The organism is Pseudoalteromonas sp. Isolate3 (assembly GCF_022398505.1).
Lineage (GTDB): Bacteria > Pseudomonadota > Gammaproteobacteria > Enterobacterales > Alteromonadaceae > Pseudoalteromonas > Pseudoalteromonas apostichopi.
Genome location: NZ_JAKEVN010000001.1, coordinates 1 through 115,343 on the forward strand (window position 1 = coordinate 1; position 115,343 = coordinate 115,343).

Sequence of the window (115,343 nt, forward strand, 5' to 3'; positions counted from 1 at the left end):
ATACTAATGTTATCCATATATATAGATATTTTCATTTATGAGAATAAATCAGAGTGGTTTCTTTGGACTTTGTACTCATTTGGCGTAAATACTGTAGATGTAACTATGATTCTAATACTGCTTTTCAATAAGGATTTTCTAAAGCTTCATCGTGCAGTAAGTGTGAACTTTCCAAAAGAAAAGGTGAATAGTTTTGGCTGAGTTTCATAAGTATGTGAGTGCTTATCTAGCAACTTTTATTATGTGGGGATTTCTGATGGCTTTCCTATATAACATGGTCAGTAAGTCAATAGTTCCCAATGGTGATAAAACTTTAATGTGGATTTCGCTAACAATATTTTTGTCTTATTTAGCATCCGATCCACTAACCTCAGCTACTTTCCAGATTGAGTCGATGAGTTATGCAACTGCTTATGTAGTCTGGACAGCTCTAGATCTAACTTGTATTGGTGCAATACTGTTGATTACTAAAGATAAGTCTATCAATAGTTACCCAGCAAAACTTTATGTGATAATAGGCTTACTAATTAACAGTGCTCTTTTCATAAGTATGTATATAGATATTAATATACTCGAGAATACAGAAGAGTGGTGGTTATGGGGTTTTTATACAGTTACTGTCAATATTATGGATGCAATGATGCTTATTGCACTTTTCAGTAATAAAGATTTTCTGGGTTTTGTTAAGCTTTATCGGAAAGTTCAAGGCCAAGCTGAAGCGGCTTGACCTCAATTCGTTAGAAACGGTATTCCCAACTGGTTCTAAGGGCTGTGTTTGTTTCTGACTCATCACCTATTTCATCTTTTGAAATAAGCCCTGTCACTTTCCACAAACCATTAAACATAGATTGTTGATAACCGAGCTCTAACTGCAACTGACTCATCTCAGATGCGACCTCAGCGTGTGTGGTTTCGCTTTCAATCCAACGTAACTTTGCATGGCCACCATAGCCATTTAAAGTGTGGTAATAGGCACCAAGGATAGCAGATTTACTTTGCAGTGGTGTTGAGCTGCCAAGTAAACGTGAGCGTTGTGTATAGCTGCCAGAGCCATATACGCAATCGCTAATTTGCTCACAAGTTTGCTCTGTATTTGAGTATTCAAAATAACTCTTTAGTAAATCCTCTGTTGAACCAAAGTAGCTTTCAACACCCAGCGTATAGAATGGCTCGCTCGGTGCTAAACCGCTTTTATTTCGACCCATAACTTCAGCATAAAAGGCAACAGGCTGCGTCATTAGAGTTGTAGAATACTTTACATCTAAACTGGTTAATCGGTGTTTTGATTCGATGCTCTCAAGGGTAACAGGGTCAATTTTTAGGTTAGTTAAATAGTCAGAGCCTGCACTATTAATAGCAACTTCAAGCCCTGTTAATGGTGTACTTGCAAACCTTAACGCCCAAAAGTCACCGTCTTCGGAATTATTAAGAAATGGCTTTTGTTTGGCGTAAATACCCGTTAACTGCCAGTTACCGATAAACGATAACCAACTTGGGCCTACATATTGCGTATTCGCTCTCGTAAATCGCAGGCCTTTCATTGGCGCGGCATTATTTGATAGCAGTAGGGCGTTATCGTTACTTGGCCCCCACCAATGACTTACTTGTTCAGCACTGATTGACCAATTACCTAGTAAAACTGCTAAATAGCTATCTTGATAGGTCACATGTTGTTTATCAAGTGCATCATCGGCGTAATTAACACTGACCTTAGCACTTACGCGCTTCCCTGTGATAGAACCATAGCTATTTATGCCACTTTCTTGCTGGTGGCGTTTACCAAACCCTTGCTGGGTTAGTGGTTCGCTGTTGTAATTCAGGCGAATGCCTGAGCTCGACTTTTGTTTTGCATTATCAAGGGCATGCTTAACATGCTGATAAGCAAATAAGCTCTGCTCATCAAGTTGACTGGTATCTGCAATGTTTAGATCACGTGCAATACCTTGCCACATTAAGGGGTAACTATTAATAGGTTGTTTTATGACACCTTGGTTAAATAGCATTTCGATTGAAGCGCGAAGTAAAGGGTCGTCGCTTTCTATCCATGGTTCTGCAAGACTTGGCGCAGAGCACATTAGTAATGCAGTTAAGCTAATGAACTTTTTTAATTTCATCCGTGAATTTTTTCCTGTAGTGCTTTGGCTACGATAGGGTCAACAAACTCGCTTACATCACCATTGTGGCGTGCTACTTCTTTGACTAGAGTAGATGAAATAAATGAATTTTTTTCTGCAGGTGTCAAAAATACACTTTCTAGATCTGGATTTAGTCGACGATTCATATTTGCTAACTGAAATTCATAATCAAAGTCAGACACTGCACGAATACCTCGAATAAGTACTTCGGCTTTATGCTCGCGAGCTAAATCAGCTAATAAGCCAGAAAAGCCAATCACACTTACATTATCAAGATGCGCTAAGATTTTATTGGCAAGCTCAACACGCTCATCGAGTGTAAAGCACGGCTGCTTACTAGGGTTATGTGCAATAGCAACAATAACTTTTTCGAACATTTTTGCAGCTCGATGAATTAAGTCGGTATGGCCATTTGTAAGGGGGTCGAAGGTACCCGGATAGATTGCAGTAACGTTCATAACTATCAGCGATTTATAAATTTGCCTGCTATATTAACAGTGTTTTCTCGACTATGCAGCTTAGAAAATACGCGTATCGGATTAGGAACCTTCACCTATATAAGGTAGTAAACCGATTGAGGTTATTATTTTTCAAGGTAGTATTTAATTGCCACGCATTTGTTTATACTGCTTGGCTGGGGAACGTAATAATCATAAAAAACAGAGTAAATAGGCTATGAGCACAAAGGACAAAATCATACACACCAGCATTGAGTTATTTAATCGCCACGGTGAGCGTGCCATAACAACCAACCATATCGCCTCGCATATGGGGATAAGCCCAGGAAACTTGTATTATCACTTTAAAAATAAAGAAGATATTATTCGTCACATATTTGCTTTGTACAGCGACCATCTACACACTCATTTCAAGCCACTGACTCCTGATGACGATGCGCTTGAAAACCTAGCGGGTTATCTTGATTCGTTGTTTGAACAAATGTGGCGCTTTCAGTTTTTCTACGACAACTTAGGCGATATTTTATCTCGTGATGAAGAGCTGAAAAAAGGCTACATTGCGTTTCAAACTGAGCTTTTAGAGCAAGTTAAAGATGTACTTTTTGCATTACGTGAAGGCGGTGTTATTTGCATTGCAGACGAAGATGTTACAGAGCTTGCGCATATGCTTAAAATGACTGTGAGCTTTTGGACGCCTTATATCAAAGCTCGCCGCTTAAGTGGTGAACTTGCCAGAGCTGATATTTATAACGGTATTTTAAAAGTATTACTGCTATTAAAAGCTCATTGCACAGAGCAACATCTAGAGCAAGTTAACCAATTAAGAGCTAAGTATTTAGCCCTTGCTGAAACAGAGCAAAGCGAACAATAATCCCGCAAAGCAGTTTATTTCCTAGACGCTATAATTTTTGTTATAATCGCGCGCCCTTGAGGTTGCTTAACCTTGGGGCGTGTGAAATCCACAGTCTAAGAGTGAACTATGCTTAAATTTATCGTCAAACTACACCCTGAAATCGCGATCAAGAGTAAATCTGTTCGTAAACGTTTTACCAAGTTATTAGAAAATAATATTAAGATCGTTTTGCGTCGCGTTGACGAAAAAGTTCAGGTAAGAAACAACTGGGATAATATCTCTGTTGTCAGTTTGCTAGACTCTGAGCAAGTTCGCTTAGATATTATCGATGGCTTAAAACGCATTCCAGGTATCGTACAGTTTATTGAAGTAACAGAAACAGACTTCGACTCAATCGACGATATTTACCAAAAAGCACTTGAACTAATCGGTCATACCATTGCAGGCAAAACATTCTGTGTGCGTTGTAAACGTTCAGGTAAGCATGATTTCACCTCAAGCGATGTAGAGCGCTACGTAGGTGGTGGCTTAAACCAGCATGTTGAAGGTGCACGCGTTAAATTATCGCACCCAGAGGTGACAGTTCGTTTAGAAGTGCGTGATGATAAAGCTTATATCGTTACTCAAACTCACTACGGTATGGCAGGTTTCCCGCTACCAACACAAGAAGATGTACTATCGCTAATGTCGGGTGGCTTTGACTCAGGTGTTGCAAGCTATCAAATGATCCGTAAAGGTGCACGTACTCACTTCTTGTTCTTTAACCTAGGTGGTGCGGCTCACGAAATCGGTGTTAAGCAAGCGAGTTACTACATCTGGAAGCAGTTTAGCTCTACTCATAAAGTGAAGTTCGTTACGGTTGATTTTGAACCTGTAGTCGCTGAAATTTTAGAAAACGTTGAAAACAGCCAAATGGGTGTTGTTCTTAAACGTATGATGATGCGTGCAGGTAGCCAAGTTGCAGAAAAGCTAGGTGTACAAGCACTGGTAACTGGTGAAAGCATTGGTCAGGTATCGAGCCAAACGCTTGCTAATTTAAGTGTTATTGACCGTGTAACTGAAACCTTAATTATTCGTCCGTTAATCCAACACGATAAACAAGATATTATTAATATTGCACGTCAAATTGGTACGGCTGAAATGGCAGAAAGCATGCCTGAGTACTGTGGTGTTATTTCTAAGAAGCCAACAGTTAAAGCAAAAATCAAAACGATTCTTGCTGAAGAAGCTAAGTTTGACTTCGACGTGCTAAATACGGTTGTTGAGAATGCCCGTGTGATGGATGTTCGCGATATCGACACCGAAGCAAAAGAAGAAGTGAAAGAAGCTGAGTCTGTATCTGACTTACCAGAGGGGGCAGTTGTTGTTGATATTCGCTCACCTGAAGAAGAAGATGCAAATCCATTAGAGCTTGAAGGTATTGAAGTTGTTCATTTACCTTTCTTCCGCTTAGCGACTAAATTTGGTGACTTACCAAAAGATAAAGAATATTACTTATATTGTGCTAAAGGTGTGATGAGCCAGCTACAAGCGCTGATCCTTCACGAAGAAGGCTACAGCAACGTAAAAGTGTATCGCCCGTAAGGGATAGTGATAAAAGCGCGACATGTTCGCGCTTTTTTAATGCCGAAAATAATTGCGAGAAACGAAAGCTAGTAACTTTACTCTTTCCCTTAGCTAACTTTTTATTTTTATCATGCTAAGCATTGCTTGATTATAAGGTGTTTTTACGCCTAATTTAGCGCCTTGTTCACACACATAACCACAAATTGCATCAATTTCAGACTCTCGATTATGGCTGATGTCTTGCTGCATAGAAGAAAAGTTTTCAGCGGTTGCCGTCATCACTGAATAGGCTTGGTCCAGTGCCTCGCTAAGCTTTACGTCAACACCTTGTTTATTGGCAACAAGGCATGCTTCATTGAGCAAGTTAATGATACGAGTACTAAATTGCGGTGCACGTAATTGGCCATTTTTAATGTTATGAATCGCTGTTAACGGGTTTATGGCAATATTCACTAACAGCTTTTGCCAACGCAATGAGTGGATATCATCACTAACAGAAAAGTGTGGTAAATAGCTAAACTGCTGCTTTAGCTCATTGAGCTTTCCACTAGCAGCGTTATTGCAAGCACCCAGCACGCTTTCGCCATTACCAGTATGGCTCACACTATAAGGCGTTGTTTTAAAGCCAGCTAAACGCGTTGTTAAAAACGCTAACCCTTGAGAGTCTAACAACAGGGCATTAACTTCATCAACATTACCCATACCATTATGAGAAATAACGATTTGGCATTTTTTACTAAGGTAAGGTTTTACTTGCCCAAAGGCAGCTTGCACCTGAAATGCTTTAACTGTGATTAATACTAAGTCAAAGGGGGCGAATTGACTAAGCTCTTTGTGGTGAATAAGGCGAGCTTTAATTGGATGTGATTTACCATTACTGGCTTGATAAAAGCGCGTGGTCAGGGTTGGCTTACGGGTCAGTAATGTAATGTCATGTTGTGCAGATAAAAAATGGCTAAATAACAAGCCAATCGCACCGTCGCCAACAATTAATATGTTAGCCATTACGTTGCTTACTACCTACATGAAAACCAAGTTTTATAATAAAATAGCTTACAGCACCGATAAAATCAGCGACAAAATCCCCAACCGAAGCTTGACGGTAAGGCAGCATATCTTGCATAAACTCTATGGCCGCACCATATCCGGCTAATAGTAAAATTTGCACCAAAAGAGGCAATTTAAAGGCTTTGTCCATCACCATAGCCAGTACAAAGAAAATACCAAAATGCGCCACTTTATCTACGTGTGGAAAGAGGTTGCTCACCCCTTTAATTTCTTTGGCAAATAAAATTGTAAAGCCAATAATGCTGGCTAAAAAGATAACTTGGTAAACACGCCTTGTCACAATAAACCCTAAAAATGCCGAAATTGAATGGTCAGTATATCAAACAATTTTTGCATCGCACCTGAACAAATCGGATAAAAATAGAAAGAATCGACAAATAAGCGTTATAATTGCCAACCATAAATGAATTTAAAAAAGACTATGTTAGGAGAACCCCATGCCTTCATTTGATATTGTTTCTGAAGTAGAAATGAACGAAGCGCAGAATGCAGTAGATAATGCAAAGCGTGAACTAGAGACGCGTTTTGATTTTCGTGGTGTTGATGCATCAATCGAACTAAGTGATAAAGTAATCAAGTTAAAAGCAGAAGCACCACAACAAGTTATGCAACTTTTTGACATTCTTGCTGCGAAAATTTCAAAGCGTGGCTTAGATGTATCTAGCTTAGAATTAAGAGATGAGTCGCGTAGTGGTAAATACGTAATGCGTGACGTTGCGCTTAAGCAAGGTATTGAAAAAGACGTTGCGAAGAAAATCGTTAAATTAATCAAGGACTCAAAAATCAAAGTACAAGCCGCTATTCAAGGTGAAGAATTACGTGTAACAGGTAAAAAACGTGATGATTTACAAGAAGCAATGCAAGTTGTTCGTACTGCTGATTTAGGTCAACCATTCCAGTTCAAAAACTTCCGCGATTAATACTTTGTGTTTATAGCTTTGAGCTGTAGGTTTTAAGCTATAAACCTGCAAGTTTCTGAACTTTACAAGGAGCGTATTTTGAGACGAATATTAGGTTACAGAGAAAAAGATATCTTCTAGCTATTTTCAGCTAGAGGATATTTATGTCAGTAAAGAACAAAACAATTGACCGTAATAAACACGGTAAAATAAACAGAAAATACACAGGCCCACACAGTACTTATTTTTACCAACAAACACCAAGTTGGTGGGTGAAAATGACGATGACCAAGCCAAGAAGACGCTTAAATAAAGCTCTTTGCAAGCTTGTGCTGAATGGTGCTGACCCAGAAGGAATTGTTTTTCCGTTAGGAAATTCAAAACCTCATGAGTACTTCTGGTAATCATTGTTTTATAAAAGCCAATCACCATGCTGATTGGCTTTTTTGATCTGACTCCACTTACAGCTTGAAGCTTTAGGCTTAAAGCTTTGCTTTAGAAGTATAGCCGTCCATTGACTTTCTTCCCCAAAATCATCACAATAACGGCCTATTTTCGAGGTGCTTGCTGTATCTTCAGATACGTTAAATTTCAAAGGGTGAAATAGTCGCAAGATAATCGGGAAGTCGGTGCGTTTTCAGGGAGAAAACAATGCCAACACTGCCCCCGCAACGGTAATGTATATGCCATGCATGTACAGAGTCCGGAGACCGGCCTTGAATTAACTTACTATTCGCGTGTGCGGTGGGCACAGGCTAGGGGATATCATGCTAAATAAATCTGCGTTATGCGTAGCGGTTGCTGCTGCGTTATCTTTTTCTGTATCTGCTGACGAGCAATCAATAGAGCACATCACAGTTACTGCCAATAAATTCGAACAATCAATTAATGATGTATTAGCCAGTGTCACTGTTATTGACCGTGCTGATATTGAAGCAAGCTATGTGCGTGACTTACCAAGCTTACTGGCGACTCAAGCAGGCTTTCAAATTAATGCTAATGGTGGTTTTGGGCAAAGCTCAGGTGTTTCTTTACGTGGTGCAAGCTCTCGTCATACGCTTATTTTAATTGATGGTGTACGTACAGGCTCTGCAACACTTGGTTATAAAAGTATTAGCAATATTCCTTTAAACAGTATTGAGCGTGTTGAAGTAATTAAAGGCTCACGTGCTGCTGTATATGGCTCTGATGCGCTAGCAGGTGTGATTAATATCATTACGCGTAAAGCACAAAACACGACCTTAGACGTGACTTTTGGCTCAGACTCTTATCAAGCGTACCAAGTAGCGACGGGTGGTCAGTTTGCGGGTGTTGATGTTGCTGTTAATGCTGGTTATGAAAAAACAGATGGTTTTGATGTTCTTCAAGGTCTAGCGCCAGATGAAGACGGCTACGAAAACAAAAACCTTGGCTTTAATCTAGGTTATCAAAATGAGCAATTAGGTGAATTTTTAGCTCAAGCACAGTACTCAGAAGGCGAAGCCAAATACGACAGTGCTTATAGCCCAGCAAACAGTACCATAGAAAAAGGCGAGTTCGAAAATTACCAAGCTTCATTAGGTTGGAAAAAAGCCTTCGAAAAACACAGCCATGCCATCGATATTGCCATATCAAGTGATAGTTCAGATGACTCACGTATTGATTACACTGGTGCAACGGTGGTTGATAAGTTTGAAACTGAGCGTGAGCAAATCGATTACAATGGCCAATACTTTTTCAATCAAGCACTGACTCTTAGTGGCGGTTTGAACTGGTATAAAGATGAAGTGAACACTAACTCAGGTACATACTTAAAAGACAGCCGTGAAGTATTCGCTGTGTTTGTTGGTGCATATTATGATGACGAACAAGTACTCGCTAACCTGACAGTTCGCCAAGATGATGATCAGCAGTTTGGTGATGAAACAACATACACTGCAGCTGTAGGCTATCACTTAAATGACATCGCCACATTCCGTGTTAGTCAAAGTACTGGTTTTAAATCTCCAACATTTAATGATCTATATTACCCAGGCTCAGGTAATCCAGAGTTAAACCCTGAAACATCAGATAACCAAGAGCTTGGTTTATCACTCAATGTGAATGATATTAGTCTTGATATTGCGATTTTCCGCAGCGAAATCGACAATAAAATCGCTTGGGCACCAAATGCATCAGGGCAATGGCTCCCAACCAATATAAACGAAGCTCGCCACGAAGGTGTTGAGTTTAGTTTTAAAAACCAAGTATTTGGCTTTGATCATAGCTTTAACTTTACCTACCTTTCAGCGGAAGATACACAAACAGGTCAGTCACTCACCTATGTGTCAAATCACAGTGTGAATTGGTCATTGCACAAAGCATGGGGTGATTTTGATGCCGGTATCGATATGCAATACCGTGGTGATCGTGATGGTAAGTTAACGCACTTACCTTCATATACATTATGGAATTTAGTAGGTCACTACCAAGCGACTGACAACTTAACTGTGTCACTACGAATAGAAAACCTATTCGATAAAGAGTACAACGCCGTTGATGCCTATGGCACTGATTTAGATGGTGACTTTATCAATGACGAATTTTATTACTACAACACGGCTGAGCGTCGCCTGTTTGTAGGTGCCCGTTATCAGTTCTAATAGCCTTTAAGGTCAACTGAGCTGTTTGCTTAAAGCGAGTAATTGACATTAATTTGCCCATTCATGTCATTTGTATAAGTAAAAACAAGCTCAGCTTCATTATTAGTTCTGCGTCTAAAAGCTCGCTACCTACTTAGCGGGCTTTTTTCATTTTAGTTTATCAGCGAAATATTGCTCGAACTTAGCAAGCTTTGGGGCAATAAGTATGCTGCAATAACCTTGATTCGGGTTTTCATTGTAATAGTCTTGGTGGTACTGCTCTGCAGGATAAAAGTTTGATAGAGGGCTGAGTTCAGTCACAATGGGTTCACGAATTTGCTTTTGTAAAGCATCAATCATGGCTTGTGACTCAGTTTTTTGTTGTTCATCATGATAATAAATCACACTGCGATACTGCGTGCCGACATCATTACCTTGACGGTTTAACTGTGTGGCATCATGTAAAGTGAAGAACATTTCAAGTAGGGTGTTATAGCTCACAACACTGCTGTCGAAATCAAGCTGAACAACCTCGGCATGACCTGTTAAGCCAGTACAAATTTGCTGATAACTTGGGTTTTCAATCTCGCCGCCAGCATAGCCAGAGCTGACATTAAGTACTCCTTTCACACGTCTAAATGCTGCATCAATACACCAAAAGCAGCCGCCGCCAAAAGTAGCTATTTGTATGTTGTTATCCATATTTAACTTCCTTACCTTTTTGCTGACTATAGCTGAAAAAACAAAACGCCGTAAAGACGGCGTTTTGTAACATCTTAAACTCGTTTAAATTTCTTCTAACGGCTTATCTTTTGCCTGTTGTTCTAACTTGCTTTGTAAGTACTCAGGCGACTGGGTATTTCTGGCTAGCGCACTGTATGCTGCAGGTACTACGAATAAGGTAAGTAAGGTTGCAACAATAACACCAGTAAATACCACCACACCAATTACCATACGGCTTTCTGCACCTGGGCCACTTGCAAGTACTAGCGGTACCGAGCTCATTACAGTGGTCAGTGAGGTCATGATAATGGGGCGTAAACGCTGCGTAGCTGCTTGAGTAATCGCTTCGTCAAACTCAACGCCTTTATCGCGTAGTTGGTTAGCAAACTCAACAATCAAAATACCGTTTTTCGCACTCAAACCAATTAGCATTACGATACCAATTTGGCTGTAAATATTCAGAGTGAGATCTGTGTACCATAAGCCAAATAATGCGCCGACTAAACCAAGCGGAACGGTAAGCATGATCACAAACGGGTGAATGAAGCTTTCAAACTGGGCTGCAAGTACTAAGAAAGTTACAGTTAGTGCAAGAATGAATACATAGGTCATTGCTGATGCGCCTTCATAGAATAGTTGCGATTCACCTTTGTAGTCAATTGCACCGTCTATGTCATTTTCTTCAGCCGCAACTTGATTTAAGAAGTTCAGCGCTTCTTCTAAGGTATAGCCATCTGCTAAATTCGCACTTAACGTAATTGCGCGCATACGGTTATAGCGGTTCAAACGAGACGCAGTGGCTTCTTCTTTTAAACTAATTAAGCTATCTAGCGGAACCAATTCGCCACTGCGTGATTTTAAGTAGATATTTGAAATATCAGTCGGGTTAGCAAAATCTTCTTTGGTCCCTTTTAAAATTACATCGTATTCTTCACCGCGGTCGATAAAGGTCGTTACGCGACGTTGGCCTAACATGGTTTCTAGCGTGCGACCTACATCAGATACAGAAACACCTAAATCTGCAGCTTTGTTTTTATCAATGTTGATTAAAAACTGCGGGAAGGTTTCTTTGTAATCATGGTCGATTCTCACCAAACCAGGGTTTTTCTCTGCACGCTGGATAATACGGTCTCGCCAATCAGCTAGTTGATCGTAATCGTTACCTTGCAATACAAACTCAATTGGGCGTGATGAACCACCGCCACCGATACCACGGCGCATAATCGCAAAAGCCCGTACGTCGGTCACTTCCGTCATCTTACCGCTAATTTCATCCATTACTTCCCAAGTTGAGCGCTTGCGTTTATCCCAATCAGCCATTCCTATGATAGCCACGCCACCTTGACCACCCCAACCCGGGACTCGAATAAGCACGCGACTTAATTCACCAGATTCAGAGTAAGGCATCAAACGCTCTTCAATTTTTGCCATGTTAGCCGCATTATTCTCATAACTAGCGCCTTCTGGGCCGCTCATCATAATAAAGAATGTTCCACGGTCTTCTTTTGGCGTCAGCTCTGATGGCACTTTTTGAAATAGCATAAAGCTGGCAACACCAGCCAAAATCATCATTAGTAGTAAGCTCCACTTACGACTCATATTTGAAGTAAGTGAATTACGATAGGCGTTTTCAATTTTGTTAAATGTTCTATCCATCCACTGGCTAAACTTACTTTCTTTTTCTGATGGCTTCAGTACTTTTGAGCAAAGTGCCGGAGAAAGGGTTAAGGCTGTAATACTAGAGAAGAACACTGCGGCGCTTACTGCCATAGCAAATTCGGTGAATAGTGCGCCGATACGGCCATCCATAAACACCAGCGGTACGAAGACTGCAATTAGTACGAGCGTAGTGGCGATAATCGCAAAGCCAACTTCACGGGCACCACGAAACGCAGCAAGAAGAGGCGGTTCACCTAACTCTATTCGGCGGTGAATATTTTCAAGCATTACAATTGCGTCATCTACGACTAAACCTATCGCAAGAACGAGAGCTAATAGAGTCAGTAAGTTGATTGAGTAACCCATAGCAAGCAAGAACATAAAGCTACCAACTAGCGCTACTGGTACCGTGACTGCAGGTACCAGTGTTGCACGAATATTACCTAAGAATAGGTAGATAACCAATACAACCAGTGCCATTGAAATCCCAAGCGTTCTATATACTTCATCAATTGATTCTTTGATAAAAATAGATGAGTCATAGCTGTCTTGAATGGTTGTGCCTTCTGGCAGGTTACGCTTGATTTTTTCAAGTTCTGCGCGGGCATTATCAACGACGGTAAGAGTATTGGCTTTGGCCTGCTTTACAATGCCTAAGCCAATCATATTTCTGCCATTACCGCGAAACAGACTTTCGTCGTCAGCGGCTTCTAAGTGAACATCAGCCACTTCACCTAAACGTACTAAATAGCCATCTTCACCACGTTTAATAACCAAGTTTCTAAAGTCTCGCTGATCTTTATAACTACGGGCGGTACGTACTGTAAAATCACGGTCGATAGACTCGATTTCTCCAGCGGGTAATTCAACGTTTTCAGTTCGTAACGTGTTTTCGATATCGCTACTGGTTATACCGCGTGCAGCCATCGCTTTACGGTTTAACCAGATTTTCATTGCGTATTTACGTTCACCACCAACACGCACGTTTGAGACACCGTCAACAACGGCTAATCGGTCAACAATAAAGCGTTGTGCATAATCAGATAACTGTAATGAATCCATGGTAGTACTGTTTAGTACGAACCATGCAATTGGGCTTTCATCGCTGTTTGATTTAGATACCTCTGGCGGGCGAACTTGCTCAGGTAAGCTATCTAGGGCACGGGCTACACGTTCGCGTACATCGTTTGATGCAGCATCGATATCACGGCTGATATTAAACTCAATGGTGATATTTGAGCGACCATTACGGCTCGATGAATTAATACTTTTGATGCCTTCGATACCCGAAATGCGGTTTTCGAGTACTTGGGTGATTTTGGTTTCAATAATCTCTGCGCTGGCACCAGTGTAATCAGTGCTAACGCTGACAATCGGTGTTTCAATATCCGGGTATTCTCGCAGTGGGAGCATAGAAAATGCCACCAAACCAAAGGTAAGTAATAACAGGTTGATTACGATCGCAAAGACCGGGCGTTTAACGCTAGTATCAGTAATTTTCATGGTTTAGCCCTTGATACTTACTTTGCTGCCAGTACGGATCTTAATAATGCCTTCAGTCACAACTTGCTGACCACTTTCAAGGCCTTTATCAATGGCTACCCAGCCATTGTGACGACCTGCCACATGTACTTCTACTTTGTTAGCAACGCCATCTTCAATTTGGAACACATAGTGTTTGTCTTGCTGAGGGATTACGGCTTTCTCTGGCACCATTAGCGCTTGGTTTGAACTTAACTCTAACGCCGTGTTCAGCAACATGCCTGGTCGCAATAAACCACTTTTATTAATAAAGCTTGCAGTTACTTCAACGCTACGTGTTATAGAATCAATACGAGAACTAATGTGGGTCACTTTACCGTTAAAGGTTTTTTCTGGGTAGGCATCATTTTGCGTCATCACTTTCATACCAAGCTGCAACTGAGCTAGGTATTTTTCTGGCACTTTAAAGTCGACCTTAATAATGCTGATATCATCAAGTGTGGTAATGTTTGTTGTATTGCTAACATAAGTACCAATTGAAATTTCGCGCTTGCCTAGCAAGCCAGAAAATGGCGCTTTGATGGTCATTTCTGCCAGCTTTGTTTTAGCACTTTCAAGTTGTGCTTCGGTTGCGTCAACCCGCGATAATTGCTCTTCAAGTAATGATTTAGCAGTCGCTTGTGAGCGAGATAACTCAGTGAGGCGCTCAAGTTGGCGGCGTTCTTCGCGTAAATTAATACTTAGCTCTTTTACTGCTAATTCTTCTTCTTGAGATTGCAATTGAACTAGTTTTTGACCTTTACTCACTAAGTCGCCATCATTGAAAAAGATATCGGTAACATAATCGTTTTGCGCGCTGCGAATATAAATCGCTTGGTTAGCACGAGCGCTACCAATTGCTTCAATGAGTACTGCATTTTCCTCGGCTGTAACAGTGTGCGCTGTTACTTGTGTTGCACGGTTGCCAAAGTTGCTTTGCTCCCCTTGGCTTGAAGGTAAATACAAATAAATACATAACCCAAGTAAAAGGGTAATAATAAAAGGAAAAAGTGCTTTACCAGATTGTGTAGAATACATCATCGTGTTACCAGAAAATTAGTTGAGTGTAGTGTACAAAATTAGTACGTGCCCCGTATGTCAGGTATCTCATAAATTTGTGCATTTGGCGTAAAAGTTAAAAGTTCGGCTAATTTGTTCCTTTATTGTGACTAAAAGAGAGGTTTTAGTATGGGTAAAGAACCAAAGTGTAATTATTGTTTAACGCTTAGAAAGATAGTTTTGGTCACAATTGTGATGTTTATTTTTTACTTTTCAGTATATGGATAAGAAACTTCCTGCACTCAAAGTGCGTGCTCAAGCATCTCGCCATGGCAGCGAGTTTTTAATTGTTGGCGGTATTGGGTTAATCATTATTATGTTGGTTAACTTATTGAGGCCCGGTGAAATTAGCATTGTTGAGATTTTTTTAGCAACAACCTGTATTGCCGCAATTTTTATTGGCTTTTTAAAAACTCAAGAACCATACTTTAGCCTAACATTTACTCAGAATTTACTTATTTATCATCATAAAATTGGGAATTGGCAGCTAAATCGTGCTAATTTTCATCATAGTGGTATACCAAAAGTGGAACAAGGCTTAGAATACCTTGAGTTAAACGCAGTTGGTATTAAACTCAATAACATAGATGAATTTTTAACTCAGATTTCCCCGAGAATTGCTGGACGATTACTGATAGAGCAACGTCATTTATTTATGCAAGTCATTCAAAAATATTGCAAAAATGGTGATTGCCCATCAGAATGGTTAATAGAAGAGACGGACTACACTGCCCCTAGTGGTCAGCTTTACAAAGGATTGATTGCCATGTTTGCTAATCGTACGCAGCATTTAAGGCAATTAACAGGATACGATTTATTATTGCCAGCCAATGTTCTTGATGTTGATATTTGGCAATTTAGTGCTGATTTAAATCGTTGGAAACTGAATCCTAATGAGTTTATTGAGGCGCGTTTACAGAAAAAGTAAGCAGTTAGGTGCAGTAAGTAGCAGGATAAGACTATGAGTCAAGAACGTTCTTTTATTAAAAGCGGTCGAAACACAATAATACACAAAGATAAAAAACTCGACTTAGTGGTTGTGAATGGTGAGAATCACCCACGCATTAAAGTTACTCAAAATGGTTTAGAGCCGTTTAAAGAAGACCTGCCAAAAAACCGTCGTGAAGCCAAAGAGCGCTACTTAGAGATGGTGTATGTAGCAAGCCCTGATGTATTTGCAGAAGAAAAACGTTTGTTGTTTATCCAAGCCCTCGATGGCAGAGAATACAAAGTCGATTACAGTAAAGTAGGTACAAAGCTTTTCGTTCGTATCCATCAAGAAAGTTATTTATAAACCCGAGTCTGGCACTTTAATTGCTTATTATTAGCTTATTTGGCAGTCGGCCATGACCGACTTTGCATTTTAAGGTGGTAAACATGAGATTAGTGCCTCTTACCCTAGTTGCATTAACGACATTAACAGCCTGTGGCGGCGGAGGTTCGAGTGATTCGAATCCAGTTGCAGCAACAGTTAATGCAGGCTCAGATCAGCAAATTATTGAAAAAAGTGAATTTACTGTCTCTGCCAAAGGCTCTCCAGCAGATGGCACTTTTACCTGGGAGCGAGTCAGTGGCCCAGCAGTAGAAGGTTTTCCAGCTGAAGGCGCAGAACAAACCATTACCGCTCCTGATATTAAACTCGACTCTGAACTTGTTTTAAAAGTAAATTATCAAACTGATGGGCAACTTGTTTCCGATCAAGTTAGTATTTTTATTACCTCTAATAATCAACTGCCAGTTGCAGTGATCACTCAAACCGCGCCAGAAGAGTTACCATCACAATACAATGATGTGATTACATTAAGTGGCGAAGAGTCTGCTGATATCGATGAAAATGGTTCGGTTGATAGCTACTTATGGACTCAACTTGATGGTCCTGAATTAACGGCTGATAGTTACGACAAGCAAACCATTAGTTTCACTCACCCACTACTTGAATCAAATACAGCGATGACTTGGCGCTTGACTGTAACCGACGATGAAGGTGGTTCAGCAAGTACTGAAGCGTCGTTTACATTAAATAAAACGGTTGAAGTAATTATTGCTGATGCGGGCGTTGATCAGCAAGTTATCGAGTTTGATACCGTGACGCTTGATGCTAGCAATAGTGAAATCGTGACGGCAACAAAATCATGTTTTTGGCAGCAATTAACAGGCGAAACAGTGACTTTGGCAAACCAGAACCAATGTATCACAACTTTCGTCGCTCCTGATGTTGATACCGATTCAGAGCTGAGCTTTGAAGTTACCGTGACAGACAGTAAATCACGTAGCGACACGGATATTGTGATTATAGATATAAGCCCAAAACCTCTGGGTTTAATTAATGATACCGGCATGAGTGATTGCTACAACAACTCACAAAAAATTAATTGTGACAGCGAAGACTTTCCAAGCCAAGACGCTGATATAGGTCGTGACAGCGTCGCAAATCAACTCGATAAAGTTGGTCAGGGTGACTTGGCGTTTGATTTTACGAAAATGAATGAATTTGCCGATGAACTACCTGATGATGCTACTCGCTTTAGCTGCGTACGCGATAACGTGACAGGGCTTATATGGGAAGTGAAAGAAGCAAGTTCAACATTGCCACCGTCAACCACCGAGCGTGCTGGATCAAATCATTATACTTGGTATCTAAATGGTTCAACTGGAGTGCAAACTGGCAGTGTACAAGGGGCTGCGGGCTCTTCATGCCCAAGTACTAGTAACTGTGGCTTGCAAACTTATATTGATGATGTAAATAGCCGCGACTTTTGCGGTGGTACAAACTGGCGTGTGCCCACTTACACTGAATTATTAGGGCTATTAGATTATGCCAAACAAGGTGAGTCTACGTTACTTAATACAGACTTTTTCCCTAATCAGCCTAGTGATACTCAGCTAAGTACTAGTAGCAGTTCGTTTATGCCATATTGGACCTCACAAACAGCGGCAGATGGTACAAGTCTATCGCAGGCCTATATTATTGATATGAGTAGTGCTAATGATTTAGCGTACCCCAAAAATAACACCGCCTTTGTGCGCTTAGTCAGAACGCCGGGAGAGTAATATGCGAAAGTTACCTTTAATTACCGCACTTACCGTTATTGCTTTGCAATCGGGTTATGTCGCAGCGCAAGTATGTTATAACGCCGTCACAGAGACCACCCCTGATAGCCGTTTTGTGATTAACGAAGATGGTACAGTCAGCGACAGCGCAACGGGCCTTATGTGGCAACGTTGTACATTTGGTCAAAGCTATAATAGTGAAACGGATACCTGTGAAGGGACCAGCCAGCAACTTACCTGGGGTGAGGCACTGCGCGGGGCTGAAAATGCAACCTTTGCTGATTACAGCGATTGGCATGTGCCAAATGTTAAGGAGTTAGCAAGCATTTTAGAGCACAGTTGTGTGCAGCCTAGTATTAACGAAACGGCGTTTTTATCAACTAAGCTGCAAAACTATTGGAGTAGCACTTCAGGGATCAGTCGCACTGATCTTGCTTGGGTGTATCAATTTGATAAAGGCATAAATAGCCTTCATGCAAAAACATCTGATGTTTATTTGCGTTTGGTGCGCTACGAAAAGTAATTTTTAATAACCTCTAACCGCGCTTGCTCAAGCGCGGTTTTTATTTCTGCCCCTTTAATACCTTGCGCAATAAACTGCTGCGGATTAACTGCACGCGCTTGCGCTGCTGCTTTTATTATTGACTCATAGCAGGCAACTGACTGTTGATGACTAACCTCTAAAACCTTTAATACCTGTTCAAAGCGTTCTGGGCGACGCCATAAATCAAGTTGATTAAAGCTGCTAAAAATAGCCTCGCTAGTCGGTTTTTCTGCGCTTAACGTTGTTTGATGTATTTGACTAAATAGCGCTAAATCACGTACTTCATTAGGTAAGCGTATGCTAGTTGCAATGGTATTTATCTCGTCACTTGAAAGCGATAAGGTGACTTGACTGAATAACACTGCAATGTCATTAATTTGCAGTTTATTAGCATAGGCAAAGCGTGCTTGTAGCGTGTTGTAAAGCTCATCGCACCACTTTTCTTCAAGCTCCGCGCTTACGACATGCAGACCGCCAATACTAGCAAGCACATTTAGAAACTCGCTAAATGCACCGTCACTGAGAGACTTTTCGCACTCTAACCACACTCGTTCAGCGGTGAGAGTGTTAAGTTCACCCGCCTTCACCATATCAATTAAAAGAGCTTTGGTTTCTGGAGCAATAGTAAAACCTAGGTAATGATAACGAGCGGCAAAACGGGCTACCCGTAATATTCTCAATGGATCTTCACTAAAGGCATCAGAAACATGACGAAGTAAGCGATTTTCTAAGTCTTGTTGGCCAGAAAAAGGGTCAATTAAGCTGCCATCTTCAGCTTGTGCAATGGCATTTACAGTGAGATCTCGGCGAATTAAGTCTTGCTCTAGTGTCACATCCGGCGCGAAATCACAAATAAAGCCGTTATAGCCTTGGCCTTGTTTTCGCTCGGTGCGAGCTAGCGCGTATTCTTCTTTACTTTGAGGATGTAAAAATACCGGGAAGTCTTTACCAACTTGTTGATAGCCTTGACTAATAAGTTGCTCAGGCGTTGCGCCAACCACCACATAGTCACGCTCTTTAATGTCACGACCAAGTAGGGCATCTCTGACTGCGCCACCGACTAAATAAACCTGCATAAAACACCTCTAATTTTGCCTTTTGGCTATTTTACGTTATTTAACCAATAAAATGTAAACAAGGTTTTAAGTAGCGAGGTTTTTTGCCATTATAGACCGTGATTTTAAACGCAAGGAATAACACGGTGTATTTAAGCTATTTTGGCTTGTCAGAAAAACCCTTTTCAATTGCCCCAAATCCTGAGTATTTATTTCTTAGTGAGCGTCATAAAGAGGCATTAGCACACCTTACCTACGGATTAGGTGAAGCGGGTGGCTTCGTTTTATTAACAGGTGAAGTCGGTACAGGTAAAACAACACTAACGAGAAGCCTGCAAGAGCAGCTACCTGAAAATACTCAAGTAGCACAAATTCATAACCCTGCTTTGTCACAGCTTGAACTGCTTGCCAGTATTTGTGATGAATTGAATATCGACTATGACAGCACTAATGCGACCTTAAAGACCCTCACTGATGTAATCAAAAAACACCTTGAGGCAAATAATCAAGCAGGCGGCCATACCATCTTAATTATTGATGAAGCACAACTACTCGCGCCAGATGTGTTAGAACAGTTGCGGCTGTTAACCAATATCGAAACAGATCATAAGAAGCTGCTGCAAATTGTGTTAGTAGGGCAACCTGAGCTTCAAGAGCTACTAAAACGCACTGAATTAAGACAACTTGCTCAGCGAATCACTGCGCGTTATCACTTATTGCCACTAACTGAAGGGCAAGTGTTTGCCTATGTTAAGCATCGTTTGTTTAAAGCGGGGACAGAACAAGCTTTATTCTCGGGTGATGCATTAAAAGCGATTTATCAAGTTACTCAAGGCGTTCCAAGGTTAATCAATTTACTGTGTGAGCGTTGCCTAGTCGGCGCGTTTTCTCAACAAAAGCTGAGTATTGACAGTGAGCTTGTGATGCGCTCTGCCGCCGAAGCACTTCCGCCAACCAGCACTCCTGTTGCTGCAATAGAAAATAAAGAGCCGAGTTATGTTTGGCTTTACCCAGTTTCATTTTTAGCCGTATTAGGGATGGGTATTGGTTTATCCTACCTAATATAACGAGTTTACATTTATGTCATTATTATTAGATGCAATTAAACAGTCAGGTCAGCACGAACAAACCGCGGTTGATCACGATCAAGCTGCACTAGCGCTCAAACAACAGCAAGAACTTAAACGTTATCGTCGATTAGCTTTTTTATTTGGCCTATTACTAGCGGCAATATTAACGCTTATGGCTGGATTTTCGATTGGTAAATGGTTACAGAAAACTAAACCATTTGCCGAGCAGCCAAAGGTCGTTAATAACAACAATGAAGTGACCGAAAGCACCTCGACTGAGATTAAGACAAGCCCTGAAAACGAACAGCCTGCTAAACAAGAGCAAGTAGCACAAATTCAACCTCAGCAAGCTAAAAATAATGCAGGACAAGCAGCTGCTATTCAGCAAGGTCAAGTAATGCAACAAGCAGCGGTACAGCAACAAATGATGCAGCAAGTTCCGGTGCAAGGTCAGCAATATCAATGGGTGCAAGTGCCAGTTAATTCAGCTCCTGTGTACGCCAATCAAGGCTATCAAGTACAACCTCAGTACCAGCAACCGGTATACCAAAATCAGCCTGCGTATCAATCACAGCCACAGTTCTCGCAACCAATGCAGCAAATTAATCCTCAACAAATGAGTAGTAACGGTGTCGATTTAAGTAAATATAAGGTGCTTGGTAAACCACTCGGTAGTCAGCCAGTTCAACCTGTTTCTACATCATCAGCCAATGATGAGTTAAGAGATGTGCCAGATACATTGAAAGACGCTTTTGCTAAGGCTGTTGAAGATGTTGACAGCAAACGTAGTGTCGATATTACTCGAAGTACTAAAAACACGTCCTATGCAGAGCCTATTGAACTCTTGCCAGATGCATTACAAAGCCTTATTCCAACAATTAAATACCAAGCACACATCTATGCTTCAGAAACGTCTAAGCGTTGGATAAAGCTTAATGGCCGAGAGTTATATGAAGGAGATAACATCGGCGTGTTATCTGTGGTTGAAATCACCCCTGAGCAAACTTTATTAAGCTACGATGGTTATGAGTTTACATTAAAAGCATTACAAGACTGGCCTGAGTAGCCAGTCTTACTAAGGGCTAAGGTAAAATAGAGTTCTTAAAGAAGCGGATCAGATCGATATTAAAGTCAGTCGGTCTGACAGCTGCTTCTAAGCTATCGTGACAGCGGCTGTTTGCTAAATCGATATCTTGTACTTCGGTATAGTGTGCATGTTTGGCATTATAAAAAACCTTTACAGAGGGCTTTAATGGGCTGGTAGGGTTACTACGTGTTACCACTCCTAATTTTTGGCTTTCAAGTTTTACCAAGGTGCCAACAGGGTGAATACCGATACACTGTATAAATTTGGTTACTAGGTCTCCATCAAAGCTATCAGGGCAGCCATCTTTAAGTATCTTAAACGCCTTTATTGGCTCCATACCTGCTTTATAGACCCGCTCAGCGGTTAATGCATCATACACATCAACAATTGAAGCCATACGTACGTACAAGCTTATTTCATCAGCGCTTTTACCAAATGGGTAGCCACTGCCATCTAGGCGCTCATGGTGGAACCCTGCTATATCAACAGCAATACCGCTCAAGCCTGCTTGCTCTAAAATCTCTTTACTAAAGCGAGCATGATCTTGAATGGCTTTATATTCGTCATCTGTTAACTTGCCTGGCTTATTGAGAATTTCATCCGGAATATTAATTTTGCCGATATCGTGCAGTAATGCACCTGTGGCAATTTCTTGGATTATCGATCTTTCTATCCCTAAATGTTTGGCAAAAATACTCATTAAAATTGATACGTTGATTGAATGCTCGAGTAGATAAGCATCTTTCTCACGCATACGAGTGATACAGGCGAGGGCGTCTTGATTACGAAAAACCGAATCAATAAAACCGTTTGCTAGGTCTTTAAAAGGAGCTATATCAATTTTATTACCATCACGTATATCGTCAAAGGCTTTGTTTTGTAATGACTTTGCTTCGTTATATAAGCTATTTGCCTTACTCATTTCTGCCGACACACTATGAGTGGTGTGCCAGGGATCAAAAGCAGTGGTGTCGTCAGCAGGTTGTGGGTTATTTTGCTGCTCAACCACTTTATTCTCACTGTCTAAAGTCAGTGTTTTGTTTGGGTCGATAGCTATTTCTAATATACCAGCCTTGATCAGCTTGTCTATGCTTCCCTGTGTTTTTACCCAACCTTGGTTTTTAATACGGATCTTGCCAGTCTGTTTCGTTACACTTTGGACAAACATGCCCGGCTTAAGTTGATTGATAGGGAGTGTTTTCAAGGCCTTTACTTCTAATCGAGTTCAATACTATAAAACTAGCAGAAAATTTGTATCTCGGTAAACAAGAATAATGAAAAGGTATCTTTAAAAATCAAAAAGCCCTCGCAATTGCGAGGGCTTTTATTTAGCTCAGGAGGGGTTAATTTCCTTTAATCAATACGATTACTCGTCGTCTTCAACCAATGTCATTAGTGATGTATTACCACCAGATGCGGTTGTATCAACACTAATTGTTTTCTCAGTTAATAAACGCTTGATTAGCGTGTCGTAGTACTCTGAGCTGATCACTGGCAGAATCGCACCTTTACGCTGTGCTAGCTGCTGGCTGAAGTAGCCTAAACGTGATGAGCGTGCAGCTACAACAGCACCAGCAAGGTGAGGATGTGCTAAAATTGCTTGTAACTGATTAGGTTTAGCAACTTGGAATACACCCTCAGCAATACCTGTTGAAATAAACTTATCCCTAAATGCAACTGCTTCATCAAAGAATAACTCAGAAGCAACCGTGATTACTGTGTTACCAGCAGCTAATGCTGTGATAATTGAAATTGCCCAGAAGTTAAACGATGTGCTCTTGTCGGCATAACAAACTACACAACCACGAGGCTCTAAGTGCAGCGTATTAGACTCACCCGTTGGCCCAGGCAACACAGTGTGTTTACGCATGTGTTTTTCAAGACGGTTAAGCTGTGCACGTGCATCAGCTAAGGTTAACGCTAAGTCATCAGCAAGTTCATCAATGATTTCAACAGTCGCTACTTTTGCAAGTAATTGACGAACAGCAGAAACTCGGTCGTTAAGTGGTGTTGCACGCCAGATTTTTTCATCACGTAATGAGTTATCCATCAGCTTAGCAACTTGCTCAGCAGCACCTGAGTAGTGGTGAGTATCTAACTCATCAGGTGTTAGATTTGTCATTTGTACGTTATCTGGTGATGCTTTTTCTTTCACAAGACGTTGTAAGTAGTTAGGGCCACCGGCTTTAGGGCCTGTACCAGATAAACCACGGCCACCGAAAGGTTGTACGCCAACAATCGCACCGATCATATTACGGTTGATGTAAACGTTACCTGCACGTGACATTTTCGCTAAGTACTCGCAGCGCTCTTCGATACGTGAGTGCACACCCATGGTTAAGCCAAAGCCAGTGCCATTGATTTGATCAATCACATTATCAAGCTCTGTGCCTTTGAAGCGGATGATATGTACACACGGGCCAAAAACTTCGCGTTTAAGCACCGATAAATCTTTGATCTCGTATAAACGAGGTGCAAAGAAATAAGCACCGTTTTCGCTGTTATCAGGAATTGCACATTCATAGTGAAGTGTTGCATTACCTTTTAAGTACTCAACGTGGTCAGTTAAGTTTTTAAGTGCTTTTTCGTCGATAACAGGACCGATATCCGTTGAAAGTAATGAAGGGTCGCCAACGTGAAGCTCTTTTAAAGCGCCTTTAAGCATCTCAATGATGCCATCAGCAACATCTTCTTGTAAGAATAATACACGTAGTGCAGAACAGCGTTGACCAGCACTTTGGAAACCTGAACTGATCACATCATCAACAACTTGTTCTGGTAGAGCTGTTGAGTCAACGATCATACAGTTTTGACCACCGGTTTCAGCGATAAGCGGTACTTGAATATCGTTACGCGCAGCAAGTGTTTGCGAAATGAGAGTCCCTGTTTCTGTAGAACCTGTGAACATAACAGCTTGAATTCGCTCATCAGGAACGATAGTTTTACCTACTTCGCTACCACGAGCAATAACAGGTTGTACAACATGCTCTGGTAAACCTACAGATAGCATAAGTTCAATGGTACGAAGAGCAATTAGGCTGGTTTGCTCAGCAGGTTTAGCAATAACTGTGTTACCAGTTACGATTGCTGCGGCAACTTGACCTAAGAAGATAGCAAGCGGGAAGTTCCATGGGCTGATACATAAGATCACACCACGCGCTTCAAAGCGTTCATCTTCTGATAGTTCCTCAGCGCGTGCTGCGTAGTAGCGGCAGAAATCCACTGCTTCACGAACTTCATCGATACCATCTTGGGTAATTTTACCTGCTTCTTTAATACAAATAGCGACAAGTTCATCGTGGTGACGCTCTAGGATATCAGCAACGCGGCGTAGTAAGTTTGCGCGCTCTTTAACAGGTGTCTGTGACCATGATTCAAATGCTTTCTCTGCATTTTCTAAAAGTGCAGTCATCTCTTCTGATGATTGTAATTTCACATGACCAATGATTTCTTTATGGTTTGCAGGGTTCTTCACAGGGATAGAACCTTCAGGCACATCGCTTAATTCAATACGATGCTCTTCAAACCACGTATCAAGGTTTTCTTTAAATGGTGTGATTACATTGATGTCAGTCAAGTCCATGCCTTTTGAGTTAGCACGTTCTTCACCATATAAATCAATTGGCATTTTAATTTGCGTATTGTATTTATTACGTAAACCTTGCAGCGTTTCGACAGGATCAGGTAATAGTGATTCAACAGGCTTAGTGGTATCAACTATCGCATTTACGAATGATGAATTAGCACCGTTTTCTAATAAACGACGTACTAAGTACGCAAGTAAGTCTTCGTGCTGACCAACTGGTGCGTAAACACGACATTGAATTTTTTCTTTCTCAACGATTTGATCAAATAATGACTCGCCCATACCGTGCAAGCGTTGGAACTCAAAACCTTCGTTGTCGCCTTTCGCGACTTCTAAAATTGTTGCTGCAGTATATGCGTTGTGTGTAGCAAATTGCGGATACAGAACATCACGAGCTTCAAGTAGTTTGATAGCACACGCTTTGTAAGAAACGTCAGTGGTCGCTTTACGTGTGAATACAGGGTAGTGATCTAAACCATCTTGCTGAGTCGTTTTGATTTCGGTATCCCAGTATGCGCCTTTTACAAGGCGAACCATTAATTTACGACCAACGCGACGAGCAAGTTCTGCAACCCACTCAACTACAAAAATAGCGCGTTTTTGATATGCTTGAACTGCTAAACCAAAGCCGTTCCAGTTACCTAAATCGTCATCGCTAAATACTGCTTCAATCACATCTAGTGAGATATCTAAACGGTCAGCTTCTTCAGCATCAACAGTAAAGCCGATATCGTAGCTTTTCGCTGCAAGCGCAAGCTCTTTTAACTTAGGTACGATTTCAGCGATAACACGCTCGCGATGAGTGAATTCATAGCGCGGGTGAATTGCAGATATCTTAACTGAGATACCCGGGCTTTTGATTGGACCACGGCCATTTGCCGCTTTACCAATTGCGTGGATAGCAGTCATATAGCTTTGGAAGTAACGCTCAGCATCTTTCATGGTGCGCGCGCCTTCACCTAGCATATCGTATGAATATACGTAGCCTTTTTGCTCTTTATCCGCTGCACGTTCAATTGCTTCGTCAATAGTACGACCCATAACGAATTGCTTACCCATGATCTTCATCGCGAAGTTCACAGATTTACGAATAACAGGCTCACCTAGACGACCTATTGTTTTCTTAAGCACACCGAACTGTTGCTCTTTCGATTTGTCGCTGTAATTAACCATTTTACCGGTTACTAACAGACCCCAAGATGAGGCGTTTACAAATAAAGAATCGCTGCTACCTAAATGAGAGCTCCAGTCACCTTTAGCAAGTTTGTCACGAATTAGTGACTCTTGCGTCGCTTTATCTGGAACGCGTAATAGTGCTTCTGCAAGACACATTAAAACAACGCCTTCTTCACTTGAAAGTGAAAACTCATTTAATAGTGCATCTACACCGCTTTGACCATCCTGATCGCGACGGATATTTAAAACCATTTGACGAGCACGTTCCCACGCTCGGCTACGCGCTTTCACGCCTACTTCAGCCAAAGGCAAAATGTGATCAATAACCGCATTTTCGTCAATACGGTAGAAATCACGGATCTTTTGTCTAATTGGACATTCAGTTGTCAAATCGCCATTAAATAGCATATGTAACCCTCTGGTGTGTGGAGTCTAAAAAATGAACTAATTGCATTTCTTACCATTGATATAATTCGTGCATTCTAATTAAAATCCAGCAGAATATGCTGGTTAAATTTTTCGATTTACGATAATTTACAGGGCATACCGTTAACTTAGCCGCATAAAATTCTGTTATGACCAGTCCGAATAGATTACGCATGTTAGATCGCATCGATTTAGCAATTTTAGACGCTCTGCAAAAAAATGGCAGAATATCGAACGTAAACCTCGCAAAACAGGTAAACCTGAGCCCAAGCCCGTGTCTAGACCGTGTAAAACGTTTAGAGCAAGAAGGCTACATCGAAGGCTACTACGCAAAGCTTAGCGAAGGTAAACTTAACCAGAGCTTGTTAGCGCACGTGCAAGTATCCTTGGTGACATCTAATACATCTGTTTTTAAAGTGTTTCGCGAGTATATTTTAAATATTCCTCAAGTCGTTGAATGTGACATGGTTGCTGGTGGCTATGACTATTTATTAAAAGTGCGAGTCTCAGATATGGATGAATACCGCCAAGTGCTTGGAGATTTAGTTGATATTCCAGGGGTTGGTACACATCATACTTATATGGTTATCGAAAAAATTAAACAAGATACCGGACTTAGATTCGATATATAGATACAAAAAAAGCACCAATAGGTGCTTTTTTGCAGTTTTACCGGTTATGCCCAGCCGTCATAGCGTTTACGGCGAGATAACACTACAGTTAGGATAATGCCTAACAGTAAACCAATAAATGCAATGGCACCGCCATAAGTTAATAGCTGGCGTTTCTCTTTAGCACTTGCGGTTTGTTTTGCATTACGCTCAGACTCGATGGTGTTCTTAAGGGTTTCGATTTGCTTGCTAAGTGCTAGGTTTTGATCTGTCAGTGCTCTATTTTGTTCTTGTAATTGCGGCAGCTCAATCTCTGCTTGACGAAGTTGCTCTTGCATTAACGTCATATCATTATTTAGGGCTTGAAATTGTTGTTGGATACCTGCATTTTCGGTTACGAATTTTGCTTCTACCCAGCCTTCACGATCTTTATCATCACGAATTTTAAAGTAACCATTATCTTCATCCGATAACAACATAACTTGTGTACCTGCATCGACTGAGCCCAGTATACGGTAGTTTTTGCTTGGACCAGAGTGCATAAAGGTGTACAGGTTATCGACTATATAGGCGGTGTTTTGGCTGTCGCTGCTTGGCGCTTCTTCTGCGTAACTAATAAAAGAGGTGGCCGCAAGGAGCAACCCAAAAATACACTGTTTTAACATCAATCTACCTTGTTAATGTGATCTTGCCTAGAAGTGGCTAAATTTATAATTTCTTTAAGTATAGAGATAGTAGGGATTTCAACTATCAATAGCAAGGCTGATATTGTAATCCGTGATTAGACTTGGTCGCAAAAATCAGGAAAAAATTTGCATTAAGTAGCTGCTTTGTTTATTTTGAGCACTTATTTATTTTAAATGTACTCCGCAAAACGAATGGATACTGAGATAGAACTGAAGTTTTTGGTGTCAGATGCCGTTGTTCCACTGATCCCCGCATTAATTACCCAATTTGCAAAAACCGTTACTAATAAACCGTCGCGAAGCTTACAAAATGCTTATTACGATACGCCAAGCCGAGAATTACGTGCTTTAGATATTGGCCTACGCACTCGTTGTTGCGATAGTGATTGTGAGCAAACCATCAAACTTGCCGGCGAAGTGGTTGGTGGTCTTCATCAGCGCCCTGAATACAACTTGCCACTCACAGGTAATCGCCCTGATTTACTTGCTTTTGATGCCGCTATTTGGCCGCATGGAATGCAAGTGTCTGCCATTGCTGAGAATCTATACCCAATTTTTAGTACAAATTTCATTCGCCGTACATGGTTACTCGAAACCGAAAATGGTGCAAAAATTGAAGTGGTGTTAGATAAAGGTGAAGTTGCTGCATCGGGTCAGGTTGAGCCTATTTCTGAACTTGAAATCGAACTTATCGAAGGTAGCCGCAATGAACTGTTTGCATTAGCGGATAAATTAGTTAGTGAGAGTCATGTTCGCTTAGGTCTTTATTCTAAAGCTGCACGTGGTTATGGGCTTGCCGATGACAAGCCATTAAAAGCAAGTAAATCAATCGGCTTTGTGCCGTTAAAACGTGATGCTACGCAAGAGCAAGCATTAATCGAAAGTATCAACTACGCGATTCGTTTTGTACAAAAACATGAAGCGTGTTACTTCATTAAACCGAGTTTAAAAACGCTTAAGCGTGTGACCGATGGTATTCGTTTAATTCGTCATACATTTTGGCTTTTTGACGACATTGTTAGCAAAGACGACACTGAATCATTGCGCACTGAGTTAAAGTGGTTATTAAGTGAATTAGCTTGGGTTGAAAATGCAATTCAGCTAAAAACGTACACTTCAAAGCGCCATGCATACTACAAAAAGATCAACAGTGCGCCAGAGCTCACACAGGTTATTAATGACTTAAAAGAACTACAGCCAAGCATTGACGATATTGAAACACTATTCCATAGCACCCGATACAACCGCTTGCTATTACAGCTAACGACGTGGTTAATTGAAAAGCAATGGCGCAAATCATGGGGGCAAGCTGAGTTTCAGGCTGCGGAAAAACCGGTTGCCGATATTGCTAAGCGTTTATTTGCTAAAGATTGGCACGACATGCACGAGCTCATTCCTGAGCAGCAAGTGTTTACAGATAAAGATTATTTGGCACTGCGCACGCGTCTTGAAAACTCATTACTTAGCGGCAACTGCTTAGGGGCTTTGTTCGATAGAGAAGATCGAAATGAGTTTCGTATGCCGTGGGTCGATATCTCGCATGGTATTTATGAGTTAAGTACCCTTGAGTACTTAAAGCAATTATGTGCAGGACAAGACGACTTAGAGCTGACAAAAATTCAATCATGGCTTGATCAAAAGTCTGAATTTTTAGTGAGTGCAATGGAGCAAAGTCGCCACGCTTCATTTAATACAGACCCTTACTGGCTGTAAATCAATGCGCTTTGGCCTATGGATTGGGTTAGCATGGTTGAGTTTATCGGCATTTGCTAATCCTATCGAATGGAAAACTTACAAACAGCAAGACGATATTAAAGTTAGCTATAAAAAACACGACACTGGCATTGTAGAAATTAATGCCTCTGTGCTGGTTAAAAATGCCAAAGCAAGTGACTTTATGGCGTTGTTAAGTGATACCGACAATGCACCAAATTGGCTTGAAAATGTAAAAAGCGTGACCTTAATGGAGCGCTTAAGCCCCTCGGAAACGCTTGTTTACACCCATTTTAATTCGCCTTGGCCGGTGTCAGACCGAGATTTAGTGAGTTACTCTTGTTATCATGCTTTGGATGAACACAAAACAGAGTTACAAATCAAAAGCCAACCGTATGCAAAAGCCGAAGTTGCAGGCATTGTGCGTATTAAAGACCTTACCGCTTATTGGCGTTTAGAAGAGCAACAAAGCAATTTGTTGGTACGCCATCAAGCCTATGCAGATCCAAGTGGCTCAATTCCCCGCTGGTTAAGTAATAAAGTGTCGTTAAAAAGCGTCTATAAAACTCTAGAAGCACTCCGAGAACAATTAGCTAATAATCAATTTTCTCGTATCAAATCACCCAGCCGTATCGGTTCATGCCCTCATTTTGAGTAGTAATACAAAAATATTACATATAATTACAAAAGATTGATTGAAATTGTTCCTTTTTTAAATACACTCTGTTTCGTTTTTATTACAGGGATATTGTATTTATGGAACTTAAGCCGTTTGCTACAAGTCGGTGGTATGCCTTTGTTGAGGAAAATACTCGGTTGGCAATGTTATGGCTAGCTGGTGTCACTTTATTTATGGCATTTAGAGTGTTTTTCTTATTCTATTTTTATGACCATCTTAGTAGTCCTTTAACACTCGATACATTTGCAACGACATTAAAAGCAGGCTTTGCCTTTGATTCTGCTGCTGCTGGTGTTTGCTTAGCAATTCCATTTATTTTTAACTGTTTCTTACAACCAATTCGAAAATCGCATTGGGTTGCTAGTGTTCGTCATTACAGTGCTCAGATATATCTTAGTTTAAGCGTGTTACTATGTGTTGTTAGTGTGACCTACATAGCTGAGTATGGTAGTCAGTTTAATTACTTCATGTTTGAAGGGCTGCATGACGATCAGGCCGCAATTCTCAAGACAGTCGCTATGCAATATAAACCATGGGGTAGTGTCATTACATTATGTGTTTTATTGTATTTTTCATTTAACATTTGCAATTGGATTAATCGGCATCAGCTTCATGTACTGAGTAATTTGTTTACGGATTGTAAAGTCAAGCGCACAGTGCTTGTTATAATCATGGTTGTTTTAACAATTTGTGCTGTAAGAGGGTCTTTTGAATCTCGCCCTGCAATGCGCAAATGGTCTGCAGTGACACCAGATCCTTTCGCCAATAACTTAGTCATAAATCCGTTGAGAAGCTTTATATACGCAATCAGAGATTATAATGAACTTCAGAGTCATGGCGCTAACTCCAAGAATCCTTATTTAGCTAATGATCAATCTATTAGCGAACCGCTAATTAATTTAAAGCATACTACAACTGGCGTACTTACTACGCAGCCATCGAGAATATTTCTTATCATAATGGAAAGTTATGATTCGTGGCCATTGCAAGAAAAGTATTTTGGGCTAGGTCTTACAACACAGTTACAAAAACTGGCTGAAAAAGGTTTGTATTTCCCAGATGCATTGCCTGCAGCGAGTAGCACAATGAACTCGCTTTCAAGCATCTTATCCGGCATTCCTTATGCAGGCGTTAATATGAGCAAGATTGGCCCACAAAAACCAGCTAGTCCAATGTCGTTATTCGAGCAATTGGAACAGCAAGGCTATCGCAGCCAGTTTTTTTATGGGGGGTTATTGTCTTGGCAGAATATTGGGACATACGCAAAATCACAAGGTGTTGATAGATTATATTCAGCAGCAGACATGGGAGGTAAAGGTTCAGCTGGTGTGTGGGGTATAGATGATCAACAACTATTCGAACTGGTTGCTAATAAAGCGAAAGAAAATACCTTTAATGTTGTAATGACAACCAGTTATCACGGACCTTTTAATTTAAATTTAAAACAGTATGGCTACCCCTTGGAGTCTATTGATGATTACCCTTCAGCATTACGAGAGTTAAACTCAGAACTTTTGTCGCCCTATACACTTGGCCACCTTTGGTATGCGGACCATATGCTTGGAGAGTTTGTTGATAAGATGGAGTCGCAATACCCTGATGCACTTTTTGTTATTACTGGCGATCATTACAGCCGTCGTTACATTCATGACCAGCCTAATTTATATGAACTCACTCATGTACCCATTGTTTTTTATGGTCAAGCTATACAGCAACTAAAGGCAGAACCGCAGCTGGCCAGCCATATGGATATTGCTCCTACAATTTTGAATTTGGTGGCAAAGCCAAATAGTGCATTCTATAGCGTTGGTAAATCACTATTATCACCAACAACAGACCGGACAATTTTTGGCTTTCAGACAGCTCGCAAAGGACAACAATTATGGCGAGGTGACTTTTCGGGGATTTATGAATATCATTTGATCAACGAAAAGCAGCGATATGATGTGCGTTACAACAAACAAAGCACACCTTTTGCAAAAATAGATGACGCAACATTCAACGCATATAACCAATATATGGGCATAGCGTGGCACTTGTTGCTAAAAGGCGAGCAGTAGGAAAAGCATGAAAGAACCAAAAATTCCCTTGGTTAATAAGCCAAATGGTATTGGTATTGGACGCATTTTTAAAGCAACTAAATGTTCAGTTAAAGGATTTAAAGCGGCATTTAAAGAAGAGTCCGCATTTCGCTCTGAAATCTACCTAGGGGTGTGTTTATTACCTTTATCAGTCGTGCTTGCACAGTCTTTGAATCATTGGTTAGTGCTGTTTATTCCTTACTTATTACTATTAATCGTCGAGTTACTTAACTCGTCAATAGAAGCACTGACTGACCGAGTAGGGATTGAGTATCATGTATTATCAGGGCGTGCTAAAGATATGGCTTCAGCGGCAGTGACATTGGCGTTGCTAATTCTAGCCTTAGTCTGGGGTGTGGCAGTTTACGAAAAAATTATAAGTTATCTTTAAATCAGATAAGCCAGAAATAAAAAAAAGCGCCGAAGCGCTTTTTTATTTTATCTAACCTATTACAGACCAGCTGCTGCGCGAAGTGCGTCTGCTTTGTCTGTGCGCTCCCAAGGGAACTCTTCACGACCGAAGTGACCGTAAGCCGCAGTCGGTTGATAGATAGGACGCTCAAGATCAAGCATATGGATTAAGCCGTAAGGGCGAAGATCAAAGTGCTCACGTACTAATTCGATTAGACGCGCTTCTTCTAATTTACCTGTACCAAATGTTTCGATACTGATTGATGTTGGCTCTGCAACACCGATAGCGTAAGAAACTTGTAGCTCACATTTATCAGCAAGGCCAGCAGCAACCACGTTTTTAGCAACGTAACGTGCAGCGTATGCAGCGCTGCGGTCAACTTTTGATGGATCTTTACCAGAGAATGCACCACCACCGTGACGAGCCATACCACCGTATGTATCAACGATGATTTTACGACCTGTAAGACCACAGTCACCCATTGGGCCACCGATTACGAAACGGCCAGTTGGGTTGATGAAGAACTTAGTTGCGCTTGAGATAAGCTCAGCAGGAAGAACCGGTTTAATGATAGTTTCCATTACCGCTTCAACTAAGTCGTTTTGTGAGATTGAATCACAGTGTTGAGTTGAAAGAACAACTGCATCAATGCCAACAGGCTTGCCATTTTCGTATGCAAACGTTACTTGAGATTTTGCATCTGGGCGTAACCAGTTAAGCTCACCGCTTTTACGAACTTCAGCTTGACGCTGAACTAGACGGTGTGAATAAGTGATTGGTGCAGGCATTAAAACGTCAGTTTCGTTACATGCATAACCGAACATTAGACCTTGGTCACCAGCACCTTGCTCTTCAGGACGAGCACGGTCAACACCTTGGTTGATGTCTGGAGATTGCTTACCGATAGTGTTTAGGATTGCACAAGAGTCAGCATCGAAACCCATGTCAGAGTGCGTGTAACCGATTTCACGTACTGTTTTACGTGTGATTTCTTCGATATCAACCCAAGCGCTAGTTGTGATTTCACCACCAACCATCACCATACCAGTTTTAACGTAAGTCTCACATGCAACACGGGCATGAGAATCTTGCTCTAAGATAGCATCTAGAACCGCGTCAGAGATTTGGTCCGCGATTTTATCCGGATGACCTTCAGAAACAGATTCAGAAGTAAATAAATGTTTTGCCATTGTATTTCTGCTCACAAATATTGCGCTTCACAAACGTCGGTAATAGCGCTAAAAAATTAAGGGGCGTATTTTATCGAAAACAAATATGTTTGCATAGTAATTTTACGCCTAGACGTCCATTTAAAATTACTAATAACGTATTGTTCTTAATAAACGCCCATAATTGGTGCATTTAATGCGGATTTTTAATTGCACTGTACCCTTACAATAAGTAAGAATGGGGCTTCATAAACAACCAGCGCAAATACATAAAGGTAGGAGAATTCATGCCATCACGCAAAGAACTTGCAAATGCTATTCGCGTCTTATCAATGGACGCAGTACAACAGGCCAAATCTGGCCACCCTGGCGCCCCTATGGGCATGGCAGATATCGCGGAAGTACTATGGCGCGATTATCTAAAGCACAACCCTACGAATCCAGAGTGGGCAGACCGCGATCGATTTATTCTTTCGAATGGTCATGGTTCAATGCTGATCTATTCTCTACTGCACTTAAGTGGCTATGACTTACCACTAGAAGAAATTAAAAACTTCCGTCAAATGCACTCAAAAACACCAGGTCACCCAGAGTATGGTTACGCTCCTGGTATTGAGACTACTACGGGCCCATTAGGTCAAGGGATCACAAATGCAGTGGGCATGGCAATCGCCGAAAAAGCGCTAGCTGCACAGTTTAACCGTGAAGGCCACGATATTGTTGATCACTTCACGTACGCATTCATGGGCGATGGCTGCTTAATGGAAGGTATTTCTCACGAAGCCTGTTCATTGGCCGGTACATTAGGCCTAGGTAAACTAGTTGCGTTTTGGGATGACAATGGCATCTCAATTGATGGTGAAGTAGAAGGTTGGTTCAGCGATGACACACCAGCACGCTTCAAAGCATACGGCTGGCACGTAGTAAGCGATGTAGATGGTCATAACCCAGATGCAATTCGCGCCGCAATCGAAGAAGCTCGCAGCATTACTGATAAGCCATCACTCATTTGTTGTAAAACAGTGATTGGTTACGGTTCACCTAACAAATCAGGTAGCCATGACTGTCACGGTGCACCTCTAGGCGAAGACGAAATTAAAGCATCTCGTGAGTTCCTAGGTTGGACTGGCGATGCATTTGAGATCCCTGCTGATATCTACAGCGAGTGGGATGGCAAAGAAAAAGGTAAGCAACTAGAAGCAAGCTGGGACGAAAAATTTGCCGCTTACGCAAGCGCGTACCCTGAACTTGCTGCTGAGTTTAAACGCCGTACAAATGGTGAGTTACCAGCTGATTGGGCTGAAAAGTCACAAGCTTACATCGAAGAGTTACAAGCAAACCCAGCAAACCCAGCAACTCGTAAAGCATCACAAAATGCATTAAACGCGTTTGGTCCATTATTACCAGAATTCATGGGTGGCTCTGCTGACCTTGCTGGTTCAAACTTAACACTTTGGGATGGTTCAAAAGGCTTAGAAGCAAACGATGCAAGCGGTAACTATATTTTCTACGGTGTACGTGAATTTGGTATGTCAGCGATTATGAATGGTATTGCACTGCACAAAGGCTTTATCCCTTACGGCGCTACTTTCTTAATGTTCATGGAATACGCTCGTAACGCAGTACGTATGGCGGCATTAATGAAGCAGCCGAGCATCTTCGTATACACGCATGATTCAATTGGTTTAGGTGAAGATGGTCCAACGCACCAACCAGTAGAGCAAATTGCTAGCATGCGTTTAACGCCAAACTTAGTGAACTGGCGCCCATGTGACCAAGTTGAGTCTGCAATTGCGTGGCAACAAGCTATTGAACGTAAAGATGGCCCAACGTCACTGATTTTCACTCGCCAAGGCCTTGAGCAACAAACGCGAACTGCACAGCAGTTAGCTGATGTGAAAAAAGGTGGTTACGTACTTAGCTGTGACGGTGAGCCAGAACTTATCCTTATCGCAACGGGCTCTGAAGTACAGCTTGCACAAGATGCCGCTGCAGAACTTCGTTCACAAGGTAAAAAAGTACGCGTGGTATCTATGCCTTCAACTGATCTATTTGATGAGCAAGACGCTGCATATAAAGAAAGCGTACTACCAGCAAGCGTAACACGCCGCGTAGCAATCGAAGCGGGCATCGCAGACTACTGGTACAAATACGTAGGCCTAAATGGCGCAGTAGTAGGTATGACAACATTCGGTGAGTCAGCACCGGCAGGCGAACTATTCAAGCACTTTGGTTTCACTGTTGAAAACATCGTAAACAAAGCAAACGCTTTGTTCTAAGCTTTAGCCGCTAAAATTTAAAAGCCCGCCCTGTATAACCACAGCGCGGGTTTTTTATTGCGGTTAGCTAGAGCAAAGTGAAACCTAACGGTTTTAGCTCTCAGCTTTCAGCCGTCAGCTTTAAAAATTCCTCACCGTAGGCGTGAAATTTATTTGGCGGGAAAAGTCATGTTTCTAAGTTAAATACCAGAAGTCAGATTTGAGTTTGCTACTTTCGCCTTTTAAATGAAGGCTATGCGCCAAAAATTGGATTCACATCCATACTTTTGTGGAGAATACGGATAATCTCAATATTTTGACTGCCGATTTGACGATAAAAGATTACGTGGCTTCCTTGTGGAAATTTTCTGTAGCTATCGCGAATTTCGTCACAGTCTTTATCAATTTCAGGGTTTTCGGCTAATAGCCAGAATATGTCATCAAACTGTTTTAGATAAATATTTCGCTGTTTACGACCCCTGCGTCGAGATGTAAACAAGGCTGCATCTTTTAAATCAGATTTTGCCTTGTTAGTTAACTAAAATGGCCTCATTTTATTTCATTTTTATCTAATTCATTGATAAACGAATCAAGGTCATAATCCGCAACTCCACTATTTTCACCTTCAATAAGTAATTGGCGTAAAGTGTTCATTTTCGTTTTTTGGCTTTCAAGTAAACGTAAAGCGGCGCGTATGACTTCACTTGCTGAGCCATAGCGGCCGCTTTGGAGTTGATTAGCAATAAAACTGTCAAAATGGTCACCCAAAGTAATGCTAGTGTTTTAGCCATGATATAGCCCTTAATACCAATAGATACCTAAATATGGTATCGGTTTGAGCTTGGATGCAAGGCGCGTTACAAAGCGTTAAAGCCATATTCTTTGAGGTTCCATTATAACGATCCATTCAGATACTCGCGCTAAAGCCTGTCCTACAACAATTGTACGATCTTACAGCTAATCCGGCTTGATTATTTCTCACCCAGCCCAACTTGAATACTAAACCGACAACTGGCAATGTCTATACGTTAATAACAAAACATCTCAGGAGTAAGTATGACTCAGTTTGACAGTGTAAGTGTTGTAAAAAAAGCGAATGTCTATTTTGATGGAAAAGTTTCGAGCCGTGTTGTGCTATTTGCCGATGGTAGCACTAAAACATTGGGCTTTATGCAGCCAGGAGAATTTGAGTTTGGCACAAATCAAAAAGAGCACATGGAGCTGCTAGCGGGAGAGTGGCAAGTATTACTGCCAGGCGAAACACAGTGGCAAACCATGAAGGCGGGAGATTCATTTAATGTAGACGCGAACGTTACCTTCCGCGTCAAGGTAACTGATTTCGCAGATTATTGTTGCTCGTACACTTAATGAGCAGATGTTAACCTCTCTGAACAGCCCGTGTGGTGCGGGCTTTTGCATACTTTATCCGCAACGCATGATCTAAATCATCAGTGGTTACAATCAATTACTAATTATCTGCAATTTTCGCTTGTGTTAATTCAATTCGCCCCCAATACTAACTGTGAGGTAACAATAAAAAAGGATACCCTATGAAGATTAATATTTCTGGTCATCATGTTGACGTTACTGACTCTGTAAGAGAGCACATCAACGAGAAGTTCTCGAAAATTGCAAGCCATTTTCCATCACTAATATCTCTTGATATTATTCTTTCAAAAGAACATCACAAACATCAAGCTGAGATCAGCACAACCTATGAAGGTGCAAGTTTATCAGTAAAAGCTGAGGATGATGTGATGTACCCAGCAATTGCAAGTGCCGCAAAAAAACTAGATGCATCTCTGAAGCATCGTAAAGGGCAAATGAAAGCCAAACTACACGAAAAGCCGGTCAGTACTACACCGGAAATTGCCCACGAAATCATTCAGGAAATGAATCTGAGCTAATTATAATTCGCCAGTCCAAGTGACTAGCCTTAAAACTTAACCTAAAAAAGCCAACCGTTGCGAAACGCTTGGCTTTTTTAGTTTTATTATTCAGCCTTCAGCCGTCACTCAGGTTGAAATTCAAAAAGTTAGCGAGTTACTAGGGGAAAGAGTAAAGTTTGCGAGATACGAGACGTAGGAGGCGTTTTAACGCCGAACAAAAATGGAGATATTAGATATCAGTCGTTAGAAGTCAGATTAAAAAAAAACAACGAGTAGCGAGTTACTTGACACAAGTGGTAGGTAGTCTAGTGTTGCTAACTTGCTAACTTGCTAACTTGCTAACTTGCTAACTTGCTAACTTGCTAACTTGCTAACTTGCTAACTTGCTAACTTGCTAACTTGCTAACTTGCTAACTTGCTAACTTGCTAACTTGCTAACTTGCTAACTTGCTAACTTGCTAACTTGCTAACTTGCTAACTTGCAGCAGTATCAAATTGGCAATCTAAATTAAATGCTCTAGGACCGGGTATTTTAATGGCTACAGCCGCCATTGGTGGCTCACATCTAGTAGCATCAACACAAGCAGGGTCGTTATTCGGCTGGCAGCTATTTTGGCTGATTATTGTAGTAAACGTATTGAAGTACCCATTCTTTCGATTTGGCATGGAGTACACACTCGCGACTAAGCAAAGTTTAGTTGAGGGCTATAAGCAAAAAGGGCCTGGGTATTTCTATAGTTTTATTGCGCTTAATATTGTTGCCGCTGTGGTGAACACTGCAGGGGTTTTATTATTAACGGCTAGCCTGCTGCACTACGCATTACCTATTACTATTTCTGTAACCTTATTATGCTGGCTGATTTTGGCTGTATGTTTGCTTATTTTGTTATTGGGGCACTTTAAAGCGCTCGATAATGTTTCTAAGCTAATTATGGGGCTGCTAACGGTTACAACAGTAGCTGCGTTGATAGTAGCGATTAATAATGGCGTTATGAATAATGGAACAGCGGCGTCTGTTGACTATGTGGGCCCGTCGCCTTATGAACTTGCCATGCTTGGCTTTATGGTTGCTTTGATGGGCTGGATGCCTGCACCTATCGAAATATCAGCAATTAGCTCACTGTGGCTAAAAGAAAAGCAGCAGCAACAAGCGGTGACAAAACAACAAGGCTTGTTTGATTTTAATTTGGGTTACTGGCTTACCGCAGCACTGGCGCTCGTGTTTTTCTCACTAGGTGTATTAGTGCAATATGGTCAAGCACAAGCTGTGCAATTAGGTGGCGTGGCCTTTGCTAAGCAGCTAATTGATATGTATGCCCTCACTATGGGCGAGTGGGCAAGGCCGCTGGTTTCGGGTATCGCTTTTTTATGTATGTTTGGTACCACGCTAACAGTGCTTGACGGCTACGCCAGAACATTAAATGAGTCGCATAAACTGCTATCGATTAAACAATCTAAACATAGTTTAAATATGTGGTTATTACTGCAAGCATTTGCTGGCATGGCAGTGATTTTATTTTTTAAATCAGCCCTTGGGCCAATGCTTACTTTTGCAATGACCCTCGCTTTTGTAACGACTCCCGTATTTGCATGGCTGAACTTTAGTTTAGTGCGCTCAGAACCTAGCATTCATCACTCACCTTTATTACGCACCCTAAGCTGGCTGGGTTTGCTTTATTTAGTTGGCTTTGCACTGGTGTTTTTGGTTTGGAAGGTAATGTAAAGGGAGCTATCAGCTTTCAGCCGTCAGCTGACGGCTCTAACTCAACTCCCTAATGGCATTACTAATCCCATCTAGCGTGAGTGGGTACATGCGGTTGTCCATTAGCTGCTTTATAAAATCAATCGATTGATAATAGCGCCAGTGTTCAACAGGTTGTGGGTTGAGCCAAGCGACTTTATCAAAGTGATTGGTTATGCGATTTAGCCAGGCACTGCCAGGCTCTTCATTCCAATGTTCTACGCTGCCACCGGGGTAGGCTATTTCGTAGGGCCCCATAGTGGCATCGCCAACAAAGATCACCTTGTAGTCGCTGGTGAACTTGTTAATCAAGGTCATGGTATCAATCACATTTGAGTGGCGACGTTCGTTGTCTTGCCAAACATGTTCATATAAACAGTTATGAAAATAGTAAAACTCAAGGTGTTTAAACTCGCTGTGTGCAGCGCTAAATAACTCTTCACAGGTATGAATGTAATCATCCATTGAACCGCCGATATCAAACAGCATCAATACTTTTACTGCATTGTGGCGCTCTGGAGCCATTTTTACATCTAGCATACCGCCTTGCTTTGCCGTTGCGCGGATAGTTTCGGTTAGATCGAGTGTATCGCTGGCACCAGTGCGGGCAAATTTACGCAGTTTTTTAAGAGCAAGTTTAATGGTGCGAGAACCTATTTCACGGTCGCTATCAAGGTTTCGGTAGCTGCGTTTATCCCATACTTTCACTGCACGGCGATGTCGATTACCGTCTTGACCTATTCGCACACCTTCTGGGTTATAACCATAGGCGCCAAATGGCGAAGTGCCACCAGTACCCACCCACTTATTACCCCCAGCATGGCGCTTTTGTTGCTCTTCAAGGCGTTGCTTGAGGGTTTCCATGAGTTTATCAAGGCCGCCCATGGCTTGTAATTGCGCTTTTTCTTCGTCGCTTAAATGCTTTTCAAACTCTTTACGCAGCCAATCATCAGGCAAGGCATGTTGTTGTTTTAAGCTTTCGAGAAGATCAAGGTCAGCGATTCCACTAAAGTAATCAGCAAAGGCTTTATCAAAACGGTCAAAATGGGTTTCATCTTTAACCATGATGGTACGCGCTAAGTAATAAAACGCGTCAACGTCTGCAAAAATAACCCCTTGCTTGAGCGCATTGATCAAATCAAGTAGCTCTCGCAAACTAACTGGTAAGCGGTATTCGCGAAGCTTAAAGAAAAACGCAATTAACATCTTAACGGCGGCTCATAAAAGCAAGTTTTTCGATTAAGCTAATGTCTTGCTCGTTCTTTAATAACGCCCCAAACATCGGCATTAAGCCACCTTTTTGGCTTTTATCATGCAGTGTTTTAGCGTCTATATCTTCAGCCATCAGTAGCTTTAACCAATCAAGCAATTCGCTGGTTGATGGCTTTTTCTTAATGCCGTTTACTTCACGTAGATTAAAGAACACCTCAAGTGCTTGGCGAACTAAATCTTGTTTAACGTGAGGGTGGTGTACATCGATAATCTGTGCCATTTCTTCGCTACTTGGAAAATCAATGTAATGGAAAAAACAACGACGTAAAAAGGCATCTGGCAGCTCTTTTTCGTTATTCGACGTAATGATCACAATCGGACGTTGCTTAGCAATCACTCGCTCGCCGGTTTCATAAACATGAAACTCCATTTTATCGAGTTCTAATAGCAAGTCGTTTGGAAATTCGATATCGGCTTTGTCGATTTCATCAATCAATAGCACTGGGCGTTTATTATGTTGCTCTCCATAGGTAAAGGCTTGCCATAATTTGCCTTTTACAATGTAGTTGCTGATATTGTGCACACGCTCATCACCTAACTGACTGTCGCGCAGGCGTGATACCGCATCATATTCATAAAGGCCTTGCTGCGCTTTAGTGGTTGATTTGATGTGCCATTGAATCAGCGTGGTGTCTAAGCTTTTCGCAAGCTCTTCCGCCAGCATGGTCTTGCCTGTGCCTGGCTCACCTTTTATAAGCAGGGGTTTTTCGAGCAAGATTGCTGCGTTAACCGCTTGTTTTAATGAGTTACTGGCAATGTAGTTATCGGTTGAATTAAAAAGCACGATGTCACCTTATCTGGTCTGAGCAGTGATTAATAACGTCATGATGCCACAGTTAGACGACGTCTGAAAGGTATGCAAAACGCGGTACAGTTTTCCCCTCTACAATGACTGTTTCTGTAAACATACTGAGCGGGCGTGCCCACATACCAAATTCTCCGTATAGCGCTTGGTAAATTACCAGTGGCTCATTGCTTTCGCTATGAGTAGCAACATATTCAACTTTATATTTTGGGCCTTTGTAATGTTGGTAAATACCAGGTTTGATTGTCATGTGTTTATCTCGCATCTTGGAGTCATTTGGGTATAATTGCAGTTTGCACATTATACGCTGAAACAAACTGCCTAAACTATGAATTATATTTCGTTAGATGAATACAAAAAAGCCTGGGTTTTCCGTCATAAAGATATGCCTATAAGCAACGAAGACGCAGCGCAAATTAAACCTATGAGTGCTGAACGCGCTGCGGTTTTATGGACCACTATGGTAAGCCGTGAGCATGACCACCCGGACTTTTTTGATAAAACAGATTGGTGTGGCAAAGAAGACAGCTTTTCAGAAACCATTAACTGGGAAAATGCGTGGGAAGCTGGTGATGAGCAGTTACCAGAAGAGATCCTTAACCACTTAGCGTGGGAAGCAAACACCACTGTGTATTTTTGTATGGCTCGCGACAATATTATTGAAACCAGTTTTGCGGTTTTTAAACGTTGTTGGCAAAACTTTATGTTTTTAGCTGATGGTAGTTTGTTATTAGGTAAAAAGCGTGATGCAGTGGTGCAGTTTTTAGAAACTGGCAACGCAAAATTGGGTAAAAAAGGCGCAGTAAAGTAGCGCTCAATAAACGCTCTATGCTATAAAACAGTCAAGCATTTGTTTTATAAGAGCGCGCATTGTCTAAACCAACTTCACAGAGCGAACACTCGCAACAAGCCGAAATTTGGCAGACTGATGCCGATCGTGCTTTGTATGCGCAGTTATGCAACGCATTTTATGCTCGTGAGATCCCACGTTTGGTTGATGAACCAGATGCTGCAAGGCTAAAACGCTTATTAGCAAGCTTGCCCTACTACATAGAGCGTTTGGCTATGCGTATTGTGAGTGGTGATGCGCCATTGCAGCTAGATTCACAAAACGGTAGTTGGCTTGAAAAACAAAAAACAACGCCGCCAGTTTATAATAAAAAAGACTCAGAAGAGTTTTATAGTCACCATGCTAAGCGCGGGTTAATTGTTCCCGTGCTAATTAATGACGAACAATGTACTACGGTGCGCATAGACAGCTTAGATCAAGTAAGCGACAATAAGGTACATTGCAACGAGCTTGGTTGGTTTGATAATTCAGGTGAATCGTTAGAGCACACACATGTACACCTGTTAAAGCCTGCAAAAGCGGTGATGGCAGCTGCGTGCTGTGGCCATCAATGGCAATTTAATAAACGCACTACACCTAAGCGTTTGTCATTAAGAGAAATGCTACTTGCAAGCAATATAAATTGGCGTAATTTAAAACGCCCTTTGACTTAATTTAACCGCGAAGGAGTGTTCAATGCGGGTTTTTCAATTCGCCTTGTTATGTTTGGCTTTATTTATTCAGTATCGCTTATGGTTTGGCCATAATGGAGTGCAAGATTACACTCGTTTAAAACAGGCGGTTACCTCTCATCAAGACACTAATGCAAAATTATTAAAGCGCAACAAGGTCCTCAAAGCCGATATTCAAGATTTAAAACTCGGTCAAGAGGGAATCGAAGAGCGAGCGCGCAATGAATTAGGAATGATTAAACCTGGCGAAACCTTTATTCGTGTATTACCAGGTCAACAGCAAAATGAACACTAAGCAAATTATAACCGCCATTGTTCCCGCTGCGGGAGTAGGGAGTCGAATGCAGCATTCGGCGCCAAAACAGTATATTGAACTTGCGGGTAAGACTATTTTAGAACATACCCTGAGTAAGCTTGCCGAACTGAACGATTTACATACTATTAAAGTAGCAATCAGCGATGATGATGGCTATTTTGCTGATTTACCTCATATTGATAAGCGTATTGAACGCGTTTCAGGTGGCAAAGAGCGCGCTGATTCTGTGCTAAATGCCTTAATATCACTTGCCGACAACCCGCCAGATTGGGTGCTTGTTCACGATGCAGCAAGACCATTAGTGTGTTTGGCTGATATTCAGCGTTTAATAACTGAATGTATAAAAGATAATGAAGGCGGTATTTTAGCGTCAAAAGTAAAAGACACCATCAAGCGCGGCCATTCGCACAGTGAGCAAACGGTGCCACGTGATGATTTATGGCTGGCTTTAACCCCTCAATTTTTCCCTTATCAGGCGCTGACAGATGCGCTATCACAAGCTCTTAAAAGTGGTGTGACTATCACCGATGAGGCATCGGCAATTGAATGGGCTAAGCAGCCTGTTAAGCTGGTTGTTGGTCGTAGTGATAATATTAAAATCACCACCCCAGAAGATTTAGATTTAGCAACATTTTTACTGCAAAAACAACAAAACGAGAGTACCTCATGATTCGAATTGGCCATGGCTTTGATGTACACAAATTTGGCGGCGAAGGACCGCTGGTAATTTGTGGTGAAAAAATAGATTATCCGCAAGGTTTCTTAGCTCATTCAGACGGTGATGTAGCTATCCACGCATTATGTGATGCCATTTTAGGTGCATTAGCAATGGGTGATATTGGCAAGCATTTCCCTGATACCGCCAGCGAATACGAAAATATTGATAGCCGAATTTTGCTACGCCACGTGGTTGGTCTTGCTAAAGAGCAAGGTTACGTACTTGGCAATGCCGATGTCACGATTGTTGCTCAAGCGCCAAAAATGTTGCCGCATATTCAAGCTATGCGTGAAAACTTATGCCAAGACCTTGAAGCTGATATTTCTCAAGTAAATGTGAAGGCAACAACCACAGAAAAGTTAGGGTTTGAAGGCCGTAAAGAAGGTATCTCTAGCCACGCTGTAGTGATTATGAGCAAACAAAACGCATGAGTGAGTTAAACTACTTATACGGTAAACCCCTTTCTAAGGCTGATTTTAAAACCCACGCCGAAGACTTCATGGTTGATGAAGATTTAGGTATTGAGTTTACAGGCTCTGGTGAGCATGTTTGCTTACAGGTTGTAAAAAAAGGCGAAAATACTCAGTTTGTTGCTAAACGCATTGCCGAAAAAGCTGGCGTATCCCCACGTGATGTAAGTTATGCGGGTTTAAAAGACCGCCATGGTGTGTGTACACAATGGTTTAGTGTGCCAGTACCGATTAAAAAGCACATTGAATTTAGTGAGTTAAATAACGAGCAGTTTTTTGTTGTATCGCAACAGCGTCATAATCGTAAGCTTCGAACCGGCTGCCATAAAGGCAATCGCTTTAGCATTACTTTACGAAATGTGACTGAGCCACTGGATATTTTGTGTCGTATTAATGCGGTGCGCGCAGGGGTGCCTAATTACTTTGGTGAGCAGCGCTTTGGTCATGGTGGCCACAACCTTGAAATGGCAAAGCGAATGTTTGCTGGAGAGCGTATCCGTGATAAAAAATTGCGTGGTTTAGTTATTTCAGCTGCACGCTCTTATGTCTTTAATGAAATAGTAAGCAAGCGTGTTGCCGAGCATGGCCTTGCTAAAACAATGCACCGCGAAGTGTTTATGCTTAGCGGAAGTAATGCGTTTTTTGAAGACAATATAAGTGATGACAATATAGCGCGTTTAGCGTCTGGCGATATTATGATGTCGGCCCCTATGGTTGGTAAAGGCGAAAAGGGTTTGACCAAGACCGAAAAAATGTGGCTCGAACCTTATCAATCTTGGATAGATGGGCTAAGCGAGTTAGGCCTTAAGAACGAACGTAGAATGTTACGTCTTATTCCAGACTCATTGGCAGTTGAAACCATTGACGAAAGCACTTTAAAGTTAAGTTTTGGTTTGCCAAAAGGTTGTTTTGCTACAGCCTTGTTAAGAGAGCTGGTGGAGTATCAAGACGCTAGCCCTAAAGAACAAAAACAAAAGGATGCGTAAATGAAAATCTTACTAAGCAATGATGATGGCGTGCATGCTAAAGGGATTGCGGTTTTGTATCATGCGTTAACGCAAATTGCTGATGTGACCTTAGTGGCTCCAGATCGCAATTGTAGTGGCGCAAGTAATTCATTAACGCTAATGAATCCATTGCGTGCAACCACGCTTGATAATGGCTTTATTTCGATTAATGGCACGCCGACTGACTGTGTGCATTTAGGGGTTAATGAACTAGTTGAACAGCAGCCAGATCTAGTTGTAGCCGGTATAAACCACGGTGCAAATTTAGGTGATGATACCTTGTATTCAGGTACTGTTGCAGCTGCTACCGAAGGACGCCATCTAGGACTACCTGCTATTGCTGTTTCGTTATGCTCTAAAGAAGGAAATCATTTTGAGACTGCTGCGGCCGTTGCTGTAAGCATTATTAAAGAGTTGGCCTCGCACCCATTACCGAAAGATCAAATCATCAACTTAAACGTGCCAGATATTCCGCTTACTGAGCTAAAAGGCGTAAAGGTAACCCGTTTAGGTTCGCGCCATAAAGCTGAAACCATGACTAAACAACAAGATCCATGGGGTCGTGATATTTATTGGTATGGGACTTTAGGTGCTGAAAGTGATGCTGGTGAAGGTACTGATTTTTACGCCATTAATAATGGTTTCGCATCAGTCACACCTCTCAGTGTTGATATGACGGCGAAAGAAAGCTTACAAGCCGTTGATAGCTGGTTAGCAAATATGGAGATTAATAGTGCTGACTAATTATAATCGCAGCGCACTCGCATTAGCTGAATTATTAAAACGCGAGGGTGTAGAAGATAGCACTGTGCTTGAAGCGATTGCCTCGACACCCAGACATATTTTCATCGATGATGTTTTACAGCACAAAGCTTATCAGAATACCGCATTGCCAATTGGTCAAGGACAAACGATTTCGCAGCCCTATATTGTGGCGCGCATGACAGAATTACTTCGCTTAGCTGGGGTACGTGACAAAGTGCTTGAAATTGGTACTGGGTCCGGCTATCAAACCGCAATACTGGCAAAAACCTTTACTAAAGTGTGCTCGGTGGAGCGTATCAAAGCACTGCAATGGCAAGCAAAGCGCCGTTTACACAAGCTTGATTTATACAATGTCACCATGAAACACGGAGACGGTTGGCAGGGCTGGCAGTCACAAGCACCTTTTGAAGGAATTATTGTTACAGCTGCAGCTGCCACTATGCCGCAAGGGCTACTTGCACAACTTGCTGATGGGGGCGTTATGATTGCACCTATTGGTGAGCAAGATCAGCAATTAATGATGGTCGTTAGAAATGGCGACACATTTACAGAACATAAAGTTGCACCAGTACGATTTGTACCTTTGGTACCTGGTGATATTGAATAGGACGTTAAACTTTGAAGTTGTTTACTAAGTTATATGATATGGCGCTTATATGGGCTAAACACCGCCATGCAGAGCGCTATTTAGCAGGGATGAGCTTTGCTGAATCCGTTTTTTTTCCGGTGCCGCCGGATGTCATGCTAGCGCCTATGTCGCTAGCTCAACCAGATAAAGCGTGGCGCTTTGCCAGCTTTACCACCATAGCTTCTGTAATCGGTGGTATTTTAGGTTACTTACTTGGTTTTTGGTTATTTGAACCTGTGGTTGAACCACTCATCACACAAATGGGTTGGCAAGCTAAATTTGATACTGCATTAAGCTGGTTCGAAAACTATGGTGTATGGGTTGTTTTCTTAGCGGGCTTTTCACCTATACCTTATAAGGTTTTCACCATAGGTGCAGGCTTGATGCAAATGGCATTCTTGCCGTTTTTAATTGCCTCGACAATAGGCCGTGGTGCACGCTTCTTCTTAGTGTCGGCTTTAATGAAGTGGGGCGGTGTTAAAATGGAACAAAAATTACGTCAATACGTTGAAGCGCTTGGCTGGGGATTAGTTGTTTTAGTAGTGGTTGCGTACTTTTTACTGCGATAACCCGCAAAACCATTAAATTAGTACGATAAGGAGCATTTTACGATGAGCAGGCAGTTAACAGTCTATGTTACTTTGTTTCTTAGTATTTTGCTCTTTGGTTGTACTTCTCGCGAAGCACCGGCGCCTGTCAGTAGTTTAGATAATAAAGTTAAACCAGCCACTCGCAAAGTAAATATCTCTGGCTCAAAATATGTAGTCAAAAAGGGAGATACTTTGTACTCAATTGCCTTCAGCGCTCAGCAAGATTTTCGCACTCTTGCAAAAATAAACGATATTCCAGCACCTTATACTATCTTCCCGGGGCAGAGAGTGCTGCTTAAAAAATCGGCACAAAAACCAAAAAAGACGAAAAAATATACGAATTTGAGTAAAAAGTCTACTGTTTATACACAAAAAAATAACAAAAAATTAAAGAAAGAGCTTGATCAGCCAAAACAACGAGAGTATGTTCAGAAACAAGCCAACAAAATAATTAGTGATAAAAACAGTAATTCTAATGCAAAAGTTGTATGGAGCTGGCCTGCAAAAGGTAAAGTAACACAACGATTCTCTAATAAAGAGAATGGCTTTAAAGGATTACAAATTACTAATAAACAAGGGGCTTCTGTTTTAGCTGCTGCACATGGAACTGTGGTATACGCGGGCAACGCATTGAGGGGGTATGGTAATTTAATTATTCTGAAACATAATGATGATTACCTAAGTGCTTATGCGCACAATTCAAAGTTGCTTGTAAAGGAAAAACAGGAAGTAAAGGCGGGGCAGAAAATAGCAGAAATGGGCAGTTCAGACTCTTCGGTTACGGCTTTGAGATTTGAAATTCGTTATCGGGGTCAAGCAGTCAATCCTGCTAAGTATCTACCTTAGCCATTTAGGGTATTGATAAAGTGATTTAGCTCAATCACATATTTGCTCGGGAGGACGCTTATGGGTCACACAGCAAAACTTGAGAAAAAAACTGACACGATTGACGATAAATTTGAAGACACGGTAGTCGAAGAAGAATCTTCTGAATTATTAGAAGAAGTCGACAACGAAGATGAAATTTTTGCAAAAGAAGAAGTTGCCAAAAATCTAGATGCTACACAACTGTATCTAGGTGAGATTGGTTTTTCTCCGCTGCTAAGTGCAGAAGAAGAAGTCTATTTTGCTCGAAAAGCACTGAAAGGCTGCGAAGCCTCTCGCAAGCGAATGATCGAAAGTAATTTACGTTTAGTGGTAAAAATTGCCCGCCGCTACAACAACCGTGGCCTTGCGCTACTTGACCTTATCGAAGAAGGTAATTTAGGCCTTATCAGAGCCGTTGAGAAATTTGACCCTGAACGAGGATTCCGTTTTTCAACTTACGCTACTTGGTGGATACGTCAAACCATTGAACGTGCCATCATGAACCAAACACGTACGATCCGATTACCTATTCATGTGGTAAAAGAGCTTAATGTTTATTTAAGAACTGCCCGTGAATTGACGCAAAAACTTGATCATGAACCAACCGCAGAAGAAATTGCAGAGTGCTTAGATAAGCCGGTTGAAGATGTTACTAAGATGCTGCGTTTAAATGAAAAAATCACCTCTGTAGACACACCTATTGGTGGTGAAAATGACAAAGCGCTATTAGATATAATCGCCGATGAAAAAGACTATGGTCCTGAGGGCGAAGTACAAAACAACGACATTAATAAACACATTGTTGATTGGCTTGGGGAATTAAATCCAAAACAACGTGAAGTACTTGCTCGTCGTTTTGGTTTGCTAGGCTACGAGCCATCAACACTTGAAGATGTTGGTCGTGAAATTGGTTTAACACGTGAACGAGTTAGACAAATTCAAGTGGAAGCATTACGTCGCTTAAAAGATATTTTGCAACACGAAGGCTTAAGCACAGACAGCCTATTCGATCAATTCACCTAATTTGACAACAATGTATACCTGATCAAGGGTATTAGGCCTTTGGGTCTAGAACACACAAAAAAGCTGACGTAATGTCAGCTTTTTTTATATCAACTTTATACCTACAGTAAATCTTTTAATTGATACAGTAGTTGGTGAGCTTGCCTTGGCGTTAAGCTATCTGGGTCAAGCTGTTCTAAGGTTAATTCAAGCTCGGAAGGTTCATCATCAAAACTTAATGTTTGTTGTTGCTGCTCAATTGGGGCTGTAACAGGTTGGTGATGTTCGAGCATTTTAAGTTTCTGTTTTGCTTGTTGGATTACCGCCTTTGGCACACCTGCTAGGGCTGCAACTTGTAAGCCAAAGCTCTTGCTTGCAGCGCCTTCAAGAACGGTATGCATAAAGGCAATTGTGTCGTTATGCTCAATGGCATCTAGGTGCACATTCACCAGTCCTGTTTTTTGCTCGGCGAGTTCTGTCAACTCAAAATAATGGGTCGCAAATAAGGTTTTGGCGGCAATTTTTGATGCTAAATAGTCAGCTGTTGCATAGGCAAGCGATAACCCATCATAGGTTGAGGTGCCGCGACCAATTTCATCCATCAGCACCAGTGATTGTGCTGTAGCATTATTTAAAATCGTTGCAGTTTCTGTCATTTCAACCATGAAGGTTGAGCGCCCTGATGCTAAGTCATCACTTGCGCCAATACGCGTAAAGATACGGTCAATATTACCGATTTCTGCACTATCAGCAGGAACGTAACAGCCAATGTGGGCCATCAGAACAATAAGCGCAGTTTGACGCATGTAGGTTGATTTACCACCCATATTTGGACCTGTGATAATCAACATTTTACGGTCGTTATTAAGCTCTACTGGATTGGCAATAAACGGGTCTTTCATAACCTGCTCTACCACCGGGTGGCGACCTTGTTTAATACTGATGTTATCGTTATCGCACAGTATTGGTTTAGCATAATTAAGCGCCTGCGCTCGTTCTGCTAAATTGTTCAGTACATCTAAGTCTGCCAGTACGGCTGCCATTGTTTGTAGCTGCTCAATGTGCGGAGCAATAAACTCAAATAATTGCTCATATAGCTGTTTTTCAAGCGCGAGGGCTTTTGATTGGCTACCAAGTACTTTATCTTCGTGCTCTTTAAGCTCAGGGATGATATAGCGCTCATTATTTTTTAGCGTTTGGCGGCGAATATAATCCGTAGGAACTAAATGTGAATTAGCGCGGCTTACTTCAATAAAAAAGCCGTGGACCTTGTTATAGCCAATTTTTAAGGTGCTAATGCCTGTACGTTCACGCTCACGTTCTTCAAGCTTTTCAAGAATATCGGTTGCACCTTGGCTTAGCGCACGCCACTCATCAAGTTCGCTGTTATAACCTGGTGCAATTACACCGCCATCACGGATAAGCACCGGTGGGGTTTCGATTACAGCACGTTCTAGTAAATCTTGTAGTTCAGGTAACTGTTGCGACTTTGCAATAATTTGGCTAATACGCGGATCGTTAGCATCCATAAGTAATTCGTGTAGTGGCGCTAGAGCCTGCAATGCACTTCGAAGGCGCGTTAAATCACGCGGCCTTGCTGTACAAAGCGCTAAACGTGCAATAACACGTTCAATATCGCCAATTTGCTTTAACGATTCTTGTAGCTCACCACATAATTGAGCATCGATAATTGCGCTGATAGCGTTTAGTCGCGAATTGAGCTCTGTTTTGCTGCGCACTGGGGTATGAATACGGCGTTTTAATAAGCGAGAACCCATTGCAGTTGCTGTTTTATCAAGTACTTGTGCAAGTGTATTCTCGTAACCACCCGATAAATTAACTGTTAGTTCGAGGTTTTTACGGGTCGCTGCATCTAAGATCACCGCGTGTTCATTTTGCTCAAGGGTAATAGCACGAATATGCGGTAAGGCAATGCGCTGAGTATCTTTTACGTATTGCATTAAGCAGCCTGCAGCAACTAAAGCCGCGTGTGCTTTTTCTACACCAAAACCTACTAAATCTTTGGTGCCAAATTGGTCGCATAGTAAATGCTGAGCAGTATCTAAATCAAACTCCCATTCTGGGCGGCGACGCGCCCCTTTGATATGCTCAATTAGGTGAACATTTGCAAATGTTTCACTATAAAGCAGTTCAGCAGGGGCTAAACGCTGTAATGTTGAACTAAACGCTTCATCCGTATTAACTTCTAATACATTGAATCGGCCAGAGTTAATATCTAAATAAGCAATACCATAAGCGCCTTGTTTATTTTGCCAAACACTGGTTAGCAGGTTGTCTTGGCGTTCTTGTAACAGCGCTTCGTCAGAAATCGTGCCCGGCGTAACAATACGTACTACTTTACGTTCAACTGGGCCTTTGCTAGTTGCTGGGTCGCCAACTTGTTCACAAATAGCCACTGATTCACCCATTTGTACAAGGCGAGCTAAGTAGTTTTCGACTGCGTGATAGGGTACGCCTGCCATTGGTATTGGATCACCACCGGCTTTACCACGATGTGTTTGAGAAATATCAAGAAGTTGTGCTGCACGCTTGGCATCATCAAAGAAAAGTTCGTAAAAGTCGCCCATACGATAAAACAATAAAATGTCCCGATGCTCGGCTTTTATTTTTAGATACTGCTGCATCATAGGGGTTTGTTGTTTTATAGTGTGCGGTGCATAAAGATCAAACGACATGTATTTACCCAAAGGCTGAATATGAAATTACATCAAGAGATTAAAACACTTGCTGCGAAATTAGGATCTATTTTAACGGATAAACGCTTATGGATCACTACCGCAGAATCATGCACCGGTGGTGGCGTTAGTTATGCCTTAACTGATACCCCTGGTAGTTCTAACTATATTGATCGAGCGTTTGTCACTTATAGTAATCAAGCAAAACAAGAGCTAATTGGCGTAAATGAGCAAACTTTAAACAGTTTCGGTGCGGTTAGTGAACAAACAGTTGTTGAAATGGCATCGGGTGCTGCTAAAGCTGCAAACGCAGATATCGCAATAGCTATTTCTGGTATTGCAGGCCCCGGTGGTGGAACACTGGATAAGCCTGTGGGCTTAGTATGGTTTTGTATTCATTTTTCAGGTAAAAACTACCCAAGCCAGCAGGTTTTCTCTGGCGATAGAGCTGAAGTTAGGCTGCAAGCTATTGTTTATTCATTAAAAAGTATAATTGAACTGATAAAATCTGAAAATTAGCTTGATACTGTGATTTCATACAGTATACTGTCTGCATTAGCCGGATTTGGAGAACAGAATGAACGATAACAAACAAAAAGCCTTAGACGCTGCTTTATCACAAATTGAGCGTCAATTTGGTAAAGGCTCAATTATGAAACTGGGCGACAACAAAGCCCTAGATATTGAAGCAATCTCAACAGGTTCACTGGGTATCGATATCGCATTAGGTATTGGTGGTTTACCTACGGGTCGTATTGTTGAAGTGTATGGTCCTGAATCATCAGGTAAAACAACGCTTACTTTACAAGTTATCGCTGAAGCTCAAAAGCAAGGTAAAACCTGTGCATTCGTAGATGCTGAGCACGCTCTAGATCCTGTATACGCACAAAAATTGGGTGTAAACATCGATGACTTACTTGTTTCTCAGCCAGATACTGGTGAGCAAGCATTAGAAATCTGTGACATGTTAGTTCGTTCAAGTGCTGTTGATGTTGTGATTGTTGACTCGGTAGCAGCTTTAACACCTAAAGCTGAAATTGAAGGCGACATGGGTGACTCACACATGGGTCTTCAAGCTCGCTTAATGTCACAAGCATTACGTAAGCTTACAGGTAACATCAAGCGTTCAAACACGCTATGTATTTTCATCAACCAAATCCGTATGAAAATTGGTGTTATGTTTGGTAACCCTGAAACAACAACGGGTGGTAACGCACTTAAGTTCTACGCTTCAGTACGTATCGATATTCGTCGTATTGGTTCAGTGAAAGAAGGCGATGAGGTTGTAGGTAATGAAACCCGCGTTAAAGTAGTTAAGAATAAGGTTGCTCCGCCGTTTAAACAAGCTGAGTTCATCATTATGTATGGTGAAGGTATTTCTAAACAAGGCGAGTTAATAGACCTAGGTGTTAAGCATAAGATTGTTGAAAAATCAGGTGCTTGGTATAGCTACAATGGCAACAAAGTTGGTCAAGGTAAAGCAAACTCAATTAAGTTCTTAAAAGACAACCCTGAGATCGCAGATGAGATCGAAGGTAAGTTACGTGAGATGCTATTACTTCAAGCAACTGTGCAACCTGAAGATGGTGAAGATGCAGGCCTAATAGCAGAAGACGAGCTATAAGTACCGCTAAAAAAGTACAGTTAAGCGTGATTTGACCCGCACTTAACACAAAAAGACCGCTACATTGTTAGCGGTTTTTTTATGGGTGCTTGTAGCAGCGATTTTATATCGCGTTCAATCACTTTCTCCTTTCTAACTTTACTCTTGTAACTCTTTCATGAAAAGCCGCATATAATGCGGCTTTTCATGCACTTACAGCTTAAAACTTAAAACTTAAAGCTGCCAGTTGAAAGACACTGAGTAGTTACGCGGTGCACCGTAATAGCCTTGCGCCCAGAAAAGACTGTGGATGTACTTTTCGTTGGTCACGTTATTAATATTCAAGTTAACGCTCATATTGTCATTAATATCGTACGTTGCCATTAGGTTTAAAAGACCATACGCATCTTGCGTAGTAGTGATAAGTGCAGCATTTGTTGCCGCATCACGAACTTGTACGCGTTTTGTATCGTCTTGCCAACGATAGTTTAAGCCAAAGGTTAAACCATCAATCTCAGGCACTTTATGAGTTACAGCAAGTTTGAACTGGTTTTCAGGTGTGTAGTCTTTTACTAACTCATCACCATCAATGTTTAGATTGCTGTAGCTGAAGCTTGCACTTAGTGTTTCGCTGATTTGACCACTAAGTTCTACTTCAATGCCATCGCTGTTAATGCCATCTGCGCCATAGTAGCGCGTGTCATCAGGTAATGAATCAGGGATAGCTACAGCAAGGCCAACTTGTTTAGCATCAAAGTAAGCAACTGTTACAAACAAGTCGTCATCAAGTAGCTGTGCTTTTACACCAATTTCGCTGCTTTTTCCTGTGATAGGGTCTAAGTAATCGCCATTAATGTCACGTTCTGTTTGCGGCACAAATGTTTCTGTGTAGCTTGCGTAAGTTGAAAAGCGCTCGTTGATATCATACACAGCACCAAAGTAAGGCACTGTTTGGTCACTGTCTTTATCTTTTGCGACGCCGTACGATTCGCCCTCAGTTTCCCAGTTTACCTGGCTCACGCCAGCTAAAACACTAAATGCGTCAGTGGCACGGATGCGCGTTGAAATATATGCAGAGCGTTGACGGCTAGTGATATCAGCACCTGTTAAACCATCAGTAAGTGTTGGAACTGGCGCAACACCATCCCAGCCACCTAGTTCAGGCATTGCTGGGAAACCATTACCGGTAGTGTAGTCATACAATGATTTATCTTTGTAATCCATATCTGCTTGGTTTACACCAAATGACAGGTCATGCTCCATACCAAATAAATTAAATTTACCTGTTGCGTAGATATCTAAAATGTCGTGCTTATCTTTGTGGTCATATTCACTCGCATAACCCGTTAAGCCAAGGCCAGTTTCTCTATCTGGTGTGCCGTAAACATAGAAAAGCTCCGAGTCTTGCTCATTTTCTAAGTGCGCGTAGCTTGCTTTTAAGAACCAAGTATTGGTGATTGCTTGCTCAATTGATAAGAACAGCTGCTCTGTCGTGTTATTCCAGTATGACCAGTCAGATGCTGTGCTGGTTGAAGCATCAAAGTTTGTTGCTGAACCATCGCTGTAATAAAGCGGTAAGGCACCCCAAAGTGGGCTGTCAGCATCTTTCTTTTGATTTACGTAGTTTGCAGTTACAACTGTACTATCAGTTAGCTGACCTTCGTAGGCTAGGTAATAAATTGTTTTATCTTGCTCGTAGCGGTCAAGGTATGACTCAGTTTTGTGCTTAGTGAATACAGCGCGTACAGCATGGTTTTCGTTAATAGCAGTTGAAGCGTCAAGCTCTAAACGCTTGTTGTCCCAAGAGCCATAGGATACAGACGCATTGACTTGTGTTTGGTAAGTAGGGCGCTTTAGAACCATGTTCACAGTTGCCGATGGGTTACCAGCACCTGTCATTAAACCATTGGCACCACGCACAATTTCAACACTATCGAAAATAGAAGTATCAAGAGTACCTTGGATTGAACCGTTGTCTTGTGGCATACCCATGCCATTAACTTGGAAGTTGGTGATCTCAAAACCGCGGGCTTTAAAATAAGTACGGTCAGTTTCGATTTGCTCAACAGTCACACCTGGCGTACTTTCTAACACTGCATTGATGTTATCAAGTGAGAAGTCATCCATTAAAGCACGTGAAACAACAGAGATTGACTGCGGTGTTTCTTTAATTGTTAGCCCTAATTTGGTTGCCGACTGTGCTTCTTCAGTGATGTAGTTTTTATGATGCTGGCCATAAACGGCAATTTTTTCAATTGCTTGTTCTTCTTTTTGTTGTTCTGCAAAAGCGTGGCCACTTAAAAGTGCTGAGGTCACAAGGCTTAATTGAGATAAGCGCAAAAATTTTGTTGATGACATGCAAAGTTCCAATTAGTTCAATGAATAGTGAAATTAATGCGTAATTTAATCTAAATGAAAATAATTTGCAATTAGGGTTTTTATTTTAGTGAATAATTGTTTGTAAAAAAGTTTAAAGGGCATAGAAATATAAAAAGGAGATATAAAAAAAGCGGCCGAAGCCGCTTCAGGAAGTAAAACGAGTTTAAATCTTAAAACACATATTTTGCAGAGAATTGCAGACGATCCATATCGCCGTCTGCACCGCTTTCTAACTCACGCTCAGCATGTTTAAATTCAACACCAAATGTAAGCTTTTTAACAGGCGAATATAAAAGGTTGGCACTATAGCTTTGGCTCATTTCTGTAGGATCGCCAGTCACAGCAAGTAAATCTGTGTTGTTATCTGCTGAGAAGAATGAGTAAAGGAAAGTTGAGCGCCATTGGCTGTTCCAGTGTTGTTGGTAGGCAATAAAGCCTGATGTTGAATCAATTGCATCTAGATCATCACCGTCAAGAACAGCACCATTAGCTACATTTAGACCAATGTAGCGGCCTAAACCTGAACCCTGAGTAAGCATAAATTTAAGGTTATTTTGGCCAAAATTAACTTTACCTGAGGCACTGATACCAAACGATGATGTATCAGCATCAATACCATTTTGTTTATAAGTTAACTGGCGAGCAAGACCGGTAAATACTAATTCACCCCAATCAGCTTTATGTGCGTAACGTGCTGTAAAGTCTGGCATTGATGCATCATCGGTAGCAACGCGTGCTCCGCCAACAGTGACTGTACTCTCTGGGTTTTCGATAGAGAATGACCAATTACCTGTGGTGTAGCGTGCCTGTGCTTGACGGACGAACACAGTACCTTCAGCAGGACCAACGAAGTCGAGCGTTTCAGGTAATGCGCCTACGTTTTGGAAGTTTGACCAAGCTTGACCAAATAACCAACCATCATAAGTCAAAAATGCTTGACGAATACGAGGCGCGTAAGAGTTACTAACACGTTCATTACCGCCTGGCGCTGAAGCAATAAAGTCGATTTCAATTTTAGTTTTAATGGTTTTACCATCGTCTAACTTTGTTGCTGTGCCTAGGTTAAAGCGAGATTGGCGTGCATGCATGTCAAACACAGCATCGCTGTCGCTGTCTGCGCCTACCGGTGTTGTACCCGGTACGTAAAAGTCACGGCCAATACTGCCGCCAGCTGGTACGCCTGCAGAGTAATCACTCCACATGGCATCAAGTTTTACATAGCCACCATAAGAAACGTCAGTGTTGCCAATGGTTGCGGCGTTAGCGGTACCTGCAAGTGCACATAAAACAGCTGAAGCTGTGAGTGTTTTTAATGCGGTTACTTTTGTTGTTGTCATAATGTGTATTCCTGTCGAAGCTACTTGTTGATTGCATTAATGTTGTTGTATCACTGTTGTTTAAGAAATGACTTCTCTCAATTATCTATTGGTCTATTAGACTAAGGTGGAATGGGTCGTTAAATCGCATCCAACCTAACATTGGACTAGATTATAGAAGGCAATTTCGAAGTTTTTTGTTAAATGGCAAGATATACAACTAAGGTCTAATACTTTCAGGGGCTTTGCTGAGTGATCCTTGAAGCAGGCCGTAGGCAAGTAATTAAAATGGAGACGACAACAATGTCAGAAAGTATCTATCCAGTACCAGCGCATATCAAGAATGCAGCACTAGTTGATAACGATAAATATAATACACTGTACAAGCAATCTATTGATGACCCTGAAGGATTTTGGCGAGAGCACGGTAAACGCCTTGATTGGTCAACTCCTTATAATAAAGTAAAGAACACCTCATTCGACAAAGGCCACATCAGCATTCGCTGGTATGAAGACGGCCAACTTAACGCATCTTATAACTGTATTGACCGCCACCTTGCCACTAAAGCCGATAAAACAGCCCTCATTTGGGAAGGCGACAACCCTGAACACAACGAAAATATTAGCTACCAACAGCTTCATGACGAAGTAGCTAAACTAGCCAATGGCCTTAAAAAATTAGGCGTATCAAAAGGTGACCGTGTCGCTATTTACATGCCAATGACACCACAGGCTATTTACGCTATGCAAGCTTGTGCACGTATTGGTGCGATTCACTCTGTGGTATTTGGTGGTTTCTCTCCATCAGCGATTGCTGACCGAATTAATGATTCAGGCGCTAAAGTTGTAATTACTTCAGACGAAGGTCGTCGTGCTGGCAATTGCGTACCACTTAAGGCAAATGTTGATGAAGCGGTATCACAAGATTCAGTTACCACGGTTGAGCACGTTATTGTGCATCAGTTAACCGGTGGTGAAGTTGAGTGGAATAGCCATGATATTTGGTGGCATGAACTTGTCGCTGACTTACCTGCTGAGTGTGAACCAGAGCCAATGAATGCAGAAGATCCGCTTTTCATTCTTTATACCTCAGGCTCAACGGGTCAACCAAAAGGTGTAGTTCATACAACCGGGGGTTATCTCGTTTATGCATCGATGACACATGAATACGTGTTTGATCTAAAAGAAGATGATATTTTCTGGTGTAGTGCTGATGTGGGCTGGATCACAGGTCACAGCTACATTGCTTATGGCCCATTAGTGAATGGCTGTACGCAAGTGGTATTTGAAGGTGTACCAACCTACCCAACAGCGGGCCGTATGGGTGAAGTGATTGATAAGCACAACGTGACTATCCTATATACAGCACCAACGGCTATTCGTGCTCTAATGGCAAAAGGTGATGAACCAACAGCTACCTCAACACGCAAAAGCTTACGCGTAATGGGGTCAGTGGGTGAGCCAATTAACCCAGAAGCTTGGGCGTGGTATTACGAGCATATTGGTAACGAAAATTGCCCAATCGTAGATACGTGGTGGCAAACAGAGACTGGTGGCATAATGATCACACCATTACCAGGTGCGACAGATATGAAACCAGGCTCAGCAACACGTCCGTTCTTTGGTATTGCCCCTGCACTATTTGATGCTGAAGGGAATACACTTGAAGGCGCGGTTGATGGTAATCTTGTTATTTTAGACAGCTGGCCATCACAAGCACGTACAGTTTATGGCGACCATGAACGCTTTGAACAAACCTATTTCTCAGCATACCCAGGTGTGTACTTCACAGGTGACGGTTGTCGTCGTGATGAAGATGGCTACTACTGGATCACTGGCCGTGTAGATGACGTGCTTAACGTATCAGGTCACCGCCTAGGTACTGCAGAAATCGAAAGTGCACTTGTAGCTCACGAAGCGGTGGCAGAAGCTGCTGTAGTCGGTTACCCACATGATATTAAAGGTCAGGGCATCTATGTTTACATCACACCAAATGAAGGTGTTGTAGTGAGCGATGAACTAACGAAAGAGGTACGTAACTGGGTTCGTAAAGAATTAAGCCCAATCGCTTCACCAGATATGATCCAATGGTCTCCGGGTCTACCAAAAACACGTTCTGGTAAGATCATGCGTCGAATTTTACGTAAAATTGCGGCAAACGAGCACCAACAGCTTGGTGATACGTCTACACTAGCCGATCCAAGTGTTGTTGATGAGCTAATCGAAAACCGATTAAATCGTTAAAATCGCGTTAAAAACTTGATTAGAAGTTGATTCTAAACGTAGTATATCGGCTGTCACTTAGAAATAGGTGTCAGCCGAATTTATTAGGAGTGAACCATGAGTCAGTTTTTAATAGCGGACGATCATCCGTTATTTCGTGAAGCGCTGAAAGGGGCATTGAGTGCTAAGTTCGCTGATTTAGAAGTGTTTGAATCGGAAAACTTTGAGACCACTTTGCAGGTGCTAAGCGAACAAGAAGATCTTGATATCTTACTACTAGACCTTCACATGCCAGGCAATGGCGATTTATACGGCCTTATTCGCATTCGCGAAGACTATCCAAGCTTACCAATAGCTGTTGTTTCTGGCAGCGAAGACATCAATGTAGTTTCTAAAGTAATGGGGTATGGTGCGATGGGATTTATTCCTAAGTCATCTTCATCAGATGATATTGCATTGGCAATCAACCACATTCTTGAAGGCGATGTTTGGCTTCCACTTGAACTTAAAGACAAAGTGGCTGCTGTTGATGGCGAAGATAAAGAAATTGCAGCGCAAGTGGCCTCACTTACGCCACAACAATATAAGGTTTTACAATACTTACATGAAGGCTTGTTAAACAAACAAATTGCTTACGAATTACATATTTCTGAAGCAACAGTTAAAGCACACATTACAGCAATTTTTAGAAAGCTAGGTGTGTATAATCGTACTCAAGCGGTATTAATTGCTTCTAAATTACAATTAGAGCCTATTGAGTCGGCATAAAAATTACTGATAACAAAAATAATAAAGAGGCCATACAGCCTCTTCATTTTATAGCTTAAGCGAACACCACTGTTCGATTACCATTAATAAACAGTTTATGCTCAGATGCTAGTTGCAGTGCTTTGCAGAACACCGTTTTCTCTACATCTTTACCCATTTTTGCCATCATCTCTGCGGTATCAGCATGACTGACATGCGTCACATCCTGTAAAATAATCGGTCCTTCATCAAGCTCGTTATTAACAAAGTGTGCGGTAGCACCGATAATTTTCACGCCGCGTTCAAATGCTTGATGGTAAGGCTTTGCACCAATAAAGGCGGGTAAAAATGAATGGTGGATATTAATAATTTTACCTTCAAAGCGCGCCACAAATTCGGGGCTTAAAATACGCATATATTTAGCTAGGCCAATAATATCTGGCTGATAGCTGGCAATTAAATCACCTACTTGTTGATCATGCTCTGCACGGCTTAAACCTTCGTGCGACACCACATGAAATGGTACGCCAAAGCCTGCAGCTAGCGGAGCTAAATCTGCATAGTTGGCAATCACAGCCAGTACTTCGATATTTAATGCTTTTTCGAATTGCTTAAGTAATACACCGCCTAAACAATGGGCTTCTTTGGTGGCAAGCAATACTACTTTGGTTTTTTCGTTGCTATGCAGGGCAAGCTCTGCGCCATCAGGCAGTAGCTCAGCAAGGCTTGGTAAAAAATCATCTGAAATAACGCCGCTTAACTCTGTACGCATAAAAAAGCGTTTAGCGTCTTTATCTACAAATTCGTTATTACGTGTAATGTTTAAATTATGCTGATGACAAAGACCGGTGATCTTGGCAATTAGACCAACATCATCATCGCATTGTGTGGTTAAAATCGTGTTCATAGTCCTCATTCTAATCCCGTTTGTGTGAGCCTCATTATTTGCTAATTTTTTAGCGCTGCATAGCGCAAATTGAACTATCTAATAATTTATCTTACTTGATTGCTTAGGCGCCTAAAATGTAACCATTATTTACTTTTTGTGTAAAAGTAGGCTTCTTTCATTATAAATGTGATTTTCTGTCCATAATTATGATTAATTAAGTGCTTTTCTACATCATTTTCTACACTTTTTAACCTTAACGTAAGTAACTGTAAGTGAAGGTAATCGTTTGTAAAATATAGAATTTTATTGCTTTAGTTGAGTCAAAGTAGATTATTACAAACAATAAGGAATAAACTCCATGAAAAGTACTCTGCTTAAAACAATTGTTGCCACAAGTTTGCTTTCGGTGCTGGCTGCCTGTTCTAGTGACGACAGCAGCAATAGCAACAGCGGCTATGTGCAACTGTACAATGGCTCTTATAATAGCCCCTATACACGTTTATTTGTTGATGACACTGAACGTTCGGGCGCAGATTTTGGTGATGTATCAACCCGCCATAATTACAGCTCGGGTGAGTATGAGCTAAGTTTTAAGTATGTTGATGTCAACGATAGCTATATCACTATTGATGAAGAAGCCATTAAAATTAAAGACGATCAAACCCAGTTGCTAGTAATGAATGGTGATTTTGCTGAGCCAACGTTTACTGAGCTCAGTGTGCCATCTTCAAGCGAAGAGGATGAGTTTAATGTTGGCTTTTTTAATATCGTCGGCGAAGACAAGATTTACGATGTTTACATTGCCACTGATGACGGTTTATTTGATACCGCAGAGTTACTGATGACTTCGCAGTACCTGGTAGAGCCAGAACTATCTACGCTTGAGGAAGGTTATTACACTATTTATGTCACTGCCAGTGGTAGCACTGATGTGATTTTTGAATCACCAAAATTGTACTTTAATGATGAAGCAACTTACATGGCGATGATCCGCCCAAGTTATGCAACAGAAGAAGACGGCATTACCCTTGATGTAGTGACGGCAAGTAGCTCGGTGACACAACTAAACCACCAAGACGCACAAGGCCAGTTGCGATTTATTAATACTATTGATGATTACACACAAACCCAATTTAAAGTAACAAGAGGAACAACGTCTACCAATACCGAAGTTGTAAGCAACGATAATTACTCTGAATACATGAGTATGTCACCAAATAGTTATAGCGTAGCCATGTTAGATGAGGCTGGCGACAAGATTGTTGATAACTTCTTAATGACATTAGAGCGTGAGCAAAGTGCGGTTGGTCTATTCTACAATGACAAAGATTACGGCCCTCGTATGATGACCATTGAAGAAAACCTAACACCTAGCAGCTATAGCCACACAGTTACTGTGGTTAATTTAATTGATAACTATGTAGGGCAACAGATTGATGAAGTCGATGTGTATTTCACTCTCAATGGTGAAACCGTTGATGATACTAGTAATGTCGTTGAAGGTTTAGATCAATACGACCAAAAAGAGCAGGTGGTTGATAACGAAGTTTATACAACCTATGTGGTGTTTGAAGATAACGGCCAACAGATTGTGCTATTACAACAGAGCGATATGGATTTTACTGAAGAAGGTAACTATATCTTGGTGATTGAACACGATGAAACTACTTATTCAGGTTATAAAATGACCTTAGAGCGTACGGTGACTGAACAGTCTTAACCGGCTTGAACGCAATATCGTTGTTTCTTTACTCTTGCTAAGTGTTTATTATATAAACAATTAAGGTTTTTGCTTTTTTGTTTAAAGCGTACACATGGAGTGAGTATGGACGACGGTATTGCGTTACTAATATTACTAGCATTAGTTGTTGTAGGTGGCTCAATTGCTGGCATTATTGCCTTTTTTCAACTGTCTAGTTTGAAGCGAGAAGTGGCTGCTCTTCGAATAAAACTTAACGCGCCATATATTCATAATTCACAAGCAAATACTGTAAATTCGTTTGATAGTTTAAACGAAGATCTGACCGACACTTCAAAACTAGAACCAAAGCCTGAAGCCATTAATAAGCCAAGTGAGGCAATGGCTAAAAAGCCACAGCAAACGAAACCCAAGCCTGCAACTTTTAATCCGCTAGTTAGCCAGCTCGTTACACAAATTAAAGCCAATTGGCTAACTTGGATAGGAGCGGTTGCTCTTGCCTTTGGTGGTATCTTTTTGGCCCGCTATTCACTTGAAGCCGGTTTATTATCCGAAACCATGCGACTCATACTTGGCGCTATTTTTGGTTTGAGCTTAATTGTCGCGGCTGAGGTTTTACATCGTAAAGGTATTATCTTTGATGGGTTTAGCAACTATATTCCCGCGGCGCTGGCAAGTGGCGGCTTTATTAGTTGTTTTGCATTGACCTTACTAGCCTACAGCCATTATGGCTTACTACAAGCCTTACCAGCATTTACCATTTTAACCTTGGTCTCTTTGGCTGCAAGCTGGATGGCATTACGTTTTGGCCCCGTGCTGGCTGTAATTGGTATTATTAGCGCTTACAGTGTGCCTGTATGGGTAGATACTGGGAGTAATGACTTTGTTGCACTCCTTACTTATGTTGCTTTTGTCAGTGTATCAGCTTCGCTAGTCGCACATTACGTAAAACGGCATTGGTTGTGGTATCTGTTATGGGTGGGGCATTTAGGCTGGTATTGCTTGGTTGCAATGAGTGCAGCGAAAAACCTGCACTGGTTTATTAATCTTTATGCGCTGTTTAGCATTGTATTGTTAATTGCGATTCCACGCTTAGGGCTGACTATTAAACAAGTTGAATACCGCCCACACCGCTTTAAAACGCTACTGAAACAACTGCCCGATAACCTTCTGTTATTAGCTGTTGTCATGCCACTTTATCTTTTACTCATAAGCAGTAACCAGCTACTAACCTGGCAGCTTAGTATGTTGTCGTTAGTGGCTTTACTGTTGTTTTTGGTATTAAAAAACAGTGTATGGGATCACTGGCTGATAATAGCTGTAGTGAGTGTGGTGTGCTTGCTTACAGGGCAATACAATGCAGTAGATTATTCTGAGCAGCTTTTTGTTTTTAGAAAAAATTATGGAGCAGGGCTATTTTTTATTGCTTTGTTTGCTGGTTATGGGTTTTTGTTTGGTCGAAAATACCCTAAACGCTTAGGTTTTGCTTTACTCGCTTCACTTTCAGGCTTTGTGATTATTAGTTGCTTATATGTCATTACTCCCGATCATGCCTTGATGACGGCGTATCCGGTTTGGTGCTTTGTATTATTGGCACTATCTGCTTGGCTATTTAAGTTATCAATCAATAGTACAAATCCAATGCAGGTATTTAGTTACTGGCTTGGTGGTAATGCCAACATTAGTTTAGCGTTAACCATGCTATTAGAGGGTAGCAGCTTAACCTTAGCGCTTGCTGCGCAAGTGTTGTTAGTCAGTTTTTATGTCAATAAACATAAACTCAGTATTCCTACTTGGCCCCTTAAAGGCTTAGTTGGCGCTTTACTTGTTAGGTTAAGCTTTGCTCCTTGGTCAGCTGACTACAGTGATGCGCTGTTGCTCGGGATGCATTGGAGTTTAGTTGTGTACCCTGTATGTGCAGGCTTATTTTACATGGCAGCAAGGCACTGGCAGCAGCAAACTGTTCGCGTTTGGCTAGAAGGTGCCATGCTTCATTGTATCGCTTTATTTATTACCACAGAGACGAGCTATCAGTTGGTAGGGCACTATCCTGACTTTGCGGATTTGTCTGTGTATGAATATATTTTGCTGACTTGTAACTGGGGAATATTGGGATGTGTCTACCTAATGCGTTCACGATTTACTGAGCAATTAGGTAAACTTTATGAAGTTGCAGGTTTTGCTTTATTAACATTGAGTGGCTTGCTCGTACTGAAAAGCTTTACCGCTGTAAATCCGTTTTTTGAGCCGATAAATATAGGCAGTTGGCCGATTGTTAACTGGTTACTCTTACTCTGGTTAGTTCCTGCTAGTATTGCAATTTGGGCAAGCCAACTGACAAAATCTCAGCGCTATTTGCATAAGCTTTTTACAGTATTTTCAGGTGTGTTGAGTGTGTTATACATCAATGCGGAAATTCGCCACAACTGGCAAGGAGAATTTATAAATCTTGCTTTGCCGACCTCAGATGCAGAGCTTTACAGTTATTCTTTAGCTTGGCTTATCATCGGTGCTTTGGTAGTCGTGGTAGGGCAGTTAAAAACCATTACGGTATTACAAAAGTTCGGCCTAGGGATATTGGCGCTGGTGGTATTAAAAGTGTTCTTGGTTGATATGGCAAACTTAACCGGGTTACTGCGTGCTATTTCGTTTATCGGTTTAGGCTTATCGCTAGTTGCACTTAGTTGGTTGTTCCAAAAATTTAAGGCAAAGCCCTCAGCTTTGCCTTAAATCGATGTTGTTAAAAACTTTGGTTAAGCACTGTGGTTAAGCAGTGCCTTTAGTTTAGCGGGCTTAACAGGCTTACTAAGGTAATGAATTTGCTCATTTTTGGTTTGCTGCTTTAGCGCTTCATCACGTACTGCTGTGATTAAAATTGCCGGTACTGGGCTTTGCCAGATTTCTCTTAGAGTTTTAATAAGCGTAATACCATCACAATCATGGCCAAGCTGATAATCCATTAAAATCACATCTGGCGCACGGTGCTCTTTGGCATAGGCCATCACGGTCTCAACTTGATCAAATAGTTGATAATTTGCCTGCCATTTTTGTAATAGGCTTGCCATAGCATTAAGGTTTTCCGGGTCATCATCAACCGCAATAATGTTCATTGCGCTGCGATTCTCAACACCTTTCTTAGGAGTATCTTTTTGTTGGATAAATTGGCTTTCACCATAAGGCACTTCAATACTAAAGCGGCTACCTTTTCCTGGTGTTGAGCTTACATCTAAACGTAAAGAGAGTAAGTCAGCCATTCGTTTTACTACCCCTAAGCCAAGACCAACTCCTTTGTTATCACCGGCTTCAATACGATAAAAGTCATTGAAGATTTTTGCTTGCTCTACCTCACTAATACCAGGACCTGTATCCCATACTTCAATGCGTAAATGATGTTTACGTTTGCGACAAGCAATTAAAACTCGACCACTCTCGGTGTATTTAACTGCATTTGAAACCAAGTTTTGAATAATTCGGCGTAGGTAAGTGATATCACTGTGAACGATAATCCCCTGTGAACGTATTGTCAGTTTTAAACCTTTTTCGCTCGACATAATAGCGTATTCATTTTTCAGCGGGGCAAGTATGTCATCAATACTAAAGTGACGCGGGGTAGGGGTCATTGCCCCTTGCTCTAGCTTAGCGATTTCTAAAAGTGCCGACATTAAATGCACCGTCGAATCTAAACTAGCACCCAGCTTTTCAAAGTTGTTTAGGTTGTTACTCGAAAGGGTTTTATCATCTATAGCTGCAAGGTATAGGCGCGCCGCATTCAGCGGTTGTAAAATATCGTGGCTAGCTAAGGCCAGAAAGCGCGTTTTACTATCATTGGCTTGCTCTGCCTCTTTTTTAGCTAAAGTAAGTGCTTGCTCAGTTTGTACCCGGCTATCGATTTGTGCTTGTAAATCTTTATTGATAGTACGAATTTCTTGAGTACGCGCTTCAATGCGGTTTTCAAGATCCATGTTTACTTCTTCAAGTGCATTTTGTGTTTCGATATGCGTGGTGATATCAGAGAAACTTGTTACAAAGCCGCCATCTGGCAGTGGGTTACCTATCATTTCGAACACTTGGCCATTGCGGCGATGGCGAATAAAGTGATGGGGCGTGCCATTTTTAAGGTGCTGTACACGTTTTTCTACATGACGCTCAACTTCACCTGGGCCGCATTCGCCGCGCTCGGCATTGTATCTGAGCACGTCTTCAATAGGTTGGCCGACTTCGAGAAAGTCATCTGGGTAGGCAAACATCTCTGCGTAGCGTTTATTCCATGCCACCAAATTCAGTTCTTTATCAACAACCGAAATACCATGACTGAGGTTTTCAAGAGAGGTAAATAGTAAGTTTTGGTTAAATTGCAGAGCTTGCGTGGTTTCATCAAAAAAGTTAACGACTTCTTCAAAGGCCATGCGTTTACCAGAAGCAACCGTGTGGATCAGCGCTTGTGCTGAAGATGCACCAAGCACACCGGTTAAGGCACGTTCACAATAAGCAATAAACTCAGGCTCTGGGTGTGCGTTGTTATCATCTAAGTTATGGGATAACGCAAAGTGAGCCAATACTTGTTGTGAGCGCTGCACACCTAAGAAGGTTTGTAGCAGCACTTTAAAGTCATAAACAGTGGCTTTAACGTTTTTATTTAAGCGTCTTGCGAATACTGCTTGCTCTTTAGGATTAACAAAAGCAGCTGCTTGAATTTTATCAATTAAACGTTCATCCGCTCCGAGCGAAAAACTAATGTAACAACCTATATTTGCAAATAAAGCGATTAGGGTGCCACGAGTAATAAGTGTTTGTTGCAGCTCTGCGTTTAGGCTATTACCCGCATCTAAAATAGGCAGCATTAAGAACAAGACCCAACAAATGAAGCCTGCTAATAATCCGGCATAAACTCCATAAGCATGACCTTTTCGCCAATATAAGCCACCAACAATGGCTGGGAGTAATTGTGATACCAAAGAAAAGGCGACTAAACCCATACTAGCGAGTGCTTTACCATGGCCAAACCATTGCTGGTAGAAATACGACAAAATCAAAATACCAGCAATTGTGAAGCGTCTTACTAAGAGAATTTGTGACTTATAGCTGCTGGTGATGAGGTTACGTTTAAACTTACGACGCAGCATTAACGGCAACACCACATCATTTGAGATCATGGTGCTGAGTGTGAGTGTGGCTACTACAATCATCGCCGTCGCCGCAGATAGACCACCAATAAATACAAAGGTCGTTAAAAAAGCGTTCTCGTGCATTAGCGGCAGTGCTAACACAAAGCTATCAGGTGAAAAACCACTGCCAATGCCTGGGTGTATAGCTGCAGTGGCAATAGGAAAAATCATTGCTGCTGTAAGCAACAAATAAAGTGGGAATGCCCAGCGGGCAGTATAAAGGTGGCGTTTATCTTGGTTATCGACCACCGTAACGTGGAATTGCCTTGGTAAACAGATAATCGCTGCTGCCGCCATTAGTGATTGGCCAATAAAGTTAAAACTAAAAAAGTCGAAGTTCTGCCAGTGCTGCCAAATAGAGCCCGTTAGCTGCTCGGTTTGCACCGTACTTAAATTAAATAATGTGTATAAGGCAAGCCCAGCAACGGCCACTAAAGCCAGTAGTTTAATCATAGATTCAAAGGCAACAGCAAGCATCAGCCCTGAGCGATATTCGGTTACATCCACCTTACGAGTACCAAAGAATATCGCAAACATTGCCATGATGAGTGTTGCTGAAAGTGCCAGCATAGAGCCGGAGATACGATTGTCGTTTTGTAACAGCAAGAAGCTGCTGCTAAGTGCTTTTAATTGGAGTGCGATATACGGAATCGTCGCTAATAAAGCGATAATCGTCACCATAATGGCGGTGGTTTGCCGCTTACCATAGCGAGCTGAAATAAAGTCGGCGATGGTGGTGATATTTTGCTTTTTACTTACTAATACTAATTTGCGTAAAAATCCTTGGCCGAAGAAAAATAACAGCGCAGGGCCAATTAATATAGGTAAGTAATTCCAACTGCTGGTGGCTGCTGTTCCGACCGAACCGTAATAAGTCCAAGATGTACAGTAAATTCCTAATGAAAAAGAATAAACAAATGGGTGGTGACTAATTCTTTTTGCAAGAGGAGTGGTTTTGTCTCCCCAATTTGCCAACCAAAACAACACGCCAATATAGGCGAGTGCAACAAATAAAAGCGCAGCTGTCATGTTTAAATTCAGTAATTATTGTAATAACACTACCTTACCAGAATTATGAGCGATTTCGATGGCAAGATTTTTTGCAATAATTATTAATAAAATGCAAGTTATTGATATTTAATGAATAGTGTTGTTTTTTGTGTTGTTATTAGACTAATGTCGCAGATCATTCGTTTTTACTATTTTCGCTATTTCGTAAATTTATCTTTGTAGGTTAAGTCATTGTTAAATATCGTTTTTTACTGTTTGTTAACAAATGGTGTTCTGCAGTTTACGTAAACGTAAACTAGCTGTTACGACTATGGTCTCAATTCCATAAATCAGAACCCTTGCTAACTTAGTTAATGACAACTAATACCACTCATTACTTTTTTGTAATGCATAAGGGGATAAAAAATGGCTTTTAAAGATGAAGAACAAGCAAAAGCTTATTGGGCGGAAAACCTCGCACTGCTATTTAAATTATTAGCAATTTGGTTTGTCGTGTCATTTGGCTTCGGCATTTTACTGGTAGACGTACTTAACGAGGTACGTTTCTTTGGGTTTAAACTCGGCTTCTGGTTCTCCCAGCAAGGCGCTATTTACACCTTTGTTGCTTTGATTTTTGTTTACGTTTTCAAAATGAATACGTTAGATAAAAAATACGGCGTAGACGAATAGGAGCTAAGCAATGGATGTTCAAACACTCACGTTTATTATCGTCGGTTTAAGCTTCGCGCTTTATATCGGCATCGCAATCTGGGCTCGTGCTGGGTCAACAAATGAATTCTATGTTGCAGGGGGTGGTGTACCGCCGCTGGCAAATGGTATGGCAACCGCTGCTGACTGGATGAGTGCGGCATCGTTTATCTCAATGGCGGGTATTATCTCGTTTGCGGGTTATGACGGTGGTGTATATCTAATGGGTTGGACAGGTGGTTATGTACTACTTGCACTTTGTTTAGCTCCTTACCTACGTAAGTTTGGTAAGTTCACGGTACCAGATTTCATTGGTGACCGTTACTACTCACAAGCTGCACGTGTTGTTGCAATTTTATGTGCCATCTTTATTTGTTTCACATACATCGCAGGTCAAATGCGTGGTGTAGGTGTGGTTTTCTCTCGCTTCTTAGAAGTAGATATTGAGACCGGTGTTTACATTGGTATGGTGATTGTATTCTTCTACGCTGTATTAGGCGGTATGAAGGGGATTACTTACACGCAAGTAGCTCAGTACTGTGTATTAGTATTTGCTTACCTTGTTCCAGCAATCTTCATTTCAATGATGATGACAGGTCACTTCTTCCCACAAACAGGTTTTGGTGCAACGCTTAGCGATGGCTCAGGACAGTTTGTACTCGATAAACTAGATGGACTCAGTACCGAGCTTGGCTTTGCGCAATACACTGAAGGCTCGAAGAGCATGATTGATGTATTCGCAATCACAGGCGCGCTAATGGTGGGTACTGCAGGTTTACCGCACGTAATCGTTCGTTTCTTCACTGTTCCTCGTGTTAAAGACACGCGTATCTCAGCTGCATGGACACTTGTTTTCATTGCAATCGTTTATACAACAGCACCTGCTGTAGCGTCATTCGCTCGTGTAAACATGATTGATACAATTAACGGTAAAGACGGTAGCGGTACAGAGTACGCAGAAGCACCAGCATGGGTTAAAAATTGGGAAAGAACAGGCTTAATCACCTTTAACGATAAAAATGGTGACGGCAAAATGTTCTACTCAGCAGGTAAGATTGAGGATCCAAACAGCGCAAACGAAGTTAAAGTTGACCGCGACATCATGGTACTTGCAAACCCTGAGATTGCAGACTTACCAGCATGGGTGATTGCATTAGTAGCAGCAGGCGGTATCGCAGCAGCGCTATCAACAACCGCAGGCTTACTATTGGTAATCTCGACCTCGGTATCACACGATTTATTAAAACGTACCTTAAAACCAGATATTAGCGACAAACAAGAGCTACTTGCTGCGCGCTTAGCAGCGATGATAGCGATTGTTATTTCAGCTTACTTTGGTATTAACCCGCCAGGGTTCGTGGCCTCGGTTGTTGCCTTTGCCTTCGGCTTAGCAGCGGCGAGCTTCTTCCCTGCAATCATTATGGGTATCTTCTCTAAGAAGATGAATAAAGAAGGTGCGATTGCGGGTATGGTGACAGGTATTACATTCACAGCGGCTTATATTATCTACTTCAAGTTCGTAAGCCCTGAATTGAATGCACCGGCACACTGGTTATTTGGTATCTCACCTGAGGGTATCGGTCTAGTTGGTATGATTGTTAACTTTGTAGTTGCAGGTATCGTACTTAAACTAACAGCTGAAACACCGGTTGAAATCCAAGAAATGGTCGAAGGTATCCGTAACCCTAAAGGTTCGAGCGCAGCACACGCGCACTAATAAAACCATTTTATGAGAACACACTCTTGAAGTTCAAAAGCCCGACTTAAGTCGGGCTTTTTATTTATTTCAAACAGGGGTAGTGTAGATATTGTCTCTATTCTATAGCGAGAATGACCATGAATACCGAGCAACAGGAAGTCGCCCAATTTGTGATGCAACAAACGCCATTTAATCAGCTTGATAGCGCTGCATGCGAGTACTTTGTTAACCATCTCGATATTATTTATCTGACCCGAGAAAATCAAAACCAGTGGTTAAGTTCAGATAACTTAAGATTATTTTTAATTCGTTCTGGCGATTACGATTTAGTTGACCCAAAAGGAGATGTGATCACTAAGTTATCGAGTGGCGATTACTTTGGTTTTCCTTCACTGTTAACTGGCGAAGCGATTCAAAATAGCATTTCAGTGCAAAAGGAAGGCATTGTTTACATGTTAAACCAAGCGGCATTTGATTATTTACGCCGTGAGTACAAGGTATTTGAGCAGTACTTTGTTCGCGCCCATAAAAACCGTTTATTGTCGTCCCATTATAAGAGTCAAAACGAAAGTTGGTCCGAGAAAAAAATCTGCGAATTGATGAATCGTAAGGCCGTTACCTTGGCGCCAGATGCAAGTATTCGTCAAACTGCTAAAAAAATGAAACAACAGGGGGTTTCGTCGATTATGTTAACTGAACATGATCGCCTCGTTGGGGTTGTCACCGACAGAGACTTACGTAACCGCGTATTGGCAGATGAGGTTGACCCACAAGAGCCTGTTAGCAGTATCATGACTTGTAAGCCCAAGTTTATTTTTGAAAATAATCGCGTGTTTTCTGCTTTACACTTAATGCTTAAACACAATATTCACCATCTACCAGTGCTTGATGAATATCACAAACCACTTGGTATGCTCACCAGTACCGATTTGCTGCGGCAGCAAAAAAGCGACCCAGTGCAATTGATTGGGCGAATTTATAAAGCACATAGTGTGGTTGATTTAAAACGTTATTCGCAAGAGATACCCGGTTTATTAAAAGGCTTTTCGAACAATATTGATGACATCTCCTTAATTGGTAAGTTATTAAGTGGCTTAACCGATGCGCTGACTTCGCGCTTGATTCGTTTGTTTCAAGAAGATAATGGTGCTGCACCAACCAGCTTTAGCTTTATCTGTTTTGGCTCTCAAGCACGAGAAGAGCAGACACTCCATTCAGACCAAGATAATGGTCTGTTGCTACCAGATGATTTAACTGAAGAGCAACAAGCGTACTTTAAACGCATGGGCGAATATGTTTGTGAGCATTTAATCGAGTGCGGTATAAAGCGTTGTCCTGGCAATATTATGGCGAGCAACTCTGAGTGTCGAATGGGAATAAGCGCGTGGAGCAATAAATTTTATAAGTGGATCACCTCACCGACTCCAGAGGCGATGCTTAATTGTAAGATATTTTTTGACTTACGTTTTATTGAAGGCTCAACTACTTTGTATGAGCGCTTTTGTGAGCAGTTAAAGCGCATTTCTAAAAATGACTTATTCTATGCGGCCATGGCGAGCGACATTAAAAATACCCCTGTGCCTATTGGTTTGTTTAATCAATTTAAATTAGAGAAAGACGAAAAGCAGCATAAGTATCTCGACTTAAAAAAACGCGGTGTGGTGATAATCAACGACATAGTACGTTTATATTCTCTCAAAGCAGGTATTCAGCGCGCTAATACCCAAGAGCGTATTGATGCATTAATGAAGTTTTCACTACTTAATAAAGATGACCTTTATAACTTAAAAGATTGTTGGCGCTTTTTAACTCAGTTGCGTTTAGGTACACAAATTAACGAAGAGGGGTTGCCTAGCAACTGCATTAACCCAAATGCTTTGAATTCATTGGAACGACATCAATTAAAAGAAGCATTTTATTTGGTTAAACAGGCGCAGCAAGCCGCCGCATTTAAGTTTGCTCGCGGTAGTTTATAGGAGGCGTTATGGTTAAACGCTGGTTAAGTCGGTATTTAGCGCGCAAGCAACTTTTGGCAGCCGATGCTTATAAAGAGCGCTATGTAGTGATAGACATGGAATTAACAGGCCTTGACCCTCGCCAGCACGAAATTGTCTCGGTGGCGTGGGTGATGATAGAAGATCAGTGCATTAAGCTCAGCGGCGCAAAGCATTTAATAAATAAAGATGTGCAAAGTTTAGAGCAAAGCCCGATTTATCACGGTATTGCAAAACAAGACATAGATACAGGCGAAAGCTTAGCAATGATCCTTGGCAAGCTGCATGAGCATTTTGATGAGTGTATTTTAGTGTTTCATAACGCGGCGCTAGACTGGGGATTTTTAAAACAGGCATGCAGAACGCTTGGCTTAGATGCTAAAGCGCGTTTAATTCTTGATACCTTTGTTATAGAAAAAAAACGCCTGCACCAGCAAGGGCACGAAATAGGCCACGATGATTTAACTCTTAGTGAATGCCGCAAGCGATACAGCTTACCGCATTATAGTTCGCACCACGCCCTCACTGATGCCATGGCAACGGCCGAGTTATTCTTAGCCCAGTGTCATCAAATTAGTCGTGGTAAGGCATTGAAAGTAGGGGAGCTAGTGTGAATCAGTTAGAATTAAAAATTCCTCCTGTCGCGCTGCTGCTGATCATTGCGTTGATGATGTGGGGCATAGCAGACTTGTTTATGAGTTTTAGCTTCTCGTTTTTCGCATCATCTTTTGTAGCACTACTCATTGCATTTTTAGGTGTGGTGTTTGCTTTATTAGGTGTTTATCAATTTCGCATGCAAGGCACGACCGTTGATCCTCGAATTCCAGAACAGTCAGCGAGTCTTGTTACAAGTGGTGTTTATCAGTTTAGCCGTAACCCAATGTATGTTGGTATGTTATTAATGCTAGTTGGTTGGGGAATTTATCTTGGCAATATTGCGAGTTTTTTAATGCTGCCGGTATTTATTCTCTATATGAATCGATTTCAAATTATGCCAGAAGAAACGTTTATGGCAGAGAAGTTTGGATTAGCTTACCAGCAATACATAAAATCTGTTCGTCGTTGGTTATAAAGGAAAAAAGTAAGAGAATGAGGTCGCTGAAGCAGTTTGACTTATCTTGACCTCTTATAAAAACTTCAAAGGTCGATTACCAAAACTGCGCCATCTAAAACATGCTAAGCAACTTTTATTTCACCTGACCTCTTATAAAAACTTCAAAGGTCGATTACCAAAACTGCGCCATCTAAAACATGCTAAGCAACTTTTATTTCACCTGACCTCTTATAAAAACTTCAAAGGTCGATTACAATACCGCCATCTAAAAGGCATCTGCCTTTATCTGCAAGCAAATAGAGTGGATTTTCTTCTTCATGGCAATCAAACTTGCAATTAATGGTTTTGGTCGAATCGGGCGCAATATCGTCCGTGCTCTGTATGAATCTGGGCTTGAAGATCAAATCAAAATTGTCGCTATTAACGAATTAGCCGACCCTAAGGGCATTGCCCATCTCCTTAAATACGATACATCTCACGGCCGCTTTTCTTTCCCTGTTAATCTTGGTGAAGATACTTTAACGGTTGCTAATGATTCTATTGCTTTGTTTGCAGAAGAAAACCCTGTAGAACTGCCTTGGGAAACACTTGATGTTGACGTGGTTCTTGAATGCACTGGGGTGTATCACTCTCGTGAACATGCAGAGCTACACATAACTGCTGGTGCAAAAAAAGTATTGTTTTCACAGCCTGCAGATGCTGATGTTGATGCCACGATTGTGTATGGTATTAACGATGATGAATTAAAAGCAGAACATACCATTGTTTCTAATGGCTCATGCACCACGAATTGTATTGTGCCAGTGATTAAAGTGTTAGATGACGCATTTTCGATTGAATCTGGAGCAATTACGACGATTCATGCCTCGATGCATGATCAGCAAGTGATTGATGCCTATCATCATGATTTACGTCGTACTCGTGCTGCAAGCCAGTCTATCATTCCGGTAGATACTAAGCTTGCTCGAGGTATTGAGCGTATTTTACCTAAGTTTCATAGCCGCTTTGAAGCTATCGCTGTTCGTGTACCAACTATCAATGTTACGGCGATGGATTTAAGTGTAACAGTGAATACAGATGTCAATTTAGCGACTGTCAATCAAGCACTTAAGTTAGCAGCCAAAGATCGTCTTGAGGGTATATTAAGCTACACAGAAGAGCCATTGGTATCAGTAGATTTTAATCATGACCCACATTCTTGTATCATAGATGGCACTCAGACACGTGTTAGTCATAAACGACTGATAAAGTTGTTAGTATGGTGTGATAATGAGTGGGGCTTTGCGAATCGTATGCTCGATACCGCGCGTGCGATGATGGCTGTAAGTCAATAATTTATAAATATAATATTAGTATCGTTAACAAAGGAGAAGTCCATGTCGGTCATTAAAATGGCAGATTTAGATTTAAACGGCAAACGCGTGTTAATTCGTGAAGATTTAAATGTGCCTGTAAAAGAAGGTAAAGTGACCTCTGACGCACGTATTCGTGCAGCATTACCTACAATCAAATTAGCGTTAGAAAAAGGCGCTAAAGTAATGGTAATGTCACACCTTGGCCGCCCTACGGAAGGGGAATATGATGAAGCCTTTTCACTTGCCCCTGTAGTTAATTATTTAAATGACGCACTTGAGCAAACTGTTCGTCTTGAAAAAGACTACCTAGAGGGCGTAGACGTTGCTGATAACGAAGTAGTTGTTTTCGAAAACGTCCGTTTTAACGCTGGCGAAAAGAAAAACGACGAAGCTCTGTCTAAAAAACTAGCTGCATTATGTGATGTTTACGTAATGGACGCATTTGGTACGGCTCACCGTGCACAAGCATCTACTCACGGTGTGGGTTTATTTGCTGACGTTGCGTGTGCAGGCCCACTACTTGCAGCAGAGCTAGACGCACTAGGTAAAGCACTTGATAAACCAGCTCGTCCTTTAGTCGCTATCGTTGGTGGCTCTAAAGTATCGACTAAGTTAACTGTACTTGATTCACTTTCTAAAGTGGTTGATCAACTTGTAACAGGTGGTGGTATTGCTAATACCTTCATTGCAGCGGCAGGTCACCCGGTAGGTAAGTCTTTATTTGAAGCTGATTTAATTGATGAAGCAAACAAATTAAGTGCGGCGGCAAAAGCCAATAACGGTGAAATCCCGGTACCAACAGATGTTGTTGTAGGTAATGAGTTCTCTGAATCTGCAGTGGCAACATTAAAAGATGTGAATGAAGTAACAGACGAAGATATGATCTTCGATATTGGTCCAGATACAGCAAACCAATTAGCAAAAATCATTGCTAATGCAGGTACCGTTGTATGGAATGGTCCAGTAGGTGTATTTGAATTTGATCAATTTGGTAACGGCACTCGTGCTATTGCTGATGCCATTGCTAACTCAAATGCATTCTCGATTGCTGGTGGCGGTGATACGCTTGCAGCGATTGATAAATACGGCATTGCCGATAAAGTTTCTTACATTTCAACCGGTGGTGGTGCTTTCCTTGAATTTTTAGAAGGGAAAAAATTACCAGCAGTTGCTATGCTTGAAGAACGCGCTAAGTAATTAGTGCGTATACCAGCGTAATTATTAAGTAATTACGCTGGTTTAGCTGTTTATAAAATACCTCTCACCCTCGTTTTATTTACAGCTGTTACGGTTAGCGCAAGCTTTTCGTGATGCAGTGATGCATCAAAAAATAACTTATCCGTTCAAACTAGATAGTAGGGAACTACTGTCGATACAATTTGGAGAATACCAAATGGCTTTAATCAGTATGCGACAACTTCTTGATCATGCAGCTGAAAATGGTTACGGCGTACCTGCTTTTAACGTTAATAACCAAGAGCAAATGCGTGCAATTATGGAAGCGGCTGATAAAACAAACAGCCCTGTAATTGTACAAGGCTCAGCAGGCGCACGTGCCTATGCTGGTGCCCCTTTTATTCGTCATATGATTTTAGCAGCCGTTGAAGAGTGGCCTCATATTCCAGTTGTAATGCACCAAGACCACGGTACTTCACCAGGTGTATGTCAGCGCTCAATCCAGTTAGGCTTTTCATCAGTTATGATGGATGGCTCATTAATGTCTGATGGTAAAACCCCTTCAAGCTACGAATACAATGTTGATGTGACTCGTCAAACCGTTGAAATGGCCCATGCGTGTGGTGTATCTGTTGAAGGCGAGCTAGGTGTTCTAGGTTCACTTGAAACAGGAGAAGCAGGTGAAGAAGACGGTGTTGGTGCAGAAGGTAAACTTTCTACTGATCAAATGCTAACAGATCCTGAAGAAGCAGCTGATTTTGTTCGTAAAACTAAAGTTGATGCACTTGCTATCGCTTGTGGTACTTCACATGGTGCGTATAAATTCACTCGTCCACCAACAGACGATATCTTAGCAATTGATCGCATCAAAGAGATCCACGCACGTATCCCTAACACTCACCTAGTCATGCATGGGTCGTCTTCAGTACCACAAGAGTGGTTAGAAGTGATCAACCAATACGGTGGTGAAATCCCTGAGACCTATGGTGTGCCAGTAGAGCAGATCATCGAAGGTATTAAATACGGTGTTCGTAAAGTAAATATCGATACTGATCTTCGTTTAGCGTCAACAGGTGCTATTCGTCGTCACTTGGCTTTAAATCCAGCTAACTTCGATCCACGTAAATACCTAGCTGAAGCAACGAAAGCAATGACAGAGATCTGTGTTGCTCGTTACGAAGCCTTTGGTACTGCTGGTCAAGCAGCTAAGATCAAGCCTATCTCTTTAGATGATATGCACCTTAAATACTTATCGGGTGAACTTGATCCACAAATCAAATAATTGATAGTAAATTGAAAAAACCGGCTTCAGATGCCGGTTTTTTTATGCCTTGCTCAAGCCGGATCAACGATATACTTACTCGTACATTTCAGGATCAATGTTTTACTAACCTTGGCTTTCACAGATCATTATTTTACTAGTTGGATACTGATCAATGACTTTTTATTGTTCACCTTTTAAACGAATTACAGATCACCTTAACATTAAATCAACAAGTTATCTTATTCTCTAAGTAAAAAACTGATCTGAGATTGATCAACTTAGTAAAAACCTGATCCTGATCTGGTTAAGTTAGTAGATCAGTGATCCGTAATTTTTAGGCGAAATATTTCCCCCTTGCCTTGACCAAAAGCCCTTTATGTTCGATTTTTAAGTTACTGCTTAAATTAAGGATCGCTACCATGAATAAACCTGCCATGATGTTGTCGAGCTTTGCAATGTGCTTTATTTCATTTCATAGTGCTGCTGAAGCCGTAGATGTGTATGGTCGGGCCCATTTAGGGGTTGCTAATAGCGATACTGGCGATGGCAGTGAAACTTCCATTGAGAGCTATAACTCACGTATGGGGATCAAGGGTAGCGGTGAAATAAGTGATGGTTTAAAAGCTGTATATAAGTTTGAATTTGCAGTAAATGCGGCTGATCAAGATAGTGATGGTAAAACTGAAGAGAATATTACCGCTCGTAATCAATATGTTGGCCTTCAAGGCAGTTATGGGCAGGTAGTGCTTGGTCGTCACGATACCGCGTTAAAGGTATCGCAGGGTAAAATTGATTTAATGAACGACTTTAATGGAGATGTTAAAGCCTTGTTTAATGGTGAAAATCGTCTTGGCGACGTGGTTCATTATAGTTCGCCCGTTGTCGGCAATATGCAATTTGTGGTCACTTATATTGCTGAAGATAATTCCAAACAAGATGAAGAAACCGGCGTTTCTGCGGCATTTATGTATGGCGATAGTAAATTTAAAAAAGCGCCTTACTTCGTAAGTGTTGCCCACGATAGTAAAGTAGCCGGCTACGATACAACACGGTTTACGGCGCAAGGTAAATTAGGCGATTTAACCTTAGGCGGTATGTATCAACAAAGTGAAAAAGTAACAGGTTCTGACAAAGAAGATGGTTTTTTAGTGAGCGCATCTTACAAAATCGATAAATATAAGTTACTAGCGCAGTATCAAGATACTGATGGCAGCTTTGGAAAGTTGAAAGACTCGGGTAGCGGTACCTCTGTTGGTGTTGAACGAAGCCTGTCAAAACAAGCACGTATGTATATGTGGTATACGCAATTCTCACTAGATAATAATGCTGATGAAGATCATGTAGCGGTCACTTTAAGGTATGACTTTTAATCTCGAATTCATCTTTTAAGCGTAAAAAATGGCTATTTTTGCATTGATTCTTTTGCGCTTTTTCAATTACTCGTTAGACTTTCATAAAAATGTCATACTTAGTCATAATAATGAAACCAGTTCGCTAACGAAAGAGATAAATTGGAATGTCACGTAAAGTACTAGTCGTCGATGACGAAGCACCTATCAGAGAGATGCTGGTTTTTGTTTTAGAGCAAAATGGTTTTCAAGCAATTGAAGCAGAAGATTATGACTCTGCAATTGAAGCAATGGTAGAGCCATACCCAGATATGGTTTTATTAGATTGGATGTTACCAGGTGGTAGCGGTATTCAAATTGCGAAAAAATTTAAGCAAAGCGAATATACTCGTCAAATTCCTATCATTATGCTGACAGCACGCGGCGAAGAAGAAGACAAAGTACGCGGTCTTGAAGTTGGCGCTGATGACTACGTAACAAAACCATTTTCGCCAAAAGAATTAATGGCGCGTATTAAAGCGGTTATTCGACGCGTTTCACCAACCTCATTAGAAGAAGCCATTGAAGTACATGGTTTACGTCTTGACCCTATTTCACACCGTGTAACATCAGAAGGTAGTGAATTAGATATGGGGCCTACTGAATTTAGACTACTGCATTTTTTCATGACTCATCCTGAACGTGTTTACAGCCGTGAACAATTACTTGATCATGTATGGGGTACAAATGTATACGTAGAAGACCGTACTGTTGATGTGCATATTCGTCGTCTACGTAAAGCTATTGCACCATTGGGGCATGACCGTTTAGTGCAAACCGTTCGCGGTGCAGGCTATCGTTTTTCAAGTAAATTATAAGTGTCATAGGAATGACCTTAACAAGCTAATTTACATACTTAAGGTAAAGTGAGTGTATGTATCGAGTAGTGAATAAACAGGCGTTAGCAAAACGTCTGTTTATGTATTTCTTACCTTTGTTATTAGTTGGCGTACTTATAGGTGCGCCTTTTTTGCTTTTATTTTTAGGCTCTTTTGCACTTTTAATTTGGCATTATCATCAATTATATCGCCTTAGTGATTGGCTTCTAAATCAACGCAGCTTTAACCCACCTGAAGGGGAGGGGGCTTGGGAGCAGGTCTTTGAAGGAATTTATCATTTACAACATCGTAACCGTAAAAAGCGCAATGAGCTGGCAGATTTAATTCGCCGCTTTCGAGATGGTGCAGAAGCCGTACCTGATGCGGTTGTAGTACTACAAAAAGATCTAAGCATCATTTGGTGTAACCAACTGGCTTTAAAAGTTTTAGGTTTACAGTGGCCAACTGATCATGGACAACGCTTAGATAATCTCATTCGCGATCCTAAATTTGCAAAGTATATGCATAAAGCATGTTTTGACGAACCACTTGAGCTTGATGGCGGCCATAGCTACGATCAAACGTTAGAGTTTCGTGTTATGCCCTATGCAAGTTCACAATTGATGATGGTGGTACGTGATGTTACACGTTTAAAGCAACTTGAGCAGATGCGAAAAGACTTTGTGGCCAATGTTTCTCATGAGCTGAGAACACCGCTTACTGTGGTGACAGGCTACTTAGAAATGCTTGATTCAGACAGCTTACCTCCCCCTGCTATGTGGCAAAAAGCACAAACAACCATGCTTGAGCAATGTCAGCGTATGGATAGCTTGGTTAATCAATTACTGTCGTTATCGCGAATTGAAGGAGCGCGTCGGCAAGATAACGACAAGCCAGTAAATGTGCCTCAGCTACTTACTTATATTCAAACCGAAGCAAAGTCATTAAACCAAGAGAAAGGCCATGAGCTTATTTTTAATGTTGATGCAAGTTTAGATATTAAAGGGGCCGAAGACGAATTAAGGAGTGCCTTTTCTAACTTAGTATTTAATGCCATTCATTACACAAAGCCAGGTGGCAAGATTGTGGTTGATTGGCAGTTTAAAAATAACCAAGCCGCGTTTAGTGTGACCGATAATGGTGATGGTATTGCCGCTGAGCATATTAATCGTTTAACCGAGCGCTTTTATCGTGTTGATAAGGCTCGTAGCCGCACTACAGGTGGTTCTGGTTTAGGTTTAGCTATTACAAAACATGTACTTACAAGACATGACAGTCGCTTAGATATCAGCAGTAAGTTGGGACAAGGCTCGACCTTTGCGTTCGCATTCGGTAGCGATAAAGTCGTGCGTATTGCTAATAAAACGGAAAAAACCGAAAAAACAGCAAAGTCATAAAAATGTCATTTAAGGGTAATCTAACTGTCATCTAGTGTCATTAGAGTAGACCGCAGTTAGGAAATGGGACGAACAAATCGGAGTAACCCCTATGAAATTCAAAAATCTCGTTGCCGCAATGGGTGTGGCTGTAACAACATTTGTATCAGCACAAGCAGCTGCAGTTGATAAAGATATGCCTGAGTACACTAAAACAAGTGGTATCTCTGGTAACTTCTCATCTGTAGGTTCTGACACTCTTGCTAACATGATGACGTTCTGGGCAGAAGAGTACAAGCGCTTCTATCCAAACGTAAACATTCAAATCCAAGCAGCGGGTTCTTCAACTGCTCCTCCAGCATTAACTGAAGGTACAGCAAACTTCGGCCCAATGAGCCGTCGTATGAAGTCAAAAGAAATCGAAGCATTCGAAAAGCGTTACGGCTACAAGCCAACTGAAGTACGCGTTGCAATCGATGCTCTAGCTGTATTCGTACACAAAGATAACCCAATCAAAGGTTTACGTATTGACCAAGTTGATGCGATTTTCTCTTCTACACGTAAATGTGGTGCTGATGCACAAGTTAATCGTTGGAGCGAAGTAGGTCTTGAGGGTGATTGGGCTGCAAAAGATATCCAGCTTTACGGTCGTAACTCAGTATCGGGTACTTACGGTTACTTCAAGAAGAAAGCACTGTGTAAAGGTGACTTCCGTAACAACGTAAACGAACAACCAGGTTCTGCATCTGTAGTACAGTCAATCTCTTCTTCTGTGAATGCGATTGGTTACTCAGGTATCGGTTATAAAACGTCAGGTGTACGTACAGTACCTCTTGCTAAGAAAGGTGATAACTTTGTTGATGCAACATTAGAAAACGTTGCAAAAGGTAAATACCCACTATCTCGTTTCTTATACGTTTATGTGAACAAGCACCCTAACAAACCGCTTTCACCAATCGATGCAGAGTTCTTAAAAATGGTTCTTTCTGTAGATGGTCAAAAAATTGTTGAGAAAGATGGTTATGTGCCACTTTCAGGCAAAATGGCAATGGCTGAACTTAAAAAGCTAGGCCTTCTGTAACAACCATACAGACATAGATGAAAAAACCGCTCATTGAGCGGTTTTTTTCGTTTAGCTTTTGGCAAATAGCTTGGCTTTTATTCGCTTTTGAGCGAGGCGTACTTGTTTACGCTTTTTACCTGATGGTGCCTTAAAGCTTTGAATTGGCATTACCGTTGGGTATTCATTGGGTAATATAGGCACACTAAAGTTAGCGTGTTCATCTTTAGGCAAAGCAATTTCTTGTTGGTGTACACGAAGTGCCGCTAAGGTATCATCGTTTTCAACTTCGCTTGGGCATAAAAATAAACCCATTTTACGCATTTTAACACCTAAGCCGATGCTGCTTGAGTAGCGCACAATTGGTGCTGCCAAAATAAGGCCCACTAAAATCGGTGATAACCACCAAAAGAAAGTCGGTGTGTAATAGTAAGCAACCGAGCCCCAAATAATCGCCGTAATAGTCGAAAATAATGTATAACCAATCGCTTCTTTCCACGGCACCATTCTGCCTTCCCGAGGCTGTGCATCCCAACTTACTTTTTTACCTAAAAATACGCACACTACAAAATAGCTATGAAATACCATCATTAGCGGTGCAATCACTATCGCAAAAATCGTTTCGATTAGTGAACCTGCAATTAGCTTCATAGTGCCACCAAAGGCCTTATTACGGTGAACTAAAGTCACAATAACACCCATTAATTTAGGTAGTAATAACAGCACTGCAGTAATAAATAACAACGAATCAATTAAGTCAGTTTTGGCAATTTGCCAAGTTGGGAAAAGCTGATAAGCATGGTTAAAGTACACGTCGCTATTAAGTGCACGAGTCACCGCATCTAATGTGCTTAATGCCAGCATAGATAACCAAATTAACGATGAGATATATGCTGTGGCACCAAATAAAAAATGCATTTTACTCATTAGCTTAAGACCAGATTTAGGCAATAAACCTAAATGCTGGATATTACCTTGCACCCAACGTCTATCACGGATTGCGTAATCGAGAATGTTACTTGGTACTTCTTCGTAGCTACCTTCAATATCACTAAGCAGTAACACATCCCAACCACTACGATGTAGAAGTGAAGCTTCTACGAAGTCATGGCTTAAGATTTCACCACCAAATGGAGCATTGCCTTTTAGAACAGGCAAACCGCAGCATTTAGTGAATGCTTCAACGCGAATAATCGCATTGTGACCCCAGTAATTTGCTTGGTTTGTTTGCCAAAAAGCAGACCCTGTTGCCAACATTGGGCTATATAAAATTGATGCAAACTGTAAAAAGCGACCAAAAAAAGTGTCTTGGCGAACTGGGATGGGAATAGTTTGGATCAAACCTGATTTTGGATTACTGATCATGCTAGAAGTCAGCTCAAGCATACATTGACCCGTCATAATGCTATCGGCATCAAGTACAATCATGTGATCGTATTGGCTGCCCCAACGTTCGCAAAAGTCAGTTAAATTGCCTACTTTACGGTGTTTATTGTCTTCACGGCGACGATAAAAAGTGTGCTTAGCTAAATCACCTAAGCGCTCAGTGAGTGCATTCCACGCTTTAAGTTCATTACGTGCAATTTCAGGGTTTTGGGTGTCACTGAGCAAGTAAAAATCATAATGTGGCATTTGCCCTGTTTTAGCCAGCGAGCGTAAACTTACCTCAAAACCTGCGATTACACGCTCTGTATCCTCGTTGTAGATAGGCATAACAATGGCTGTTTTAGTTTGGCTCAAGGCATGCTGATTAATTTCGATTGGCTTTTGACGTTTTAAGGTTAAAGGGTCAATACGAAATAATTGCAGGATGAAGCCCATGCAGCCACTACAAAAAGCTGTAACGATCCACGCGAAGGTAACTGTAAATAATGCTAGTAAAGCGTACTCAAGCGGTGTCATGCCGTTAGAATTTAAAATATCGAACATGATCCACACGCCGTAAGCGGTAATGGTGAGCGCTAGGCTCGAAAAAAGCCAAGCGCGGGTTTTCTTAAATGGCATTGCTGTTGCCTTTAATGCTTTACTATTGGACGTCGTTTGGATACCAGACATAGCTCCATACCTCGCTGATTTCTTTATCACGTAGTTTTAACGATAAGCGCATATCAACAGGCTTATCTCCCTCTGGCGCCACTTTAAAGGCTACGCGCCATCCTTGATTGTTTGGTAACTGTTGTACCGTTTTATCACTTATTTGCCCTGCAGAGAGTGTAAGATCCGCTTGCATGGCGAAATTAGCAGATAATTTGTTAATAGTTTCCCCACTAAAGTCGACGGTAAATTGGCGATGGCTTTTAGGTGGTGGGTTCTTCTCACCCGGAAGTGCTGCACTGCCAATTCGGGTTCTTAACACACTCGCTTTATCTTGAGCTGCAAGCGTGGCATTGAAAGTCGAAAGTTTGTAACTAAAACTTAAGCTGTCACCAGCTTTCATTGGCTGATCTGGCACCCAGTAGCTAACAATATTGTCGTTGGTTTCTGTATCTGTAGGGATTTCTACTAGCTCAACACGACCTTTACCCCAATTACCCACTGGCTCAATCCACATGCTTGGACGGTTGTGATAATGCGCTTCGGTATCAAGGTAGTTATTAAAGTCACGATCTCGCTGTGCTAGACCAAACCCTTTCGGGTTGTCGTAGCTAAACGAAGTAACGCTCAATTTCTTCGGATTATTCAATGCACGCCAAACCCATTGGCCTTGTTCTGATTGCATTAAAAGGCCATCAGAGTCATGTACTTCAGGACGGTAATCATCAAAGAACTTGGTACTGTTTTCGCCGTGATAGAACATGCTTGTTAACGGGGCAATACCGAGCTTTTTGATGTCTTTGCGTGCAAAAATTTGCAGCTGTGTTTTCACTTCAGTATTCGTTGAAGGTGTTAACTCAAAACGATATGCGCCTGAAACTGATGGGCTATCGAGTAGTGCATAGAGCACGATAGTTGTGTCTTCTGGTGCCGGTTTTACTAACCAGAACTCTTTGAAAACGGGAAACTCTTCACCTGAGCTGAGTGCTGTATCAACTGCAAGACCACGAGCTGACAGACCATATACTTGATGCGGGCCAACTAAGCGAAAATACGAAGCACCTTGGAATACAGCTACTTCATCTTTATATTCGTTGTTATTCAGTGGAAAATGCAAACGAAAACCCGCGTGGCCCAGTTGCGTATTAGCAATGGCAGTATTGATCTCTTGCTCTAACGGTGCAGCGGTTGCATCGTAACGATAGTAATCGGTTTTAAACGGTAAACTTTTTACTTCAGCATTTTGCTCAAGGGTATTTATTGCAACTGGTGAGCGATATAAAAAACCTGGGTGGAATAACTGCACTTCATAAAGGCTTTGATCTTTCCAAATTGCTTGCTCAGTACGAAAACGGATTGCACGATAGTCCTGATAACCAATGCTAGTTAATGCTTCAAGTTCTAATTCTTTAGGCGCAACATACGGCTCAGATGCTAATTTTTTCGCACGCGCGGTGATAACTTCAAATAACTTTTCTTGAGGTATAGTGATCATTGCAGGCTTAAGCTCAACAGCAGCATTATCCTTTACTTGCTGTTTTTCATTTTCGGTAGCTTGAACCTCTGCGGCTGTTTGTTCTGTTTTAGTCGCTTTTGGCTGGTCTGGTTCTTCAACAGCGTAACTATGACCTGCACTCATGGCTAATAATACGCCCAAGAAGGTCTTCTTTTTGACAGCGCTGAAGAGCTTAGTTCGGGTTTCTGGTCTCATTCAATTTTCCTTTAGCCGTAAATCACGTTAATTCATTCATACCCCTTAGCAATTCCTGAACCCAAATAAAAAATAATATTCTCAATGACTTTGAGTTGGTACAGCTAAATGCGAAGAGTAAAATTTTGAAATTAGTGAGAAACAATTACATGGTTGCAGTTGTTTATTCGTCACCAATATGGAGAAGTTTAATGAACGAAAGCTTGCCCTAATATGAATAGCTTAATGGGTAAATAAAAATATGAACAAAATTACCAGAGGCTTAATTATGAAAGCGAAATTGTAATCGAGGAAGGGGGGAGTATAGGCACTGAACAGGCTTTCAGTGCCTCAAAATTAATCTAAACGAATCAATGGTATTATTTAACTTCGCCTAATTTTTCTGCATTTGCTTTACATTGATTGTAAGCTTCAATGCACTTATTGCTACAGACTTTATGAACTAAGCCATCAGCGGTACTTTGTTGTTCACAACTTGCTTCACATTGATAGTTTTGTTGAGCACATTGCTGCATTTCTGGATTGTCAATTTTGTTTGAGCAGGCAGACAGTAATGTCATTGCAAACAATGTAGCTGCAATTGCTGGTAGTTTTTTCATGCTTATCCCTAGTTTATGTCTTTTCTTTGCAATCCATCTTACCCAGATTACAGCTATTTAATCCAGCTCAACTTGTAAATTGTCAATTAAACGCACTGAGCCTAAATAGGCGGCAGCTAAAATAACAAGTTGTTTGTCAGCCGCAGTGGCAGCTTTTAGTGTTGAACGATCTGCTATAGCGTAGTAGTCAGGCTTTAGCCCTGCAGCTTCAAGCTGTGCTTTTGCAGCAGCTTCGAGTGCAGCAATGTCATCGTTACCTTTTTTAAGTGCCGCTGCAGTATTGTTTAGTGTGGCAAACAGAACTTTTGCTGTGTCTTTTTGCTCGTCAAATAAGTAACCATTACGAGAGCTCATCGCTAGGCCTGATATTTCACGGCAAGTTGGAACGCCAACAATTTCAACAGGGATAGATAAGTCGCGCGTCATGGTTTTAATGACTTGCAGCTGCTGAAAATCTTTTTCACCAAAACAGGCAAAATCAGGTTGAACTAGGTTGAATAACTTAGTGACAACCGTTGCGACACCTTTGAAGTGACCAGGACGTGAGCCACCACAGTAACCCATAGAGACACCTGGTACATCGACAAAACTTTGCTCGCCTAAACCATTTGGATAAATGGTCTCAACGGATGGTGTAAATACAATATCAGTACCAAGATCAGCTAAACCTTGTTTATCTTCGTTTAATGTACGCGGATAGCTATCAAGATCTTCATTTTTCCCAAACTGCATCGGGTTAACAAATATACTCACGACTACTTTATCAGCGAGTGTCTTGGCTTTTTCAACAAGTGAAAAGTGGCCTTGATGTAAATTGCCCATAGTAGGCACTAGCGCAATGCTTAAGCCTGCTTGACGCCAAGCCTTGATTTGACTGCGTAAGGATTTTATTTCAGTGATTGATTGCATTTATTTAAACTCGTGTTCGGCACTTGGGAAAGCACCACTTTTTACATCTTCACAATACTTTTGCACTGCAGCTGGCATATTGCCGGTTTCTAACAAAAAGTTCTTTGAAAACTTTGGAATATAGCCTGCAGAAATACCTACTAGGTCGTGCATTACTAAGATTTGACCATCGGTCTGATTACCTGCCCCAATACCGATCGTAGGAATGCTCAGCTCATCTGTAATACGCTTAGCAAGCTCACTAGGAATACACTCTAAAACAAGTAATTGTGCACCAGCAGCCTCAAGTGCTTTAGCATCGCTAACCATTTTGTCTGCTTGAGATTGCTCTCGGCCTTGAATTTTAAAACCGCCAAATACGTGTACTGATTGTGGTGTTAGGCCTAAGTGACCACAAACAGGAATACCTTGCTGGGTCATCGCACGGATGCTGTCGTGAAGCCATTCACCACCTTCAAGCTTGACCATGTTTGCCCCTGCACGCATAAGCTCAGCAGCATTTTTACAAGCATCAGTTGGGTTGGCATAAGTCATAAATGGTAAGTCTGCAATAACAAATAACTCACGGCTACCTGCTCGTACGCATCGCGTATGATAAGCAATATCTGTGTTGGTTACCGCTAATGTATCATCAGCACCTTGCAAAACCATACCTAACGAGTCACCCACTAAAATCACTTCGACGCCATTATCATGAAACAATTTAGCAAAACTGGCATCGTAGGCCGTTAATGCGGTGATTTTTTGTTGTTCATGTTTCATTTTATTAAGTGTTGAAACGGTGATTTTAGACATAATTTCCTCTAAGGCTTAGCCTTGGTTGATTACTGCTGAGGGAGTTGTTGTAAACCGTTTAAAGGTAACGTTTTTGTTATATCAGCAAGTGATTGATTACTCGGTAGTACAAGCGTTGGCGCAATTTCCAACAATGGATAAACAACAAATTCTCGCTGTGTTAGGCCATAATGAGGCACGGTCAAGCGAGGGGTGTCTATCACGTCATTACCAAACAATAGAATATCTATATCAAGGGTGCGAGGACCCCAGCGTTCTTCTTTTCTAACACGGCCATGTTCAAGTTCGATAGCTTGAGTTAAATCAAGCAATTGTTCTGGCTCAAGTGCAGTTTTAACACAAGCGACCGCATTTACATAATCGGGTTGATCTTGAGGCCCCATAGGTTTGCTTGCGTAGTCATGCGATACACAAACAAACTCAACATCTTTTAATGCTTTTAGGGCAGCGACAGCAGCATGAATTTGTTTACGTGGCGCGTTTAAATTAGCGCCTAAACCTAAATAAACGGTATGCATGCTTAGTCTACTTTTTTCTTGCGCGGACGACGGCGACGTTTAGGACCGCCTTGGTGCCCTAAATTTTTAACCATCTCTTTTTGGCCATTGATGTCTTGGCTTAGGTAGGCTGTCCACCAATCTGCTAGCTCTTTCAGCTGTTCTTCACCTGCCTGCACACGAAGTAGTAAGAAGTCATAGGCGGCTTTGAAGCGAGGCTGTTGAGTGAGCCTGTAAGCGCGCTGACCACCTCGTTTATCAAGGCGTTGTTGAATATGCCAAATATCGCGTGCACCAAGTGTGAAGCGTTTGGGTACTGCGACATGTTGTGCGTTTTCACTCAGTACTTTATTCATCGCTTGTGCAAATGCATCGTACTCTGAAAGTTGATCACGTAGTTGTAACTTCTTAGCAATACTCAGTAATGGGAACCACAACAAGGCTGCAAAAATAAATGCTGGGGTGACTTTTTTATCTGCGTTAATACGTTTATCGGTGTTTTTAAACATTTGCAGGATAAACGCATGTTCTAGGCCATCAGGGTTTGCATCTAAGATTTTATCAAGCGCTGGGAATAATGCTTTGAATAACCCATACTGGCGCAGCATTAAGTAGTTTTCTTCAGCTTTGCCGTTTAAGAACAACTTAAGTGATTCTTCAAATAAACGAGCAGGCGGAATATGGTCAAGTAAATTAGCAAGGCCTTTAATTGGCTTTTCGGTGCCTGGTGCAATGCTCATGCCCAGTTTTGTTGCAAAACGAACAGCACGCAGCATGCGCACAGGGTCTTCCCTGTAGCGTGTTTCAGGGTCGCCAATAAGCTCAATTTGTTTTGCTTTTATAGCACTAATACCGTTGGCATAGTCATAGATACAAAAATCGTTAATTGAGTAATAAAGTGCATTAATAGAAAAATCGCGTCGCTCGGCATCTTCTTCGATGCTGCCATAGACATTATCGCGAAGTAGTTGTCCGTGTTCGCTTGATTGGCTAATTTGATTTTTACTTTCGTCAGCTTCATGATGACCTCGCATGGTCGCCACTTCAATCACTTCTCGGCCAAATACGATATGGGCTAAACGAAAACGACGACCGATTAGGCGACAGTTGCGAAATAGCTTTTTGATCTGTTCAGGCGTTGCGTTTGTTACAACATCGAAGTCTTTAGGTTGTTGACCTAACAATATATCTCGAATACAACCACCAACAAGGTAGGCATCAAAACCACCTTCTTTAAGGCGGTATAATACTTTGATTGCATTTGGGCTAAATTGTTTGCGTGAAATACCATGTTCACTGCGCTCGATCACCAAAGGTAATTCGCTCGTTGATAAAGCATCACTTGATGTCGTGGCATTTGGGCCAATAATTTGCCGACAAAATTGAAAAAGCTTGGAAATAATAATCTGTCTCCTACGACGCGGACTTTGCGACTCATCAAGTATAGCGTTTGTTTGTTACTTCGCCGATGTGAGATTGACGTGTAATCAATGTGTTTTAAATGACGCTAAATTAAGGTGTTGATGATTCGCACACTTTGGGTCGCTATCATATACCAGCAGGGCTGAAAAATTAAGTTACTCGGCCTTTAAAATTGGCAATTTATTTTTCAATAGGAACAAAGTCACAAAAAGTAGAGTTCGAATCCTCGTTAACTTGTATTTCTTGTACCTTTGGAATGTATTCAAGACGGTAAGTTTCGACTGCCCATGCTAGCATTTGTTCTATATCTAATGACAGTAGAGAGACTTCTGGCTTTAAACCTAAAAAGCGAAAGGCATCGAACAAGGCCGGTTTTGGATCTGATTTCGCTATTGCTGGCGCGTAATTCTGTTTCGATAGCTTAAAACCAGGTTTAGCAACCGCTAACGGTAGATGTGCATATTGTGGAGCAGGTTTATTGAGTTGCTTAAACAAACTGAGTTGTCGTGCAGTTGGCTCAATTAAATCAGCGCCGCGAACTACTCGTGTTATATCTTGTGCAATATCATCAACGACCACGACCAGTTGGTAAGCAAATAAACCATCACTTCGCTTTATTAAGTAGTCTTCTTTGGCAAGTTGGCTATTTACACTAACCTCACCTTGAATTAAATCATGATAGTGACTTGTTGCATATTGCTGGGTTAAACGCAGTGCTGAATCAGCTAAAGAGTGGTTTTTATCTCGGCAATGGCCTTGGTAAATTCCCCCGATAGCTTTAATTTCTTTACGGGTGCAATGACATGCATAAACAAGGTTTTGTGAAATTAGCTCATCAACAATTGCTTGGTATTGCTCATGACGCTGGGTTTGGTAAATGACGGGCTCGTCCCAGTATAGGCCGTAAGCCTCTAGGGTATGTAATATATCGTCGCTAGCACCGCTTACAACACGCGTTGTGTCGATATCTTCAATGCGTACTAACCATTTTCCTTGATTGGCTTTTGCATCAAGGAAGCTACCCACAGCCGCTATAAGTGAGCCAAAATGTAATGGCCCTGAAGGGGATGGCGCAAAGCGGCCACGATATTCACGCATTGGCGTGTTAACGGCTGTGGTAGACATGGGCTAATTAAAGGATATTAACCGCGTCCAGATTGCTTTTCTTTAATTTCCGCAAGCGTTTTGCAGTCTACACATAAATCAGCTGTAGGACGCGCTTCTAAACGGCGGATACCAATTTCAATACCACATGATTCACAGAAACCAAAATCGTCTTCTTTGATTAATTGAATCGTTTTTTCTATTTTCTTGATCAGTTTACGCTCGCGGTCACGAGTACGAAGTTCTAATGAGAATTCTTCTTCTTGTGCTGCACGGTCTACTGGATCTGGAAAGTTAGCTGCTTCGTCTTGCATATGCGATTTAGTACGGTCTACTTCGTTACGTAAATCGTTACGCCAAGCTTCTAAAATTGTTTTGAAATGAGCACGTTGTGCTTCATTCATATACTCTTCACCTGGTTTTTCTTGATATGGATCCAACCCGGCTTGAGCCAATAACCCTAGTCTTTTTTGGTCTGGCATAACTTTCTCCTAAATCCTTAATATTTTGCCCAGCATTAGCCGGCGGCTATAAATAGCAGAATCATTAGGTTGAGGCAAATTTATTTTTAATTAATCCTATAGGCCTCGAGCTGATGATTGCTCAAATAATTATGGGCGGTTTTGTAAGCCCTTAACTATCCGTTAATTTTTTAAAATTTGCATAGTTATATGGGCAAAAAAAAATAATACAACTTAAATCGTGTTATTTACTGCTGTTTTAAGAAAAGAGTTGTTTAAGGCTGAAAACTACACTTTTCCTGCAATTGAATCTCGTTGGCTGAAATTTTTGCTTTATAAGCAATCACTTCAACTCCTTGCTCTATTGCATGAGCTAAAAGTTGCGCATATTTGGGATCGATATGAGCTGCAGCACTTACTTGATTAATACCTTCATGTAAAACTGCAAACAGTAAGACTGCACGATGCCCTTGTTGCACCATTTCTACTAGTTCCCTTAGGTGCTTTTGACCTCGTTCAGTTTTTGCATCTGGAAAATAACCTTGCCCAGACTGCGGCTCTAATTGCGAGAGTAAAGTCACTGATTTTACTTCAATATAACAATGGGGCTTGTTTTCATCTGTTAATAAAAAATCGATACGGCTATTTTCTTGGCCGTATTTTACTTCTGCTGTAATTGTTTGGTAATCAGCTAGTTCAGCAATAGTGCCAGCATTGAGAGCCTCTTGCACAATTCTGTTTGCAATAGCGGTATTGACACAAATTAAATGATTAAATTGATTCTCTGTTAGTTGCAGTGAATGGGGGTATTTGCGTTTGGTGTTATCACTGGTTGAATAAAAAGCGTTAAACCCTGGCTCAGCACAGCCCGTCATCTTTCCTGTATTGGCGCAATGCGCTGTAAACTGCTCGCCTTCAGCCGTTTTTAAGTCGGCTAAAAAGCGTTTGTAGCGTTTTATTAAGGTGGCTGATTGTAATGCGGGAGTGAACTTCATGGCTCTAATAATTTCGTTTTTCTTTATTGTATGTCATTCATTACGAGGATTGAACCACTCAACATAATGCTATTTATCGCAAGCTGTTGGGAACTTACGTTGGCTGTAGTAAACTCAGGCAACATTTTTAGCGCAAAGAGTATTCTAACATGTCAGAAAAATTTTTAGTTCAACTTAGCGAGCAGGGCGCTGCCGCACACTGGGGCGAAAAAGCCGCTCTTTCTTTTACTGAACAAGGCGCAACTGTTCATTTAACTGAGCAAGATACACTTAAAAACGTACAAAAAGCAGCACGTACGTTAGCTAATCAAGGCTTAAAAAATATTGCTTTAGTGGGCGATGTTTGGTGTACAGAAACACAATGGGCTTTTTATCAAGGCTTTGTTTCACCAAAAAATTTAGATGCAATTGAGTTTGTTGAAAATGCAAAAACAGACGGCAAAGAACTGGCTTCTTTAAAGCAAGCTGCGACTTGGGCTCGTCAAATGATCAATGGCACAGCTGATGATATTTTCCCTGAGAGCCTAGCTGGTAAAGCGGCAGAATTCATTCAGTCATTAGCGCCTGAACACGTAAGCTATCAAATCATTAAAGGTGATGCTTTATTAGAGCAACAATGGATTGGTATCCATGCGGTAGGTCGTGGTAGTGAACGCCCACCGGTATTATTAGCATTAGATTACAACCCAACTGGTGACGAAAATGCCCCTGTTGCTGCCGCTTTGGTTGGTAAAGGCATTACCTTTGATTCAGGTGGTTACTCAATCAAAGCAAGTGAAGGCATGCTAGGCATGAAGTGCGATATGGGTGGTGCTGCTACAGTAACTGCAGGCTTAGCACTTGCTATTAACCGTGGTATCAACAAACGCATTAAATTATTCTTATGTTGTGCAGAAAACCTTATTTCAGGCCATGCATATAAACTTGGCGATATCCTAACCTATAAGAATGGTACAACGGTTGAAATCGTTAATACTGATGCTGAAGGCCGTTTAGTACTTGCTGATGGTTTAATGGCTGCAGGTGAGTCGGGTGCGCCATTAATTATTGATGCGGCAACACTAACAGGCGCTGCACTGGTAGCTGTTGGTCAAGAGTACAACGCATTATTTGGTCTTGATAAAGAGCTTGTACGTGACGTACAAGACTTTGCAGAGCAGGAAATGGAAGCTGCTTGGCCATTACCACTTGAAAAATGGCATCAACAAAACTGTCCATCACCATATGCAGATACCGCAAATAGCCGTCCTCAAAAGGGCGGTGGCTATGGTGGTGCATCTAATGCGGCTGGTTTCTTATCTCGCTTTGTGCCAAATGAAGGCAAAGGCTGGGTACACATTGACCTGGCAGCAGCATTTAATATGGGTAGTACAAGTGAGTGGGCTGCTGGTGCGACAACACAAGGTATGCGTACAGTTGCAAGAACCTTACTAGAAAAAGCATAAGTAATTTACTTTTCTGTGATTAATAAAAAGCGCCTAACTTAGATGAAGTTAAGGCGCTTTTTTTGTAAATTCACAAACTGATACAAGCTTTTTTGAGTAAATTAGTATAAAATCCCGCCCCACATTTTCTCATCCTGTGGTTAGTTATTATTAAATTAGCTACACTTGAATGATCATTCACACTGGGGTCTCTATTTATGTCAGATAAGTGCTATATCACTGCGCAGCAGCTTCTTGAAGATTCATTTCGTGTTGCGGCACAAGTTTATGAAGATGGTTTCCGTCCTGATTTCATCATTGGTATTTGGCGTGGTGGTGCTCCAATTGGTATCGCAGTTCAAGAATATTACGATTATAAAGGTATCGAAACTGACCATATTGCAGTGCGTACTTCATCGTATTACGGTATTAACCAGCAGTCAAAAGAGATCAAAGTTCACGGTTTGCATTACATCATTGAAAATGCGAATGCAGATAACTCATTATTAATCGTTGATGACGTGTTCGATTCTGGCCGCAGTATTTTTGCATTGAAAGAAAAGCTTTCTGAATTAATGCGTTTGAACTTACCACGTGATATTCGTGTTGCATGTCCATACTACAAGCCAAAGAACTCAAAAGTAGACATGGTGCCAGATTATTATATTCATGAGTCTGAAGAGTGGTTAGTATTCCCTCATGAACTTTCAGGCTTAACGCCAGACGAAATCATCGAAGGAAAGTCTGATTTAGCTAATATTCACGACATACTTTTAGAAAAATAAGCATCATTTTTACAAAGTTATGAGTGTTCTTACACTCATAACTGCGCAAAACTTTCGACGTAGTCACTAAGCTTGTCGATATCTACCACTTGTAAGCCTTGAGTACTTCTCTTTACTAAGCCTTTTTCAACTAATTCTGTTACAACGCGTCTATAAGCTCTTTCGGTGGTGGCAAAGCGCTCAGCTTCTGCATTTACGGTAGGGTAGGCACGCAGTAATGTTGGGTTATTATTCTCAGCTCTTAATAAGCAATCTTTAGCTATGTTGTAGCTAAGTGGTAATAGCAGCTTATCTAAATTTATTTTTTGGTTTTCTTGGAATTTAGCAGCGATTGTTTGCGCTGTGTATAAGCTTAGCTCTGGTTTTTCTAATAGTAGTGCACGCCAATGTTTAAGCTCAATTAGGTTATAACTTACATCACTAAAGCACGTTACTGTGTAAATACAGGGATAATTATTCAGTGCTTCAATCTCACCAATCAGGGTGTTATTACAGTCAAGTTGACCTAAAAGAAGGCGTCGGCCGTTACCCACGTCATAGCTGAATGACACCGTGCCGCTTCTAACTAATACGAGTTTTGATAAAGGTTGATCCTGATGGATCAGCACTTCTTTTTTAGCTTGTTGAAAACTGCTGCCAGCAAATGTCAGTAATTGGTCAACAAGATAGCTTGAAAAATGATATTGAAACATTAACGCCGCTCTTCGGACAATTGTCCTATTTATTACATCTTAATGACGTTAGCATTAAGATTCTAAGAATTTACGCTAACTTGCTAGTAAGGTGTTTCACGTTACTGATACCTTCATTTCCCGTGTAATGATTTTAAAGCCAAGATTTTTCTGCAGCTTTACAAGGTTTTTAGTAAGTTAGCTTTTTTATTTTATTGTCAAAGTAGCACTGAGTGCGTCAAAAAAAATGACAAGCTCCAATGCTAACCTAAAGCCTAGGAGAGAACAATTGAGTTGGGAATATTTAGGCTATTTAGCGTCAGCACTTTTGGTTGCTTCTTTGACAATGAGCGATGTAGTTAAGCTACGTTGGCTTAACCTAGCAGGATGTATTGCATTTACCTTCTACGGGCTGGCAATTGGTGCTGTTCCTGTGGCCTTTACCAATGGTTTACTAGCATTTGTGAATATTTACCACATCATAAAATTAAAGCGTCAGCAAAAAGCTGACGCTAAGTAACACTTAGTAATACTAATCTTCTTTTTTATACTTAAGCTGACCCGCAATCCAAGTTTGTGTCACGTTTATATCGTGGATCTCTGAGACTGGCGCTTTGTAATAGTCTTTATCAATCAAGATAAAGTCAGCCCACTTTCCTTGCTCTAAACTGCCAAGTTTAAACTCTTGATGTGCAGCATATGCACCACCTAAAGTAAAAGCACGTAAAGCTTCATCACGCGATAGTAGCTCTTGTGGTCGCCAGCCGCCTTCTGGCAGCTGATTATGATCCATGCGAGTAATGGCTGAATATAAGCCGTCAAACGGATCAGCAAGCTCTACTGGAAAATCAGAACCCGCCGCAATCACTGAGCCTTGCGCTAAAAAGGTTTTCCAAGCGTAAGCCCCTTCAAGTTGTTTTTCAGTTAGACGTTGCTCTGCCATATGCATATCAGATGTTGCATGAACAGGCTGCATTGATGGAATGATTTTTAACGTTTTAAAACGAGGAATGTCTTCAGGAGTAACAATTTGTGCATGTTCAATTCGGTTACGAAGTAAAATTCCACCGGTTTTTTTAAACACATTTTCATAGGCATCTAGCACTACGTGATTGGCTTTATCACCAATTGCATGGGTGTTAGCACTAAAGCCATGGGTAAAGCTTAAGTTGAATAGTTGCTCAAGCTTTTCTTGGGTTTCAAGCATTAAGCCATGGTGATTTTTTCGATCTGCGTATTCCTCGATTAGGGCTGCACCACGACTTCCTAGCGCACCATCAGCATACACTTTGACACTACGAATCGACAGCATGTCATTCATATCTTTATATCGGCCCGCTTTAAGCATTGTTTCTAGCTGAGGATCAGCAGCACTTAGCATGGCTACTATTCTAACGGGAAGGGTGCTTTGTTCAGAGCGCTGCTTATACACTTGCCAGGTATCATAATCGATACCGGCATCATGGGTTGATGTAATCCCTAAACTAAGTAGATGTTTACCTGCATTATCTAATGCAGTATTAATGCTGGCATGGCTTGCTTTTGGTACATGCTGAGTAATAAGCGTTTCGGCTTTATCAATGAATACCCCTGAAGGTAAACCAGAATCCAGTTTTATAATTTCACCACCGGCAGGAGAGCGAGTTTCTTTGGTGATACCTGCAAGCTCCATTGCTTTTGAATTTACCCACACAGCATGGCCATCAACTCGAGAAAGCACTACGGGTTTATCTTTTAAATACTTGTCTAAATCAGCAGCATTTGGGAACTGTCCACCAGGCCACTGCTCTTGGTTCCAACCTCGACCAATGATCCAGCCTTGTTTATCTTTAGCAAACTCAGCTAGCATTTTGCCAACTTCATCTGCCGAGCGAGTACTTCTAACATCAAGTTGTGAAAGGTTATTACCTAAACCAATCACATGGCCATGGGCATCAATCAAACCAGGCAATAACGTGGCTTGTTGGCCATCAATCGTGGTGGCATCAGGAAAGCTTTTTTTGATTGAGTCATTACCGGTTTTTACAACTTTACCGTCTTTAAAAACCAGTGTTGAAAAGTGTTGAGTTTCACCTTTGTAGGTTGGTGTGTAACCATTTACATTGTAAATTACTGTGGTATTGGCAAAACAACTTATCGAAGCTGTTGCCAGTAAGCTGATGATGAGTTTCATAATCTTCTAATAGTTTTTATTGAATTATGAAAACATTATCAGAGTTGCAGTAAACTGCAACTCAGCAGCAATTAAATAATCAAATAGACATTTTTATTTACTTGCGTAGACCTTAAATTCACTCAGCGATAATTTATTATCTTTATCGCTGTCGTAATTTTTAAAACGTGACCATAGAGCAGGATCTCTTGCAGACTCTGAGCGAGTAAGGTAGCCATCGTCATTACGGTCAAGTTGTTTAAATTTTTCACCAATACTATCTGCAGCAAAACCCAATGTGCTAAATCCACAACATAAAATTAGGCTGGCAAAGGTTAATTTTGACATTACTTTAACTCTTGTTTGTTAAATAGTGTTTAAATTCTAGGAGCGAAATTTGTTGATCTTTATCTGTATCCCACTCTGCCATGCGTTTTTGCAAGTGTGGTTGGGATGACAGTTCTTGCAAAGACAAAAAGCCATTTTTGTCTTTATCTAAGTGATCAAATCTTTGTTTTACATCTAATGCTAAGCTATTGAAGCTTATTGTAATTAAGGTACATGAAGCAAGCCAGAAAATTCTCATAATTACACTCCTTTATAAATAAAAGTGCTTGCCATAATTTAACTCCCATAATTTAAATCCGTTTACACATTCCCTCTGGGATTATGGCAAGCACTTTAAGCCGTTAAGGTTTGAATTTTTCAAACTCTTGTTCAGACAAAACTTGATCGCCGTTTTCATCTAGGTCGGCAAATTGCTTAAGTAAGTTATCGTGCTTAGTCGCTTCAGCTAAAGAAATCTCACCGTCGGCGTTTGTATCAAATTTAGCAAATCGAACATCCATTTGTGATGCTAAAACGGTAGCGCTGATAACCAAAAACATGAGCGAAAACGCTGCTAAAAGTTGTTTCATTACAATCTCCTATTGAATAAACGACTGAAACTCAGAAAATGAAATTTGACCATCTTGGTTACTATCTATTTGAGTAAAGTTGCTATGTAATAATGCATCTTCAGATGCCTCTGCTTCACTCAAAAAGCCGTTACTGTCTTTATCTAGCTCGTTAAAAGTCGTTTGCAGATCGAATGCATAACAGTCTACCGTAACTAGGTTTATCAACACTGCGGCTGAAATGGCCGTAATCTTCATTTTGTGTCCTAAATGACTAATTTACTTTGTAGTTATCAAAATTGGTGCCAGTTTTTAAATGTGTTAATTATCAGTGGGTTATATATTTTGTGTGGTTTTTAATGCGAAATAGTTACAGAGTATTGTGTCTTTTTTGCAACGCTTTTTAGGCGACTAAGCTTTATTCACCTTGTTTCAATGAGTTAGCGTGTTGCTAAATAGCAACTATGTATCAGTTTTTGGGTAAAAGTCCGTACTTTTTAAGGTCGGATTCAGCGAGTGTCTAAGTTTATTCACTAATAATCAGCATCAGCAATTATGTTGAGAGTGAATATGCAAAATAAAGTAGCGATAAAAATGAAACAGTTAGTCAACTGGCGGCCTAGTCTCATTGGTCAGTTCGTTTGTAGTATTTTGCTGTCTTTACTGCCGTTATCTTTAGTGGTGATTTTGTTTTTAAATGCCCTTAATAAGCAGCTTGCGCTGACCCAAGAAATCGTCGGTGACAATTACGAACTTACCAAAGCATTCAATAACCTTAAACAAGACTTAAATAGTTTAGAAAGGGCGACTCGACAAAATTGGGTGCTTAAGAGTGAATCTCTCGATAGCCTGATTGCTAACAAGTGGCAATCTTCTTTGCAAAGTGTTGATGAGCTTATTTTTTTGAGCCCTACAGCTGATTATGTGTCGCAGTGGCGTCAGCTTGCTGAGGTATTACAATTTGCAGAGCAGCATTTGCTAGTTGAACAAAAGCAAGATGGTGAGCTGTTTGCTCCTGCTAGCAAGCTTATCAGTGAACAAACAAACTGGCTTAAAGAGCAAAATGAATTACGGATCACAAAAAACCAACAGCAATTAAAAGCACTACAAGCTTCATTTATTAATTGGTTAATAGCATTAATTCCACTCACGCTATTGGTAGGTGGTGGATTTCTATGGCGGATCAGCGGACGCCTACGAGAGCTTACCAATGTTATTGATAAATTAGGGCAAGGGCACTGGCAGCAAAAAATTCATGTTCGTGGTTCTTCAGAATTAGTTGAATTAGGCAATAAACTTGAATGGGTACAAGCACAGTTACATATGCTTGAGCAGCAAAAAGATACTTTTTTGCGTCATGTGACACATGAGTTGAAAACCCCCCTAGCTTCTATGGTTGAAGGCACAGATTTACTTGCAGATGAAATTGTTGGCCCAATCAATAGCGAGCAACAAGCAGTCCTTGAGCTAATAACACAAAGTATGGTGCGACTTAGAGTCATGATTGAAAGCTTATTGAGTTACAACGCTATCCGCACTAGTAAGCAAAGCCTGAGCGAGCTTAATTTTAACGTGATGATGAATAAAATTGAGCGTCATTTTGAGCACCGATTATCTGCGCGTGACTTATCCATTGTTTGGGTTAACGAGTTACCAAATAAGGCCTTGTTTATATCAATAGAACTACTTGAAATGGTGCTTATTCAGCTGACCTCAAATGCGTTAAAGTTTTCGCCAGAACATGAGTCAGTGATAATCAAGGCAAGCTTAAAGCAGGGGCAATTAATTTTGAATGTAAGCGACTTAGGCGAAGGCATTGATGATACTGAAAAAGCCGCTGTGTTCGGGGCTTTTTACCAAGGCAAGAATGCAAAACAACATACTGAAATGAGCAGCGGACTGGGTTTAACCATAGTCAAAGAAACCGTTGAGCAATTAAACGGTAAGCTCTCTATTACTGATAATGACCCTCAAGGGTGTGTATTTACAGCCATTTTACCAATTCAATTAACCCAAGGAGTTAACTGATATGGGCTTAGCTAATAAAGCCAGTTTTATGCTTGTTATAGGCACGTTTTTTATAACTGGGTGCACGCTCACGCAAAAGAATGTTGAGCCAGAACAAGTAGAGCCGAAAGCAGAGGTTAAACCTGATGGGCAACCTAACCCTAAACCTCGACCAAAAAGTGAGCCTTTGTATCCGTCCGCAAGTACCGTTATTGCATGGCATGCTGCCAAGTGTGGTGGCTTTAAAGCAAAATCTGACAAAGTAAATTATGTTGGTGAGAATGAACTAAAACGTCTTTTTGAGTCGATATGTTTATTCGCTGCTTCAGAACCTGAAAAGGCCCTTAACCTGCTTGATAAAAGCGACCGTGCTTATTATTGGCCAGATGATATTAAGCAGTATCTTTGGTTACAAAAGCAATATTTACAGCAAAGTTTAGCGGCAAAACAAGCAAAGCAAGCGCTGAGTGATGAAATGGAAAAAACCTTATCGTCGCTTGCGACTATCGAACAACAACTTCTGCTACGTGAAGAAACCAAGGAGCAGTAACCATGAATGAAGTAACAAAACCACGAGTTCTATTAGTTGATGACGATGCTAGTTTATTAAAGTTATTGGCGATTAGAATTGAGTCTAAAGGCTACTTGGTAAGTACTGTTGAAAGTGGCATTGAGGCATTACAAGCGCTAAAAAGCCAAACCTATGATGCGGTGATCACTGACTTAAGAATGGATGAAATGGACGGCATGGCCCTGCATCGCCAGCTGCAAAGTCGTTATCCTTCGATGCCGGTGATTATGATGACAGCGCATGGTTCGATTCCTGATGCAGTTGAAGCAACTAAACAAGGTATATTTGCGTTTATTACCAAGCCGGTTGATAAAGATGAGCTGTTCGACAGCCTTGCTAAAGCTATCGAGATCCATGGTGTACATGGTGATGAAACACCGACACAAACAAATATTGTCACCCGCAGCGGCGCGATGTTGCATTTACTTGAGCAAGTTAAATTGCTTGGCCCAACGCAAGTGAATGTGTTGATTTCCGGTGCCAGCGGAACAGGTAAAGAGCTGCTAGCACAAGCGATACATCAACATAGCCATGTTAGTGAAGGGCCATTTGTTGCTATTAACTGCGGCGCTGTGCCGGGGGAGCTTTTAGAGTCTGAATTGTTTGGTCATAAAAAAGGCGCGTTTACAGGCGCGGTAAAAGACCACCAAGGTTTGTTTCAACAAGCCCAAGGTGGTACCCTTTTTCTAGACGAAATAGGTGATATGCCGCTAAATTTACAAGTAAAGCTGCTAAGGGTTTTACAAGAGAAAACCATTCGCCCTGTGGGCTTTCAAGAAGAAATCCCAATTGATGTGAGGGTGGTGTCAGCGACTCACAAGAACCTCCCTGAGGCAATCAGCAACCAGCAATTCCGTGAAGATTTATATTACCGATTAAATGTGGTGAACTTAAAACTCCCTCCGCTTTGTGAGCGCAGAGAAGATATTAGTTTGCTAGCACAGCATTTTGCAGGTTTAATTGCTAAACGTATGGGACAAGAGCAAAAGCAATTTGCTAATGATGCGATGCATGCCTTGGTTCGCTATGACTGGCCGGGTAATATTCGTCAATTACAGAATGTGATAGAGCAGGTAGTAGCCCTAACACCTGGTAAAGTGATTGCAGCTCAGCTCGTAGAAAGTGCATTAAACAGCAATGCTAGTATTGCTGAGCCGCTTTCTTTAAATGATGCAAAAAAAGAATTTGAGCGAGATTATTTAATTAATACGCTGAAAATGTCAGCGGGTAATGTTGCCGAAGCCGCTAAGCTTGCGAAACGTAATCGCTCAGATTTTTATAAATTAATTAAAAAGCACAATATTAATGTTGAAAGCTTAATATAAGGAAAAACATGGCACTTTTTTTAGTCTATTTGGGCGGTCGTATTCAAGGATGCCACATTGAAATGCACGATGTTAGATTTGTCGTAGGCGATAACATTGAACAAACCTATTCAAAGCTTAAAGCACAGTGGGTGGGTGATAAAAGCAAAGTACATATGGATAGCTACATGCAAATTCAGCATATCGATGGCTATCAGGTTGAAGTAGTTGATACTCAACATAGCCAAGCTGAAAAACTGTATTTTGTGAATTTAGGTGCCTATCGAGCAGATAGCCTTGCTGAGCAACATGATTTTGCCTTGTACGTTGCGCGTAGCAGTGAAGAAGCAAAGCAACGCGCTAAAGAGTCTTTATTGGCTGGAATGACTCATCTTCATAAAGATGATTTACACGATGTGGACGATTGTTTTGCGATTGATTTGCTTGATAGCAACTTATCAATCAAATTAACGCCAAGTGGGCAGGCACAAGCCATAAAGCCCGACTGGTTTGGTTATCATGTATTGTGATATCTATGCTCAATAATACTTAATTAAGCGAGTTGGTATTAACTATTCTTGGTTATCGTTTTTGCTGGCAACTTTAAAGGCGATAATTACTAATCCAAACAAGGCAAATGGAAGTGCAGCAAGTAAATACTCAACGGTATGACTGTCTTGAAAGTTAGGCTGAAGTAGGAAGTGCCCTGCAACACAAAGCAGAATAGCCACGAATAAAACAGGCAGTAAAATCAGTTCTTTTTTAGGTGAGTGTTTTTTCATTACAGAATGCCATCTTTAGAAAGTGCGCCATTGTAATGATCTCGGCTTACTCAGGTCAAATAAGTTGCTTTGTAGTTCGCTTTATATTGCGCTGTATCAACTTTTTTTGTGTCAGTTTTTACTGGCTGCTTTTTTGGAGCCGCTTGTTTATCTGTTACTTCATTATGGTTAAATAGCCCCATAATGAATTCAATCTCTTCACGTTGTAATCCAGATCGCATGATGCTCTCCAAAAATATTTGCCTTTTGTAATACAAATGTTACGTTCTGTAATCTGAATTATTGGTGAATATAACGTCTCTAAACTGTAATCATATGTAACGCAAATGTACTTATTTAATAGGCAGCTTCACAGTAAACACAACACCTGTGCCATCATCTAAATTTTCTGCCAATACCTTACCGTGATGGTAATCGCAAATAAGCCTTACAATATATAGACCTAAACCCAAGTGGGGCTGCTGCTGATGTTGTTGGCTCCTCACAGATACCATTGAGTCAAAAATGTGTTCAACTAAACCATCGGGTAACAAAGGCCCTTGGTTGCTAATCGTTAATAGCGCATGTTGATCTTGCTTGGTTAAGCTAACTGAAATTGTGCTTTGTGGAGTTTTAAATTCAAGTGCATTGTTGATAAGTTTATCGAGTAATTGGGCAATAAACTCTGGTGCGCCACTGACATTCAATGGTTCTTTATCAAGCGATAGAGTAAATAGGCTTTCACCATAGGTTATTTGATAGCCTTGCATACATCCAGTGATCACCTTGGTGAGATCAAACTCTTCTGTTTCGGCGTTTTGAATGCTTTGTTCTAGACGCGTCGCTTCACTCATGGTGGTAATAATTTTACCTAATCGCTCAACCCCTTCACTGGCACGGTCTAAGTATTTTTGGCTGAGCTCAGATTGTGGCTGCATTTGTAAATTTTCAAGAGATGAACGAACAACAGCCACAGGTGTACGCAGCTCATGGGATAGCCGTGATGACATATTTTCTAAATAATCAGTATAACCACTTAAGCGACTAACAATATTGGCAAAGCTGCGAGAAAGGTCGCCAATTTCATCATTAGAGTCGGCATAGGTTATGTTGCCAGTGATCCGCCCTTGGGCATCAATGGCTTGTTCAGCATTATCACGTAAGCGGCGGATACGGCTGGAAATTCTTGAAGCAAAAAAGAACAGGGTCACAGTGCCAACAAGCATCACCGCTAAAATGACATTAAATAGCTTTTCTAGTGACTTGTTACGTAATGTACGCACGCCGTTGGTAGTTTCTTCTGCGATTACTGCACCAATTACTTTATCTTGGATCCAAATAGGGTAGGCGGCCGATAAAATAACGGCTTTGTTATCTGGAGTTAAGCGCCATGATGATGCGGGTTTTCCTTTTAAGGCACTCGCAATATGTGTGCCTTGCATCGCTGCTACGTCATGTAAGGTATCAATGAATTCATTCTCTGGGCGCGTCAGAATCTTATAGTACAGAGGGTGTAAGTAATCTTGCTCAAAACGTTGCCACCAGGTTGTTGCGGGCTCCTCTTTTAGGCCGTCTGCCCAAACACCATCGGCATGGTGAATTGAGCCTGATTGTGCAAGTACACGATGATGGTTATCGACCACCCAAATTCGACTGCCACTGTGGCCCATGCCTTTCAAAATACGGTTAATTTCTGGCGAAGGCACTAAAACAGAGCCGATATCATTGGGGTTTTGTAGGTTTGAGGTCGACATAAGCTGAGGCTCAACCTTGTCTTCATCCCAATCTTCAATCGCAAAACCAAGCTTATTACCTAGCATCGCAAGCGGAAAACGCAGCTCTATATTGTAACCCGTGTCGGTGCTTTTGAAATAGCCTTGAATTTTCGTGACAGGCTCTTGTGTTGTAGCATCAAAGGCATTAACCCAACCATCTTGGCGGGCGGCCACCACATAACTATTAAATTTACCTTCAGGTGTTTTTAACATGATCTGTAAGTGATCATTACGGGTAAAACTAAGCACATTTTTAGCACGATACACCAGTGAACTATCTGTGACTTTAAAAGCCGCATAAAGGAAGTTTTCGTATTTGCCTACCATGTGATCAAAACTTAGATCACTATCTTGATGATCGTTACTTAACCCCTGTAAGTAGCGCTTGTCATAATGCCAAAATAAACTTTGATAAGGTTGCCACTCCGACAATTTACCATCAAGTTGAATCGGGTTATTTAGGTTATAGGCATATAAATCTCGACCTTTTACAACTTGATCTAAAAAATTGGTTTGCGAGTCAAATAAAGCGGGCCGCTCATGTAATGCCGTTGCTAGCGCGCGGGTTGTACCAACTAAGGTTTTTTCTTGGCCTTGTCTTAAGAACTTTTCCATTTCCCAAACATATTCATAGCCAAGCCAAGGCAATAAAAACAAAAAGCAGGATAAGAAAATAAACTTTGTTCTAAGCCCAAAACGCAGCATTAAGCTTGCTCCCAGCGGTAACCCATACCGTACACTGTATCAATGCAGTCAAACGCATCATCTAAGGCAATAAACTTTTTACGAATGCGTTTTACGTGCGAAGTAATGGTGCTGTCATCAACATAAATTTTCGCATCACTCATTAATTCGTTACGGCTTTTTACATGGCCTGGGCGCTGTGCAAGTGAATGCACCATCCAAAATTCTGTCACAGTTAAATCAACCAGTTGCTCTTGCCAAAAAACCTGCATGCGCTGGGTATCTAACTTTAATGGACCGCGATGCAAAAGAGCGGTTTGATCAGCTGGTTGGTCGAAGGCATCAAGGCGCCTAAACAATGCGCCAATGCGAGCAGCAAGATGTGCCATACTGATGTCTTTGGTTAAGTAATCGTCAGCTCCCATACGCAGGCCGCATACGGTATCAATTTCGCTATCACGGGCGGTTAAAAATATAATCGGTAAGGTTTTAGATAGACTGCGTAATGTTTGGCAAAGTAAAAAACCACCATCCACTTCATGGCCAAGGCCAATATCAACAATGGCTAAATCTGGTAAAGATTGACTAAATGCCAGTTCAGCACTGGCTCTGTCAGCAAAGCCTACAACTTGATAGCCCTGAGCACTGAGCATTTCTGTGTAGTTTTCGCGGATTGCTGTTTCATCTTCAACGATTGCTATTTTCTTCATTGTTAATACTTACTTAAATTCTTTCTATAGCGAACTATACCTAATTTTTTGCCTTGCGTACTGGCAAAAACGCGATTGCCATTTTTCTGCCACAATTGCTCAGCAGTTTGCCTTTTTTGATCCCTTTTATTGCCATTTCGACTTGTTTCAATAGCTCCATACCAAGTTCGCAACACCAACCAATGTTGCCAAGCAATTAAGTAGAAAAAGGATTAAAACATGAAAAAATTAATTATTGCCGCTGTCATCACATCAGCTCTAACTGCAACCCCTTTTGCAGAAGCTGCGAGTAAAACAAAACAAGAGACACCGAAAGAAACGGCCATTGGCCTAGGTGCTGGTGCAGTTGTAGGTGGCATAGTAGGAGGCCCAGTTGGCGCATTTATTGGCGCGTTTGCTGGTGGCTTAATTGGCGAAAAAGAAGCGGCAGAAAACACCATTGATGAGCAAGCCCACGCATTAGTTTTAATGAAAGAGCAAACCGCAGATTACCAACAAGTGATTGCTGATAATGAAGCCCTTAGTGAGCAACTTGAATTATTAGCTGATGAAAAAGAGCAGTTACTACAAGCCCAATTAAACACCTTACTGGCTATGACGGTACAGTTTAAAACCGGCTCTAGCGAAATAGCTCCGCACTTTGCTAATCAACTCGACAAAGTCGCGCAGTTACTCATAGCCCAGCCAAATCTTGCTATCGATTTAAGTGGTTTTGCTGATCAGCGCGGTGATGAGCTAGCTAATTTAATGCTCTCGAAACAGCGTGTAAATGCAGTGCAAAGTTATTTGATTAAGCAAGGCGTGCCTCATACCCGTTTAACCGCAACCGCCTTTGGTGAGCAGCAAAGTGTCGCTGATTCAAATAACTACGAAGACAACGTGTTTGATCGCCGCGTAACCTTAACGACACGCCCTGTGGCACAAAGTCGTTTACGCACAGCGCAAAGTAACCACTAATTCATCTGTCGATGGAGTGACATAATATGTTGAGTAACCGTACCAAAAGGCTTCTTTTTGGGAGCCTTTTTATCCTCTTATTAGGCTATGCCGTTAATCCAGCATTTGCTGAAAATGCCAGTGCCGAACTGCGTTTTTATGATGACTCAAATAGCCAAGTGTCGTCGGGTTTATTAGTGAAAAACGATGTCACTATGACGCTCACCGGGCTTATTAATCATGTTGTTGTTAAACAGCGTTATCAAAACCCGCACCCATTTTCGGTAAATGCCCGGTATGTGTTTCCGTTGCCTGATGAAAGTGCTGTTCATGCCATGCAAATGCAAATTGGTGAGCGTATTATCACAGGCAATATTGCCCTTAAGCAGCAGGCTGAACAGCAATTTGAGCAAGCTCAAAAGCAGGGTAAACGTGCCGCTTTAGTGCGTCAGCAACGTGCTAATATTTTCTCTACCGATGTGGCAAACCTTGGAGCTGGTGAAGAAATTGAAATCACCTTGCAATATCAGGAGATCATCGGTTTTCGTGATGGTGTATTTTCATTGCGTTTTCCTACAACGATTACACCGCGTTACGAACCTTTGACGGCAGCGCTTCAGCAAACAGTTAATACAGAGAAAAAGTTTGAGCCAACAACTGACACAGAGCAAGTGGCATCAGCTTGGTTAAAACCTGTTTTTTACCGTGCGAAAAGCCAAGAGTCTGATGCGAGCTTAAACCTTGTTATCTCGATGGATATTGGCCTTGAACTGAGTGATATCAGCGCTAATTTAGCGGGCATGCAAATCGATAATCCAAGCTTTGGTCAGTACCAATTATCACTTAATCGTGATGTTCCAATGGATAGAGACTTTGAGCTCGAATTTAAACCCCTTGATAAAGCCCATTCACAAGCTGCATTTTTTACCGAAACAGTAGCAGGGCAAGAATATGGCTTACTGATGTTAGTGCCGCCAAGCGATCACTTTACCTCGCAGACACGCCTTTCGCGTGAAATGGTGTTTGTTATTGATACCTCTGGCTCAATGCATGGTCAATCTATGGAACAGGCCAAACAAGCCCTGTTCTATGCCTTATCGTTATTAGATGAAAATGACAGTTTTAACATTATAGGTTTTGATGACGAAGTGTCGGTATTAAGTGATACACCTATGATTGCCAATGATTTTAACATCCGCCGCGCAGAGCGCTTTATTTATGGTTTACAAGCAGATGGTGGCACCGAAATAGCAAAAGCACTGACTCAGGTACTTGATGGTAAACAGCATGATGGTTTTGTACGCCAAGTGGTGTTTTTAACAGATGGCAGTGTTGGTAATGAAACGCAGCTATTTAAGCAAATTCAAACGGGTTTAGGTGACAGTAGGCTCTTTACTGTCGGTATCGGCAGCGCACCTAATAGCTTTTTTATGACTAGGGCTGCCGATATTGGCCGTGGTACTTTCACTTTTATTAGTAGTACCAGTCAAGTACAGCCAAAAATGCAACTGCTTTTTAATAAGCTGGCACACCCCGCTGTTACAAAGCTTGCTCTTGAAGGCGATAAAGGTGCACTTGAATATTGGCCATCGCCGTTACCGGACCTGTATTTTTCTGAGCCTGTTTTGGTTGCAGTAAAGCTTGATGGCAGTCAGCACTTAACGTTAAAGGGGCAAACAAATTCAGGGCCAATGACCATTAATTTAGCAACGAATAATGCCGCAAGCGGTGAAGGTATAGCAAGGCTTTGGGCAAGACAAAAAATTAAGTCTCTGCTGCTATATAACGAAAAACAGGCGGTACGCGCAGAAGTCGAAACATTGGCACTTCAGCATCATTTACTCAGCCCTTTTACAGCCTTTATTGCGGTTGATAACTATGCGGGTAATGAGATTGCAGAGCGTTCAATGCAAGTACGAAACAAACTACCGAACGGCATGACACTTCCGCAAACCGACGGACAAAGCCGGGTGTTTATGCTACTGGGGTTGATGTTGATTGCATCCTCGTGGTTATGGCAATGGCGACGCTAAAAAAAGCGCTGCCAGTTTGCTGCGCATTACTAGGTATCGCATTGTTTGCTAATGGGGGATATATGCAGGCGAAGGCTTGGCTTGCTCATGTGTTAATTGAGTCGGCTTGGCAGCAAGCTTTGCTGAGTCCTTATGAGCAAGTAAGGCCATGGTTTTATGCCGATGGTTATGTCACCGCACACATAAATTGGCCAAGTCAGCAGCAAGAATTGACAGTACTTGCAGGTGCATCGGGGCGAAACCTCGCGTTTGCCCCCGGGCACTTTTTGCCAAGCGGTGAACTTGGCAGCTCAAAAGGGGTGTTAATAGCTGGCCATAACGACACCCACTTTGCATTTTTAAAACATGTTGTAGTGGGTGAGCAGTTCAGTGTGCAATTGCAAAATGGCCAGATTGAACACTATCAAGTTCGCAGCATAGATATTATTCATCAAAGCGAACAGGACTTTTTAGCTCAATCAGGCCTTTATTTATTAACCTGTTACCCTTTTGACTCGTTAGCTTCTGGAACTGAGTTTAGGCTACTGGTGTCGGCTGATAAATTATCGTCTACGTCAACTTTGAGTTCTTGATGGCGCTGACTAACAATAACACCGGCGAATACCACCGCAATACTCACCCATTGCCATACGGTTAGTACTTCGCCTAGTAGAATGGCTGACAAAATTAACGCAAAAATTGGAATCAGGTTTGAGTAAGCGGCAGCGGTTAACACCGACACCTTACTGATGGCGTAATTGTACATGCCATAGCCACCTAAAGTGACACAAGAACCTAAATATAAAATGCTCAGTAGGGCACTTAAATCGTGCTGATTTTCGCTTGGTAATTCGATAAAAAATAAAAAAGGCGCAAAGAACAAGCTACCACTAAACCCTTGAATTGCTATTAAGGTCAGCGGTGAGTAACGCGCTACTAAGTGTTTTACACTCACGGTATAAAATGCGGCGCATACCATCGCCATCAGCTCTAAAAAGTTACCAAGCAGTGGATTAGGGGCTTGTTCAGTACTTGGTGATAATAGCGTTAATAAAATACTGCCACCAATACACAAGGTAAAACCAACGACGATGGCTTTACTGATGTACTCTTTTAATATTAAGAACGCCAAAATAGCGACAATAATTGGCAAGCAAGAGACAATTACCCCTGCTTGCGATGCAGAAGTGTATTCTAGTGCATGGCCCTCAAATAAATAATAAAAGCAAGGCTCAGCTAGTGACATACCAATTAAGTACTTCCAGTCACCTTTTTTAAACTCAAAACGGATTATGTAGCGCCATAAACATAAGCTAATCAATAACGTGGTTAGCATTCTTAAAAAAATGACTAACACAGGATCATAAATATTGATTGCGTGCTTTAAAGCAATGTAGGAGCTGCCCCATAAAAAGGTCGCGATAATTAAGCATAAACTGGCTGGCATAGGTGTCGCTATTGAGTAAAAAAACGAGAACGCGATCCTAGCATGAATTTATTTAACTTGTTCAAAAACTGTTAGCTGGTATATATATACCCAAACTACCTCAATATGCAGAATATAAGAATCAAATGCAAAGACCACACGTCGTTGTTGTAAAGCTGGGCACAAGTGTGCTGACAGGCGGTACCGACAAATTAGATAAAGCGCACATGGTTGAACTTGTTCGCCAATGTTGCGAATTAAAAAAACAGGGTTATCAGGTTGTTTTAGTATCAAGCGGCGCGGTTGCTGCAGGTCGTGAGCAACTAATTACCCCCTGTGGTCGTTCTTTGATTGAAAAACAAATGCTTGCCGCTATCGGCCAAGGCCAGCTTATTCATATATGGCAAAGTCTGTTCGCTTTGTATGGGGTGAATGTTGGGCAAATGTTACTTACACGTGCAGATGTAGAAGACCGTGAACGTTACTTAAATGCCCGCGATACCTTAAATGCGCTACTTGCACATAATGTGGTGCCAATTATTAACGAGAACGACGCCGTGGCAACCGCCGAGATTAAAGTGGGCGATAACGATAACTTATCTGCTTTAGTCGCGATATTAGCGAATGCAGAAAAGCTGTTACTGTTAACTGACCAAGAAGGCTTATTTACAGGCGATCCTCGCTCTGATGCCAATGCAACGCTCATTAATGAAGTAGAGCACATTAACGATGAGTTAAGAGAGCTTGCTGGTGGCAGTGGTACAGCTTTGGGGACGGGCGGTATGGCAACTAAACTTCAAGCTGCCGATATTGCTCGTCGCGCTGGTGTAGAAGTAATTATCGCCAAAGGCGCGGGTAAAAATGTGATTCTAAATTGCATGGCCGATAAGCTCCCAGGCACACGCTTTTTAAAACTAAAGGCACCAAAAGATGGCCGTAAAAAATGGCTACTTGCAGGGCCAAAAAGTACGGGACAGTTGGTAATAGACGATGGAGCGATCGTTGCGCTTAAAGAGCGTGGCGCAAGTTTGTTAGCGAAAGGAGTCAAAACTGTACGTGGCTGTTTTGAGCGCGGTGATTTTATTGACGTCGTGTCGAGTCAGGGGCAATACATTGCTAAAGGACTTGTAAACTTTGACCATCAAGAAATTGATCAAATTAAAGGTTGTCATTCATCGCAAATTACTGAGCTGCTTACATTTGCATCAAGCAGTGAAGTAATTCACCGAGATGATATGATTTTGTTATAGTTTTTTAGTAAATCTGATAAAGTTAACTAAACTAAAGTGAGAAACAGCTTTTGAGGCTTTAATAGATGGCAGCTAACCCTTGCGGACATGACTGGGTTGTAGATATTACGCAGCAAGAAGATGAATTAGGGTTGGATCGGGCACTAATTAATGCCGTGACTGAGTTAGAAGGATTCTCTCGCTTTGCTATCTATATTAATAAGTTCTTTAAACCAGGCCTTCCAGCACGACTTTTAAATAGAGATTCTGTTATCGAAGAGCTCAGCGAACATGAAGTCAATGAGCTCATCGAAAAAGTCAGCCGTAATAAAATTCGTATTAGCCGTAACTATGGGTATGTTTCTACCTATGTGCCTATTTATTTCATGGGTAACGTTATTGGTGTGTTAGTAATTGAGTCAGAGAAAGAGCTTTCAGAGCGTGTAAGTATGTTAGCTATTTACATGCTTAATATATATGCCAATCAGGTATCTTTGCTTTATAAATCTCAATTAGATCCTTTAACTGAACTGCTTAACAGACAGACCTTTGATAAAAAAGTAATTGAAATAGCTTCAGAAGCCTCATTGCATACCAAGGAGCTTGACTCTAAGTATCGTCATTGGTATCTGGCTATAGTCGATATTGATCACTTTAAACGTGTGAATGATAATTATGGCCACGTTATTGGTGATGAAGTTATCTTGTTAGTGGCACAACTATTAAAAAATAACTTTCGCATTGAAGATTACGTTTTTCGTTATGGCGGTGAAGAATTTGCCGTGTTATTTCAAGCAAGTGACGAGTTAGATGCACGAAATGCTCTTAACCGTTTTCGAGGTTGTGTTGCAGAATACCCATTTCCTCAGGTTGGTAATTTAACTGTGAGTAGTGGTTTTATGCCGGTTTACGAGTTTGAAATGGTTGCAAGCCTTGTACAAAAAGCCGATCAAGCCCTATACCATTCTAAAAATAGTGGACGAAATTGCGTTACTGCTTATTCCGAATTAGATATCCAACAAAGCCAACCTCTAGATGATGATTCAATAGAGTTGTTTTAAGGTGTTGCAGAGCGCCTTGCTGTGTTAAAATTGCCCACTATTTTTAGAACCCTATGAGAAGGTGAGATGAAGTTCGTTCGTTGGTTATTAGGCCGCATCATTTTGTTTTTTGATTTTGTATTCACACCACGTAGTAAAAAGCGTCCGGCAGCTGAGCAAGCGGCGCTTGATTCAGTAACATCACAATTTAAGCTATATCAATTTAAGGCCTGCCCATTTTGCGTGAAAGTACGTCGTGCTATTAAACGCCAAGGTCTATCAGTTGAAACCCGTGATGCAAAAGGTAACGAGCAGTTTCGCCAAGAGCTTTTAGAGCAGGGCGGAAAAGTTAAAGTACCATGTTTACGTATTGAAGAAAACGGCCAAGTAACTTGGTTGTATGAATCAAACGATATCATTGCTTATTTAGATAAAGTCGCTGCATAAGGCGGCTTTTCACTTCGATTATAGTCCGTGCTGTGCTAGCATTTGGGCAAATTTTTAATTGTCTTTTGAGAGATATTACCATGACAATTCGCACCCGTGTTGCTCCGTCACCAACTGGCGACCCGCACCTAGGTACTGCATACATCGCATTATTTAATTACTGTTTTGCTAAGCAGCAAGGCGGTGAGTTTGTGCTACGTATTGAAGATACAGACCAAGTTCGTAGTACACCAGAATCAGAGCAAGCTATTATGGATAGCTTAAAATGGTTAGGCTTGAACTGGGATCACGGTCCAGATGTAGGCGGTGAGTTTGGTCCATACCGTCAATCTGAGCGTAGCGATTTATATAAGAAATTTGCGCATCAGCTAGTTGAGCAAGGTAAAGCATTTTACTGTTTTGCAACGAGCGAAGAACTTGACCAAATGCGTGAAGAGCAAATGGCAGAAGGCCTACGCCCAAAATACGACGGTCGTGGTTTAAATCTTTCTGAAGATGAAATTAAAGCGAATCTTGAAGCTGGTAAACCTTACGTAATACGTATGAAGATCCCAAGCGAGGGTACGTTTAAGTTTAACGATTATCTGCGTGGCGAGATTGAGATCCCATGGGAAAATGTAGACATGCAAGTGCTACTTAAAGCTGATGGTT

General features: G+C 41.3%; 106 protein-coding genes, 1 pseudogene and 1 riboswitch (1 of these 108 running past the window's edge). Of the genes and pseudogenes, 64 read left to right on the top strand and 43 right to left on the bottom strand.

Annotation, left to right across the window (positions count from 1 at the left end; genetic code table 11):
* Positions 1 to 193: 193 nt before the first annotated feature.
* Positions 194 to 727: a hypothetical protein gene (locus L1D46_RS00005; RefSeq protein WP_239976495.1), complete on the top strand. Its 534-nt coding sequence runs from the start codon at positions 194 to 196 to the stop codon at positions 725 to 727.
* 10 nt (positions 728 to 737) lie between these two features.
* Here the strand turns inward: L1D46_RS00005 and L1D46_RS00010 are convergent, their stop codons facing one another.
* On the bottom strand, positions 738 to 2,114 hold the full coding sequence (locus tag L1D46_RS00010) for a capsule assembly Wzi family protein (RefSeq protein ID WP_239976496.1): 1,377 nt from the start codon (positions 2,112 to 2,114) through the stop codon (positions 738 to 740).
* On the bottom strand, positions 2,111 to 2,593 hold the full coding sequence (coaD, locus tag L1D46_RS00015; protein ID WP_130050664.1) for a pantetheine-phosphate adenylyltransferase: 483 nt from the start codon (positions 2,591 to 2,593) through the stop codon (positions 2,111 to 2,113). Before coaD ends, L1D46_RS00010 begins: the two co-directional genes overlap by 4 nt.
* Before the next feature lie 217 nt (positions 2,594 to 2,810).
* On the opposite strand from coaD, the gene L1D46_RS00020 reads away from it, so the two are divergent.
* Together L1D46_RS00020 and thiI are read left to right on the top strand one after the other, a co-directional pair.
* The gene (locus tag L1D46_RS00020) at positions 2,811 to 3,464 is read left to right on the top strand and encodes a TetR/AcrR family transcriptional regulator (RefSeq protein WP_130050665.1); all 654 of its coding nucleotides are present in this window, start codon (positions 2,811 to 2,813) and stop codon (positions 3,462 to 3,464) included.
* Positions 3,465 to 3,572: 108 nt separating this feature from the next.
* Positions 3,573 to 5,030 (top strand): tRNA uracil 4-sulfurtransferase ThiI, encoded by a 1,458-nt coding sequence (gene thiI / locus L1D46_RS00025; protein WP_239976497.1) that lies wholly within the window; start codon positions 3,573 to 3,575, stop codon positions 5,028 to 5,030.
* 93 nt (positions 5,031 to 5,123) lie between these two features.
* Here the strand turns inward: thiI and L1D46_RS00030 are convergent, their stop codons facing one another.
* Positions 5,124 to 6,017, bottom strand: a complete 894-nt coding sequence (locus L1D46_RS00030; RefSeq protein ID WP_239976498.1) for a 2-dehydropantoate 2-reductase — start codon at positions 6,015 to 6,017, stop codon at positions 5,124 to 5,126.
* Positions 6,010 to 6,360, bottom strand: a complete 351-nt coding sequence (locus L1D46_RS00035) for a VanZ family protein (protein WP_130050668.1) — start codon at positions 6,358 to 6,360, stop codon at positions 6,010 to 6,012. The genes L1D46_RS00030 and L1D46_RS00035 overlap by 8 nt, the downstream gene beginning before the upstream one ends.
* Before the next feature lie 157 nt (positions 6,361 to 6,517).
* Here L1D46_RS00035 and L1D46_RS00040 point away from each other — a divergent pair, with 157 nt between their 5' ends.
* The 3 genes from L1D46_RS00040 (at position 6,518) to L1D46_RS00050 (ending at position 9,600) form a co-directional block, all read left to right on the top strand.
* The gene (locus L1D46_RS00040) at positions 6,518 to 7,000 is read left to right on the top strand and encodes a YajQ family cyclic di-GMP-binding protein (protein ID WP_063703177.1); all 483 of its coding nucleotides are present in this window, start codon (positions 6,518 to 6,520) and stop codon (positions 6,998 to 7,000) included.
* Between the two features lie 143 nt (positions 7,001 to 7,143).
* On the top strand, positions 7,144 to 7,383 hold the full coding sequence (locus tag L1D46_RS00045; RefSeq protein ID WP_130050669.1) for a hypothetical protein: 240 nt from the start codon (positions 7,144 to 7,146) through the stop codon (positions 7,381 to 7,383).
* Positions 7,384 to 7,558: 175 nt separating this feature from the next.
* Positions 7,559 to 7,713, top strand: a riboswitch (cobalamin riboswitch).
* A 33-nt stretch (positions 7,714 to 7,746) separates the two neighbouring features.
* Positions 7,747 to 9,600, top strand: a complete 1,854-nt coding sequence (locus L1D46_RS00050) for a TonB-dependent receptor (RefSeq protein WP_239976499.1) — start codon at positions 7,747 to 7,749, stop codon at positions 9,598 to 9,600.
* A gap of 147 nt (positions 9,601 to 9,747) precedes the next feature.
* Here L1D46_RS00050 and msrA read toward each other — a convergent pair whose 3' ends face one another.
* From msrA to L1D46_RS00065, 3 genes are all read right to left on the bottom strand, one after another.
* Positions 9,748 to 10,281: a peptide-methionine (S)-S-oxide reductase MsrA gene (gene msrA / locus L1D46_RS00055; protein ID WP_130050671.1), complete on the bottom strand. Its 534-nt coding sequence runs from the start codon at positions 10,279 to 10,281 to the stop codon at positions 9,748 to 9,750.
* Between the two features lie 84 nt (positions 10,282 to 10,365).
* Positions 10,366 to 13,464, bottom strand: coding sequence for an efflux RND transporter permease subunit (locus L1D46_RS00060; protein WP_130050672.1), 3,099 nt, complete (start codon positions 13,462 to 13,464; stop codon positions 10,366 to 10,368).
* Positions 13,465 to 13,467: 3 nt separating this feature from the next.
* Positions 13,468 to 14,520, bottom strand: a complete 1,053-nt coding sequence (locus tag L1D46_RS00065; protein ID WP_130052251.1) for an efflux RND transporter periplasmic adaptor subunit — start codon at positions 14,518 to 14,520, stop codon at positions 13,468 to 13,470.
* A 241-nt stretch (positions 14,521 to 14,761) separates the two neighbouring features.
* On the opposite strand from L1D46_RS00065, the gene L1D46_RS00070 reads away from it, so the two are divergent.
* From L1D46_RS00070 to L1D46_RS00085, 4 genes are all read left to right on the top strand, one after another.
* Positions 14,762 to 15,469: a DUF2982 domain-containing protein gene (locus tag L1D46_RS00070; RefSeq protein ID WP_130050673.1), complete on the top strand. Its 708-nt coding sequence runs from the start codon at positions 14,762 to 14,764 to the stop codon at positions 15,467 to 15,469.
* Positions 15,470 to 15,502: 33 nt separating this feature from the next.
* The gene (locus L1D46_RS00075; RefSeq protein WP_167658540.1) at positions 15,503 to 15,835 is read left to right on the top strand and encodes a hypothetical protein; all 333 of its coding nucleotides are present in this window, start codon (positions 15,503 to 15,505) and stop codon (positions 15,833 to 15,835) included.
* An 83-nt stretch (positions 15,836 to 15,918) separates the two neighbouring features.
* On the top strand, positions 15,919 to 17,592 hold the full coding sequence (locus L1D46_RS00080; RefSeq protein ID WP_239976500.1) for a DUF1566 domain-containing protein: 1,674 nt from the start codon (positions 15,919 to 15,921) through the stop codon (positions 17,590 to 17,592).
* Position 17,593: 1 nt separating this feature from the next.
* Entirely contained in the window at positions 17,594 to 18,115 is a 522-nt protein-coding gene (locus L1D46_RS00085; protein WP_130050676.1) for a DUF1566 domain-containing protein, read from the top strand.
* Here the strand turns inward: L1D46_RS00085 and L1D46_RS00090 are convergent.
* Complete coding sequence (locus L1D46_RS00090) at positions 18,103 to 19,212, bottom strand: tRNA nucleotidyltransferase (protein WP_239976501.1); 1,110 nt, start codon at positions 19,210 to 19,212, stop codon at positions 18,103 to 18,105. The two genes, L1D46_RS00085 and L1D46_RS00090, sit on opposite strands and share 13 nt — an antisense overlap.
* 125 nt (positions 19,213 to 19,337) lie before the next feature.
* Between L1D46_RS00090 and L1D46_RS00095 the strand changes: the two genes are divergently transcribed.
* Positions 19,338 to 20,258, top strand: coding sequence for an AAA family ATPase (locus tag L1D46_RS00095; RefSeq protein WP_239976502.1), 921 nt, complete (start codon positions 19,338 to 19,340; stop codon positions 20,256 to 20,258).
* 13 nt (positions 20,259 to 20,271) lie between these two features.
* Positions 20,272 to 21,327, top strand: a complete 1,056-nt coding sequence (locus L1D46_RS00100) for a general secretion pathway protein GspB (protein ID WP_239976503.1) — start codon at positions 20,272 to 20,274, stop codon at positions 21,325 to 21,327.
* A 16-nt stretch (positions 21,328 to 21,343) separates the two neighbouring features.
* Here L1D46_RS00100 and L1D46_RS00105 read toward each other — a convergent pair whose 3' ends face one another.
* The gene (locus tag L1D46_RS00105; RefSeq protein WP_239976506.1) at positions 21,344 to 22,552 is read right to left on the bottom strand and encodes an HD-GYP domain-containing protein; all 1,209 of its coding nucleotides are present in this window, start codon (positions 22,550 to 22,552) and stop codon (positions 21,344 to 21,346) included.
* Between the two features lie 162 nt (positions 22,553 to 22,714).
* The gene (putA, locus tag L1D46_RS00110) at positions 22,715 to 26,518 is read right to left on the bottom strand and encodes a bifunctional proline dehydrogenase/L-glutamate gamma-semialdehyde dehydrogenase PutA (RefSeq protein WP_130050681.1); all 3,804 of its coding nucleotides are present in this window, start codon (positions 26,516 to 26,518) and stop codon (positions 22,715 to 22,717) included.
* A 167-nt stretch (positions 26,519 to 26,685) separates the two neighbouring features.
* Between putA and L1D46_RS00115 the strand changes: the two genes are divergently transcribed.
* Positions 26,686 to 27,168 (top strand): winged helix-turn-helix transcriptional regulator, encoded by a 483-nt coding sequence (locus tag L1D46_RS00115; RefSeq protein WP_130050682.1) that lies wholly within the window; start codon positions 26,686 to 26,688, stop codon positions 27,166 to 27,168.
* A gap of 44 nt (positions 27,169 to 27,212) precedes the next feature.
* Here the strand turns inward: L1D46_RS00115 and L1D46_RS00120 are convergent, their stop codons facing one another.
* Complete coding sequence (locus L1D46_RS00120) at positions 27,213 to 27,812, bottom strand: TIGR04211 family SH3 domain-containing protein (RefSeq protein ID WP_130050683.1); 600 nt, start codon at positions 27,810 to 27,812, stop codon at positions 27,213 to 27,215.
* Between the two features lie 213 nt (positions 27,813 to 28,025).
* Here L1D46_RS00120 and L1D46_RS00125 point away from each other — a divergent pair, with 213 nt between their 5' ends.
* The 4 genes from L1D46_RS00125 (at position 28,026) to L1D46_RS00140 (ending at position 32,697) form a co-directional block, all read left to right on the top strand.
* Positions 28,026 to 29,546, top strand: coding sequence for a CYTH and CHAD domain-containing protein (locus L1D46_RS00125; RefSeq protein WP_167658545.1), 1,521 nt, complete (start codon positions 28,026 to 28,028; stop codon positions 29,544 to 29,546).
* Positions 29,547 to 29,550: 4 nt separating this feature from the next.
* Positions 29,551 to 30,204, top strand: a complete 654-nt coding sequence (locus L1D46_RS00130; protein ID WP_130050685.1) for an START domain-containing protein — start codon at positions 29,551 to 29,553, stop codon at positions 30,202 to 30,204.
* Between the two features lie 98 nt (positions 30,205 to 30,302).
* The gene (locus L1D46_RS00135; RefSeq protein WP_239976508.1) at positions 30,303 to 32,285 is read left to right on the top strand and encodes an alkaline phosphatase family protein; all 1,983 of its coding nucleotides are present in this window, start codon (positions 30,303 to 30,305) and stop codon (positions 32,283 to 32,285) included.
* A gap of 7 nt (positions 32,286 to 32,292) precedes the next feature.
* The gene (locus L1D46_RS00140) at positions 32,293 to 32,697 is read left to right on the top strand and encodes a diacylglycerol kinase (RefSeq protein WP_130050687.1); all 405 of its coding nucleotides are present in this window, start codon (positions 32,293 to 32,295) and stop codon (positions 32,695 to 32,697) included.
* 59 nt (positions 32,698 to 32,756) lie between these two features.
* Here the strand turns inward: L1D46_RS00140 and metK are convergent, their stop codons facing one another.
* A complete protein-coding gene (gene metK, locus L1D46_RS00145; RefSeq protein ID WP_130050688.1) occupies positions 32,757 to 33,908 on the bottom strand; it encodes a methionine adenosyltransferase in 1,152 nt (383 codons plus the stop codon).
* A 266-nt stretch (positions 33,909 to 34,174) separates the two neighbouring features.
* Between metK and tkt the strand changes: the two genes are divergently transcribed.
* Entirely contained in the window at positions 34,175 to 36,166 is a 1,992-nt protein-coding gene (tkt, locus tag L1D46_RS00150) for a transketolase (protein ID WP_130050689.1), read from the top strand.
* 232 nt (positions 36,167 to 36,398) lie between these two features.
* Here the strand turns inward: tkt and L1D46_RS00155 are convergent.
* Both L1D46_RS00155 and L1D46_RS00160 read right to left on the bottom strand, forming a co-directional pair.
* A pseudogene (locus L1D46_RS00155) lies at positions 36,399 to 36,671 on the bottom strand (type II toxin-antitoxin system RelE/ParE family toxin); the annotation flags it as partial.
* A gap of 23 nt (positions 36,672 to 36,694) precedes the next feature.
* A complete protein-coding gene (locus L1D46_RS00160) occupies positions 36,695 to 36,919 on the bottom strand; it encodes a type II toxin-antitoxin system ParD family antitoxin (protein WP_205987941.1) in 225 nt (74 codons plus the stop codon).
* A 282-nt stretch (positions 36,920 to 37,201) separates the two neighbouring features.
* Here L1D46_RS00160 and L1D46_RS00165 point away from each other — a divergent pair, with 282 nt between their 5' ends.
* The 3 genes from L1D46_RS00165 to L1D46_RS00175 all read left to right on the top strand — a co-directional run bounded on the left by L1D46_RS00165 (position 37,202) and on the right by L1D46_RS00175 (position 39,757).
* The gene (locus tag L1D46_RS00165) at positions 37,202 to 37,513 is read left to right on the top strand and encodes a pyrimidine/purine nucleoside phosphorylase (RefSeq protein WP_130050691.1); all 312 of its coding nucleotides are present in this window, start codon (positions 37,202 to 37,204) and stop codon (positions 37,511 to 37,513) included.
* 182 nt (positions 37,514 to 37,695) lie between these two features.
* A complete protein-coding gene (gene raiA, locus L1D46_RS00170) occupies positions 37,696 to 38,052 on the top strand; it encodes a ribosome-associated translation inhibitor RaiA (protein WP_130050692.1) in 357 nt (118 codons plus the stop codon).
* A 517-nt stretch (positions 38,053 to 38,569) separates the two neighbouring features.
* Positions 38,570 to 39,757, top strand: a complete 1,188-nt coding sequence (locus L1D46_RS00175) for a divalent metal cation transporter (RefSeq protein WP_239976509.1) — start codon at positions 38,570 to 38,572, stop codon at positions 39,755 to 39,757.
* 36 nt (positions 39,758 to 39,793) lie between these two features.
* Here L1D46_RS00175 and L1D46_RS00180 read toward each other — a convergent pair whose 3' ends face one another.
* The 3 genes from L1D46_RS00180 to L1D46_RS00190 are packed head-to-tail and all read right to left on the bottom strand — an operon-like array spanning position 39,794 to position 42,102.
* Positions 39,794 to 40,981 (bottom strand): VWA domain-containing protein, encoded by a 1,188-nt coding sequence (locus L1D46_RS00180; RefSeq protein WP_239976510.1) that lies wholly within the window; start codon positions 40,979 to 40,981, stop codon positions 39,794 to 39,796.
* Between the two features lies 1 nt (position 40,982).
* The gene (locus tag L1D46_RS00185; protein ID WP_239976511.1) at positions 40,983 to 41,831 is read right to left on the bottom strand and encodes a MoxR family ATPase; all 849 of its coding nucleotides are present in this window, start codon (positions 41,829 to 41,831) and stop codon (positions 40,983 to 40,985) included.
* A gap of 52 nt (positions 41,832 to 41,883) precedes the next feature.
* Entirely contained in the window at positions 41,884 to 42,102 is a 219-nt protein-coding gene (locus L1D46_RS00190) for a DUF1653 domain-containing protein (RefSeq protein ID WP_167658573.1), read from the bottom strand.
* A gap of 78 nt (positions 42,103 to 42,180) precedes the next feature.
* Here L1D46_RS00190 and L1D46_RS00195 point away from each other — a divergent pair, with 78 nt between their 5' ends.
* Genes L1D46_RS00195 through rpoS form a run of 11 tightly spaced genes read left to right on the top strand, consistent with a single transcriptional unit; the run spans position 42,181 to position 49,757 of the window.
* A complete protein-coding gene (locus L1D46_RS00195; RefSeq protein WP_130050694.1) occupies positions 42,181 to 42,663 on the top strand; it encodes a DUF2947 domain-containing protein in 483 nt (160 codons plus the stop codon).
* A gap of 59 nt (positions 42,664 to 42,722) precedes the next feature.
* Positions 42,723 to 43,355, top strand: a complete 633-nt coding sequence (locus L1D46_RS00200) for a hypothetical protein (protein WP_130050695.1) — start codon at positions 42,723 to 42,725, stop codon at positions 43,353 to 43,355.
* 22 nt (positions 43,356 to 43,377) lie between these two features.
* Positions 43,378 to 43,668 carry a cell division protein FtsB gene (ftsB, locus tag L1D46_RS00205; protein WP_167658562.1) on the top strand — a complete coding sequence of 97 codons (291 nt, stop codon included), beginning with the start codon at positions 43,378 to 43,380 and terminating at the stop codon, positions 43,666 to 43,668.
* The gene (gene ispD, locus L1D46_RS00210; protein ID WP_239976512.1) at positions 43,658 to 44,359 is read left to right on the top strand and encodes a 2-C-methyl-D-erythritol 4-phosphate cytidylyltransferase; all 702 of its coding nucleotides are present in this window, start codon (positions 43,658 to 43,660) and stop codon (positions 44,357 to 44,359) included. Before ftsB ends, ispD begins: the two co-directional genes overlap by 11 nt.
* A complete protein-coding gene (ispF, locus tag L1D46_RS00215) occupies positions 44,356 to 44,838 on the top strand; it encodes a 2-C-methyl-D-erythritol 2,4-cyclodiphosphate synthase (protein WP_130050698.1) in 483 nt (160 codons plus the stop codon). The genes ispD and ispF overlap by 4 nt, the downstream gene beginning before the upstream one ends.
* Positions 44,835 to 45,863 (top strand): tRNA pseudouridine(13) synthase TruD, encoded by a 1,029-nt coding sequence (locus tag L1D46_RS00220; RefSeq protein ID WP_167658563.1) that lies wholly within the window; start codon positions 44,835 to 44,837, stop codon positions 45,861 to 45,863. Before ispF ends, L1D46_RS00220 begins: the two co-directional genes overlap by 4 nt.
* The gene (gene surE, locus L1D46_RS00225) at positions 45,864 to 46,628 is read left to right on the top strand and encodes a 5'/3'-nucleotidase SurE (RefSeq protein WP_130050700.1); all 765 of its coding nucleotides are present in this window, start codon (positions 45,864 to 45,866) and stop codon (positions 46,626 to 46,628) included.
* Positions 46,618 to 47,256 carry a protein-L-isoaspartate(D-aspartate) O-methyltransferase gene (locus tag L1D46_RS00230; protein ID WP_054551144.1) on the top strand — a complete coding sequence of 213 codons (639 nt, stop codon included), beginning with the start codon at positions 46,618 to 46,620 and terminating at the stop codon, positions 47,254 to 47,256. The genes surE and L1D46_RS00230 overlap by 11 nt, the downstream gene beginning before the upstream one ends.
* Positions 47,257 to 47,267: 11 nt before the next feature.
* Positions 47,268 to 47,846, top strand: a complete 579-nt coding sequence (locus L1D46_RS00235) for a YqaA family protein (RefSeq protein WP_130050701.1) — start codon at positions 47,268 to 47,270, stop codon at positions 47,844 to 47,846.
* A 42-nt stretch (positions 47,847 to 47,888) separates the two neighbouring features.
* The gene (locus L1D46_RS00240) at positions 47,889 to 48,713 is read left to right on the top strand and encodes a peptidoglycan DD-metalloendopeptidase family protein (RefSeq protein WP_130050702.1); all 825 of its coding nucleotides are present in this window, start codon (positions 47,889 to 47,891) and stop codon (positions 48,711 to 48,713) included.
* A 60-nt stretch (positions 48,714 to 48,773) separates the two neighbouring features.
* Entirely contained in the window at positions 48,774 to 49,757 is a 984-nt protein-coding gene (gene rpoS, locus L1D46_RS00245) for an RNA polymerase sigma factor RpoS (protein WP_130050703.1), read from the top strand.
* A gap of 101 nt (positions 49,758 to 49,858) precedes the next feature.
* Here the strand turns inward: rpoS and mutS are convergent, their stop codons facing one another.
* Positions 49,859 to 52,432, bottom strand: coding sequence for a DNA mismatch repair protein MutS (gene mutS / locus L1D46_RS00250; RefSeq protein ID WP_239976513.1), 2,574 nt, complete (start codon positions 52,430 to 52,432; stop codon positions 49,859 to 49,861).
* A gap of 21 nt (positions 52,433 to 52,453) precedes the next feature.
* Here mutS and L1D46_RS00255 point away from each other — a divergent pair, with 21 nt between their 5' ends.
* The gene (locus L1D46_RS00255; protein ID WP_130050705.1) at positions 52,454 to 52,951 is read left to right on the top strand and encodes a nicotinamide-nucleotide amidohydrolase family protein; all 498 of its coding nucleotides are present in this window, start codon (positions 52,454 to 52,456) and stop codon (positions 52,949 to 52,951) included.
* A 58-nt stretch (positions 52,952 to 53,009) separates the two neighbouring features.
* Entirely contained in the window at positions 53,010 to 54,056 is a 1,047-nt protein-coding gene (gene recA / locus L1D46_RS00260; RefSeq protein ID WP_130050706.1) for a recombinase RecA, read from the top strand.
* Between the two features lie 213 nt (positions 54,057 to 54,269).
* Here the strand turns inward: recA and L1D46_RS00265 are convergent, their stop codons facing one another.
* Positions 54,270 to 56,393: a TonB-dependent siderophore receptor gene (locus L1D46_RS00265; protein ID WP_239976514.1), complete on the bottom strand. Its 2,124-nt coding sequence runs from the start codon at positions 56,391 to 56,393 to the stop codon at positions 54,270 to 54,272.
* Between the two features lie 191 nt (positions 56,394 to 56,584).
* A complete protein-coding gene (locus L1D46_RS00270; RefSeq protein ID WP_239976515.1) occupies positions 56,585 to 57,751 on the bottom strand; it encodes a DcaP family trimeric outer membrane transporter in 1,167 nt (388 codons plus the stop codon).
* A gap of 282 nt (positions 57,752 to 58,033) precedes the next feature.
* Here L1D46_RS00270 and acs point away from each other — a divergent pair, with 282 nt between their 5' ends.
* Positions 58,034 to 59,974 carry an acetate--CoA ligase gene (acs, locus tag L1D46_RS00275; RefSeq protein ID WP_130050709.1) on the top strand — a complete coding sequence of 647 codons (1,941 nt, stop codon included), beginning with the start codon at positions 58,034 to 58,036 and terminating at the stop codon, positions 59,972 to 59,974.
* Between the two features lie 96 nt (positions 59,975 to 60,070).
* Positions 60,071 to 60,721, top strand: coding sequence for a response regulator transcription factor (locus tag L1D46_RS00280; protein ID WP_130050710.1), 651 nt, complete (start codon positions 60,071 to 60,073; stop codon positions 60,719 to 60,721).
* 55 nt (positions 60,722 to 60,776) lie between these two features.
* Here the strand turns inward: L1D46_RS00280 and purU are convergent, their stop codons facing one another.
* On the bottom strand, positions 60,777 to 61,607 hold the full coding sequence (purU, locus tag L1D46_RS00285; protein WP_130050711.1) for a formyltetrahydrofolate deformylase: 831 nt from the start codon (positions 61,605 to 61,607) through the stop codon (positions 60,777 to 60,779).
* 340 nt (positions 61,608 to 61,947) lie between these two features.
* Between purU and L1D46_RS00290 the strand changes: the two genes are divergently transcribed.
* Both L1D46_RS00290 and L1D46_RS00295 read left to right on the top strand, forming a co-directional pair.
* Entirely contained in the window at positions 61,948 to 63,309 is a 1,362-nt protein-coding gene (locus L1D46_RS00290) for a hypothetical protein (protein WP_239976517.1), read from the top strand.
* Positions 63,310 to 63,414: 105 nt separating this feature from the next.
* On the top strand, positions 63,415 to 66,018 hold the full coding sequence (locus L1D46_RS00295) for a DUF2339 domain-containing protein (protein WP_239976519.1): 2,604 nt from the start codon (positions 63,415 to 63,417) through the stop codon (positions 66,016 to 66,018).
* 23 nt (positions 66,019 to 66,041) lie between these two features.
* Here the strand turns inward: L1D46_RS00295 and L1D46_RS00300 are convergent, their stop codons facing one another.
* A complete protein-coding gene (locus L1D46_RS00300; RefSeq protein ID WP_239976521.1) occupies positions 66,042 to 69,482 on the bottom strand; it encodes a PAS-domain containing protein in 3,441 nt (1,146 codons plus the stop codon).
* Between the two features lie 387 nt (positions 69,483 to 69,869).
* Between L1D46_RS00300 and L1D46_RS00305 the strand changes: the two genes are divergently transcribed.
* From L1D46_RS00305 to L1D46_RS00360, 12 genes are all read left to right on the top strand, one after another.
* On the top strand, positions 69,870 to 70,133 hold the full coding sequence (locus tag L1D46_RS00305; RefSeq protein ID WP_130050715.1) for a DUF4212 domain-containing protein: 264 nt from the start codon (positions 69,870 to 69,872) through the stop codon (positions 70,131 to 70,133).
* 10 nt (positions 70,134 to 70,143) lie between these two features.
* Entirely contained in the window at positions 70,144 to 71,868 is a 1,725-nt protein-coding gene (locus L1D46_RS00310; protein WP_130050716.1) for a sodium:solute symporter family protein, read from the top strand.
* Positions 71,869 to 71,987: 119 nt separating this feature from the next.
* A complete protein-coding gene (locus L1D46_RS00315) occupies positions 71,988 to 73,826 on the top strand; it encodes a DUF294 nucleotidyltransferase-like domain-containing protein (RefSeq protein WP_167658570.1) in 1,839 nt (612 codons plus the stop codon).
* Between the two features lie 8 nt (positions 73,827 to 73,834).
* On the top strand, positions 73,835 to 74,458 hold the full coding sequence (locus tag L1D46_RS00320; RefSeq protein ID WP_130050718.1) for a 3'-5' exonuclease: 624 nt from the start codon (positions 73,835 to 73,837) through the stop codon (positions 74,456 to 74,458).
* Positions 74,455 to 74,916, top strand: a complete 462-nt coding sequence (locus L1D46_RS00325; protein WP_239976523.1) for an isoprenylcysteine carboxylmethyltransferase family protein — start codon at positions 74,455 to 74,457, stop codon at positions 74,914 to 74,916. Before L1D46_RS00320 ends, L1D46_RS00325 begins: the two co-directional genes overlap by 4 nt.
* A gap of 299 nt (positions 74,917 to 75,215) precedes the next feature.
* A complete protein-coding gene (gene epd / locus L1D46_RS00330) occupies positions 75,216 to 76,232 on the top strand; it encodes an erythrose-4-phosphate dehydrogenase (protein ID WP_130050720.1) in 1,017 nt (338 codons plus the stop codon).
* A gap of 42 nt (positions 76,233 to 76,274) precedes the next feature.
* On the top strand, positions 76,275 to 77,450 hold the full coding sequence (locus L1D46_RS00335; protein ID WP_130050721.1) for a phosphoglycerate kinase: 1,176 nt from the start codon (positions 76,275 to 76,277) through the stop codon (positions 77,448 to 77,450).
* A gap of 196 nt (positions 77,451 to 77,646) precedes the next feature.
* Positions 77,647 to 78,711, top strand: coding sequence for a class II fructose-bisphosphate aldolase (gene fba, locus L1D46_RS00340; protein WP_063703260.1), 1,065 nt, complete (start codon positions 77,647 to 77,649; stop codon positions 78,709 to 78,711).
* Between the two features lie 401 nt (positions 78,712 to 79,112).
* Positions 79,113 to 80,063 carry a porin gene (locus tag L1D46_RS00345; RefSeq protein ID WP_130050722.1) on the top strand — a complete coding sequence of 317 codons (951 nt, stop codon included), beginning with the start codon at positions 79,113 to 79,115 and terminating at the stop codon, positions 80,061 to 80,063.
* 146 nt (positions 80,064 to 80,209) lie between these two features.
* Complete coding sequence (gene phoB / locus L1D46_RS00350) at positions 80,210 to 80,899, top strand: phosphate regulon transcriptional regulator PhoB (RefSeq protein ID WP_036970740.1); 690 nt, start codon at positions 80,210 to 80,212, stop codon at positions 80,897 to 80,899.
* 56 nt (positions 80,900 to 80,955) lie between these two features.
* Positions 80,956 to 82,296, top strand: a complete 1,341-nt coding sequence (phoR, locus tag L1D46_RS00355) for a phosphate regulon sensor histidine kinase PhoR (protein ID WP_239976525.1) — start codon at positions 80,956 to 80,958, stop codon at positions 82,294 to 82,296.
* Positions 82,297 to 82,387: 91 nt separating this feature from the next.
* Positions 82,388 to 83,356, top strand: coding sequence for a phosphate ABC transporter substrate-binding protein PstS family protein (locus L1D46_RS00360; protein WP_167658746.1), 969 nt, complete (start codon positions 82,388 to 82,390; stop codon positions 83,354 to 83,356).
* Positions 83,357 to 83,407: 51 nt separating this feature from the next.
* Here L1D46_RS00360 and mdoH read toward each other — a convergent pair whose 3' ends face one another.
* The 10 genes from mdoH to sfsA all read right to left on the bottom strand — a co-directional run bounded on the left by mdoH (position 83,408) and on the right by sfsA (position 93,862).
* The gene (gene mdoH, locus L1D46_RS00365; protein WP_239976527.1) at positions 83,408 to 85,390 is read right to left on the bottom strand and encodes a glucans biosynthesis glucosyltransferase MdoH; all 1,983 of its coding nucleotides are present in this window, start codon (positions 85,388 to 85,390) and stop codon (positions 83,408 to 83,410) included.
* Complete coding sequence (locus L1D46_RS00370) at positions 85,362 to 87,080, bottom strand: glucan biosynthesis protein G (protein ID WP_167658747.1); 1,719 nt, start codon at positions 87,078 to 87,080, stop codon at positions 85,362 to 85,364. Before L1D46_RS00370 ends, mdoH begins: the two co-directional genes overlap by 29 nt.
* A 359-nt stretch (positions 87,081 to 87,439) precedes the next feature.
* Positions 87,440 to 87,679, bottom strand: coding sequence for a hypothetical protein (locus tag L1D46_RS00375; RefSeq protein WP_062564854.1), 240 nt, complete (start codon positions 87,677 to 87,679; stop codon positions 87,440 to 87,442).
* A gap of 57 nt (positions 87,680 to 87,736) precedes the next feature.
* Positions 87,737 to 88,588: a pantoate--beta-alanine ligase gene (gene panC / locus L1D46_RS00380; RefSeq protein ID WP_239976529.1), complete on the bottom strand. Its 852-nt coding sequence runs from the start codon at positions 88,586 to 88,588 to the stop codon at positions 87,737 to 87,739.
* A complete protein-coding gene (gene panB, locus L1D46_RS00385) occupies positions 88,589 to 89,383 on the bottom strand; it encodes a 3-methyl-2-oxobutanoate hydroxymethyltransferase (RefSeq protein WP_130050728.1) in 795 nt (264 codons plus the stop codon).
* Positions 89,384 to 89,412: 29 nt separating this feature from the next.
* Positions 89,413 to 89,901, bottom strand: a complete 489-nt coding sequence (gene folK, locus L1D46_RS00390) for a 2-amino-4-hydroxy-6-hydroxymethyldihydropteridine diphosphokinase (protein WP_130050729.1) — start codon at positions 89,899 to 89,901, stop codon at positions 89,413 to 89,415.
* 2 nt (positions 89,902 to 89,903) lie between these two features.
* Positions 89,904 to 91,190, bottom strand: a complete 1,287-nt coding sequence (pcnB, locus tag L1D46_RS00395) for a polynucleotide adenylyltransferase PcnB (protein ID WP_233786756.1) — start codon at positions 91,188 to 91,190, stop codon at positions 89,904 to 89,906.
* 292 nt (positions 91,191 to 91,482) lie between these two features.
* The gene (gluQRS, locus tag L1D46_RS00400; protein ID WP_167658749.1) at positions 91,483 to 92,427 is read right to left on the bottom strand and encodes a tRNA glutamyl-Q(34) synthetase GluQRS; all 945 of its coding nucleotides are present in this window, start codon (positions 92,425 to 92,427) and stop codon (positions 91,483 to 91,485) included.
* A 17-nt stretch (positions 92,428 to 92,444) separates the two neighbouring features.
* A complete protein-coding gene (gene dksA / locus L1D46_RS00405) occupies positions 92,445 to 92,888 on the bottom strand; it encodes an RNA polymerase-binding protein DksA (RefSeq protein WP_130050732.1) in 444 nt (147 codons plus the stop codon).
* A gap of 254 nt (positions 92,889 to 93,142) precedes the next feature.
* A complete protein-coding gene (gene sfsA, locus L1D46_RS00410) occupies positions 93,143 to 93,862 on the bottom strand; it encodes a DNA/RNA nuclease SfsA (RefSeq protein WP_178927350.1) in 720 nt (239 codons plus the stop codon).
* Between the two features lie 149 nt (positions 93,863 to 94,011).
* Here sfsA and pepB point away from each other — a divergent pair, with 149 nt between their 5' ends.
* Both pepB and L1D46_RS00420 read left to right on the top strand, forming a co-directional pair.
* Positions 94,012 to 95,307, top strand: a complete 1,296-nt coding sequence (gene pepB, locus L1D46_RS00415) for an aminopeptidase PepB (RefSeq protein ID WP_130050734.1) — start codon at positions 94,012 to 94,014, stop codon at positions 95,305 to 95,307.
* A 197-nt stretch (positions 95,308 to 95,504) separates the two neighbouring features.
* Positions 95,505 to 96,071, top strand: coding sequence for a phosphoribosyltransferase family protein (locus L1D46_RS00420; RefSeq protein ID WP_130050735.1), 567 nt, complete (start codon positions 95,505 to 95,507; stop codon positions 96,069 to 96,071).
* 35 nt (positions 96,072 to 96,106) lie between these two features.
* On the opposite strand, the gene L1D46_RS00425 is transcribed toward L1D46_RS00420, so the two are convergent.
* Positions 96,107 to 96,763: a Crp/Fnr family transcriptional regulator gene (locus L1D46_RS00425; RefSeq protein ID WP_130050736.1), complete on the bottom strand. Its 657-nt coding sequence runs from the start codon at positions 96,761 to 96,763 to the stop codon at positions 96,107 to 96,109.
* Between the two features lie 268 nt (positions 96,764 to 97,031).
* Between L1D46_RS00425 and L1D46_RS00430 the strand changes: the two genes are divergently transcribed.
* Positions 97,032 to 97,262: a YgjV family protein gene (locus tag L1D46_RS00430; RefSeq protein ID WP_130050737.1), complete on the top strand. Its 231-nt coding sequence runs from the start codon at positions 97,032 to 97,034 to the stop codon at positions 97,260 to 97,262.
* A gap of 12 nt (positions 97,263 to 97,274) precedes the next feature.
* On the opposite strand, the gene L1D46_RS00435 is transcribed toward L1D46_RS00430, so the two are convergent.
* The 5 genes from L1D46_RS00435 to L1D46_RS00455 form a co-directional block, all read right to left on the bottom strand.
* Positions 97,275 to 98,915, bottom strand: a complete 1,641-nt coding sequence (locus L1D46_RS00435) for an amidohydrolase (protein ID WP_130050738.1) — start codon at positions 98,913 to 98,915, stop codon at positions 97,275 to 97,277.
* Between the two features lie 93 nt (positions 98,916 to 99,008).
* Positions 99,009 to 99,242: an EF-hand domain-containing protein gene (locus L1D46_RS00440; protein WP_130050739.1), complete on the bottom strand. Its 234-nt coding sequence runs from the start codon at positions 99,240 to 99,242 to the stop codon at positions 99,009 to 99,011.
* Positions 99,243 to 99,246: 4 nt separating this feature from the next.
* Positions 99,247 to 99,480 (bottom strand): EF-hand domain-containing protein, encoded by a 234-nt coding sequence (locus tag L1D46_RS00445; protein WP_130050740.1) that lies wholly within the window; start codon positions 99,478 to 99,480, stop codon positions 99,247 to 99,249.
* A 103-nt stretch (positions 99,481 to 99,583) separates the two neighbouring features.
* Complete coding sequence (locus L1D46_RS00450; protein ID WP_130050741.1) at positions 99,584 to 99,811, bottom strand: hypothetical protein; 228 nt, start codon at positions 99,809 to 99,811, stop codon at positions 99,584 to 99,586.
* 9 nt (positions 99,812 to 99,820) lie between these two features.
* A complete protein-coding gene (locus L1D46_RS00455; RefSeq protein WP_130050742.1) occupies positions 99,821 to 100,048 on the bottom strand; it encodes an EF-hand domain-containing protein in 228 nt (75 codons plus the stop codon).
* 312 nt (positions 100,049 to 100,360) lie between these two features.
* Between L1D46_RS00455 and L1D46_RS00460 the strand changes: the two genes are divergently transcribed.
* The 4 genes from L1D46_RS00460 to L1D46_RS00475 are packed head-to-tail and all read left to right on the top strand — an operon-like array spanning position 100,361 to position 104,202.
* Positions 100,361 to 101,818 (top strand): HAMP domain-containing sensor histidine kinase, encoded by a 1,458-nt coding sequence (locus tag L1D46_RS00460; protein ID WP_239976530.1) that lies wholly within the window; start codon positions 100,361 to 100,363, stop codon positions 101,816 to 101,818.
* 1 nt (position 101,819) lies between these two features.
* Complete coding sequence (locus L1D46_RS00465; RefSeq protein ID WP_130050744.1) at positions 101,820 to 102,347, top strand: hypothetical protein; 528 nt, start codon at positions 101,820 to 101,822, stop codon at positions 102,345 to 102,347.
* 2 nt (positions 102,348 to 102,349) lie between these two features.
* Positions 102,350 to 103,693, top strand: coding sequence for a sigma 54-interacting transcriptional regulator (locus L1D46_RS00470; protein ID WP_167658755.1), 1,344 nt, complete (start codon positions 102,350 to 102,352; stop codon positions 103,691 to 103,693).
* A gap of 8 nt (positions 103,694 to 103,701) precedes the next feature.
* A complete protein-coding gene (locus tag L1D46_RS00475) occupies positions 103,702 to 104,202 on the top strand; it encodes a DUF1543 domain-containing protein (protein WP_239976531.1) in 501 nt (166 codons plus the stop codon).
* Positions 104,203 to 104,244: 42 nt separating this feature from the next.
* On the opposite strand, the gene L1D46_RS00480 is transcribed toward L1D46_RS00475, so the two are convergent.
* From L1D46_RS00480 to pdsR, 4 genes are all read right to left on the bottom strand, one after another.
* Positions 104,245 to 104,454, bottom strand: coding sequence for a hypothetical protein (locus L1D46_RS00480; RefSeq protein WP_239976532.1), 210 nt, complete (start codon positions 104,452 to 104,454; stop codon positions 104,245 to 104,247).
* A 50-nt stretch (positions 104,455 to 104,504) separates the two neighbouring features.
* Positions 104,505 to 104,675, bottom strand: a complete 171-nt coding sequence (locus L1D46_RS00485; RefSeq protein ID WP_167658756.1) for a hypothetical protein — start codon at positions 104,673 to 104,675, stop codon at positions 104,505 to 104,507.
* Positions 104,676 to 104,786: 111 nt separating this feature from the next.
* Positions 104,787 to 106,913, bottom strand: a complete 2,127-nt coding sequence (gene pdsS, locus L1D46_RS00490) for a proteobacterial dedicated sortase system histidine kinase (protein WP_178927347.1) — start codon at positions 106,911 to 106,913, stop codon at positions 104,787 to 104,789.
* Positions 106,913 to 107,602, bottom strand: coding sequence for a proteobacterial dedicated sortase system response regulator (pdsR, locus tag L1D46_RS00495; RefSeq protein WP_063527939.1), 690 nt, complete (start codon positions 107,600 to 107,602; stop codon positions 106,913 to 106,915). Before pdsR ends, pdsS begins: the two co-directional genes overlap by 1 nt.
* A gap of 219 nt (positions 107,603 to 107,821) precedes the next feature.
* Between pdsR and pdsO the strand changes: the two genes are divergently transcribed.
* Genes pdsO through L1D46_RS00510 form a run of 3 tightly spaced genes read left to right on the top strand, consistent with a single transcriptional unit; the run spans position 107,822 to position 111,143 of the window.
* Positions 107,822 to 108,559: a sortase-associated OmpA-like protein PdsO gene (gene pdsO, locus L1D46_RS00500; RefSeq protein ID WP_167658758.1), complete on the top strand. Its 738-nt coding sequence runs from the start codon at positions 107,822 to 107,824 to the stop codon at positions 108,557 to 108,559.
* A gap of 26 nt (positions 108,560 to 108,585) precedes the next feature.
* Positions 108,586 to 110,571, top strand: coding sequence for a marine proteobacterial sortase target protein (locus L1D46_RS00505; protein ID WP_239976534.1), 1,986 nt, complete (start codon positions 108,586 to 108,588; stop codon positions 110,569 to 110,571).
* The gene (locus L1D46_RS00510) at positions 110,559 to 111,143 is read left to right on the top strand and encodes a class GN sortase (protein ID WP_239976535.1); all 585 of its coding nucleotides are present in this window, start codon (positions 110,559 to 110,561) and stop codon (positions 111,141 to 111,143) included. The genes L1D46_RS00505 and L1D46_RS00510 overlap by 13 nt, the downstream gene beginning before the upstream one ends.
* Here the strand turns inward: L1D46_RS00510 and L1D46_RS00515 are convergent.
* A complete protein-coding gene (locus L1D46_RS00515) occupies positions 111,053 to 111,997 on the bottom strand; it encodes a DMT family transporter (RefSeq protein ID WP_130050752.1) in 945 nt (314 codons plus the stop codon). The two genes, L1D46_RS00510 and L1D46_RS00515, sit on opposite strands and share 91 nt — an antisense overlap.
* Before the next feature lie 125 nt (positions 111,998 to 112,122).
* Here L1D46_RS00515 and proB point away from each other — a divergent pair, with 125 nt between their 5' ends.
* The 4 genes from proB to gltX all read left to right on the top strand — a co-directional run.
* A complete protein-coding gene (proB, locus tag L1D46_RS00520) occupies positions 112,123 to 113,226 on the top strand; it encodes a glutamate 5-kinase (RefSeq protein WP_239976536.1) in 1,104 nt (367 codons plus the stop codon).
* A 65-nt stretch (positions 113,227 to 113,291) separates the two neighbouring features.
* Positions 113,292 to 114,266 (top strand): GGDEF domain-containing protein, encoded by a 975-nt coding sequence (locus L1D46_RS00525; protein WP_178927344.1) that lies wholly within the window; start codon positions 113,292 to 113,294, stop codon positions 114,264 to 114,266.
* 66 nt (positions 114,267 to 114,332) lie between these two features.
* A complete protein-coding gene (locus tag L1D46_RS00530) occupies positions 114,333 to 114,692 on the top strand; it encodes a glutathione S-transferase N-terminal domain-containing protein (RefSeq protein WP_054560852.1) in 360 nt (119 codons plus the stop codon).
* An 80-nt stretch (positions 114,693 to 114,772) separates the two neighbouring features.
* On the top strand, positions 114,773 to 115,343 hold the start of the coding sequence (gltX, locus tag L1D46_RS00535; RefSeq protein WP_130050755.1) for a glutamate--tRNA ligase. It continues 914 nt past the right edge of the window; only the first 571 of its 1,485 coding nucleotides appear in the window; its start codon is at positions 114,773 to 114,775; its stop codon lies beyond the right edge, outside the window.

Bases quoted from the DNA above. Each gene is read 5' to 3' on its own strand.
- L1D46_RS00010 (WP_239976496.1), bottom strand. From the start codon at position 2,114: ATGAAATTAAAAAAGTTCATTAGCTTAACTGCATTACTAATGTGCTCT.
- coaD (WP_130050664.1), bottom strand. From the start codon at position 2,593: ATGAACGTTACTGCAATCTATCCGGGTACCTTCGACCCCCTTACAAAT.
- L1D46_RS00020 (WP_130050665.1), top strand. From the start codon at position 2,811: ATGAGCACAAAGGACAAAATCATACACACCAGCATTGAGTTATTTAAT.
- thiI (WP_239976497.1), top strand. From the start codon at position 3,573: ATGCTTAAATTTATCGTCAAACTACACCCTGAAATCGCGATCAAGAGT.
- L1D46_RS00030 (WP_239976498.1), bottom strand. From the start codon at position 6,017: ATGGCTAACATATTAATTGTTGGCGACGGTGCGATTGGCTTGTTATTT.
- L1D46_RS00040 (WP_063703177.1), top strand. From the start codon at position 6,518: ATGCCTTCATTTGATATTGTTTCTGAAGTAGAAATGAACGAAGCGCAG.
- L1D46_RS00045 (WP_130050669.1), top strand. From the start codon at position 7,144: ATGTCAGTAAAGAACAAAACAATTGACCGTAATAAACACGGTAAAATA.
- L1D46_RS00050 (WP_239976499.1), top strand. From the start codon at position 7,747: ATGCTAAATAAATCTGCGTTATGCGTAGCGGTTGCTGCTGCGTTATCT.
- msrA (WP_130050671.1), bottom strand. From the start codon at position 10,281: ATGGATAACAACATACAAATAGCTACTTTTGGCGGCGGCTGCTTTTGG.
- L1D46_RS00060 (WP_130050672.1), bottom strand. From the start codon at position 13,464: ATGAAAATTACTGATACTAGCGTTAAACGCCCGGTCTTTGCGATCGTA.
- L1D46_RS00065 (WP_130052251.1), bottom strand. From the start codon at position 14,520: ATGTATTCTACACAATCTGGTAAAGCACTTTTTCCTTTTATTATTACC.
- L1D46_RS00070 (WP_130050673.1), top strand. From the start codon at position 14,762: ATGGATAAGAAACTTCCTGCACTCAAAGTGCGTGCTCAAGCATCTCGC.
- L1D46_RS00075 (WP_167658540.1), top strand. From the start codon at position 15,503: ATGAGTCAAGAACGTTCTTTTATTAAAAGCGGTCGAAACACAATAATA.
- L1D46_RS00080 (WP_239976500.1), top strand. From the start codon at position 15,919: ATGAGATTAGTGCCTCTTACCCTAGTTGCATTAACGACATTAACAGCC.
- L1D46_RS00085 (WP_130050676.1), top strand. From the start codon at position 17,594: ATGCGAAAGTTACCTTTAATTACCGCACTTACCGTTATTGCTTTGCAA.
- L1D46_RS00090 (WP_239976501.1), bottom strand. From the start codon at position 19,212: ATGCAGGTTTATTTAGTCGGTGGCGCAGTCAGAGATGCCCTACTTGGT.
- L1D46_RS00100 (WP_239976503.1), top strand. From the start codon at position 20,272: ATGTCATTATTATTAGATGCAATTAAACAGTCAGGTCAGCACGAACAA.
- putA (WP_130050681.1), bottom strand. From the start codon at position 26,518: ATGCTATTTAATGGCGATTTGACAACTGAATGTCCAATTAGACAAAAG.
- L1D46_RS00115 (WP_130050682.1), top strand. From the start codon at position 26,686: ATGACCAGTCCGAATAGATTACGCATGTTAGATCGCATCGATTTAGCA.
- L1D46_RS00120 (WP_130050683.1), bottom strand. From the start codon at position 27,812: ATGTTAAAACAGTGTATTTTTGGGTTGCTCCTTGCGGCCACCTCTTTT.
- L1D46_RS00125 (WP_167658545.1), top strand. From the start codon at position 28,026: ATGGATACTGAGATAGAACTGAAGTTTTTGGTGTCAGATGCCGTTGTT.
- L1D46_RS00130 (WP_130050685.1), top strand. From the start codon at position 29,551: ATGCGCTTTGGCCTATGGATTGGGTTAGCATGGTTGAGTTTATCGGCA.
- L1D46_RS00135 (WP_239976508.1), top strand. From the start codon at position 30,303: ATGGAACTTAAGCCGTTTGCTACAAGTCGGTGGTATGCCTTTGTTGAG.
- L1D46_RS00140 (WP_130050687.1), top strand. From the start codon at position 32,293: ATGAAAGAACCAAAAATTCCCTTGGTTAATAAGCCAAATGGTATTGGT.
- metK (WP_130050688.1), bottom strand. From the start codon at position 33,908: ATGGCAAAACATTTATTTACTTCTGAATCTGTTTCTGAAGGTCATCCG.
- tkt (WP_130050689.1), top strand. From the start codon at position 34,175: ATGCCATCACGCAAAGAACTTGCAAATGCTATTCGCGTCTTATCAATG.
- L1D46_RS00165 (WP_130050691.1), top strand. From the start codon at position 37,202: ATGACTCAGTTTGACAGTGTAAGTGTTGTAAAAAAAGCGAATGTCTAT.
- raiA (WP_130050692.1), top strand. From the start codon at position 37,696: ATGAAGATTAATATTTCTGGTCATCATGTTGACGTTACTGACTCTGTA.
- L1D46_RS00175 (WP_239976509.1), top strand. From the start codon at position 38,570: ATGGCTACAGCCGCCATTGGTGGCTCACATCTAGTAGCATCAACACAA.
- L1D46_RS00180 (WP_239976510.1), bottom strand. From the start codon at position 40,981: ATGTTAATTGCGTTTTTCTTTAAGCTTCGCGAATACCGCTTACCAGTT.
- L1D46_RS00190 (WP_167658573.1), bottom strand. From the start codon at position 42,102: ATGACAATCAAACCTGGTATTTACCAACATTACAAAGGCCCAAAATAT.
- L1D46_RS00195 (WP_130050694.1), top strand. From the start codon at position 42,181: ATGAATTATATTTCGTTAGATGAATACAAAAAAGCCTGGGTTTTCCGT.
- ftsB (WP_167658562.1), top strand. From the start codon at position 43,378: ATGCGGGTTTTTCAATTCGCCTTGTTATGTTTGGCTTTATTTATTCAG.
- ispD (WP_239976512.1), top strand. From the start codon at position 43,658: ATGAACACTAAGCAAATTATAACCGCCATTGTTCCCGCTGCGGGAGTA.
- ispF (WP_130050698.1), top strand. From the start codon at position 44,356: ATGATTCGAATTGGCCATGGCTTTGATGTACACAAATTTGGCGGCGAA.
- L1D46_RS00220 (WP_167658563.1), top strand. From the start codon at position 44,835: ATGAGTGAGTTAAACTACTTATACGGTAAACCCCTTTCTAAGGCTGAT.
- surE (WP_130050700.1), top strand. From the start codon at position 45,864: ATGAAAATCTTACTAAGCAATGATGATGGCGTGCATGCTAAAGGGATT.
- L1D46_RS00240 (WP_130050702.1), top strand. From the start codon at position 47,889: ATGAGCAGGCAGTTAACAGTCTATGTTACTTTGTTTCTTAGTATTTTG.
- rpoS (WP_130050703.1), top strand. From the start codon at position 48,774: ATGGGTCACACAGCAAAACTTGAGAAAAAAACTGACACGATTGACGAT.
- mutS (WP_239976513.1), bottom strand. From the start codon at position 52,432: ATGTCGTTTGATCTTTATGCACCGCACACTATAAAACAACAAACCCCT.
- L1D46_RS00255 (WP_130050705.1), top strand. From the start codon at position 52,454: ATGAAATTACATCAAGAGATTAAAACACTTGCTGCGAAATTAGGATCT.
- recA (WP_130050706.1), top strand. From the start codon at position 53,010: ATGAACGATAACAAACAAAAAGCCTTAGACGCTGCTTTATCACAAATT.
- L1D46_RS00265 (WP_239976514.1), bottom strand. From the start codon at position 56,393: ATGTCATCAACAAAATTTTTGCGCTTATCTCAATTAAGCCTTGTGACC.
- L1D46_RS00270 (WP_239976515.1), bottom strand. From the start codon at position 57,751: ATGACAACAACAAAAGTAACCGCATTAAAAACACTCACAGCTTCAGCT.
- acs (WP_130050709.1), top strand. From the start codon at position 58,034: ATGTCAGAAAGTATCTATCCAGTACCAGCGCATATCAAGAATGCAGCA.
- L1D46_RS00280 (WP_130050710.1), top strand. From the start codon at position 60,071: ATGAGTCAGTTTTTAATAGCGGACGATCATCCGTTATTTCGTGAAGCG.
- purU (WP_130050711.1), bottom strand. From the start codon at position 61,607: ATGAACACGATTTTAACCACACAATGCGATGATGATGTTGGTCTAATT.
- L1D46_RS00290 (WP_239976517.1), top strand. From the start codon at position 61,948: ATGAAAAGTACTCTGCTTAAAACAATTGTTGCCACAAGTTTGCTTTCG.
- L1D46_RS00295 (WP_239976519.1), top strand. From the start codon at position 63,415: ATGGACGACGGTATTGCGTTACTAATATTACTAGCATTAGTTGTTGTA.
- L1D46_RS00300 (WP_239976521.1), bottom strand. From the start codon at position 69,482: ATGACAGCTGCGCTTTTATTTGTTGCACTCGCCTATATTGGCGTGTTG.
- L1D46_RS00305 (WP_130050715.1), top strand. From the start codon at position 69,870: ATGGCTTTTAAAGATGAAGAACAAGCAAAAGCTTATTGGGCGGAAAAC.
- L1D46_RS00310 (WP_130050716.1), top strand. From the start codon at position 70,144: ATGGATGTTCAAACACTCACGTTTATTATCGTCGGTTTAAGCTTCGCG.
- L1D46_RS00315 (WP_167658570.1), top strand. From the start codon at position 71,988: ATGAATACCGAGCAACAGGAAGTCGCCCAATTTGTGATGCAACAAACG.
- L1D46_RS00320 (WP_130050718.1), top strand. From the start codon at position 73,835: ATGGTTAAACGCTGGTTAAGTCGGTATTTAGCGCGCAAGCAACTTTTG.
- epd (WP_130050720.1), top strand. From the start codon at position 75,216: ATGGCAATCAAACTTGCAATTAATGGTTTTGGTCGAATCGGGCGCAAT.
- L1D46_RS00335 (WP_130050721.1), top strand. From the start codon at position 76,275: ATGTCGGTCATTAAAATGGCAGATTTAGATTTAAACGGCAAACGCGTG.
- fba (WP_063703260.1), top strand. From the start codon at position 77,647: ATGGCTTTAATCAGTATGCGACAACTTCTTGATCATGCAGCTGAAAAT.
- L1D46_RS00345 (WP_130050722.1), top strand. From the start codon at position 79,113: ATGAATAAACCTGCCATGATGTTGTCGAGCTTTGCAATGTGCTTTATT.
- phoB (WP_036970740.1), top strand. From the start codon at position 80,210: ATGTCACGTAAAGTACTAGTCGTCGATGACGAAGCACCTATCAGAGAG.
- phoR (WP_239976525.1), top strand. From the start codon at position 80,956: ATGTATCGAGTAGTGAATAAACAGGCGTTAGCAAAACGTCTGTTTATG.
- L1D46_RS00360 (WP_167658746.1), top strand. From the start codon at position 82,388: ATGAAATTCAAAAATCTCGTTGCCGCAATGGGTGTGGCTGTAACAACA.
- mdoH (WP_239976527.1), bottom strand. From the start codon at position 85,390: ATGTCTGGTATCCAAACGACGTCCAATAGTAAAGCATTAAAGGCAACA.
- L1D46_RS00370 (WP_167658747.1), bottom strand. From the start codon at position 87,080: ATGAGACCAGAAACCCGAACTAAGCTCTTCAGCGCTGTCAAAAAGAAG.
- L1D46_RS00375 (WP_062564854.1), bottom strand. From the start codon at position 87,679: ATGAAAAAACTACCAGCAATTGCAGCTACATTGTTTGCAATGACATTA.
- panC (WP_239976529.1), bottom strand. From the start codon at position 88,588: ATGCAATCAATCACTGAAATAAAATCCTTACGCAGTCAAATCAAGGCT.
- panB (WP_130050728.1), bottom strand. From the start codon at position 89,383: ATGTCTAAAATCACCGTTTCAACACTTAATAAAATGAAACATGAACAA.
- folK (WP_130050729.1), bottom strand. From the start codon at position 89,901: ATGCATACCGTTTATTTAGGTTTAGGCGCTAATTTAAACGCGCCACGT.
- gluQRS (WP_167658749.1), bottom strand. From the start codon at position 92,427: ATGTCTACCACAGCCGTTAACACGCCAATGCGTGAATATCGTGGCCGC.
- dksA (WP_130050732.1), bottom strand. From the start codon at position 92,888: ATGCCAGACCAAAAAAGACTAGGGTTATTGGCTCAAGCCGGGTTGGAT.
- sfsA (WP_178927350.1), bottom strand. From the start codon at position 93,862: ATGAAGTTCACTCCCGCATTACAATCAGCCACCTTAATAAAACGCTAC.
- pepB (WP_130050734.1), top strand. From the start codon at position 94,012: ATGTCAGAAAAATTTTTAGTTCAACTTAGCGAGCAGGGCGCTGCCGCA.
- L1D46_RS00420 (WP_130050735.1), top strand. From the start codon at position 95,505: ATGTCAGATAAGTGCTATATCACTGCGCAGCAGCTTCTTGAAGATTCA.
- L1D46_RS00425 (WP_130050736.1), bottom strand. From the start codon at position 96,763: ATGTTTCAATATCATTTTTCAAGCTATCTTGTTGACCAATTACTGACA.
- L1D46_RS00435 (WP_130050738.1), bottom strand. From the start codon at position 98,915: ATGAAACTCATCATCAGCTTACTGGCAACAGCTTCGATAAGTTGTTTT.
- L1D46_RS00440 (WP_130050739.1), bottom strand. From the start codon at position 99,242: ATGTCAAAATTAACCTTTGCCAGCCTAATTTTATGTTGTGGATTTAGC.
- L1D46_RS00445 (WP_130050740.1), bottom strand. From the start codon at position 99,480: ATGAGAATTTTCTGGCTTGCTTCATGTACCTTAATTACAATAAGCTTC.
- L1D46_RS00450 (WP_130050741.1), bottom strand. From the start codon at position 99,811: ATGAAACAACTTTTAGCAGCGTTTTCGCTCATGTTTTTGGTTATCAGC.
- L1D46_RS00455 (WP_130050742.1), bottom strand. From the start codon at position 100,048: ATGAAGATTACGGCCATTTCAGCCGCAGTGTTGATAAACCTAGTTACG.
- L1D46_RS00460 (WP_239976530.1), top strand. From the start codon at position 100,361: ATGCAAAATAAAGTAGCGATAAAAATGAAACAGTTAGTCAACTGGCGG.
- L1D46_RS00465 (WP_130050744.1), top strand. From the start codon at position 101,820: ATGGGCTTAGCTAATAAAGCCAGTTTTATGCTTGTTATAGGCACGTTT.
- L1D46_RS00470 (WP_167658755.1), top strand. From the start codon at position 102,350: ATGAATGAAGTAACAAAACCACGAGTTCTATTAGTTGATGACGATGCT.
- L1D46_RS00475 (WP_239976531.1), top strand. From the start codon at position 103,702: ATGGCACTTTTTTTAGTCTATTTGGGCGGTCGTATTCAAGGATGCCAC.
- L1D46_RS00480 (WP_239976532.1), bottom strand. From the start codon at position 104,454: ATGAAAAAACACTCACCTAAAAAAGAACTGATTTTACTGCCTGTTTTA.
- L1D46_RS00485 (WP_167658756.1), bottom strand. From the start codon at position 104,675: ATGCGATCTGGATTACAACGTGAAGAGATTGAATTCATTATGGGGCTA.
- pdsS (WP_178927347.1), bottom strand. From the start codon at position 106,913: ATGCTGCGTTTTGGGCTTAGAACAAAGTTTATTTTCTTATCCTGCTTT.
- pdsR (WP_063527939.1), bottom strand. From the start codon at position 107,602: ATGAAGAAAATAGCAATCGTTGAAGATGAAACAGCAATCCGCGAAAAC.
- pdsO (WP_167658758.1), top strand. From the start codon at position 107,822: ATGAAAAAATTAATTATTGCCGCTGTCATCACATCAGCTCTAACTGCA.
- L1D46_RS00505 (WP_239976534.1), top strand. From the start codon at position 108,586: ATGTTGAGTAACCGTACCAAAAGGCTTCTTTTTGGGAGCCTTTTTATC.
- L1D46_RS00510 (WP_239976535.1), top strand. From the start codon at position 110,559: ATGGCGACGCTAAAAAAAGCGCTGCCAGTTTGCTGCGCATTACTAGGT.
- L1D46_RS00515 (WP_130050752.1), bottom strand. From the start codon at position 111,997: ATGCCAGCCAGTTTATGCTTAATTATCGCGACCTTTTTATGGGGCAGC.
- proB (WP_239976536.1), top strand. From the start codon at position 112,123: ATGCAAAGACCACACGTCGTTGTTGTAAAGCTGGGCACAAGTGTGCTG.
- L1D46_RS00525 (WP_178927344.1), top strand. From the start codon at position 113,292: ATGGCAGCTAACCCTTGCGGACATGACTGGGTTGTAGATATTACGCAG.
- L1D46_RS00530 (WP_054560852.1), top strand. From the start codon at position 114,333: ATGAAGTTCGTTCGTTGGTTATTAGGCCGCATCATTTTGTTTTTTGAT.